Source organism: Alistipes sp. ZOR0009, from assembly GCF_000798815.1.
GTDB lineage: Bacteria > Bacteroidota > Bacteroidia > Bacteroidales > ZOR0009 > Acetobacteroides.
On record NZ_JTLD01000121.1, the window covers coordinates 1 to 100531 of the forward strand.

The window sequence follows — 100531 nt, forward strand, 5'->3', positions numbered from 1 at the left end:
CCCGAGGCTCGGTTTTGCGTACCGGAATTCCAGTGGGCTTTCCCGAGGCTCGGTTTTGTGTACTGGAACTCCGGTGGGCTTTCCTGAGGCTTGGTTTTGTGTACTGGAACTCCGGTGAGCTTTCCTGAGGCTTGGTTTTTATTTTGGAAATCAGACCGATTGGTCTAATGCTTGAATAAGCTGGAGGCTTGCTCCATCTAAAAGCAAAGGCGATACGGAAGTGCTCCGCATCGCCTGGGTACGCTATTTTATGCTAGCTGGGCTACCTGATGGTTCCTACCATGTAGGCAGAAATTAGCCAGTGGTTCATTTTGTCGCCATCGGCCACCTGTGCCTTGGGTATGCTGAAGCGAATTTTATGCTTGCCAGGCTTTATGTTGGGCAGGTTGATGGTTACAGGCTCCACCACCGATCCGGGGCACCAGTTGCTGCGCGAGAGGTCGGACGAGGCGATGCGCTCCTCGATCTCCTTTTCGGCGTACTTGTTGGACACCGTGTCGATGTAGCTGGCGGTATCCCTCATCAGCCACACGCCCGATCCGGGATTAAAGCGGCGGAACGAGGCGCAGTCGTCTCGCCAAGGGGTAAAGGCCAGCACCTTCTGCCCGTCGAGGTAGATGATGTTCTCCTTTTTCACAAACTCGTCTCCTTCGTTATGGCCGCCGTGTCCGGTAACGATGTACTTCAGCATGGTGTTTTTTACATTTTTGGGGATATCTACCTCTACCTCTATGTCTCTGCGGCCAAAGATATCGGGCATTCCCTGTCCGGCATAGTAAACCGTGTTTACCAGCGGGGCTATCCACTGCTTCTGCTTCGGATCTATAGGTAGGGTGCTTTCCTTTACGGTTAGCTCCACGTCGATGTTGTAGCCTTCGGCTGTCCAGGTGTCAATCCATACGCCAATCAGCGCTTCGCCGTTAAGCAGCGGCAGGCGGTCGGTGATATCCTGCTCCCAAACAACCTGCTTCTCAAAGAAGGGGATGTATACGGGACGGCGTTTTTCGAAGCCCTCACGGCCGCTGTAGTAGCCCACGCCAAAGGGGGTCATAAAGCGCATCAGCTCCACGGTTGGCTGGTAGCCGGCAGATGGAATAGTACCAGGGAGCTTCTCCTGAGCCACAGGGTAGGCTGGCAGGGTTGCTTCTCCTTGGGCCACGGTTAGCATGTTTACCTTCGATGTAGCGGGGATCACAAACAGAGAGCCCGACTTATCCCATCGGTCGCCAGCGGACGATAGGGTTACGCGCACTTTGGCTTCGGTGTATTTTTTTGTTTTTGGGATGGCGATTTTTTTGAGCAGCACGCGGCCATCGGCAATTCGAACAACGCCTTTGACATCTGGGACCAGCCCTTTTTTGGCGTACTCGCCGCTAAAGTTCAGGTGCTCGTGGTCGAATATCTTTACCGTAGTGGTGGTAAAACGCTCTTGGGCCGATGCGCCCAAGCTAACTAGGGTAGCCAACGCTAGCCCAATCGTGATTCGAATACTCATGGTAAGAGGTTAAAATGTTTCGAATACGAAGATAGGCTATTTTGGGATAGATATGCGATGTGGATGTTGGGATGTGCGATCTGCTATATGTGACGAGGTGACGGAGGGAGCAGGAGGTGGGAAATCGAATAAGAAATGAAACATGTACCGCCGTTCGATAGAATTACCTATATGCTTAGCCTATGCCTAAAAAGAAGGAGCCTAGATAAAATCTAGGCTCCCAGTATGATGCTATCGATATAGGCTAAAAGTATTCTACTGGCTCTTCCTTGATGTCGGAAAGCAGGTTGTTGGCCAAGCGGCTAGCGCCAAGGCGGAAGTACTCGTTGTTAAGCCAGTCTTCACCTAAAACGGTTTTCATAATTCCGTAGTAGGTAAGGGCGTCGTTGGTGGTAACCACGCCGCCGGCAGGTTTAATACCCACCATGCGTTCGGTACGGTCGTAGTAATCCTTTACTGCTTGTGCCATAACGTATACGGCTTGTGGGGTTGCGCCTACGTTAATCTTTCCGGTTGATGTTTTGATGAAGTCGGCACCAGCCTCCATGGCTAGCAGCGATGCCAATCGGATAGAAGAGTAGGTTGGTAGCGCACCTGTTTCGAGGATAACCTTTAGGTGGGCATCTCCAATAGCCTCCTTTATTTGGGCAATTTCGTTGAATACGGTTTCGTAATCCTCTTCGAGGAATCGGCCAACAGACATTACAATGTCTACCTCATCGGCACCCTGCTCTACGGCCATCTGGCTTTCAGAAAGCTTAATGTCGATAAAGGTTTGCGAGTGAGGGAAGCCAGCGGTAACGGTGGCAATCTTTACGTCCTTAGCCTTAAGGTTTTTGTTCACCTCGTTGATAAGCCCTGGGTAGATGCAGATGGCGCCTACGTTAGGCATGTAAGGGAAATCCTTTTGGAAGCGGCTAACCTTTTCGGCAAGCGTTTTTCCAGTTTCTAAAGTATCTGTAGTGTTTAAGCTGGTAAGGTCGATGCAAGAGAAGCAGGTCTTCAGCGCGTCGATGCTACGTAGGTCGTCTAGCTTAGTTTTGATGAGGTCAACCTCATACTCGACCTCGGCATCATTTACGTCGAAGTCGTACTGGTCAAAAAAGTCGTCCATATTAGTTTATAAAAATACGATTTGGGGTGCAAGATAGTAATTTTTTGCTTTCCTACCGATGGATTTAGCTTAGATGCGATTCATCTTATTTTGGTTAGGAGGCTGACAGTGAAGTGTTAAAAACGCACGAGCCTCAATCTGTGGAGGATTAGGCTCGTGCGTTTGTGCTTGTGTGAAATATTTTTACTCTACAAAAATCTGTAGAAGAACGGCTAGCGAGAGCAGCATTAAAAGGAGCGCATCGGGGATGAGGGTTCGACGCGAGAAGATCATGTAGACGCTTATCACGTAGCTTAGGGGGAGGGCCATTATCACCAGCGCCTCCTTAGATACCGTTGGTATTAAGACGTACGATAGGATGCCAACCCCAATCATCGAGAAAAAAACGAGAAAAATCTTGTTGGTACGTACCTTTTGCGAGCCAGTCCAAGTAAGGATGAAGAATGAGGCGGCGGCGAGGGCTAGTAAGATGGTGCCCAAAAATCCGTAGCCGAAAAAGCTGTTCATCGACTTGGGTATCGCTGCTATGATCTTTCCTGGATCGAGCGCAAGTATCGTGTTCATCCCGTCGGTATCGAAGAGCAGATAGTAGGTAGCCAGAAAGATGAATGGCACTAGCAATCCGGCAAAGGTAGCCACCCATTCGCGCCAGCTAAAGGGGCGCATTATCAGCACCGAGAAGATGATGGTGAGCAGGTAGGCCAATGCGGGCAGATAAACCACCGCTGCCAGCGCCATGTAGAAGCCCGCCAAGAAGTAGTCTGCCTCTGCGTAATCCTTACGGTACGAGGTGAAGATGCTTTTTAGGGACAGGATGATAATGGGCATGGCGGCTAGTGCTGGAGTAAGATGCTGTAGCGAAATAAAGCTGAAACCAATCATAACGTACAGCAGCGAGGGCAAAAGGCTTCGTTGGGGTACAAAAATAAACTGGTTGTTGAGCGACTGCATCATGAACAGCACAACTAGCGTTATTAGAAAGGCAACTATGGTGGAAAGTCCCGGAAGGTGTAGCGCAAACTGGTTGATCACCAGCTCGAGCGGTGTTCCGTAGGATAGGGTGCGCTCTATGTCCTGATCGCCTAGCCCCATGAGGGTTTTTATCCATAAGGCTAAAAGCAGCAGGGCAAAAATAATCAGCACCTCCAGCGTGTCTTTTCTAAAGAATTTTACTAGCATAGCAGCACTATAAATCTTGTCCTATATCTCGTCTAAAGTACATTTTGTCGAAGGAGATGCCTTCTATTGTGGCGTATGATTTCTTTAACGCCTCCTCTTTGGTTGCTCCAAGCGAGGTTACTGTTAGCACTCGTCCGCCCGATGTTACCAGCGTGCCCTCCTTTAGGGTTGTTCCTGCATGGAATACGATGCTTTCTGCTGTTTCGGGTAGCGATATGGGGAATCCTTTTCCGTAATCTTCGGGGTAGCCTCCCGATACGCAAACAACGGTTACGGCTGCTTCCTTTTTGATTCCAAACGATTTTTCGGAAAGGGTGCCGTTGGCAACTCCCTCGAATAGATCTAGAATATCTGCATCGAGTCGGGGTAGTACAACCTCCGTTTCTGGATCGCCCATGCGAACGTTGTATTCAATAACAGAAGGTTCTCCGCCGTCATTCATTAGGCCAATAAAGACAAATCCTTTGTAGGCAATTTCGTCCTTATGGAACCCGTTAACGGTTGGCTCTACAATGCGGGTACGAACCTTTTCCATAAATTCGGCATCGGCAAAAGGAACTGGCGATACGGCTCCCATACCACCTGTGTTTAGGCCCGTGTCGCCCTCGCCAATGCGCTTGTAGTCCTTGGCTTCGGGTAGTATTTTGTATGATTTTCCGTCGGTAAGTACAAAAACGGAGCATTCGATGCCTTTTAGGAACTCTTCAATCACAACCGTATTGCCCGCTGCTCCAAACTTGCCGTCAAACATCTTGGCGAGCTCGTCTTTTGCTTCCTGCAGGTTGCTGATGATAAGCACTCCTTTCCCGGCAGCTAAGCCATCGGCCTTAAGCACGTATGGAGCCTTAAGCGTTTCCAGAAACAAGTAAGCTTGGGCTAGAGTCTCTTTGGTAAACGATCTGTAAGCAGCGGTTGGCACGCCGTGGCGAGTCATGAATGCCTTTGCAAAGTCTTTGCTTCCCTCTAGGGTGGCACCCAGCTTCGAAGGGCCAATCACCGCGATGTGCTTTGTCTCCTTATTGGTGGTAAAGTAGTCGTAAATTCCCTTTACCAGCGGATCTTCGGGGCCAACAACAATCATGTCGATACGTTCTCTTAAGCTGAACTCCTTTAGCGCCTCAAAGTCGGTTGCGCTAATGGCAACATTTTCGCCTAAAAGGGCTGTGGCTGGATTGCCAGGTGCGATAAATAGCTTGCTGAGCTTTGGACTTTGTGCGATTTTCCAGGCAAATGCATGTTCTCTTCCTCCTGAACCCAATAAAAGAACTCTCATTGTATGGTTGTTATTGTTTGTTTAATGGTGCTTTCAATCTTAGTATTCGATGCTTTTCATCTTATACCCCTTAACGTTGGCAATGTAGTCTAGCACGCGTGGCAGGGCGTAGCGTAGATTTTTTTCGGCCTTGTAGGAGTCGTGAAAAACAATTATTGCTCCGGGACGAAGAACCTTAACGACGTTGTTTACGCAGCCACGGCGCGATAGCGTACGGCTGTAGTCGCGGCTAAGTATATCCCACATTATTATTTTGTAGCGTTCGGAAAGCACGTTGGCTTGTGAAGGCTTAATTCTTCCGTATGGTGGGCGCAGCAGGGGCGACTTAATGAAGGTGTCGGCCAAGTCTACGTCTTGAATGTAATTTCCAACGCTCATGCTCCATCCCTTTTGGTGGCTGTAGGTGTGGTTGCCCACCGCATGTCCTTCGTCGAGTATCATCTGAAATGTTTCGGGGAACATCTCCACGTTTTTACCAAGGCAAAAAAAGGTAGCCTTGGCGTTGTACTTACGTAGCTGTTCCAGAACCCAAGGCGTTACGTCTGGGTTCGGGCCATCATCGAAAGTGAGGTAAACGGTATCAGTCTCATCCGGAAAACTCCAGATGAAGCTAGGAAAGAGCTTTGTTATAAATTTAGGCGGTCTGAAATACATATACTACTTGTCGTATTTGTCGATTTGTTGCTTGATCTTCATGGCTTGCTGCGTGTAGCCATGCGCTACTAGTATTTCTGCAAAACTGTCCAGATTTTGCAAAGCTAACGCTTTTTCGGCGAACACGTATCGTTTCTGAAACGAATTCAACTTTTCGATGAAGTGAAGCATCTGCAAGTTTTCTTTTGATAGGTAGTTAACTAGCAGCAGCGCATCCCTGTTTTGTTTCAAATCGAGCAGCAGCTTTACCATTACGGGTTCCTTAGAGCCTAGCGGAATGGTTTCGACAGGTATGTTTTTATTGCATTTGGCAATAAGTGCGGTTGCTTTTGCGGTGTCTCCAGCGTTGGCCAATGCAGCAGCGGTTCTAATAAACGCGGTTCGGTATGATGCAATGCACCGTACGCTCACCTCATCGAGCAGCTGCGGCTTATCCAGCTTATCAAAAGAGAAGTGGTTCATTAAAAATTTGTACGAGCGAAGGGTGGCCGCGCGGTTTACGCTGTCGGTGCTATCTGCTGCACGAATTATGAGTTCGTGGTTAAGTCCTACCCGCGAGAGGTTACGCTGTAGCAGCTTGTACGACTGCTCTGGAACTGTCTGAGCATAGCTGATGGTTCGCTCGGGGTAGTTTCGGTTGATGATATCGAGATAGATGATTTGCTCCTTGCTGAGGATTTGGTTATTTGCGAGGTAGATGTTATTCGAATCTTTTCGGGTTAACCCAGGTAGCACAATAACATCCTGAGGTAGGTATCGAACCATCTTACCCTTTTGTAGAGGCGAAGGAACACGGTTGGCCGAGTCGGACGAAAAAATTTGCAGCATGGCTATCTGCAACGGCACGGGAGGCATTAACGAATCTTTCCCTGTTGTATGCCTAAACTCATCGGGGATGGTATACAGCGATCTGCCATCCATCTTAAAGCCATCGTTGGTGTAGGTTTTGTAGGCTAGCTGTCCAGGCTGCCAGCTGGTAGGAAGGTAGTTGCTGTTAACGACCTTTACATCCTGCCTTACGCCTTCTACCATCTGAGCGTACCAAACGGGGAAGGTGTCGTTGTCGCCGTAGACAACCAGCAGCGAGTTTTTGGGAACGCTATTGAGGAAGTTTTTGGCGTAGTTTAGCGCTATGCTTCTTCCAGAGCGATCGTGGTCGTCGTAGTTTTGGGCAAGGACCAAGGCTGGTACAGCTATAAATGAGAGTGCGGCAATGTTGCGTAAACTTCTTGCCTTAATCTTTTCCAACTTTTTCGATAGGAATAGTAGCCCGTAGCCAATCCAAATGGCAAAAACGTAAAACGAGCCAACATAGGCGTAGTCTCGCTCGCGTGCCTGCAGCGGCGTTTGATTAAGGAAAAGCACAATGGCAATTCCCGTAAAGAAAAATAGCAGCAGGGTGGTTATAAATAAATTTTCGTGCCTCTTCCATTGGTAGTAAATGCCAATAAGCCCTAGCAGCAGCGGTATAAGGAAGTAGCGGTTGTTCGCCGCGTTATTTTTATAGGCATCGGGCAGCTCGTTTTGTGGCCCAAGCATTAGGTTGTCGATAGCGGGAAATCCGGTTATAAAGTTTCCGTTCAGGATATTTCCGTTACCGTAAAACTCGTTTTGTCGGCCAGAGAAATTCCACAGCAGGTAGCGAAAGTACATCCACCACATTTGGTAGCCAGCAAAAAAGGTGAGGTTTTGGGTAAACGTAGGCTTAATCTCCTTAAATGCTTTTCCATCTACCGTTTTGTAGGTTACCGAATCTTCCTGTATGTCTGCCCAGCTGCGGTAGCTGCCTATATGGTTGGGTACGTTGCTGTGCATTCTTGGGAAGATGGTACAGTGCGAGCTGTAGTACTTAACCTTCGAGGTATAGCCTTTTATCTCGTATCGGCCATCAATCTTTACGTAAATGGGCTCGTCGGCCACCACAGCCTTTACAGGCGCGGAGTAGTATGGGCCGTAAAGCAGCGGCGTTTTGCCGTACTGGTCGCGGTCGAGGTAGTATTTTAGGCTAAAAATATTGTCGGGTTGGTTTTGGTTCATTGGCGGATTCTGAATTCCGCGAATAAGCACCATGGCGTAGCTGGCAAAGCCTAGCGTAAAGAGGGCGAAGCTTACGGTAAACAGAAATGTCTTAGCATGACCTTTTGTAAACGAAAACCAAACGAGCCACCCCATTGCACCAAAGATGGCAAACACGCCAAAAAGCGTTCCGCTGTTGTAGGGTAAGCCTATCTGGTTTACAAAAAGCAGCTCTATTCTGGAAATTACCCAAAGCAGTAGGGGAACAAAAAAGTACATTACGGCACCTACACCTAGCGAGCTAACGGCAATGGCAAGCAGCTTTTTCCCTGTCGAAAGGTGGTAGCATTTTGAGATGATTAGAAAAAGGATGGCCGGAATAATGAGCAAGTTTAGCAGGTGTACACCGTACGATAGTCCGCAGAGGTAGGCTATTAAGATTAGCCAGCGGGAGTGAATGTTTCCATCTTCGAGGGTGTACCACTTAAGTACGGCCCAAAAGCAGGCTGCCGTAAAGAGGAGCGAGAAGGCGTAAACCTCCGCTTCTACAGCCGAAAACCAAAAGGTATCGGTAAAGGCAAATGTCATGGCAGCGGCAAAGGCCGATAGCTGTATTGCCAGCTGGCTCTTAACCTCGTTTTTTGCCGATATTGCGAAGAGCAAAAGAATAGACTTATACAGGAAGGTGATGGTTAGCGCGCTGGCCAACGCCGAAAAGCTGTTGACAAAAAGCGCCACGTGCTGGCTACCGGGTGCTACAGCGGCAAAAACTCGGGCTACCATAGCGTACAGCGGCGCTCCCGGTGGATGGCCAATTTGTAGGCCAGTAGCAGAGGCTATAAACTCTCCACAATCCCACAAGCTAACGGTACGCTCGAGGGTTAACAGGTAGATTCCAAAAGAAATAATGAAAGTTAGGTAGGTAAGCACCGTTCCTAACTTTAAGCTTTTTGGCATAAGTAGTTGATGTTATTGCTCCGTGCAAAGATAAACCTTATGCCATATCTGGAAACTATTTAAAAAAGCTAAGCGAAACTTTTTGCATCCGACTTAGACAAAATCAATCAGATCGCTTACTTTTACCCTACTTTTAACTTAAATACAATGCAGAAGTCGCTTTATTCACTTTCCCTACTTCTATGCTTTGCGGTGGTTGGCAAGGCGCAGCCGCTGCAGCTGCCACATCAGCCCGCAGGACTATCGGACACTACCGAGCTAAAGGTTAAGCTTCGAGGTTCGTCGTACTTCTACAACTACGAGTACTTTAAGCCATTTGCCAAAGGCTTTACGCAACCCGGCTTCTCGCTAGTTCCGACGGTGGAGGCCAACCTCGGAAATAAGCTGGTATTGGGCGGCGGCGTCCACCTAAAAAAGTATTGGGGCGATGCTCCTTTTGGCAAGGTTACGCCTGTGGTGTTTGCCCGATATGAGGCCTGCAAAAACTTCTTTGTACAGGTAGGAACCCTCGAAAATAGGGATGGCCATCTGCTCTCTACCATACTGTACAACCCGCTGCATGGGATTGACTTTCGTCAGGAGAATGGGCTGCAGCTGCGCTACTACGGCAAGCGTATGTTTGTGGATACGTGGGTTAGCTGGGAAAACTACATCCGCGAGGGCGACAACGACCAGGAGCGGCTTACCGCAGGCTTCTCCTTTTTGGGTAAGCTAACTTCCGACGAGAACCCTTGGGAGGTAAGCATCCCGGTGCAGTCGGTGTTTAAGCACATTGGCGGCCAAATTAACGACAAGGAGGATACCCTAAAAAAGGTGCGCACCTTGGCTAACCTCGGCGCGGGCCTGCAGGTTGCCTACCGTTTTGATGAAGGCAAAAGGCTGGGCGCGCTGGTGCAGGTGGTTAAGTTTAACGACAACTACAACTTTAAGCCTTTTAAGGGGAATAGCGGTAACAAGGCCATTTCGGCTACGCTGTTTATGAAGAGCAAGTCGCTGGATATGCAGCTGGGCTACCTGTACGGCAAGCGCTTCTTCACCATACTGGGCGACCCCATATACAACGATGTAACCTTCGACTATAACGTGATAGACTACACCCGCAGCCTGATATCGGCAACGGGCTCGTACTCGGCCACCCCATTTGCGGGCGTTCAGTTTCGGTTTGATGCAGGCGCCTACTACGACCCATCGTACACCGATTTAGACTACTACTATGGAGCCGGCTTTATCTTCGACCTCAACGTTTTTGGAAGGCGTTTTAGCCGATAATCATCTAGCCACAAACCCTCTTTAGCTTCGGTTGTGGGGGTTTTTGTACTAACAAAATGCTATCTTTGGCAGAATTTTACTAAAAGCTGATAAAAAATTTGCCCGATGAACTTTATTGAAGAACTGACTTGGAGGGGCATGATTCATGACATGATGCCCGGAACGGATGAGCTACTATCTAAAGAGATGGTAACCGCCTATGTGGGTATCGACCCAACTGCCGACTCGCTGCACATTGGTCACCTGGTTGGCGTGATGATGCTTCGCCACCTACAGCGTACCGGCCACAAGCCGCTTGCTCTTATTGGTGGTGCAACAGGTATGATCGGCGACCCTTCAGGAAAGTCGATTGAGCGTAACCTGCTCGATGAGCCGACTCTCCGTCACAACCAAAACTGTATCAAGGAGCAGCTTTCTAAATTCCTTGACTTCGAGAGCGACGCACCAAACCGCGCCGAGATTGTAAACAACTACGACTGGATGAAGGAATTCTCGTTCCTTGCGTTCATCCGCGATGTGGGTAAGCATATTACCGTAAACTACATGATGAGCAAAGACTCAGTGAAGAAGCGCATCACGGGCGAAGCGCGCGACGGGATGTCGTTCACCGAGTTTACCTATCAGCTTGTTCAGGGATACGACTTTTTATACCTAAACCAAAATAAGGGGTGCAAGCTCCAAATGGGCGGTTCCGATCAGTGGGGTAACATCACCACCGGTACCGAGCTAATTCGCCGCAAGACAGGTGGCGAGGCTTTTGCCCTTACCTGTCCGCTTATTACCAAGGCCGATGGCGGTAAGTTTGGAAAGACCGAGAGCGGCAACGTGTGGCTGTCGAAGGCCTACACCTCGCCCTACAAGTTCTACCAATTCTGGCTTAACGTATCGGACGAGGATGCCGAGAAGTACCTCAAGATTTTCACCTTCATCAGCCGCGAGGAGTACGAGCAGCTGGTGGCAGAGCACCGCGAGGCGCCTCACACCCGCATCCTTCAGAAGCGCCTGGCGCAGGAGGTAACCGTAATGGTACACTCCGAAGAGGACTACAACGCCGCTGTTGAGGCGTCGCAAATCCTATTCGGAAACGCAACCGCCAACACCCTTGCCAAGCTCGACGAGGAAACCTTCCTTTCCGTATTCGAAGGCGTGCCTCAGTTCGAGGTAGAGAAGAGCGTGCTTGATGCGGGCGTTAACGTTATCGAGCTGCTGGCTACCAACACCTCCGTGTTCCCATCTAAAGGCGAAGCCCGTAAGATGATTCAGGGTGGTGGCGTAAGCATCAACAAGAATAAGGTGGAGGGCGTAGAGGCAACCGCTACCTCCGACATGCTGCTTAACGGCAAGTTCCTTTTGGTGCAACGCGGAAAGAAGAACTACTTTATCATCAAGGTGCAATAACCTGCTGATGACACCGATATTGGGCAAGGCTATCCGTAAGGGTAGCCTTGCCTGCTTTTGGTAGCTGGCATCTGTGGCTGGCAGCACGCGCAGCACCTGCCCGCATTTTTGTTGGCTTCATGCCGATTTACGATTTCCCAAATGGGAAAAGGCACTCTGCTCCGCCGGGGAACGATTTCCCAGTTGGGAAAAGGCATCCAGCTCCGTTCGGGAACGATTTCCCGATTGGGAAAAGGCGTCCAGCTCCGTTCGGGAACGATTTCCCGATTGGGAAAAGGCGTCCAGCTCCGTTTGGGAACGATTTCCCGATTGGGAAAAGGCATCCAGCTTCGCTCGGGAACGATTTCCCAAATGGGAAAAGGCACGCAGCTCCGCTCGGGAACGATTTCCCAGTTGGGAACAGCCCTACAGCATCGCTAGGGCATGGTTTATGGTTTGGGAGCGGAGCAATCCCTACGCCTACCACTAAAACAGCGTCCTTTTAACCCTACGCGGCTACCTCTAAGTGGCGAGGTGAATCTTTGTAAATCCCCACATCATCAGATATTTTAGCTGCCCAGAGTCAACAACTTGCCCAAAAACATAAAAAAAGGGGGATCTTTTAGTTGGGGCAACGCTATATTTGCCCCGATGAAATTCGGAAGATCGTCATACAACGGTTCGCTATGGTTTAAGCGCTGGTCGCGCCGCGCCGATGCCTCGTTTTTGAGCATTGGCAAGGTGGTGCACATCGGTCGCCTAAAGGTAGACATTTGCCGTTTGGCGATGCTCAAGAGTGGCGTTGTTGGGGCTACCCCCATGTCGGAGGTGCCGCTTACTGCTACCTCCGATGCCGAGGAGGAGGATAAACCACGAATCCCCCTTTTGCTGGAGCAGCTGCTGTTGGCGCTACTCCCTGTACAGGTTAAAGCATCGGTTGCTGCGGCGTGCGATATCGCCGGCGGGGCTACCGCATATAATACTTATCCCACATCGAAAGGAGTAAAAAACCTTTGGATGTGGGATTTTTCGTTTTGTCAACAATTTAAAATCGAACAGATATGATGACTGCCCAAGACGTGGCTGCGCTTAAGGAGCGCATTCTTAACGGCTACCTTGTTACCTCGGAGGAGGCGCTGGAGCTGCTTAAGGTGGAGGATAAGGAGCAACTTTACCAAATGGCCGACGACATCCGTCGCCACTTTTTGAAGAACGACTTCGAGATGTGCTCCATAATTAACGCCCGTTCGGGTCGTTGCCCCGAGGACTGTAAGTGGTGCTCTCAGTCGGCACTGCACGACACCAACGTGGAGGTTTACCCGCTAATTGCCTCGCCCGTGGCGGTGGCACAGGCGCGCGATAACGCCAAGTATGGTGTGGCCAAATTCTCGCTGGTAACCAGCGGCCGAACCCTTTCGCAAACCGATGTCGATAAGTCTTGCCAGATATATAACGATATCCGTAAGGAGGTGGATATTCACCTTTGCGCCTCGATGGGCCTACTGAATAAGAAGCAGCTGCAGCAGCTGGCCGATGCGGGCGTGGAGCACTACCACTGCAACCTCGAAACCGCGCCATCGCACTTCAAGAATCTTTGTACCACGCATACCATCGAGGAGAAGAAGCAAACCATCCAGTGGGCTAAGGAAGCAGGGCTGGGCATCTGCTCTGGCGGAATTATTGGTATGGGCGAGAGCGAGGCGCAGCGCATCGAGTTTGCCTTTGCGCTTCGCGAGATTGGCGCGGAGTCTATCCCCGTAAACCTGCTAAACCCTATCGAGGGAACGCCCATGCACGGCACCGCCAAGCTATCAGACGAGGAGATCCTAACCACCTTTGCCATGTTCCGCATAATCAACCCAACGGCTAAGATTCGCTTTGCGGCTGGTAGGGCAGATATTTCGCACATGATGGAGAAGGCGCTAAAGTGCGGCATGAGCGCGGCATTGGTGGGCGATTTGCTTACCACCCTTGGCTCTAGCGTTTCGGAAGATGTAAAAATGCTTACCGATCAGGGATACGATATTGTAAAATAGATGAATTTCACATCGCAGCTAATGACAACAGAACAGCTACTCGAATACGACAAAAAGCATATCTGGCATCCCTACACCTCTATGATTAACCCGCTGCCCGTTTATCCGATGGCGCGCGCCAACGGGGTGTACCTCGAGCTGGAGGATGGCCGCCAGCTAATTGATGGCATGTCGAGCTGGTGGGCGGTGATACATGGTTACAACCATCCGCATATCAACGCGGCCATCGAGCGGCAGCTAAAGGATATGTCGCACGTCATGTTTGGTGGCATTACCCACCGTCCAGCCGTGGAGCTGGCGCAGAAGCTGGTGGATATTACGCCCGACGGATTGGAGCGCGTATTCTTTTCAGACTCCGGATCGGTGGCTGTAGAGGTGGCCATGAAGATGGCGCTTCAGTACCAAAACGCAAAGGGAAATCCACAGAAAAACCAGCTGCTAACCATCCGCTCGGGCTACCACGGCGACACGTGGCATACCATGAGCGTCTGCGATCCCGATACGGGAATGCACACCATTTGGAACGGGCGCTTACCCATCCACTTTTTTGTTGATGCTCCCCAGGTGAAGTTTGGCCAGGAGTGGAATCCTTCCGATATAAAGCCCATGCGCGAGGCGCTGGAGGCGCATCACCAAACGATTGGCGCCATAATTCTAGAGCCCGTTGTACAGGGAGCCGGAGGAATGCGCTTCTACTCTCCGCAGTACCTAAAGGAGGTGAAACTTCTGTGCGAGGAGTTTGGGGTGCTGCTCATCGCCGACGAGATAGCCACTGGCTTTGGTCGTAGCGGAAAGATGTTTGCCTGCGAGTGGGCGGGCATTACGCCCGATATCATGTGCCTAGGTAAGGCCATCACTGGCGGATATATGAGCTTTGCCGCAACGCTAGCCACCGCCGAAGTGGCCGAAACCATATCGAAGGGGAACCCCAGCTGCTTTATGCACGGACCAACCTTTATGGCCAATCCGCTGGCTTGTGCTGCCGCCAACGCTTCGCTGGAGCTGCTAATGCAAAGCTCTCCTATCGGCAAGGTAAAGCAGATAGAGGCGCAGCTGGAGCGCGAGCTTGCCGTTGCGCGAACATTCGGTGGTGTTGCCGATGTGCGGGTGCTCGGAGCAATTGGTGTTATAGAGATGAGGCAGCCGGTGGATATGGCAACCATTCAGCGCGAGTTTGTGGAGGCGGGTATCTGGGTTCGTCCATTTGGTAAGCTGGTTTACGTTATGCCGCCATTTATCATTACCCCAAGCGAGCTAAGCAGGCTAACTGCCGCGCTGATCGAGGTGGTTGGCCGCATAAAGAACTAAATATTTTTTTTGAATGTCGGATTACAACAGCATACTTAGCCAGCTCGAGGAGTCGGGAAACCTACGAAGGTTGCGCAATACGCGCAGCGAGGGGAAGTACATCTACCACGATGGACGAAAGTACCTGAACCTATCGTCTAACGACTACCTTGGAGTGGCCTGCAACGCTAGCCTGCAAAAGAATTTCTTAGCCACGCTAGCCGATGAGACGGAGTTTCTTTTTGGCTCAACCTCGTCGCGGCTGCTTACGGGTAATGCGCCTTCGTATACCAGCCTCGAGCAGCATCTTGCCGCCATGTTTGGCCGGGAGGCTGCGCTGGTTTTCAATAGCGGCTATCATGCCAACATTGGGATACTTTCTGCGCTAACCAGCAAGCATGATCTGATACTGGCTGATAAGTATGTTCATGCTAGCATCATCGACGGCCTACGCCTTTGTGATGCAAGGTGGGAGCGCTACCGTCATAACGATTTGGAGCATCTCGAAAAGCTTATTCTTAAGAATAGGGATCAGTACAAGCGCATCTTTATAGTTACCGAATCGGTATTTAGCATGGATGGCGATGTGGCCGATCTGGTAGCATTGTGTGATTTGAAGGAGAAGTATGGCGCTACCCTTTACGTGGATGAGGCGCATGCCATAGGCGCAATGGGTGCGGTAGGTTTAGGTCTTTGCGAGGTTACGCAAACCACGCATCGCATCGACCTTATTGTAGGAACTTTCGGAAAGGCAATCGCCTCTCAGGGGGCTTATGTGGTGGCTAGTCGCGAGGTGGTAGACTATCTTATCAACACGCAACGCTCGCTCATATTCACTACCGCTCAGCCAAGCATTAATGTAAGGTGGACCGATTACGTTATGCGCCACATTGCATCAATGAAGGAGGATAGGGTAATGCTTGCTAAGCTAAGCAGTATGCTGCGGGGAGAATTGGAAAGGGATGGTTTAGAGACGAGAGGCTGCTCGCACATTGTGCCAGTTGTGGTGGGCGAAAATCATGCAGCCATATCGCTTGCGGAAAGGTTGCAGGAGAACGGCTTTTGGGCGTTACCCATTCGCTATCCAACCGTTCCTAAAGGCGAGGCTCGCATTCGTATCTCGTTAAATCCGCAAATAACCGAAGTAGAAGTACATCAAATTGTAAAAATAGCAGCCCAATGGAAGCAAAATGGCTAAAGCGTGAAGGAGCATCAGAGCTCATCGTCTTCTTTTGTGGATGGGGCTTCGACGAGCATTGCGTGGCAAGGCTCGATGCCAACGGCTACGATGTGGTGGTTCTGTACGACTATCGAGATGGCACTTTTCCTTTAGAAAAGCATTTAGGCTACGAGCGGATAACGGTTGTGGCGTGGTCGTTTGGTGTGTGGGTGGCTGGAAAGGCAATCGAAGATGGACTTATTCTTCCGCACCAAGCTTTTGCCATTAACGGAACCCTTAAACCCGTTGATGATTCGGAAGGAATTTCCCCCAAAATATTTGATAGTACGCTGGCTGGTCTTTCCGAGGCTGCTATCAGCAAGTTTAACATGCGAATTTGCGGTGGTGCGCGCCAAATGGCCGATTTTAAAGATCTAATGCCCACCCGAGACTTTAATGGACAATACGAGGAGCTGGCGCTTTTGGGCAAAAGGTTTGCCGAAGGGTGTCTGCTTAATAAAGATAGCTGGTCAAAGGCTCTTATCTCCACCAGCGATTTGATCTTCCCATACCAAAATATGAAAAATCACTGGGGAGATAGAGCTACGACTATCGACGGGGCGCACCTTTGCTTTGGAAAGGTTACCTCGTGGAATAATCTTATTAAACTAATTACGGGGCTTGAGCATGAATAAGGATGCCGTGAGAGAAGGATTTGCAGGGTGCTTTAACACCTACAGCACGGAGGCGGTGGCACAGCAGCAGATAGCCGTTAAGCTTGCCGAGCTGATGGAGCAACATGTGAAAGATGACCCTAAAGTTGCCGTTGAGGTTGGTTGTGGTTCTGGATTTTTGTCCGAGCAGCTGCTGCGTAGGTATTCCTCCTCCGAGTGGATTCATAATGACATAACCCCTTCGTCGGAAGCTTTTGTAAATCTAATATCCGAACGATATGCTGCCACCAACACCCGTTTCGTGGTTCAGGATGCCGAAAAGATGGAACTACCCGAAAGTATAAACCTTTTTGCTTCCTCTTCTGCTGTGCAGTGGTTTAACGATTTGGATGGGTACTTTGCCCGGCTCGCCAAATCGATGGTAGAGGGCGGGATTGTTGCAATTAGCACCTTTGGTCCAAAGAACTTAACTCAGATAAGAGATCTCACCGGGAATGGTCTCGACTATATTACGCTTGAGCGGCTGAGGGAGATTGCTACTAAATATTTTGATATATGTGAGATGGAGCAGGAGGAAATCAACATTCACTTTGTTCAGCCAGTTGATGTATTGCGCCATATAAAGCTCACGGGTGTAAACGGAGCCTTCCGCCAATGCTGGACAAAAGGGAAGCTTACTGCATTTAATCAGGGCTATGAGGCGTTTCGAACTGAAGCGGGATACCCGTTAACTTACCATCCAATTTACTTAGTAGGAAAAAGACTATAACCTTGCGATGCAGGTTGCATCCAACCAATATAAAACAGTTACTATCGGATGAAAACTTACTTTATAACAGGCATAGATACGGATGCTGGGAAAAGCGTTGCCACGGGGATGTTGGCAAAATATCTGCTATCTAAAGGTGTAAGCGTGATAACCCAAAAGTTAATTCAAACCGGATGTGTTGGGGTGTCGGAGGATATAATTACCCACCGTAAGCTTATGGGAATCGAACTTCAACATGTCGATGTCGACTTTACAACCTGCCCGCAGGTCTTTACCTATCCCTGCTCTCCACATCTTGCTGCCGAAATTGATAGTAGGGAGATAGATTTTGATGCCATAAAAGCATCAACCAAAAAGTTGGAATCGATGTATGAAAAGGTATTGCTGGAGGGTGCTGGCGGATTGATGGTGCCAATTACTCGCAGCTACTATACTATCGACTACATTGCCGACAATCAGCTGCCCGTAATTTTGGTAACCTCTTCCAAACTGGGAAGTATTAACCATACCTTACTAAGTTTAGAGGCTTTGTTTGCCCGTAATATCGAGGTGGCAGGTATTATCTACAATAAGTATCCAGCAGGAAGCCCTCAAATAACAGCAGACTCCATTCGTGTCGTTGAAGATTTTATTAGTCAGAGGGGGAAACTTATCCCTATGGCGGCAATGGGAGAGGTGATTGGTAACGAGGTGATCGATTTTGATGTGTTAAAGATGATTTAGTTCGTTGCTATACGTAAAATATAAGCCCGATGTTCTTTTAAAAACATCGGGCTTTTTATGCTATTCTGCTACTTTCCCATTTGGCTTTCGAGCCGTTGCCTATCGGCAATTAGGTTGTCTATAATGGAGGAGTACCTTAAGGCTCTGCTATCTCCTGCTTCGGTATACGAGGTGATTATCCACTTTTTGGCAGTTTCGTAGTTGCCCAGTACTTCGCTGGTAAGTGCTAGGTTGTAGGCTGCGGCGGCCTTTAGCTTCGGTTCGCGAGCGTTGTCGTACTCCTGCTTCCAAAGCTTCTGCGCGCTTTCCCAATCTCCCGTAAGGGCAAATCGTTCGGCCTTCTGCGATAGCGGCGTTTTTCCTTTAAACATCAGCCTATTTTCCCAGTATCTATGAGGAATTAGCTGCGCCGAAAAGTTGGCGCCTAAGTCGCGGCTTACGTACAGCATGGCATCGTTCTTTTTAATGAGCTTTGTGGCAGCCTCAAGGTAGGTGCGGGCGCTTTGCTTCCATTCCTTTCTAAATCGGTACGAGTCTTCGTAGGTTATGCTGTGCGAAAGATTGTTGTAGAGGCGAAATCCAGCTTCTGCCGAGGCGGTACCTCGTGCCGAAAAAAGAGGTTCGGGAGTGTTGTTGACAACCGCTTTATCCGCTGTTTTTGCCGATTTGGTAATATGCTCTAGGGTGTAGTCCGAGTCGAAGTATTCCAGAACAAGTACCGCATCAGCGCTGGTGCGCTTACATATATCGCCTATGATATTCCATGGTAGCATGGGGCCAAACTGAGTGCTGCTTGGGCTACCGCTCATCAGCTCTTTTTCATAAACGGCTACCGAAAAACGATCGCTTTGTCCAAGTTCCTGCGATAGTCCTTTAATGCATTCGCGCGAAAGCCTGCTATCGTTACCGGGTAGCTCTCCTGTCAAAACCCCTTCTAGCACCGATCGTTCTCTTCCTATCGAACGGTTTACAATGGCAATGCGTTTTACCTCGCTGCCTACGGTTACGTTGGCTGGGCGAGCCGTTAGCACGCGCATATCGCGGGTGCTGCTACAGCTATATAGCACGCCCGAAAATACAACAGCCCAAAGTAGTAATCTCATATTCCCTCAAATTTGGTCGCAAATATACTTAACCAAGAGAGATATTGCACATATGGGGGAAAAAGGGAAGGATGGTTGATCGGTGTTGCTCGCGGGTTGGGATAGATAAAAAATAGAAAGGACGCTTTTCACAAGCATCCTTTCTTAGCAGCTGAATAAGCATAGCACCCAGTTAGTGAATTATCCTATGCTAATTACTATAACATGCTAGTGCGATTTTGGTTGAATTTTTTTCTAACTTTTTTCAAAAAAATCAAAAAAAAATTATTTAAGCCTTCTCGTGCTATTTGCTGCTGTGTTTGCTCCGTTAAAATAATGAGAAATCTAGTGCTCGCTACTTTTTTCGGTAGGCCCAATAGTAGAGTATCCTAAACGAAAGTAAGTCGCGCTGGGGCATGCCTCTTAGCCTGCTTAAGTTGTCGAAGTAGCCGATAGGTTTGGCACTTCGATTTTCGTCGAAGTTTTTACGGTACATCAGCGAAAGCTGGCTGCCAGGGGCAAAGTTCCACAGAGCGCTCATTTCGACGGTGGCTGCGGTGTAGCTGATATCTCGGTTGGGCAAAAAGGTAATTTCATCTACCCAGCCATCGTCTTTAAGATGGTAAAACTGCTTGTAGTGTACGGTTGTCCAGTTGTAGCGTGCACGTAGATTAGTAAAGGCGTTTTTGGAGATGATGTAGCGCATCTCTGCCGATTGTTCGTAGTTATTTATGTCGCGCCTTCCGAATACAGGAACGCCAGTAGCGGCATCGTTCTCGGCGTAACCGATGGCATTTTGGTTGAATGTTCCAAAGAAACCCACAGTAGCGGACAGGCGGTTGCTGAAGCGCAGCGTCGGGTTTAGCTGGAGGTAGAAGGCGCTTTTGTCGTATTTGTCAGCCATCCAATATCCCACTAAACCGCGACTGATGGCCAACGGTTGGCGCAGATCGGTATTGAAAGAGTAGCCTAACCACATGGCACGGGGCTCAGCATACTTGTAGCCGAACTGGCGTGGCTCGAAGTAGTCGTACTTGGTTATTGGGGTGATTGAGGTTTCCAATTCGTGGTGAAACTCGTTGTGGTAGGTTACGGCTCCTTGTATGCTGAACTCGAATCGTGAGTAGCGGGTGGGCTGGTAAAGCATTTCGTGTGTGGCGTTCAACGACAGCTTGCGGTACTTGGTGTTTGTGCCCTTATCGTACGATATGTACTCTACTTTTCCGAAAGTGATGATACGGTTGTTTTGCTCGATATAGCCCATGTAGGAGGGATTGTAGGTGTCGGAGTAAAGGGTGTTAGAAAGTTCGACGCGCACGTTACCTGAGGTTTTGAGGGCGCTTATCGTGTAGGCCATTCCACTGGTGGTCGTTTCTTGTGCCTCGTTATGAAGGGCATACTGTAGGGCTCCTTTTACGGCGTAAGACTGGTGCTTATTGGCTAGGTAGAAATCTACCGCTGAGTTGTTGAACATGAATTGCTGGCCTGGTATTCCCAAGTTGGCATTGATGACTGATAGGTATGAGCTATTTTTTATAGGGATATCGACTACGCTTACGTTGTAGTTGGATAACGGCTGTACGTTTACTTGGCGGGTTTCTCCAGTTTGCCTGTTCGTAATCGTGGCGTAGGTGTTGCCGGTGATGGCGTTGAGGAATCCGATGCCGAGACCCTCCTTGGTGCGCCCCGATATTTTGGTGGCGTTAATCATGGAGGTCGCGTTGGGCATTTCTGAGACGTATTCGTTGGGGTTAAGATTGTCGTAAGCTCGGCTGTTATTTACAGGGGAGCTGCCTATGCGGCGGGAGTAGAAGATCCCTCCACGCGCAAATAGCTCAGAGCCTTCGGTAAAGAACTGACGATTCTCATCAAGACGTTGCTCTACGGTGGTTAGGTTTAGTTGGATGTCGTCGGAGCGTACTTGGCTAAAATCGGGAATGGTAATCATGTCGAGCGTAAAGGCGTCGGAAATACCGTAGCGTAAGTCGAGCCCCCCTTTAAAACGGTTGTTGGTCCCCTGCTGACTGCGCTCGGTGGTATTGGAAAGGTAGGGTGTCAGCGATAGACGAAAGGGCATTTCGAGTTGGTTGAATCCTTCGAGGTTAGCCTCTTGGTTGTTTATTCCTTGAATGTTAATATCAACAGGATTGAAAGTGTCCCACTCGTTATTTCGTTTTATGAGGCGCCACTGGTTAAATCCCCATACGCTATTTTTTGACGAGAAGCGTAGTTGGGTTAGAGGAATTTCCATTTCTACGCTCCAGCCTCTATCGTCAATCTTGACGGCACTGTACCAAACCGCGTTCCATCCCAAATCGTAGGTGGTTCCAGTAACCTTTTGATCGGACTGCACGCCAGCTGCCGAAACCATGAAGTAGAAAGAGGTAATGCCGTCGTTGTAGGGGCTAAATCCAACCGAAAAAATATCGCATTGGGGCGTATCGTATGAGTCGCGCGCACCAAGTTGTGTGGCAATTTTGCTGGCGGCGGTATCCTCCATCCTGCCGTATATGTAAATTGACGACTTGTCGTAAAGGAGTCGCACCTCTGTTTTGAGTTGGGCAGGTGACAGGCGGTTGGGGATGTGCTGGATGTAGGAGGTGAGCGGTTGTGCCTTTTGCCACACCGCCTCGCTAAGATCTCCATCGACTTTGGGCTTTTCAGTGGTAAAGGTGATGGATGCGTTGCGGCGCATCTGCTGCGAGTATCCGATTTGGGCGAGCAGCATTAGTAGTGTTACGGTACTAATTGTCCTGATAGGTAGGCGGTTCATTTTCGATTTGTTTAGTTGTAGCTCAAATCTATTTCGGCTTTTTTAAATATTTTTGATGCTTATTTACAGGCCTACTGCAGCAAAGTAGACATCCCTTACCTCCATACGAAAGGTTTATAGATAGATACAGCCGCTGTTAATCCCTCTAATCTTTGTTTTTGTATAAAAAAAGGTGGCGCGGTGGTTGTAGGCTACTCTTTAACATACGGTTGTTATAACTTTATCAACGAACAATTTGATGGAAGAGATGAGCATTTACGACATTACGGAAAGCAATCGAATTAACGCCCTGCTGAACAAGCGCTGGCTCCGCCATTTGCTGTACTGGGGGATAACCGTGATGTTTTTTACTTTTTTCTGGGGGTCTGATAAAAACGACTACCAAACGGTTTTACTCAATGAGCTGATGCTGCTTCCTCCTAAGCTGCTGGCCGTTTATACGGTGCTGATGTTGCTTGTTCCGAGGTTGTTGTTTAAAAAAAAGTTGCTGCTATTTACTCTTGCTACCTTTCTGGTGATGATGCTGTGCGGAACGCTGCTGCTTATTCTACAAGATTTTGTGCACTCCCAGGTGCTGTCTATATTTATAGCCAAGCCGACAACCATCAATCGCTTCGAGGCTCTATCAGCCATGGTAGATATTAACACGGTGCTCATAATTCCGTTGGTGATAAAGATAGTGGAGCATGGCTACCGTAATATGCAGCGCAGCGAATTGCTCGAGCGCGAGAAGTTGGAGACTGAACTACAATTCCTAAAAACACAAATTCATCCTCACTTCTTTTTCAATACGCTCAACAACCTTTACTCGTTGGTTTTAAAGAAATCGGACAGGGCTCCAGAGGTGGTGCTAATGCTTAGTGCGCTGATGCGCTATGTGTTGTACGAATCAAACGTAGCGCGGGTATCGGTGGATAAGGAATTGAATCACATAAGCAACTACATCAACCTTGAAAAGTTGCGCTTGCCTGCCGACTCAGAAATTCGTTTTACCGTGCATGGCAATGTGGCGGCAATGACTATCGAGCCAATGCTACTTATCCCAATTATTGAAAATTGCTTTAAGCACGCTTCTGCTCCTGTTGGCGACAGCATCTGGATTCTGATCGACATTAAGGTGGAAGAGGGGCTCCTGATTATGAATACCGAAAATAGCATTGATACGGCCAGCCAAGGAGCAGATAAGGGGCCTCATGGTGTGGGTATGAAAAATGTGAAGCGGAGGCTCGAATTGTTGTACCCCAACCGTTACGACCTTAAGGCAATTACCGATGGATTTTCGTATCTATGTAAACTAAAAATAGAACTAAGCTAGTATGGGCAAAAAAATCAGCTGCTTAATTGTAGACGATGAGCCGCTTGCTGCCGACATCATCGAGGAGTACCTTTCGCGTATGGATGGGTACGAGCTGGTTGCCAAGTGCAACTCTGCGATTCAGGCTTTCAGTATCCTTTCTCAAAACAAGATAGATCTGCTGTTTTTGGATATTCAGATGCCAAAGCTTACAGGAATCGAGTTTCTAAAATCGCTTCATAATAAGCCGAAGGTTATTTTTACAACCGCCTACAGCGAGTATGCCCTCGAAGGCTATGATTTGGATGTGGTGGATTACTTGTTAAAGCCAATTCCTTTCGAACGGTTTCTTCGCGCTATAGACAAGGCTTCGCGTCTTATTTCGTCGAGCACTGTGCTTGCTTCTCAGGCTGGAAACTCGCATGCAGCATCGGAACCGTACATATATGTGCGGGAGGATAAGATTACCCAAAAAATTTTCCTGTCCGAAATTTTATATATCGAAAGCCAGGGTAACTATGTGAAAATTGTTTGCACTAATCGTGAGATTACTTCTTACTCCTCAATTTCCTTAATAGAGGAAAAGTTGCCAGAAAACTTGTTTTTGAGGGTTCATCGGAGTTTTATTGTATCTACCGATAAGATTACGGCTTTCTCAGGTACAACCATTATGATTGGAAAGATTCAGATACCTATTGGGCGTAGCTACAAAACGTTGGTTGAGCAAATCCTGAATCAGGAATAGAGGATAATTAGTTAAAAGCCAAACTATTTTTGTTTGGCTTTTGATGTATTTAGATGTATTTAGATAGCTGCTTACTAGATTATATTTTCGTCGAAACCACGTCGCTCCATCTTTCCCCACTCTCGCTTGCCTCTAAAGAAATAGTCGAAGTTGCCTTTTACCATCCAGTAAAAGTTAAGAGGATGGTAAAAGAAGGGTTCTACCATGGCCATTAGCATCAGCTTCACCAAATCTATTTTGCGGTTGTAGTGGTGATAGGTTATCTCTTCGGAAAGGATAGATAGTAGTGTAATCATCAAGAAGAAGGAGTAGACTACTATAAAGAGGAAAATGTAAAATGGTATATTTAGTAGCCCCATTGAGAGGGTAATAAGCACGTAAGCAATACCCAAAAACTCGATAGGAATAAGTATCCACTCCATAAATACGGTGTATGGAAAACTTACTAGTCCAATAAATCCAAATTTAGGATTAAGCATCATTTTTCGGTGAGCGAAGATTGATTCGATAAAGCCGCGGCTCCATCTGTTTCGTTGACGAGAGAGCACGTTGGCGTCTGATGGAGCTTCTGTCCAGCAAAGAGGGTCTGGTATAAAGTCGACAACATATTTTTTCTTGGCGACTTCTCGCATATAGCGATGAATTCTTACCACCAGCTCCATGTCCTCGCCAACTATTCCATGACGGTAACCTCCAGCCTTAACTACAATATCTTTGTCGAACATACCTAGTGCTCCTGAAATGATTAGTAGTCCACGGAGGTAAGCCCATCCCATTCGAGAAAGGGTAAATACCCTGAAATATTCGAGAACTTGGAAGCGTTCGAGCCAGCCATCAGGTAGGTTAACCTGTACTACTTTGCCATCTTTTACCTCGCACGAGTTGACAATACGAATAACACCTCCAACAGCCACCACTTGCTTGTCTTTTTCTTCCAAAAATGGTCTTACAAGTTTTAGTAGCCCGTCGTTTTCTATAATGCAGTCTACATCGATGCATAGCAGCAACTTTTTTGTAGAAAGGTTGATTCCTGCATTGAGTGCATCTGCTTTGCCTCCATTTTCCTTATCGATAATTACTAAATGACTGTATGCTAAGTTTCGTGATTTGTATACGGCTCTGACTGGTGCTGTCTCGAGCGTTGCTGTTGGAACATACTTTACAGGGGCAAGGTTAAAGGCTTCGATGAGTTTGTTCAACGAATCGTCTTTACTACCATCGTTTACAATAATTATTTCGAAATCGGAGTAGCTTATCGAGAGAATAGAACGAACGTTCTCGACAATTGTTTTCCCTTCGTTATAGGCTGGGGCAACGATGGTGATTCCGGGTAGATATTTAGAGGATATGAGGTCGTTTACTGGTTTGTATCGACCCTTTATTTGGTGCTTACGCAGCGCAATAACAGAGACAATGGCAAGCGTTAGGTATGATATAACTACTCCCACCAAAATTATTAGAAATAGAATCTCGATAATGTGGTTTATACTCTCAAAAGTGATGTTCATTTGGATACCCCTTTCGTATTGTCGTTCATTAGAGTCTTAATTTCTTGTTTTTGAGGCTCATCAAACATTCCAATGATGACTTCTTGTTTGGTTATGACGGTTTGCATCATTTGCAGAATGAGCATCTTCATCTCTCTTTCTTTTTCATTGATCATCATATTTCGAGCCCAAAGCAGAGAATCTTCTGAAAAATAGGGTTGTATGGAGTAGAGTAGCTCTACTTTATTTTCCGATGGTGCATTTTCTATTGCTTCTACAATATGCTTTTCGTAGTCTACGTAGTCTAAGTTCATGAGGGTGTTCATGGCTGCTCTTGCTACCTTTATGTTTGGGTGTAGCAGCATCTTTTTTACAAGAGGGATGTGCTCTTCTTCGTAGTATTCGTGGATAAGATTTAGGCCTAAAATAATGACGCCTTCATTTTTGGATTTCAGAAGAAACCCGTAGTCTTTTATAGCTTTGTTTTGTAGGCGTATCGCCGTAATAATCTTTATCGCATCAAAACCGACAAGAAACTCCTTAGATTCAGAAAGATATTCGAGTACGTAGTCTATTTGATTTAAGCGGATAAGTCCCAGAATCGTTTCAAATTTAACGTACTTATTGCTGCTTTCCTGTAGTTTTTGTTTTAGATGGTCGGTAGAGTCTATGTCGTTAAAGGAGGATAGGGTTTTTATTGCCCATATTTTTCGGCTTGTTCTAATCGCATGCAGTTTTTTGCGAACAAAAGTGTTTAGGTTTAGCTCGAAAAAAAGGTCGTGAGTACGCTGTTTAAGTTCTCCTTTAAAGTTTAAGTTGAACATGTTAAGCGTATCTATAAAACTACGAATAATGAAATCGTTCGAAAGATAGTGCTTCATCTTGCTAAGCGCAAGATATTTGGTTTGCTTATCGCCGTAGATATAGTCGAGTATATTGCTGTAGTAGTTTTCGTAGTGTATCTTTTTTATAATTTGGTGCCCAATGCCCTTTGTCCTTGCCATTAGGGTTATTAGGAAAAATATTAACCCAGCAAGCATGCTGACAAAAATTGAATAGAAGAGCACCTTACTAATTGGTGGGAATTCAAAATTATCTCTCAAAAAGAAGTATATCCCACCAACGGATAGATGGAAATGGATGGTTGTCGTTACTATAAATGCAAATAAAATTAAAATCGAAACAATGTAGATGGCAATTAGTGAGTAGTTTGAAATGATATACTTATTTTTCTTATTGTTGGCTACAATGATGATTACCGCAAATACAATTAGTAATACGGTGAATGTTTTGTAAAATATTTCTACAATAGGTATTAGAAAAGCCGCTTTGAAACCTATTGTGCGAATAAATAGATAAAAGAGAATTATCCCCAGAATTGCAGCCAATCCTGAAATAAAAACATCGCGATGTTTCTTTAAAAAATCTCTCTTATGTAAGGCTGTCATTCTCTTATTTTTTTATTCTGTTTGTAAAAAGTAGAGAGTCTGGCATGAGTTTATTGTTTGAGCAGGTGTAGGCACACATCTTTTTAAACGAGCTTAAATAGTTGGCAAGCTTCGTCTGCTGCTTCGTGTTGTTTGATTCTGCAAGATCCATAGTTGGGGTTATTTCGTACAATCGGTTCATAGAGATAAGATATAACCCACTTAGGTAGGTTGTTTGTTCATTTTTATTCTCCATTAATGGAACATTGTGGATATTTCTAAAATTTCGGACGGTATCTAGTCCCATTCCAATCCAGTGGACATACTTTGGTGTAGATATGGAGGCCCTTTCTTTTAGGAATGCTAGTAAACTCGGTGTTACATCAAACTGTGTTGAAACAGATTTGAAGTTAGCACTTCGTTTTAGCATAGGTGAGTATATAACTAATGGTACTCTGAATCTTTCGAGTTGAGTTGATATTGGAATTTCAGGCATACTGTGATCGCCTGTAATTACAAATATTGTGTTGTTATAGCTAGGCAGCTTGCTAAACTCTACAAAAAAATTGCGGAGCGCATCGTCGAAATAGAGGACTGAAGCAAGTTGGCTTTGGTAGGGTAGAATTTTTTCTTTTAAATCATCGCTTAGCTTTCTTTGTTCCACTATCTTTTGAAATCTCTGGTTATAATACTTTTGATTAGGAACTCTAAAAGGATCATGCATGGCAAGTGTAAGGGCAATGCTTATAAATGGTTTGTTTGCATTGCTATTTATTTCAACTATTTTTTGGAGGATATCCTTATCTCCGTAGCCCCAACTATATCCTTGGTCGTTTGGTGGAAGCTTACTTTTGTTGGGCCAGCTGCTTTTTAGGTCTACTATTTTTTCAACGCCCTGTCTTTTTAAGAAGAAGGCCATATCGTCAAAATTGGCATCACCACCATATACAAAATTCGAGGAATACCCATTGGCATTTAGTATACTTAAAAGTGTGTTGTGATTAGGCATACGATCGGTTAGAGACGCAAATCCCCTGATTGGAAGAGGTAGCGAACCTAGCATAGATGGTAAAACCGCAAAAGTACGCCCCGCGGTACTTAAAAAATGTTCAAAATAAAGGCTTTGGTTAGATAAAGAATCTAAGAAGGGGGTAAAACTTCCTAAACGCGCATTCTTCCCGCTGTAGGCTTTCCCGAGACTTTCAACTAAGATTATAACTAAGTTTGGTTTTACTTTGGCTGTATCGAAAAAAGGGGCAAGAACGTTACGTGTTTCGTCGAGATGAAGAAGAGGGTATTTTTTGTCAATAGTTTTAACTTCGCCTTTTAGGTAAGCTTCGTCTTCTTTTAGCCCTTCCGTTTGGGCGATATTCATTTGCTCGCTTTCTTTAATGTAATCCATTGTGCGCTGGGTAAAAAAGCCCAACTTATTGGAGGCTATAAACGTATTAAATCTATTGCCATTTGGTGCAGATTGTGCAGTCGAGTAGTTTGTTGTAATGATGGCTACTGCAAGTAAAGGGTAGAATAAAAAATATATACCTCTTACGAATTTTACTTTTCCGATATAGTGCCAAAGAGCAACAAATAGAATAGGGAAAACAATGAATGGTATAATATTTATAATATTCATAGAGTTAGAAGAACGAAGAATCTCGCTTAGTTCTTCCGTGTTATAGCTGAATATATCAGAGCCTAATAGCACTTTGGTGGTGGCAAAATATAGTTGAAGAGCAAGATTAGCAATTATTGCAATTATGCCTGCTGTGAGGAAAAAAAGTTCAGCAATTTTTTTTCGAAGGAGGCATAATGTATAGTAAGGAATAAGTAGTATTCCCGCAATCTTTAGTACGAGGTAAGTGTCGTGGAAAAAGCCTTGAAGATTTGCCCTTAGCGCATCATCATTAAGCGAAAAGGATGTGGTTAAGACAAATATTTCGAAAAGGCGCAGCAGCAGGAATATGGACAACAACGATAATGTGTTGTTTAGATAGCTGTACGATGCATCTATCAATCGGTCTACGTTCGAAACTTTTTTTATTGTCATTGCTGTTTAAAATGATTTTGCAATGGTAACATCTAGGGTATACTGGTTGCGATAGGAATTTTTGATTATCTCATTTCTATCGAATCCCACCTTGCTACTAATCACCCAAAGCTGTCCTAGCCTTTGGCTATAGACAATTTTTGCTCCCCACGATTTTAGTCGTGCGAGGTACGAATAGTCAATATTTTGGTGATCGAAATCAGGAGCTGTTCCAAAATTTACTTCAACACCAATGTAGGTTTCTGGGTCGGAAAAATATCTGCGTGAAGCTAACTTGAAGGAATAGGAAACATCTCCATTGCGAAATCGAAATTGAGGTCGAATAGAGAACCAGTAGCTTTTGTAGTATTTGCCAACAGTACCTGTGTAAAGAAGTACGTCGGAAGAAGAGAATTTCATATATCTAAAACCAAGAGATGCTTCGAAGGAATGAGGAAGGTTGTGGTAGTATTCGAGTCCACATCGAAAATCAGGGAATATGCTGGATCCTGAAAATCCAATATTGGCATAGGTGTATCCTCCTTTCCAAAAGGATAAGTAGGAGTCTGCTTCAGCTTGAAAGCCATTAGAGTTAAATCTGTTTGCATAGTTTACTCTTCCAATTACAGTTCCTATACGAGTTTTTCTGCTGTACTGTAAATAAGAGAAGTACCATGGATTTGTGCTATCGCTAAAAAAATCGTAAGTAAAGTTTGCCGATATTGTGTTCTGGGTGTTGGAATTTTTTATTTGAGCGTATACTAGCCTTGCTTCTAGTGAGGCTGGATCTTTATTCAAAACCTTTTCTATGGTTGCAGAGGCTTCTTTTCTTTTCCCTAAATTGTTTAGCATCTTCGCTTTTTTTATCAGAAGATCTAATTCGTTCGGATTTTTGCTGATGCTTTTATCGAGGATCGTAATTGCTGCACTATAATCTCCAGACCAATACTCTACGTTGTATTGGGCATTCGTCAGCTCTAGGCTATTTGGGCGAGTTTGTTCTAATTTCTGAAATTCGTTTCGGGCGTCGTCGTATCGTCCACTCCAAGAGTAGATGAGACCTAGGTAAAAACGTACATCACCGTCGTCTGTTTTAGCCAGAATTTCTTTGCAAAGTTTTTCTGCTTGATCGTATTTTTTTTCTTTAGCAAGTTGCTTTACCTGCTCGTATGACGATTCGGTGCTTTGAGAAAAGCAATCTAAGACTAATAATGTAAATACTATGATTGTTGCTATTTTATTCATTGCTGCCGTTTTTTAAGATTTCATATTCCTTTATTTTGGAAATAAGCTCATTGGTATCTAAAGGCTTTACAACGTAATCGGTTGCTCCAATCTCTATCGCTTTATCCATGTTGCTTTTCTGTCCTAATGCAGTTATTATAATGAAGGGAACGTCCAGCTTCATTTCATGTCGTACCATCGAGAGAAGCTCTATTCCGTTGGTGTGAGGCATTAGTATGTCGGAAATGATGATATCTGGCTTTTTAGTTTGGATGAGCTTTTTTCCATGTCGTCCATCTTTTGCCACAATAACTTCAAAACCTTCCAACTTCAGCCTATATTCTAAGGCTTTTAGCGTAACAATATCGTCTTCAACAACAAGTATCTTCATGTTAAAGTACAATTCTAAAACAGCTATAAAGGCATTATTTCACATCCTATAAACAACTGTTTTTTAAAATATGTTTATTTTGGTGTGGATTAATTGAGGTCTTTTGAACTTAAAAATGCAAAAAATGGAAAGATGTCCATGGACCGCAAGCGATGAGCTGATGGTTAAGTATCATGATGAGGAGTGGGGTGTACCTGTTTATGATGATGTTAAGCATTTTGAATTTCTGACATTGGAATCGGCTCAGGCTGGTTTAAGCTGGAAGACAATTCTTCATCGTCGCGAAGCATACAGGCTGGCTTTTGCTGGTTTCGATCCAGAGAAAGTGGCGTTATTTGGAATAGAAATGGTGGAGCATCTTATGCAAAATGCTGGAATTATTAGGAATAGGCAAAAAATTGAGGCTGCCATAAATAATGCTCAACGGTTTCTCGAGGTGCAAAAGGAGTTTGGCTCTTTTTCTGCATACATTTGGGGTTTTGTAGGAGGTGAACCTATTCAAAATGGTTTTAGAACGTTAGACGAATTGCCTAGCAAAACTGTTGAAGCAGAGCGACTCAGTAAAGATTTGAAAAAAAGAGGTTTTAAGTTTGTTGGTCCTGTAACTATTTATGCGCATATGCAGGCCGCAGGTTTGGTAAATGATCATTTAGTAGCTTGTCCTTGCTTCAAGGCTGTTCAGCTATTGGTGAGAAGGGAAGAGTAACGACTTTGAGAAAATGTGGATATTACTTTTCATGGTTCATCCTTTTCTGCTATTTTTGAGCGAACATCATAATTCGGCATGAATTTTATAGATATAATTGTATTAGCGTTACTTGCGTGGGGGGCTATATCGGGCTATATAAAAGGATTTTTGACTCAGCTAATTAGTTTTGGGGCTGTGTTCTTGGGTATATACCTTGCTTTCATTTTTTCAGATTGGATTGCTTTGTTGGTTAGCGAGCATTTTAAGGTTAGCGCAAAATGGAGTATGGCGGTTGCATCTTTAATTATTTTTATGGGGGTGTTCATATTGCTTCATCTTGCAAGCCGAATTATAAGCAAATCTTTTGAAAAGACTTCAGTTGGCACTGCTAATCGTATTTTGGGGCTGGCCTTTGGTTTGCTAAAAAGTTTTCTTATTGTTTGTGCCGTTTTGTGGCTCTTATCTACGTTGAATGGAATAGTAAAAGTAGTTCCAGAGCATATAACTGCTGATTCAAAATTATTTGATATGTGGAGAATTGTTCCTTGGGCTTTCCCTTTTGTTAGAGATTTGGTTTAGTTTTCCATTAAATAAAAAAGCGCCAGTGCTTTATTTTCCACTCTAGGGGAGCATAATCAATCCCAATTCGAGGCGATGTTTGAAAGGATTCTATCATTGGGGCATCCTCAATCCATAATCGCTCGGATCTTGATAGGTTTTCACCGTAAAAGGACTTGTCGAGCTTCAGTGCTTTTGTTAGCTTCCCTGGACCATTATATCTACCTGCTCCTCTTATGAGTATTGCTTGCGGATGATCTATGCTGCCTGTTACGACATTCAACATCCAGTACATGCCGTAGATGAGAAACATGTAAATGGAGCCTCCTTCTTGGTACATTATAGAATTACGTTCCGTTTTACCAAATCGAGCATGGCAAGCGCCATCATCTTCTCCTCTGTAAGCTTCAACTTCGTTAATGGTTAGGCGGAGTTCAGATCCATCTTCAAATTTTCTTACCAGTATTTTCCCAAGCAGCAAAGGTGCTAGTGTTAGCGCATCTTGTTGATATATGTTTTCTAATAATCGCATGAGGTTGCTATTTGGTGTGCTAAGATAAATTTTCTTGGCAAGTGATGGCGTTTTTACGGGTACTTGGTATTGATTATTGCCTGTATTTTTGAACCAAACTAATCGTATTTGGGTTTTAATTTAACTAGATCACTTTTGAGTGACACGGCTCTTTGCCTAGTTGTTTAGCAGTTTTGTGAGGATATCGTTGAATTAAAATGTAGTGTTATGCTTTATGATTTAACTGAGTTGAAAAGCTATTCAAATGGCGATAAGGAATTTGAAGCTGATATGTTTCAAACATTCCTCGATCAAGCTCCCGAATTTTTATCCCAAATTCAAACTTATTTGGCCCAAAACAATATCTCTGAGGCTGGTAAATCTGCCCATAAGTTTAAATCTTCAGTTGGTATTTTTGGAATGGAAACCATCAGAAAAGGGTTGGAAGAGTTGGAGAATTCTTGCCGTATTACTGCAGAATATGATCATTTGCAGGAATTGTTTAGTGATGTTAGAACTCTTGTCAATGAGGTGATACCTCAAATAGAACGGGAAAGGCAGCGCTGTTTCGCTTAGTAAGTTGATGTAGCATGTTTTTTTGTTTGATCTTGATGTAATTAAGTGAATGCTTTTAAACGAATCTACCGATGAAAAAGGTCTTGCTTATAGATGATGAAGTTACCATTCTCAAACTTCTTAACCACTATTTGTCTTCATACTATAGTGTTACTATGAAGAATGATGGCGAGCAGGCTCTTCTTTGGATGCAGGAGGGGAATATTCCTGACGTTATTGTTGCAGACATCCAAATGCCTAACATGGATGGTGATGGCTTTTTAAAACAGCTAAAAACTAGCGGTTTTTTTAAAGATATTCCTGTTATAATGCTCTCTGGATTAGAAAATAGCGCTGAACGCATAAAATTCTTAAAAATGGGTGCTCGTGATTATGTCGTAAAACCGTTCAATCCCGAGGAACTTTATTTGCGGATAAAAAATTTAATAAATTAAGAATGAGATGGTGCTTCAAGTTCTTTACATTGGAAGCAGTAGTGCAACAATTCAAAAGTTGGAAAGCCATTCTGACTTTAGAGTTGTTCGGGAAGAAAATGGATTTTCTGCATTTAAGTATTTGACAGATTGTGTAAATGCGCTTCCTGACGCAATAGTTGCAGAACACAACATCCCTGGATTGAATGGAGTGGAGCTGGTTACACGATTGCGTACTAATGGGACATCTAATGTGCCTTATTTTTTGATTGATAAGGATTTCAAGAAGGAAGACGTGAAGCAATTTCTAAAGTTGGGCATTGCAGATGGCTACACTTATCAGCTGAGTCCAGAGGATATTAAGGAGAGGGTTGTTTACTTAAAAGAACATCAGGGTATAGCAAAAAAGGATGCTTTACAGTCTGATTATAAGATACCTGTAGTTAAGCGTCTTTTTGATATAGTAGTGGCAAGTTCTATTTTGCTTATTATATCTCCATTTCTTTTGCTGGTTATGCTTGCCATACGTATTGAGTCGAAGGGGAAGGTTTACTATACTTCCAAAAGGGTTGGTACAGGATATCGGATTTTTGATTTTTACAAGTTTCGATCAATGTATACCGGCGCTGATGCTAGGCTTAAAGATCTAAAACATTTAAATCAGTATAGTGCAGATAAAGAGTGCGAATTGGAAGATGAATGTCCAGATTGTAAGCGGATGGGACAGCCCTGTTCTCCAATTCTCATGGTTGATGGCGGGGAAATATGTGAAAACCTATTCTTAAAGAAAAAGAGAATAAAAAATGCTTCAGCATTTTTTAAAATAAAGGATGATCCGCGTATAACTAAAGTCGGAAAGTTTATTCGTAATACGAGTATAGATGAACTTCCCCAACTTATAAATGTGATAAAAGGGGATATGTCTATTGTTGGAAATCGTCCGTTGCCTCTTTACGAGGCAGAGCTGCTTACTTCAGATCAGTGGATTTTACGATTTATGGCGCCCGCAGGTATTACAGGCTTGTGGCAAACCATGAAAAGAGGGAAAGGTTCCATGTCTGAAGAGGAGAGGAAAGGCCTTGACAATAAGTATGCATTTGATTACTCATTTTGGAATGATATAAAGATAATCTTGAAAACAATACCTGCACTTTTACAGAAAGAAAACGTATGATGAAGGTATCAACCATATTGACGTTTTTACTTTTAGCTGTAGAGTTAGCCTCCTTTGGACAAGCAAAAACCATTCCTGTAAAACCTCTTAAGAAAGTCGATTCTACAGAAACGCAGTTTAGATTTTTGCCTCCTTTGGATGCGCTAATCGATTCTGCATTGAGGCATTCCCCCATATTAAAGCTTCAGGATGGACAAATAGAGATACGGCAAATAGAGTTGGCTCGTAAGCGAAAGCAATGGTTGGAGTACCTTAACGTGGAGGCTTATGGTCAGTACACGAATAATACTGGAATAACCTCCAGCACATTCAATAGCGGGGTATATACTGATTTGAATTCGAACTCTTTTCAATGGAGATATGGAGGTGGTGTTACTTTTAAGTATCCGATATTCAATTTATTTAGTAGAGGTAAGGATATAAAAATGGCCAAAAAGGAAATTCAAGTGGCATCGCTACAGCGGGACGTTCTGATAAAGGATTTGCGAAAGACGATAATTGAGCTATACAACCAAGCGTTGCTTCAGCATTCTTTGTTAGAGGTTAAAATTGGAGCATTGGAAACTTCCAGTGTAGCCGTAAGGCTTGGTGAACTTGATTTTAGAAACAGCAAAATTAACGTGTCCGACTTATCGAAAATTGCGGATGCACATATGAAAAATCAAACGGAGTATGAACAGGCGTTAGCTGCGCTGAGGCTTTCTCTAGAGATGCTTCAGGAAGTTAGCGGTTATTACTTTTTACCTAACTAACAATGGACATTGCCACGCTAATTAAAGTACTGCTACGTCACCTAAAGGTTATTGTTGCAATTCCTTTGATTGTTGCTCTGTTGGCAATTTTTGCAACACTCAATGAGAAAAAGGAGTACACCTCTAGCTTGTCTATTTTTACAGGAATCACGTCTGGATTCTCAATTGGTAGTTTAGATGGAAATTCTAGAATTGATATGTTCAATACAAACAATCAATTTGATAATTTCATTAATATTTTAAAATCGAAGGAAACCAACGAAGAGGTTGCCCTGCGTCTACTTGCGCAAAACTTGTCACTCAAAGCGCCTCATCCTATTTTTATATCCAAGGAAAACTACCATAACTTAAAGCAATCTATACCTGCCGAGATACAAGATCTGGTTGTTGATGGTGATACTAATCAAACTTACGAGCGTTTTGTTGCTTTTAAAAATAGAAATAGTGATAATTTCCTTGTCTACTTATTGGCTTCCGATGACCCACACTATAGCCTGAATGCCATCTCTCAGATGGGAATAAAGCGAGTTGGAAATAGCGATTTGGTGAATGTTACGTACGTAAATAATGATCCTGGTATAACCTACCAAACTTTAAAGATATTATCAGAGGTATTTATAAAGAACTACAAGCAGATTAGGCAAATGCAAACTGATGCAGTTGTCAAATACTTTGAGCGAGAGTTGGCTAAAGTGTCGGTTAGATTGCGCGATGCGGAGGATCGGCTACTTGCCTACTATAAGAATAATAGCGTAATTAACTACAATGAGCAAACACGGTATATAGCAGAACAAAAGGAGTATTTCGAAACAGATTATGTTAGAGAAAAGATGAATTTTGCGTCGACGCGCGCATCTGCTTTTGCCCTAGAAAATAAAATGAATGCTCGGGATAGAATTTTTCTCAAAAACGATTCAATTGTAAGGCTTCGTAATGAGTTGTATGCCATTAATTTGAAGCAAACAGAAAATCGATTAAATATGAGAGATTCTGTTAACGTTGGAAAATCATGGCGTACGCGATTGTATCAAAAGCAAATAGACTCTTTAGTTGGTAAGTTGAATGAATCCATAGTTGGTTCAATGAGATTGCAGAGCTCGGTAGAGGGGATTGCTGCTGATAAAATTTTGAATCAATGGCTTGATTACGTGGTAAGCAATGAGGCAAGTAGAGCGAAAATAGAGGTGATGGATAATCGCCTTAAAAATTTTAGGGATATTTACGCATCCTTGGCTCCTGTTGGTGCAACTATTAAACGAATAGAGCGGGAAATAGACATAAATGAACAACAGTATTTGTCTGTACTACATGGGTTGAACATGGCCAAGTTGAAGATGCAAGATGTCGAAATGTCGTCTACTATTAAGGTTTTGGATAAGCCTCTTTTCCCGCTTACTTCTCGACCTTCTAATCGGAAAATGATTGTGGCTGCTGCTTTTATCGGAAGCATGCTTTTGGTCATTGCTATCATCATAGCACTTGAGTTTTTAGATAAATCCATAAGAACTGCCGAGCGAGCTTCTAAGCTTATAGAGTTGAAGGTAATGGGAGTTTACCCTCATATGTATAAGCGGAAAATTTGGCTGGAGGATGTGGCAGCCCATCTTGTGCGCATTATGGCAAGGGATGTTGCTAACCATAAGCACGAGGTTCCTATTCGTGTTGGAGTTATAAGTACAATCGATGGAGAAGGGCGAACAACCATCTCCAATAAGCTGATTGAAACGTTGAATCAGATGGGATATAAAGCGAAAATGGATGATGTAAAAAATATGCGATCTTCCCGTGAAGCAGATACAGATATTTTCATCTATGATTTGCCGTCTATTCTTCTTTCTCCCGTTTCATCAGAAATAGTAAAATCTATAGGACTTTTTATTTTGGTGGTAAGAGCCAATCGAGAATGGCGGCCTTCAGATGCTCGTGCATTGTTAGTATTTAACGAAGGAACTTCTAAGCGTCCAGTTATTGTTCTTAATGGTGTTGAAGAGGATGGTTTGGAGCATTATTTAGGTGATTTACCGAAGAAAAGAAGTCGGTTGCGAATTTGGGCTAAAAGAATTCTAACTCTTAATTTCTTCGGAAAGGAGAGGTTTTAAATAGGCTGTTTATGAAAAGCCTGCTATTAGCAGTATGGAAAAACCACAACTTTCTATCAATGTTTGGGAATGTGGTGTTTGCTGGCGTTGCGTTTCTTTCTTTTGCAATACTGGCACGAAGCTATAATACCCAAATTTTTGGGAAGTATATGCTGTTCGTTTCTGGAGGGGCTTTTCTCGAAATGTTACGTTTTGGATTGACCAGAACGTCCATCGTTAAATATCTTTCAGGGGTAGACAAGAGTGAGCAAAAAGCGTTTGTTGGGGCAAACTATCTCATAGGACTGGGAGCAACTTTGCTAATTAACGTGTTATTATGGCTTGTCTATTTTTTGGGAGGTAAGCAGGTTTTGGAATCGGGATTTTCTTTATTTCTTATTTGGTATCCTTGGATGGCTTTGGCTAATATTCCAATGAATAATGCTGTTAGTTTGCTTCAAGCGCATATTCGGTTTGATCGTATTCTTTTTATCAGGGCTTTTGCCTCCGTTTCTTTTTTTCTGTATGCTGCCTTTAATTTCTTTATTGTAAGAAATTCTATTGAAATAACAATTGTTGTTCAAATAGGGACTCAACTACTTACTTCTATAGTCTGTGCTATGCTCGGCTGGGATGGTATGGGGCATCTTTTGCACACATCTAGAGAGGCGGTAATGAAGCTTCTTCGTTTTGGAAAATTTAGCATGGGAACTCTCATTAGTACGAGTCTTTTAAAAAGCGCTGACACCTTTATTTTGGGATTGATGCCAGCAATGGGGGTTAGTGCAGTTGCTATTTACAGCGTTCCTCTTAAACTTACGGAGTTATTTGAGATACCTCTCCGAAGTTTTACAGCAACGGTATATCCCCGTATGTCAAAGGCGGTTGCTGTTAATGATAAGGTTGCGGTTACATCTTTGTTTTATGACTATGTAGGGATGCTTTCATTACTTTTTATACCTCTCCTACTGGTGTGCGAGGTGTTTGCTTCAGTGCTAGTGTTGCTTTTTGGTGGAGAGCAATACTTGGTTGCAGTTCCAATCTTTAGAGTGTACATGCTTTATGGCCTTTTTCTTACAATGGATCGGCTAACTGGTGTTGCATTGGATAGTTTAGGAGTTCCCAAGTATAATCTCTATAAAGTGGTGTTAATGGCATCCATTAATATTGTTGGAGATATTGTTGCTATATTACTCTTTAAGTCGCTTTTAGCTGTTGCGGTGGTGACTGTTCTTAACACATTTATTGGAGCGCTGGTTGGGTATAGAATTCTTAAGAGGTTTTTGCCTTTGAATTTTTCTACTGTTATAACGAGAGGTTGGTATTTTATAATGTCAAAAAAGGGGGTGTTTTATGAACGCTTTTCGTGATAGCATCGGTAGCGAGAGGCTTTATTCTCTTAGGGGGGGATTGTTGCTAGCGTCAGTCGTTGGTCTTTCATTTATGGCGGTAAGGATGCTAGGTTTTACGGGGGCGCTGCTTCTTGTTGCAATACCACTCGTAGGAGCTTATCTTTTTTGGGTATTTGAAGAGCCTCGAGTTGGTATTTACACAATTATTTCAATGAGTTTTGCTATTAGCGGCTTAGGTAGATACTATTCAGCGCTTCCTTTTGGTTTGAGTATTGATTTTTTAATTGTAGTGACGTTTTTGGCCTTCTTCTTTCAGCATTTTAGAAAAACTCCTTGGTCTTTAATCCCATTTGATGCTTTTGCTGTAGTTGGTATTTGGTTCTTTTACTGTGTCGCAATGATTGCAAATCCGCTGTCTCCTGGTCCAGAAGCATGGTTTTATGCTTCTAGGGGATTGGCTTTCTATATGTTTTTCATGATCCCTCTAGGTATTTTAGTGTTTAATACACCGAAAGATCTGGAGCGTTTTATTTTGATATGGTTGCTTTTTTCTTCGATAGGTACACTGTGGGCCATAAAACAGATATACATTGGAGTTTCGCAGACAGAGCAGCTTTGGCTTGATGGAGGTGCCGCCAGCACTCATTTTGTATGGGGCAAACTTCGTGCATTTTCTTACTATTCAGATGCTGGCCAGTTTGGTGCAGCACAGGCTCATGCTGCCATAATTAGTGCTGTTGTAATGCTTCATCCTCAATCTTTAAAAAAGAAAATGTTGTTTTTGACTTTCTTTATTTTGAGTATGTGGGGGATGGGGTTGTCAGGAACGCGTGGTGCTATATTTTTATTAGGAATTTCTGCTTTTACCTATCTTCTTTTTAGCAAACGATTTGTGATTTTGGTAATTGGCGGAGTTATTGCGGGGGGAGCATTTGGTTTCTTAAAATATACCACCTTACTAAGCTCAAACTATCAAATTAATCGCATGCGCTCGGCATTTGATCCTAATGACCCATCTCTGATGGTTCGCAAAAATAGGGAGAAAATTCTTGTTGGATATCTTGCTAATAAGCCAATTGGCGAAGGAATTGGGAGCTCTGGTTATTGGGGACAAAGGTTTAGGCCTGGCAGTTTTTTGGCAGATTTGGGAACTGATAGCCATTTTGTGAGGGTCTGGGCTGAAACAGGAATTGTTGGTCTGATAATTGACATCGCGATGTTCTTATACCTTATTGGAAAATGTGGGCTGATTCTTTGGCGGATGGAATATTCGTATCATCGCACATGTTTGGTAGGACTGTATTCTGGTTTTGTAGGGGTAGTGGTGGCTAGCTATGGAAACATGGTGGTGGCTCAAATGCCAACAGGAACGATAATTTATTTAAGTATCGGTTTTATTTTAGTCTCTCGTAAATGGCCTTCGCCTATTAAGGATGAAGTTCAAATAAAAAGCATTCAGGAATAGTATGCCTTATTTATCTATTAAATAAGACGATGGTTTTTTGTTAAGAATTGAACGAGGCGGGTTGAATAAAAATACAAACAGATAGACATAGTTCTTTTTTAAGCAACATTAAGTGTTCTTTTTTTTCTTTTGTCAATCTATTGTTGTTTTATATAAAATCTTAGAGGGATGGCAGTAACGGATAAAATCTACTTTCCTGGTTTAAATGGAATTCGCTTTATAGCGGCTTTTTCTGTCATAATTCACCATGTTGAACAGACAAAATATTTTGCCAATTTGCCGAATGTTTGGGGAAAGAATGTCTTTATCGATTCGTTAGGGCATCGTGGTGTATCCCTTTTTTTTACGTTGAGTGGGTTTTTAATTACTTACCTGTTGCTTGCTGAAATAGAAAAAACAGGAACTGTCAATGTTGTTAAGTTCTATATTCGTCGTACGTTGCGTATTTGGCCTTTATACTACTTTGTTGTACTCTTTACCTTTTTTGTTTTACCCTTTTTTATAACCTTACCAGGTATTAGTGGCGAACATTATACAGGCTTTTATGTAAAACTATTTTTGTATCTCGTTCTTCTTCCTAATATTGCTCGACAGATGTTTGGAAATTCGTTGGTATTAGGGAGTAATCAGGCTTGGTCGGTGGGAATTGAGGAGCAATTTTATGCCTTCTGGCCATGGCTAATTCGTTGGTTCAGGAATCATATTCTCAAATTTCTTGTTGCATTTATCGTTCTAAAAACATTCGTTTCTGTAGTTCTAATCTGGACTATTCAACATTTTTCGGATGCTTCGTGGATTCGTTATGTGGATTTTGCAAATACAGCATGGCGTTTTTTGCAGATAGAGCAAATGGCTGTTGGTGCAGTTGGTGCATATTTTTTGTTTAAAGGGATGCGGCATGTGATGAAATTAGTTTACCATCCTATCGTAATGTGGGGAGCTTTTCTTGCTATTGTAGGGTCGCTAATGGTTCACGTATCATTTCTTGGTTTTTCCATATTGGAAGCAATTGCTTATACTATTGCTATTCTCAATATCTCTACAAATCCGTTGTGTCCTGTAAAGTTAAATGCATCATGGCTTCAAAAAATGGGTGATATATCTTACGGAATTTACATGTACCATACCATTTGTTTGGCTATCGTAATTCGTTTATTGATGGGGGTAAATATGCATAATACCAGTTGGGTTGGTTTTAATGTATTAATGTACACTGTACCAGGAGTTCTTACGTTGTTGGTTTCTTGGTTATCGTACAGGTATTTTGAGTTGTGGTTTATCAATTTAAAGAAAAGGTTTATGGTCGTAAAAAGTGCTACTCTCAAGAATGAGGAATTTGATAGGTGAATCTGAGTTATATTAATTATTTGCTATTAACATGATGTAATTATTGTGTGTTGTGAGGAGAAGAGCTGGTTGCTTGTTCTCTAGAGTTTAGGGTTGTTCCTATGTCGATCGGCATCTCGCAGCGTTTTCTTTTGAAGATTTTTTTCGAGTGCTTCTGTAAGGTTAACACCTGTTTGGTTCGCGATGCACATTACTACGAAAAGTATGTCTGCAAGTTCGTCCTCTAAACTTTTATTCTTATCGCTTTCTTTTTCCGATTGCTCTCCATATCGGCGTACCATTATGCGGGCTACTTCGCCAACTTCCTCCATCAGTATTCCAAGGTTGGTCATCTCGTTAAAGTAACGTATGCCGTACTCTTTAATCCATTTATCTATAGTTGTTTGAGCCTCTTCTATTGTCATTATTCTTTGTTTTGGGTGTCGATTATGATGGTAACAGGGCCGTCATTTAGAAGTTCAATCTGCATATTGGCGCCAAATTCTCCTGTTTTTACAGATCTCCCTAGATCTTTTTCGATTTGGGCTATAAACTTTTCATACATGGGTATGGCAAGATCAGGTTTTGCAGCCTTTATGTAAGATGGTCTGTTCCCTTTTTTTGTTGATGCGTGAAGCGTAAATTGGCTAACCAAAAGTATTTCTCCTTCAGCATCAGCTACAGATAGATTCATGATACCATCACTATCGTCGAAAATTCTAAGACGAGTAATTTTTCCTGATAGCCACTCAATATCCTCTTGTGTATCATTGTTCTCTATTCCTAAAAGAATAAGAATTCCTTTTTCAATAGAAGACCTTATATCGCCATCGATGGCCACAGATGCTTTGCTTACTCGCTGTAATACAGCTCTCATACTGTTATATTTTGATCATCTACAAAATTATAAAAACTAGTTGATTTGTTTGGTCAGAAAAGATTCTTCTATATTTACTCAAAATACTTCTGCCGAAAAACTATGCTACTTATTTCAGACGGAGGTGTATGGCCTTTTTTTATTAAACGAAGAGAGCGAGAACGGTGTTAAGGATGTTGGATGATTTGCGTTTTGAAGAGGTTCTTGGTAGAACTTGTTGTAAGCAGGAAATTACAGCGGTTGCTGCAGCCGTTTGTCTACATCCAGAACGAATGAAGGAGTTGTGGGATTTTGCTATTTCTACGCATCCTAACGCTTGGCGAGCGGTGTGGGCTTTGGGGTATGTTAACGAATCCCATGAGAGTTTTTTAGTTCCCTACTTACATGATGTTGCAGAAATGACGATTGCAACTAAGCATTTAGGAAAAAAGAGGGAGCTACTTAAGATCTTACTGCAGCATCCGCTATCTGCTGATTTTTCAGGCGAGTTATTAGACGATTGTTTTAATACAATTGTTTCGAGGGATGCGCCGGTTGGTTTGCGTATGTATGCTATGGAAATGATCGCAAAATTTTGCGAGGTTTACCCAGAACTTATCCCAGAATACATTGCAATGCTGGAGGATATTGTTGCAGAACCTCCTTCTGTTGGAATGAAGGGAAGGGCACTAAAGCTCGTTAAGCGTTTTTCATCCTAGTTGTTAAGCATCATTTAGGACAGAAACGTACTAGTAATTCTGTGAAGTTGGATGTTTGATATGTCCCATTTTGCGAAGTTCATTTTTAACTACGCTTATGGCCTGTTGTTCCGAGCATCCTTGGTTTTGGAGTTCGTTAAAACGTTTGTATTCCCATTCGGTTAGCGAGAAGGAAAGCTTTAAGTTTCCTCCAAAATCAATATTGACAGTGTATAGTGCGCAATCAATCATCATTCTTTATTTTAAATAAAAAAGCCATCTACACGCTTTTGAGCGTATAAATGGCTAACTATTTATTTTTGAGCGAAAAACGGGGCTCGAACCCGCGACCCTCAGCTTGGGAAGCTGATGCTCTACCGACTGAGCTACTTTCGCATGGTGTTACGGCAAAAGTAAGAAAGTTTTTGATTTGTTAATAGAGAAATGTGGATAAATAGTAAAAAAAAAGACAACCATTTGGTTGTCTTTAGAGCGGAAAACGAGACTCGAACTCGCGACCCCAACCTTGGCAAGGTTGTGCTCTACCAACTGAGCTATTTCCGCATTGTTACATCTTAGTAGAACCTGTTGTCGTTGTTTTTCTAAGACGTTGCAAAGGTAGGTGTATTTTTTATATCTGCAAATTCAATTATGGGACAAATTCAAAAATAGTGTCAATTTCTTTTTTTGTTTTAGGAGGAATGTCTTTATTTTGATATCCAATAGCCACAAGACCTGCAAGTTCTAGGTTGTTTTCTGTGTTGAGTATTTTTGCAATTTCTTCTTTAGCAATGAGAGGCGATGACATCCAGCAGGCACCAAGACCTAGGTTTACGGTCCCAAGTAGCATGTTTTCTATACATGCTCCCACGCTTTGCATGTCAGGGTAGTTTCTCATTCTATTGATATCGTCATGCGAAAGGCCAACCCCTTTTTCGAGAACAGATTCGTATGGAGATGTAAATATGAAAATCACCGCAGGTGCATTTTCGAAAAAGGTGGAGAAGTACTCTACCTGCCGCTTAACAGGAATCGCTATTTCATGATTACCATCGGGTAGATTCTCTATTTTGTCTGCAATGGCGTTCGCTATTGCGGACATCATAGGCTTATTGGTAAGTGCAACAAAGCGCCATGGCTGGTAGTTGTTTATGCTAGGAGCCAGCCCTCCGATGCGACAGATTTCGCGTAGGGTACTTTCGTCAACTTTTTTGTCCGAAAAGGATCGAATGCTTGTTCTCTTTTGTACAACATCTAGGAAATCCATATTGGTGAAGTTTTCCTCAAGTTATGGCTTATTCTTTAAATTCACAAATGGGATAGCAATGGAAGGGCGGCTGGCTATGTAAACTCCAATGCACACCAGTATCATTGATCCCATTTTTATCCAGCTGAGGCCATCCATGCCTATAAATATTGCGAAAATAGCGGCAATTGCAGGTTGGGTATAGGCGAATATGCTTACAGTACTTGCCTTTATGTGTGTTAGCGCAAGCGATGTAAATAGGTAGGCAAGAAATGTTGCGCCTATTACAATAAACGCTATGTCTCCTATTACCGACGAAGTTTGGGAAAGCAGGTTATACTTCATGAAAGGGCCTATGCAAATCGGTGTCAGCTGTAGCATTCCGAAAAGAAACACCCATTTCATTACTGTGATGGAACCGTATTTAGACATCGTGGGCTTAACAATTACCAGATATAGTGCGTAGGCTGTGGCATTTCCAAGGATTAGGATATTTCCTAGGAGATGTTCCTGTCCAAAAGAAACCGTTCCGCTGTAGGTGATTAGCGATATGGCTCCGAATCCACCGATGATGATACCCACTATTTTTGATGAAGTAATTTTGTCGTGTAGAAATAACGACGACAGCAGCAGTACTAGTATGGGATTTAAGGTGATAATGATGGCTGCATCAATGGGGGTTGTTTTTGCAATACCGTTTATGAATAGGTACTGGTTGAGCGCAACCCCAAATAGCGCTGCAAAAAACATTCGGGCGAGGTCGGCTATCTCAACTTTTTCGTATTTGTAGAACAGTGATGCCACCCAGAAGAGTAAAGATGCTCCTAGAACTCGGAACATGGTAATTGCCTCTGGATCGATATGGGTAGGAACCACCTTTTTGGAAACAACGTAGTTGATTCCCCAGATAATGTTTGCGCCGATAATTGCGGTGTAAGCCCAGAACTTTGTAGAATTTCCTTTTAATGAAATCATTTGTTGGTTAAGTTTATCTGTGATGGTCATTTTTATTGACCAAATTTGCTACATTTGAAAAAATGGTTAGACCATATGAGCCAAGAGATCAAGAAAAATTCAATCGGTAAAGTTAAAACTTCGAATGTAATTTATCCTATCATTATAGGATTTGGGGTGGTTGGCTATATGATGATTCAAGAGTTTAATCCTGACGCTTTTAAATCTGTTTCTTTTACTTCGAACTCTATTTTTTGGTTGGGAGTTGCTGTAATTCTGATGGCTTTTAGAGATTTAGGATACATGATTAGGATTAGGTTGTTGGCCGATAATCACCTAACATGGAAACAGGCTTTTAGAGTGATTATGCTTTGGGAGTTTACTTCGGCCGTTACACCGTCGGCGGTTGGCGGTACCAGTGTTGCCATCTTATATGTTCATAAGGAGGGAATCTCGATAGGAAAAAGCAGTGCGATTGTTATGGCGACCTCTTTTTTGGATGAAGTTTATTTTATACTCATAGCACCTCTTCTTTATTTTTCTTTTGGTCATTCAAGACTGTTTGATATCCCGGGGTCGGAAAATCTTGCTGAAGGCTTGTTTACAGTAGCATTGGTTGGCTATCTGGTAAAGCTTGTTTACATCGTTGTTTTATCATATGGTCTGTTTTATAACCCTCGAGGTTTGAAGTGGCTTTTGGTAAAAATATTCAGCTTTAGGTATCTTCGTAAGTGGCGCTACAAAATGACCATTGTGGCTGGCGAGATTATGGTTTCAAGTAAAAATCTTAGCGCTAGACCTTTGATGTTTTGGGTTAAAACTTTTGGAGCAACCTTTTTTTCGTGGACTTCTCGCTATTTTGTGGTAAATGCACTATTGCTAGCGTTCTTTTTAATGCACGATCAGATGCTAATATTTGCTCGTCAAATGGTTATGTGGATTATGATGCTGGTAAGCCCAACGCCAGGAGGTAGTGGTTTTGCGGAGTATGTGTTTACCGTATTTTTGGGCGACTTAATTCCTGTTGCAAGCGATTTACAGAAAAGCATTTCTGTTGGATTTGCATTTATTTGGAGGTTGATAAGTTACTATCCTTACCTTATTATAGGCGCTTTTATACTTCCTAGGTGGATAAAGCATAAGTTTCATTTGCCAAAGTTAAATCGCCACCATAGCAATTAGCGGGTGATCATTTTAAAAAAGGAATCCATTAGATCAAATCCATCCATTTTTTGTTGGAAGTGTTTTCTGGTTATAGGATTTGGTGTTATTCCGTAAATATTTCTATTCTTATTGCATATTGCTGCGATTGATTCGGTTGATCCGTCAGGTGCAGACTCTTTGCTAATAAGCCCATTCTCAGAACAGTATCGAAGGAGTATTTGGCCGTTTGCTTTCATTGGTAGAGCTTCTTCTTTTTCGACTATGTAGGGTCCCAAAGAGTGGGAAAGATAGAGCTTTATAGGGTGGTCTAAGTCTAAAAGATAGGTTAAGGCAGATTTTCTAAAATCAGACATTACATGAACAACCTTACAGGTAAGGCGCGAGTCCTCTGTTTTTGTAAAAAGGCCAGGTAGCAACCCCGCTTGGCAGAGTATCTGAAACCCACTTTGAATCCCAACTATAAACCCGCCTTGTTTCGCATACTTGCTTAGATTTTTGAATAAGGGACCTGCTGCTACTTGTTTTTGTAGCTCCACGCTTTCGCAATAGAGCATATTCGACGGGATTACTACAAGATTTAAATCTGTAGGGATTTCCTCCTCTACGGAAAGGAGAACTGTACTGTTATGGAAATGCTCAACCATGACTCTAACAGTACTTTGGTCAAATCCCAAAATTTTGACAATGCCTATTCTCATTTGCCTATCAAGTTACTTGCTGTTGTCTGTTAATCAAAGTTAACAGAATGTTTTGTTTTATTAGTCAAAATTTTATTCTATTTTTTTGATATTGCCAGCGTAATTTGGTTTCTTTAACAAATTAGGGTGTCGTAATGTAATTTTGTATCGTATGGCTAAGATATTAAGGTATGTACTGCTGTTTTTGTTCATTTTAGTTCTGATTGTGGGGGCTTTTCTTGTTTACACCGAGAAGTCTATCCCTAATTTTAAGTCAACCGAAATTATTTTTAGTGGCACAACTGATGCTGTTTTATCTAAAGATACAATTTCTATTTTATCTTGGAATGTAGGGTATTGTGGTCTTGGTAGCGATATGGACTTTTTCTATGATGGAGGAACAAGAATGCGGACTTCTAAGTCGCAAACGTTGAAAAATATTGAAGGAGTAAAGGACGCGCTTAGCAAAAATGGAGATGCTGATTTTATCCTGCTGCAGGAGGTTGATAGGGAATCAAAGCGGAGTTATGGTATTAACCAAGAGTTGGAATTTAGTAAGAAACTTCCTGCGTATAGCTTCTTTTTTGCTTCAAATTATGTTGTGGAATTAGTACCTATGCCGCTTTCTAACCCTCTCGGAAAGATTAATTCAGGAATTCTTACAATGAGTTCGGTGACGCCTAAGCTGGCAGTAAGGCATAGCTATCCCGATAAGCACCCTTGGCCTACGGGGCTATTCATGCCTAAAAGATGCTTCTTGGAGACTCGCATCGCGACTCCGAGTGGACGGGATCTTGTTTTGGTAAATACGCATAACTCGGCATACGATGATGGAAATCTCCGTAAAATGGAAATGGAGATGCTTCGCAGTTTTGCATTAAGCGAATACAAAAAAGGAAACTGGGTGATTGTTGGTGGTGATTGGAATCAAAATCCGCCCGGGTACGTTCAAAAAAATGCAGATAAGGATGCGTTGAAAAATTTTACGCCTAGGGCAATATCTGGATCTTTCTTTCCTGTTGGTTGGAGTTGGATTTGGGATAAGAAAGTTAGCTCAAATAGATTTCTAAATAGGCCATACGAAGAGGGAGTGACGATGACCACTACCATAGATCTTTTTTTAGCCTCACCCAATGTGGAAGGCTTGTCGGTTGATGTTATCGCGGATGGGTTTCGATATTCCGATCATCAGCCACTTCGGGTGAAATTTGTTTTAAAATAAAATTGATATTTAATTGTTTGTTTTTTAATTGTTTGATATTGTGATGGAGGAGGTGTTTTCGTAGATTGTAGATATAATTTAAGCACGGTTAGCTTGGATTATTAAACTTATACTTATTTTTAACTCGGATATTAAAGGGGATAACCATCAAGTGTGGTTGGGAATATGAGGACGATTTATGATTGTTACAGATGACGATTTAGTTAGTTTCATTCGAATCTTGAAGGATGGTGGTGGTTATGATCTTAGCGAATATTCAGACAAGTCGCTGAAAAGGAGGTTGGAAAAGGTTTCAGAAGATTCTCGATTGCCGTTCAATCAGTTTCTCAGTAACATAAAAACGAATAAGGAATTTGCCGAAAAAGTACTGAAAGATATTACAGTGAATACCACAGAGTTGTTTCGTGATCCTGTAATGTGGCAGCAGTTAAGGCATCGGATTCTCCCTCGTTTTAAGGGAAATAAGACCATCAACATTTGGCATGCAGGCTGCTCTACCGGGCAGGAGGTTTACTCTATGATTATCCTTCTGAACGAAATGGGAATGCTCGATAAGGCAAAAATAGTCGCTACAGATATCAACGGCGATGTGCTTGATATGGCTCGAAAGGGAGCCTACAAGTATCGTTTCAACATTGGCTATTTAGATAACTTCGATAAGGTTATTAGGCATAACCCCTTCAACTACGAGGAGGTGATTGATGTGCCTTATGAAAAGTATTTTGAAATAAGTAAAGTTAAGGATACGCTGGCTATCAGAAAAGAGTATACAGATATTCCTTTCTTTAGGAAGCACGATTTGGTGCAGGATGGAACTTTTGTTTATGCAAAATTTGACCTAATCCTGTGCCGAAATGTGATTATTTACTTTAACAATAGCCTTCAAAATAAGGTTTTCGGGCTTTTCCATCAAAATCTATACTCAAACGGCTGTCTTGTATTGGGAGCGCATGAGTCAATTCTTGGGCCATGGTCATCTCGATTTGAGAAAAATGGTACGTTTTATTTTAAAAAGTAGGTATGGCTATGGCGGAAATAGGAATTGTAGATACTCGGAATATTCTCAAGATTATAGCTGACAAGTCAGGATGGAATTTTAGTGACTTTTCCATTACATTTCTGAAGCGGCGTCTTGAGCATATCTTGCAGCAGCAAGGGCTTCAAAATGTCGAAACGTTAAAGCGTAAGCTTGAGTTTGATAGCGCATACTTTGATGTTTTCTTAGCAGAATTTATTCCATCGACAACTGAGATGTTTCGCGATCCCTCTCTTTGGCGATTTTTGAAGGAGTCGGTGATGCCAGAATTGGCATTGAGTGCGACACCTCCCAAGATTTGGATTGCCTCGTGGGATAGCGGGGAGGAACTTTATTCGCTGGCGATTCTTTTAAAGGAGATGAATTTGCTGGGGAAGGTGAAGGTTTACGCTGCAGATTACTCAGATTCGGTTACCAGGCAGGTAAAAGCAGGGATGCTTGACCCAAAGAAGATGGAAGTCAATGAGGCAAACTATCTTCGCTTTCATGGGAAAGCCACTTTTGATAGCTACTTCTCGACTCAGGCTGATGGATCATTAAGAATTAATCCAGAACTGATTCGTGATGTAGTTTTTATTCGACAAAATGCTAATTTTGATAGTTCGGTTTTGGGGTGTAAGCTGGTGCTATTCCGAAACCAGCTAATATGTATGAATATAAGTCAGGAAGAGAGGGTTATAAGCCGTTTACGTGATTGTGTTGTGGCGGGTGGGTTTTTGGTTGTTGGTATAAAAGAAAACCTAGAGCATCTGCCGGCATCGAATGCGTTTACGAATATTAATAGCGCGGAAAAGGTTTATAAACGAAAAATTGGATAACCAATGTATAAGGCAATAATAATTGGTGGCTCGGCTGGTAGTTTTCAGGTAATAACGAAAATCTTACATTCGTTACCTGCCAACTATCCTATTCCGATAATTCTTTGCCTTCATAGGTTGAAGCATGTGCGTTCTGGCTTTGTGGAGGCTTTGTCCATTAAGTCAGGAATACCTATCATTGAGCCAGAAGATAAAGATGCGATTAAGCCAGGAAAAGCATACTTGGCGCCTGCCAATTACCACATGTATATTGATTTGGGTAACCGCATAGCGCTATCAACCGAAGAGCCCGTAAACCACTCTAGGCCTTCTATTGATTTGTCGTTCATAAGTGCTGCTCAAACGTACAGGGATAAGCTTCTGGGAATTATCTTATCGGGAGCGAATAAAGATGGGGCTTACGGGTTAAAGCGGATTAAAGATTTTGGAGGAACTTGTATTGTTCAAGATCCGAAAGAGTGTCAAGTAAGCACGATGACGGAATCTTCCCTTAAGTTGATTAAGGCAGATATGGTGCTTAATACAAACCAAATAATTCAGCACTTGCTGAAATATAAATAAGAATAAGTATGAAGTTAGCGACAAACGTGCTGTTGGTCTGCTTGTTGTTGTTTGGTGTGGCTACGTTTGTATTTTTGCAAAACGCAGTTGTCAAAGGTAGTTCACCATCTGCTGGTTACGTCTTTCTGGCATTGACGCTTTTTAGTGGAGCCATGCTCTACTCGATGACGCTTTTTATGAATGAACGCATAAAAAAGTTGACTCAGCGGCTAGAGCTGCTTTCTACTTCGTTGGATGAATCGCTGCAGGCAGTTGAGGCCGATGAGGAAGTAGAGCAAAAAAAATCATCGCAGGAGTTAGCACGTAAAATTGCGGATAAAATTGCAGCTGATGGACTTAGTGTTGAGGATTTTTCGGAAGAGATTCTTTCAAGGCTTTCCAAAGAGGTTCCTTTTGCTCATGGACTTTTCTATATGAGGCAGCAAGGAGGAGAGGCTTTTTTACCCACCGCTCGCTTTGCTTTTTATAGTGATAGGGAGTTGGATGGTTTTTCTGTGGGAGAAGGTATCAATGGCCAGGTGGTGAAGGATGGTAAGTCTGTAACCATCGATACGATTCCGGATAATTATGTTCATATTGTTTCAGGTTTAGGAAAAACGAATCCGCGAGCAATAACATTAACACCTATTATGCAGGAAGGCAGATCGGTGGCATTGCTAGAGTTGGCGTTTCTTTCGCAACCTACTGAGCATGATAAGCAGGTTGTTGATAGTTTTTGTACTTTGATTTCCAATAAAATACCAATACTACAAGAGGCGTAAGATGGAAACTGCTAAAAATAGAATTGTTGCATTACTGCAGTCGAAACAACTGATATACTATACGTTATCTTTGGTAGTTATTCCTGTCGCTGCGTGGATTCTTGCGATCTCAACGAAAGGCTATGACGCTTCTTTTACCTCTTTGGCAAAGGTTCATGCAGAGGTTCCTGTTCTCTGGCTAATCAACTTTTTGCCGATCGTTTTTGCGGTGCTTTCTGTTAGTTTTTTGAAGGCGTACAAGAGGAAGGTTGAAGAGTTGGAAGGAGAGGTTACTGTTAAGTCGCAAATCATTAGTAAGAATGCCTTCTTTGCGAAGCAAATTGGAGAAGGAAATTTTAAAGTTGATATTTCGTGCCAAGACGGAGATGTTCTTGCAAAATCACTCTTGGTGATGCGCGATAATCTGCTGAAGAATAGTACAAAAGAGGCAGAAGAAGCTTGGATTGCTGAAGGGAAGGAGATTATCTCTAACATTCTTCGTATTCATAATAAGCTCGATGAACTTTCGTATGAGGTCCTTGTAAGCCTTATTAAGTATACAAAGGTAGTTCAGGGTGCTTTCTACTTTTATGATGATGAGCGAAATCTCATTGTTAATCTTGCCTCCTATGCCTATAATCGCCGGAAGTACATTAAGCAGGAGTTTAAAATAGGAGAAGGCCTTATAGGTCAATGCGCCTATGAGCGAGATTTGATTTATAGGACTGAGGTTCCTGGCGACTATGTTTCTATTACTTCAGGAATATTGGGGGATCAGAAGCCTAAGAGTATCATTATGATACCTCTTATTTCTGATGAAAAATTGTATGGAATTTTGGAGTTTGCATCAGTCTCGGAGATTCCGCCATTGACTATTCGCTTTTTTAAGGAATTAGCAGAGATTATAGCTCGGACCATTTTTAATATTAGCGTTAATGAGCGTACCGCTAGGTTGTTGCACGAGTCGCAGCAAATGACAGAAGAGCTTAAAGAAAATGAGGAAGAACTTCGTCAGAATGCGGAAGAAATGATGGCAACTCAGGAAGAGTTGGAGCAATCGAACAACCGCCTTGAATCGCAGATTAAGGAGGTGGAGAATGTTCAAAAAAAGCTTCACTCCTTGCTCGAAAATGCATCAGAGGTTATTTCAATTTACAATAAAGATCTAGAGCTCTCTTACATTAGTCCTTCTGTAACATCAATTCTTGGTTTTACACCAGAGGAGATGGTGCAAGGAATGGATAAGGACCGGTTGACTAAGAAGGGAGAAGAAAGTTTGGACGAACTTTTTCAAAATCTGCTATATAATCCGAATGAAAGCTATACCATACAGTATACTTTCATGAAGAAAAATGGCGATAAGATTTACCTTGAAGTTACAGGCCGTAACCTTCTATCCGATCCCGCAATTAGTGGTATTATCCTTAATATGCAGGATATTACGGAGCGTAAGCGTGCGGAAAAAGAGGAGCGCATGAAGAGTAAAATGCAGGCGCTATCAGAAAATTCTCCCGATCTTATTATGCGATTAAGCATGATGGGACAGGTTTTCTATATAAACCCCACCGTAAATTCCTACTTTGATATCGATGCTAAATCAATTCAAAACCAAACTGTTGCTGCTAGCTCTTTGCCTGAGCCTTTGGTGGTTTTTTTGATGGATGCTATAGGTAAAATTGGGGAAACAAAGCAAAAGCTGGAGGATGATATTTCATTTGATTCAAACTTTGGGAAAACCATTATGCACATTGTGGCTATTCCCGAGTTTAATGAAAATGAGCTGGAGACGATCCTTTTTGTTTCTCATGACATTACAGAGTCTAAGCGAATCGGAATGGAGATTCAAGAGAAGAATAGGAATATTACAGAGAGTATTAACTACGCGCAGCGTATCCAGAGCTCAATACTGCCTGATAATAGGCTGATTCGTAAGTATCTTCCCAATTCTTTCATTTTCTACCTGCCGAGGGATGTTGTTAGTGGAGATTTTCCTTGGATGTTTGTAAAGGATCCGAATACCATATACGTGGCTGCTGTTGACTGTACGGGGCATGGTGTTCCGGGTGCGCTGCTCTCTTTTATTGGCTATTTCATCCTAAACAATACTGTTGATAGGGATCGCTACCTCAGTGCAGGAGAGGTGCTAGACGCTTTGCACAACGAGGTTCGGACGACGCTTAAGCAGGATAGGGTGGATGCTGATGCTCGTGATGGTATGGATATCGCTCTTTGTAAAATTGATTTGAAGAACAATGTGCTAGAATTTGCAGGTGCACATCGCCCTCTTTACTTGCTAAGAGACAGCCAGCTGCAAGAGTTTAAAGGAGAACGTAGGGCTATTGGAGGAATTCCTTCGGCTAAAAAAGCCGAGCAGCCGTTTACGAACCATACCATTCAGCTGCAACCAAGCGACAGGGTATTTGTGTTTTCTGATGGACTACCAGATCAGGTAGGTGGTCCAGATAAGAAAAAGTACTCGGCCGCCCGTATTCGCGAGCATATTGTGCGGAATGCGCATCTTCCGATGAGTGAGCATGAGGAATTTTTTAATAAAGACTTTTCGGAATACAAAGGCGATGTAAAGCAGATTGATGATATCCTGCTAATTGGAATTGAATTTTAGTAAGAAACAATGAAATAATTAACTAGCTATGGACAATAGGAGTATCAAGGGGTATATTGAGTTTATCTACGATTTCTATAAGTCGATGAAGGCTCATGAGATATCCTTAGTTTATGAAGGGGAGATAACACACCAGATCACCAAGGCATTTACAGCTCTTGCCGAGACGAATATGCTAAAGGATGCAGAATCGAATTCGGTGCAAAAGAAGGTATTTCACGTAATGGTTGAATGCCTCCAAAATATAAGTAAGCATGCCGATGGCTACACCACGGATAGCGAGGTGCTTTCTTCTCGTGGACTATTCATGGTGAGCAAAAATTCGGAAACCTACTATGTAACCACAGGCAATATTGTGGAAAATGATAAGATAGAGGAGCTAAAAACGTTGCTTAACCATATCAACTCTTTGGACAAAGAAGGTCTTAAGGTGCTGCATAAGACACAAATGCAGGAAGGAAGGCTATCCGAAAAAGGAGGTGCAGGTCTCGGATTTATAGACATTGCTAGAAAAACAGGGAATAAGTTGGAGTACCATCTTCTACCTGTAGACGACGATACCCACTTCTTTGTACTTACTTCAACAATAACTCGCGAATAAATAAAAAGCATTTATATAGCCATGGAAACAATCAAAATCCTAGGGACAGACGATACTCCAAACGTAATTTTGGATGCTAATAACGAGATTTTTGAAATCTCTGGACGATCGCTTCCTGAAGATGTGAGCGCATTTTATGAACCAATTCTTGCTTGGCTCGACGAGTATGCTCAGAATCCTAACCCCAAAACGATATTTACGTTTAAGTTGGTTTATTTCAATACAGCATCTTCTAAATTATTGCTCGATATACTAATGCGTTGCGAGCACATGAAGGAGGATGGTGCTGACGTTGTTATTCGTTGGTGCTATCCAGACGATGATGAGGATATGCAGGAAGCAGGAGAAGAGTATGCTGATATTGTGGATGTTCCATTTGAGATGGAAGCTTACTCTCTGTAAAACTATTGCATAATTGAAATATCTGGCTTGATAATTTTGTACTATGAGTGAAGAGATTCTTAGGGCGCTGATGCAGCTCTTTGCGATCGTCGTTAAGCAGGATGATGGTGTAGAACTGAAGGAAAGGGAGTATGTAGAGAACTTTCTTGTCCAGCAGCTTAACGAGGATGCCGTAAAGGAGTATGTTGCACTATTCGAACAGCATGCAGGGCTACGGAGCACCGATACCGATGATGAAAAGGATAACCGAAAAGGGAAGTTAACTTCCGTTAAGGATTCCGTGCGAATTCTTGGTATCTGTAAGAAAATTAACAAAACTCTGACTCAGAGGCAGAAAATTATTGTATTGGTTCGCCTATTCGAATTGGTAAATTCCGAAGGGAGATTTTCGGAGCAACGAATGGCAATAATCAATACCGTTGCCGAGGTATTCAACCTTGCGAAAGAAGAATTTAAGGGTATACAGGATTTTGTACTCAACAACTCTCTCGATGGATTCGATTCGCCAGAAGTGCTTACAGTCCATAGCAGCTTATTAAAAGTAAATGGAAAGCAAATTGTTTCAGAGGGGTTGTCGGGTGCTATTGCCATCCTTCAAATAAAATCGGTGGAGCTTTACTTCCTCAAGTATACAGGGAAGGATGATATCTTTTTGAATGGATTACCGATTAATAATAAGCGTATTTACCTTTTTGCTAATGGTTCGACTATTCGCTTACCAAAGGCAAAGCCAATTTACTATTCCGATGTGCTGTCCCGTTTTATGGCAGATGAAAACTACACCAGACTTTCGTATGAGGTGCAAAGTATCAGCTACCAGTTTAAAACAGGGAATCTTGGCTTACGAAAAATTTCATTTTCAGAAGAGCAGGGAAAGCTTGTCGGAATCATGGGGGCAAGTGGTGCTGGAAAAACAACGTTGCTAAACGTCCTTTCTGGCATCGAACGGCCCACGGAGGGAGCTGTCCTTATCAACGGAATCGATTTGCATTCTCAAAGAGAGGATTTAAAAGGGATTATAGGCTTTATTCCTCAGGACGATTTGCTGATTGAAGAGTTAACCGTCTTTGAAAATCTGTACTACAACGCGAAGCTCTGCTTTAAGGATAAGTCAGATGTCGAAATTCGCGAGTTGGTAGAGAAAACGCTGCTTAATCTAGGATTAATAGATCAAAAAGATCTGAAGGTTGGAAGTCCACTAAATAAAATGATTAGCGGCGGGCAGCGAAAACGGTTGAATATTGCGTTGGAGCTTATTCGCGAGCCTTCTATTTTGTTTGTAGACGAACCTACATCTGGACTTTCCTCTAGAGATTCCGAAAATGTGATGGATCTCCTGCGCGAGCTTGCGCTTAAGGGGAAGCTTGTTTTTGTGGTCATTCACCAGCCCTCGTCGGACATCTACAAGATGTTTGATAATATGCTCATCCTTGATACGGGAGGCTATCTAATTTACCAAGGGAATCCTGTAGAAGCAGTCATGTATTTTAAGCGCTTAGATGCGCAAATTAATAGTGAGGTAGGAGAGTGTCCCTCGTGTGGTAATGTCAATCCCGAGTTAATATTCAATATTATCGAGGCTAAGGTTGTTGATGAGTTTGGACGGTATACGGCAACGCGAAAAGTCTCCCCTCCAAAATGGGAGGAGCATTATCACGAAAATGTAAAACTACCAGAGGTAACTCCTGTTAATGAAGCACCTCCTGCTGCTTTGCGTATTCCCTCTAAGTTAAAGCAGTTTCTGGTTTATACACTGCGTGATTCTAAGAGTAAGATAAGTAATGTGCAATATGTTGTTCTCAACTTGCTCGAAATGCCCGTTCTGGGATTCGTTTTAAGTTATGTAACTCGCTATATTGCAAATCCGAAGTCAGATATCTACATATTTAAGGAAAATGAGAATATCCCAATTTTTATTTTCATGTCCATTATCGTTGCCCTTTTTGTAGGGTTAACGTTGAGCGCGGAGGAGATATTTAGAGATAGAAAAATACTAAAAAGAGAATCTTTTTTAAACCTGAGCCGTTTTAGCTATTTGCTCTCTAAAACCCTTATACTTTTAGTTTTATCTGCTATTCAAACATTTTTGTTTGTGATGGTGGCTAATACAGTGCTAGATGTTAAGGACATGTACTTGTCGTACTGGCTGGTGCTGTTTTCAACATCTGTTTTTGCAAATCTTTTGGGGTTAAATATATCGGCAACATTCAATTCCGTTGTAACCATATACATTGTTATTCCATTGTTAATGATACCAATGATGGTGCTTAGTGGTGCTATGTTTACGTTCGAGAAGTTGAATAGAACAATTAGCAGCACCAATAAAGTTCCTGTTATTGCCGATCTGATGGCGACTAAATGGGGGTATGAGGCTTTGGTTGTTCGGCAATTTAAAGACAATGAGTTTGAGAAGTATTTTTATGATATAGAGAAGGAAGAAAGTAAAGCGAACTACAAGCTCGTTTGCTACATTCCTGAGCTTCAAAAAAGGTTAGATCAGAATGCTGAAGCTTTAAAAAATAGATCTCTGCCACGTAATGAAGAGCTGTTAAAGGATAATCTAGCTGTTTTGCACCGTGCTTTTGAGCGAGAAGCGGTTGCTGTTCCTGAAATTAGGTTTAATCAAATCGGTAGTGTTGATTATAAATCATACAGTAACACCGTTAACGATGCAGCGTATAGCTATACCGAAGATCTTGTTAACTATTACGGTAAGATTTTCGCCAAATATAATGGGAAGAAGGAGGCTGTTCGGGCATGGATGGTTGCAAAGAATGAGGCGATTTACAACCAACTTCGAGCGCAATATCATAATGAAAGTATAACAGATTTAGTAAAACGACCATTTGAGAAAAACAAGGTTCTTCAATTTGGAGATGAGTTGGTTCAGCAGTATGAGCCAATTTTTAAAGACCCAGAACCCAAAGGGTATTTTGACTTTAGATCCCATTTCCTTGCACCTCAGAAGCACTTTGCAGGTGTGTATTTTGATACTTTTTGGTTTAACTTGTTTGTGATTTGGGGAATGTCGATCCTTCTTTTTGTTGCACTATACTTCGAACTATTTAAAAAATTGTTATTTTCGTTTCCATCTAAAGTTGCATTTTTGCTACATCGTAAAGTTGAGGAATAGTAAATGGGAATAGTAAATAAAGCTGCTTGCCTGTTGATTATGGTCTTTTTGTTAGGTTCCTGTATGTCGGAAACTGCCAAAAAGGCAAAAAATGAGTTTGACATTCCAGATTCATTGGTTTCTGCAGATACGACACGGGGCGAACAGGCTCTTGATGAAACTAAGGATATGGTAGATCATATGGTGGAGAACATGGGGTCTCCAATAGAGACTATCGCCATGTTGAAGAGCCTTGGGATACCTTTTAATAGTACGCTATTGGCCGATAATGATAAAAGCGATAGTTTTAATAGTAGCTATTCTCAGGCTGCGGCTTTAGGTATTTATGGGGCCGATTTGGGGTATCTCAACTTCTACGGAAAAACATCGCTCGTTTTAAGCTATATTTCCACGGTAAAAGGGTTGGCCGATGAGCTTAAAGTTGGACAGTTTTTCGACTATGGAACGCTTAAACGCCTTGCAAATAATAATGAAAATGTCGATTCACTTATTTTTATTTCTCGTAAGAGCATGAATAGAATCGACCAATATCTTCGAAAGACGCAAAGAAGCAGTATTAGTGCAGCAATTGTAACAGGAGTTTGGATTGAAGGAATGCACTATTTGACGCAGTTTTATAAGTTAAATAAGAAAAGTAGGCTAAAGGAGGCAATTGGCGATCAAAAAACGCTGCTTGCCCAACTTTTGAAGGTTTTGAAGAGCTACAACTACCATCCTGAGATTGCCAGCCTTGAAAAGGATATGATGTACCTTTATGAAGGCTACAAGGGGGTTACAACTACAATTGAAAGTGGCGAACCTGAATACAAGGAAGTAAATGGTGTTTATACCGTCATTCAGCATGATAGAACGGTTATTAATATATCAAGCCAGCAAATTAGCGATATTACAGCTCGTACACAAAAGATAAGAAGTAAACTGTTGGGAGAGTAAATCGATGAGAAACAAAATATTCATATTTATATTGCTGTCCGTAGTAACTTGCCTTATAGGCGTCAATAAGGCCGCTGCTCAATCCGAGGAGGCGCTGCTAGAAATTAACGGCAAAAAGGCAAACGCTAACGGTAAGGTTACGTATCAAAGCGACTTTAAGATTAAGCTTATGGAAGGAACTCCTGCTCCTCAAAGCAAGTTCACCATTCTTCTTAATAAAAATGTGCAGTATCGTTTTGTTATTGTAAGCTCTAGAGACTTACCTGGGCAGGGTATGTTTAAGTTGTTAGATAACTCAAAGGTGGTAATAAATAGCTATATGGAGGCGACAGATAATATCATGACGGTCGTCGATTTTAATTGCACCAAAACGGGGCCTTATCACCTTTTTTGTGAGTTTAAAGATGGAATGGCGGGGAACGCTGTATTGGGTGTCTATCTGGTCAAAATACTATAGCAAAAAGGGAACATGACGTTCCCTTTTTTTATTTCATATTTGATAGTTCAGCATTACTTAAGGTGTTGTGATGAGCTTAGGCGTAAATACGATTATGCCAATTATAAGTGCTGCAATATTGGTAATGAGCAGCGATGCGGCAGAAAGGCTCTTGAGCACATTTGCATTAGGTAAATTGCCGGAATCCGCAATAAGTTCTATCGCAATGTTGATTGCAGCTGTCGCCAAAACAAAGCCTATTGCAAAGACTACAATTATCCATTCGATGCTTGTTAGTTGAAATTCAATTCCCGCAATAATCACAACGATTGCAGCAATAACATCAAACCATGCGTTTGGTTCGTAAAACATAAGATTCGAAATTCCTTCTACACCTCTTGAAAAAGTATTTCTGCGCTCTTTGAGGGAGAATTTCTTTTTATTGTTTTTCATAGTATAGCAAGTTAGAGTTGATATAACACGCCATTATCTAAAGCAAAAATGATGTATTAATTTAGTGAGAATAGAGGTAAAAGTCAATTCTTACAGAGGTTATTTTAGGCGTAAAATTGTTGTGGTTTTTTGTATAGTCATATGTGGCTTTAAAGCAATGCCGATTGTGTATAAAAATAGCTTTTTATGCGAGATTATAATTTATTTGTTATATTTACGAATAATAATTTAAACTTTATTACAATGGAAGCACCAGTAAAGAAATTAGGAGAAAAAGTGAAGGGTAAAAGAGGTAGAAAGCCTCGTCAAACACCGGTTGAAGCAATTGTAACGATGATCCACAAATTAGAATCATTTGAAGATCTTGACAAGCTTGTAGAAGAGATTGTTAATATCAGAAATGGTAAAAAGCAAGCTGAGATAGAAAGACTTAAGGCGCAGCTGGCAAAATTAGAGGCATAGATTGAATTTGAAATAGAAAAGGGGGCTTTAAGCCCCCTTTTCAATAGTTAAATCTTTTTGCTTTGGGATTCCATTTGACAATCATTTTTTCAACAACTTCTATTTTTATTGGTTTGCTCGTATAGTCATCCATCCCTGTTCTTAGACAATTCTCCCTATCTGCTCCTAAAGCACTTGCCGTCATTGCAATTATTTTTGGACGATTTTCTTTATATTTCTCAACAATTCTGCGAGTTGCTTCTAATCCATCCATTTCAGGCATTTGGATATCCATGAAGATGAGATCGTAGGTTTGCCGTTCTAACGCTTCAAGCACTTCCAGTCCGTTTGCAACGATGTCTACTGTGTACCCATAGTAGGAAAGTGTTTTTCGCATCAATTTTTGGTTTATTGTATTGTCTTCTGCAACTAGTATTTGTATTGGATATTGTTCGTGTAGCTTTGATTTATCTTCAAGTATTTGATTTTCGTAGTCTGCTATGTCATTTGACAGAAGTGTTTTCTTTAGCGTATTTACAAAGTTTGATAGCTTTAAAGGAAGGTAGAGCTGTGCTATAAATCTGTTACTTTCTATTTTTTCGTGTGTAGGGTTTAGCAGTATGGCTCTTACTCCTTCAACATGGTAGGTTGGGTCATCGGTAATTACAATGGATTTATCATACGATCTTGCAGCAGATGAAATGTTAAGTGCTTCCAGAAAATTTCGAATTACAAAACGATCGTGTTCGTTGATGATATGAGGAAAGATGGATATATCGTTTAGTTTTGTCCCTATTGCGGTTATATCCACAACTCCAGTCATCTCTAGTTTGATGGTAAAGGTGAACGTTGATCCAACATTTTCTATGCTATCAACGTTTATTGTGCCTCCCATCATCTCAACTAACTTGCTGCTAATTGCTAATCCTAGCCCAGTTCCTCCGTATTTACGTGTAATTGTAGAATCTACCTGGTTAAAGGCTTTGAATAGCTTATAAGCTTTGTCTTTTGGGATTCCAATACCTGTATCTACAACTTTAAACTCCAATGTTAGGGGAAATCCGGTTTTGGCATGTTCCAGCATTCGGACTTCGATGTTGATGCTACCTTGATGGGTAAATTTAATTGCGTTTCCCACTAGGTTTACAAGAATTTGACGAATGCGGCTTACGTCTCCCGTAAATTTCCTTTTTATATCAGGGCTAACCCAATAGCTGATATCTATGTTTTTTTGGCTCGCAGGAAGCCAGAATAGATCGAGTACGTCTTCGATGCAGAGGCGGAGATCGAAGGGGTTCAATTCTAGCTCCATATTTCCCGATTCGATTTTTGAAAAATCGAGAATGTCGTTAATTATTGTAAGAAGAGCATCGCCGCTATTACGGATTGTCGCAAGATATTCCCGCTGCTCTTCATCTAGCTTGGTTCTTTGGAGAAGGCTAGTCATTCCAATAACACCATTCATTGGGGTTCTTATTTCGTGGCTCATAGTTGCCAGAAATTGGGTTTTGGCTTTGGCTGCGTAGGCGGCTTCTTCCGACATCTTCTTGGCTTGTTTTGTTGCTTCTTCGAGCGATGCATTTAGTTCAAGTAATTTTTCCGTTTTCGATTGAAGAGCATTGGCAAGTTCTGAATGGGATATTGCTCCTCCTAAACTTTGAGCAAAGCTGTTCAATATGGCAACTTCATTTGTCGGTACAAGTATTTCAGATTCAGAGCTCGACAAAGAAAGTATTCCCCAAAGTTTTTTTTCTAGCAAAATGGGAAGGAAAATGATCGATTTTATGTCTAGCTGCTGGCAAATGGATTGTACTTCGAGAGGCAAACTGTCTGTTGTTTCATTTATTGCATTTCCTTTACTTAGTGACGATAAGTAAGAATGAATGGATGGAGAGAATGAAATGTATTCGGAATCGTGGTGTTGATTAGGGAGGCTAAACCCGTTTTTAATCCATTCAGAACGTATTTTTAGCTTATATTCGGTTTCCGAGGAGGAGGCCATTTCTAGGATACAAATGCGATCTTTATTACATGCTTGTCCTACTTTTTCTATGGCTGCAAGTACTGCATTTTCTATATTCTGAGGATTTGAAGTGAGAAGCATGTTTAAGGCCGATGTTACTCCAGCCAAAAGGTTAGTCTGGAGTTGGCTTTTTTTATTACTGCGAAGTATTTCTGTGACATCCTGAAATGTGTAAATATTACCACTAAACAGATTTTCGATTTCTACATGTTGGTGGTTTATGTTGATATCTTTGCCTTCAGTCGTTAAAAAAATGGCGCTGCTTCTTTTTCTTGCTTTTTTTGATTTTGGAGAGAACTCGGAAATAAAGGTTTCTGGACTGGTGAAAACATTGGCGTATTCGGTCAGATTGCGGATAAAGTTTGTACCTGTAATGTCTTGTGAGTCAATTTTTGTACAGATGATGTTGCAGAACTCTTGATTAGCGAATAAAATGTCATGATTTTCGTCCGTAATCAGAATACCAGAGTTTACGATATCAATGATGGAACTGAACTTAGCAGTTGTTGAACTTTCTAACCGTAGTAGTCTGCTATCTCTTATTTCTTTGATAAAAGCAACGTATTCAACTTTTATGTTGTGATTTTGGGCTATAAGTTTTAGATGAAATTGAATTTTTTCACCCTTCATATTTTTGCCAATTTGGAAGGATTCCCCTTTAAGTGCTTCTAATCCATCCGTATTTCTAGATGTGGATTTCGCATTATATGGCCATAGTAAATCAAAAAAGGATTTTTCCTCAATGTCTTTTTTGCTAAATCCAAACAGAGTGCAGGCCGCTAGATTGGCAGTAATAATGGAACCATCTTTTGTGAGATAAATTACACCTTCGAATAAGTTTTCAAACAAATTTGCTGGTTCGCTATTGTATTGAACTTTCACTACATCCTTTTCCATAATCTTGATATCAAACTGTTATACATCTATTTTTTAGGATTTTCCTTTTATCCTTTTTCCCCATTTTCGAAGTAGCTCTTCTAACGTTTCGAGTTTTAAAGGTTTACTGACAAAGTCAGACATTCCTACGGATATGCATTTTTCTTTATCTTCAGGAAATGCTCCTGCTGTCATTGCAATTATTATAGGTTTAGATTCGTTATCCGCTTCGCTAATGATTTTGGAGGCCTCCAGTCCATCCATTTCGGGCATTTGTACATCCATTAGTATGAGGTCGTACTTTTGCCGTTTTAGGGCATCTATAGCCTCTAATCCGTTAGCTGCGATGTCGCAGGTGTAGCCGAAAACCATCAACGCTTTTACTATTAATTTTTGGTTGATGGAGTTGTCTTCTGCGACAAGTATCGCTAAAGGGTATTCATTAAACAGGTTTACTGTTTGTTTGGTTGTTTTTATGCTATGATTTTTTTGGGAGGATGCTATGGATGTTAGTTTTCGTATAGTATTTGCGAAAATGCTAAATTTAATGGTTGGAAGTAGAACCACGCTGTGATTTGCAAGAATTTGGTCAGAAGAATTTTCTTTGATAAGTATGGTTTTAATTGTTTCTGTTTGGGAGTAAGGTACATCCGTTATGGCGATGTCCGATGTTGTAATTTGTTTCTTTTGATGTATATCTAAAGAATTGAGCATGGAAAGGATGCTTTGCCTTAGCTGTTTGTTCGAGATGTTGCAGTATGCACTAATTGGCTTGCTAAGCTCGAAGTCTTTTGAAACGTCAGAAATGCTGGTTCTGGGTAAATGAATTATGAAATGAAAAGTGCTGCCATTTCCTTCTGAACTATCAACTTTTATATAGCCACCCATCAGCTCGACAAGGCGAGATGTGATGGCAAGTCCCAATCCTGTTCCTCCATATTTACGATTGGTGGATGTGTTGAGTTGGTTAAACGGAAGAAAAAGGATATTCTGTTTTTCCTTGGGAATACCTATTCCTGTATCGCTTACGCTAAACTTAAGGGTTGAGGTAAGGGTGGTTGGATTGTAGTTTATCTCTTCTATGCTGATGGTGATATATCCTTTGGTGGTGAACTTCATTGAATTTCCAACTAAGTTGACCAGAATCTGACGGGTTCTGGTAATATCGCCAATGAACATATGCTTAATTGATGGGGATATGTTGTGTAGTATGGGGACAGACTTTTTGGTAGCATCGAGCATGAACATATCGATAACCTCTTCCACGCAAATTCGTAAGTCGAACGGTTGTTGCTCCAGCTCCATTTTCCCAGACTCTATTTTCGAGAAATCAAGAATATCGTTAATGATTACAAGTAGAGAGTCTCCGCTATGGCGTATGGTATTTACGAAATCGCGCTGTTCGTCGTTAAGAGGTGTACGAAGTAAAAGGCTTGTCATTCCAATTACTCCATTCATAGGGGTTCTAATTTCGTGGCTCATGGTTGCCAAAAACTCCGATTTGGCTTTGGCTGCAAGCATTGTTTCTGTGGTAAGCCTTTTTTCGTTTTGTATGGATTGTTTTAGGTTTTTGTTTGCCTGTTTAAATTTTTTGTTGGATACTTCTAGTGCTGTGCTCGCATTTTTATTGGCAATTGCACCTCCAATACTTCCTGCAAGCGCTTTTAGGATTGCTTCTTCTTCTGTGTTGAAGATTTGCCCTTTGCTGCAGTCATCAAAACCGACAAATCCCCATAGCTTCGAGTTTATGATAATTGGTGCAAAAAGTATGCATTTAATATTTTGTGCTTCAAGTATTTCTCTGGTAAAATCGTCAAAGTTGTACGTGAAATCATTAATCGTCTCACCATTACTAAGGGTATGTAGTAGGTGAGGAAGGTATTCTTCAAATGGGAAATTTTGTAGTTCGGGATTGTTGATTTCTTTGGATATGCCCTCGTTTGTCCATTCAAATCGTTGGCTAATAAGGTATAACTTAGTATTTATGTCTTTGTGTGCTTCAAAAATGTATACTCTATCCCTGTCTGTTGCTTCTCCTATTTGCTTGAGGGCAGAGTTTACTGCATTTTCAAAATCTGCTGGAGATGAGGTTAATAGAATGTTGGATGCTTTTGCTACGCCATCTAAAATTGCGGCTTGTCTTTTTACTGTCCTCGCGTTTTGTTCTCTCTCAGAAATATTTCTGTATATCCAGAGATGGCCACGGTAGCTTTTGTCTATAAAAATGGGGATATAGTCGCGTTCTAGCTCAATGCCATTTACCATCTTTAGAGTATGGTTTAATGCTTGTTCGTTCTTATTTAAAGTTTCATCAATAACCTGTTTGAATTCCTCTGGGTTGATAAATAGGTGTTTGGAGTATTCTGCACTATCAGTGCAGTCCATCCCAACAAGATCCTCTGGCGACGCTGTAATTTGGAACAGCTCGCAAAAGAAATTATTTGCAAGTACTATTCTGCGTTTTTCATCTTCCACAAGTACTGCAGAATTCATGCTCGAAATTAGCGTCTTTAAACGAATATACGAGGCTTCTAGAATATGATATTCGGGCGCAGTTTTGTTTGCAAATGTCGCTATATAGAGTTGCTCATTTCCCTGTATTGTCTGCTCTATCTTTACATTGAACTTGTCATATAATAAGCAGGTCTCTGTTGTGGCTGTAATGTAAAGTGTGGACTGTATTTTTGCTGGAGAAAGTTCTGGGAAAAATGAGTTTATTTCTTTGTTTAGAATATCTTTCTTTTCTAAGCCCAGTAAATAGCAGGCCGCTTTGTTTATAAAAACGACAAGCCCTTTGGGGTTGAAAATCAAGAACGCTTCAACTAAGTCTTCAAGTATATTATAAAACGGGTTTAACTCATTCTGATGCTTTCTCATTACACGTCCTCCTTTTAGATCAATGTGGTAAGGTCAAGAGTTGGTTGAGCACCATTTGATAATCATTTCCTCAATAATGTCTATTTTGATGGGTTTACTAACGTAGTCGTCCATTCCTGCTTCGAAGCATGCTTCTTTGTCGGCACCTAGGGCGCTTGCCGTCATTGCCACGATCTTTGGTCGATATTCTTTGTATCGTGAAATTATTTGTTTAGTAGCTTCCAGTCCATCCATTTCAGGCATTTGCAGATCCATGAAAATCAAATCGTAGGGCTGCCTTTCTAGCGCCTCTAGCACTTCTAGCCCGTTAGCTGCAATATCTGCAGAGTAGCCATAAAAGGACAATGACTTGTTCATCAGTTTTTGGTTGATGGTGTTGTCTTCTGCGACTAGAATCGAGATAGGATATCGTTCTGCTAACAGCTTCGTTTCTTTATCAGAGTTTTCCTCTTTACTTGAATTATCTGCAATAAGGGAATGTTTGACTAAGGCGTTAATTACCGCGGATGTCTTTAATGGGAGCATTAGCTGGGTGTCAAGCTCGGGGTGGTTGCAATTTTTGTTTATGGCGTTTACAAAGATTGTTCGTGCCGATTCAGACTCCGCTTGGCATCTTTCGCTAAAAATAATTGTAGCCTCGGTTGGGGTATCTACAATGTTAAGGTTGATGGAATTTAAGATATTAGATAGCGTTGTTTTAATGCTTGCATTGCTGATCGAAAGGTATACTTTGTTTTTCTTTAGGTTGATTGGAATTATCGTGCAATCGGTGATATCGGTATTTTTTAAGTTGAGTGTGAAATAGAAGTTGGAGCCGTTTCCTTCTTGGCTATCTACATAAATGTGGCTGCTCATAAGTTCGAGTAGCCTGGAGGTTATTGCAAGACCAAGTCCTGTTCCTCCAAATCGACGGGTGATTGATGAGTCAACTTGTGTAAAAGGAGTGAATAGTTTGGATAGTTTGTCGCCAGGAATCCCAAGTCCTGAATCTTTTACCGAAAAGGTAATTTCAGACGTTTTAGTTGTCTTGTCTTTTCTTTTTAATTTAACGTCTATGTGGATTCCTCCTTCTTCGGTGAACTTAATGGCATTTCCAACTAAATTGACGAGAATTTGTCTAACGCGAGTGACATCTCCTAATACTTTGTGCTTTATGCTAGGACTGATGCAGTAGGTTAGGCTGGTGCCTTTTTGAGTGCTTTTTAGCCAGAAAAGGTCCACAACATCTTCGATGCATTGTCGGATATCAAAAGGATGTAGCTCCAGTTCCATTCTGCCCGATTCTATTTTTGAAAAATCGAGAATGTCGTTGATGATAGTCAGTAGCGCATCTCCGCTATTCCTAATTGTGTTTACATAGTCTAGCTGTTCGTCTGTTAGCTTTGTTTTTGCAAGTAGGCTCGTCATTCCTATCACGCCATTCATTGGTGTGCGAATTTCATGGCTCATGGTCGCTAAAAATTCTGATTTTGCTCGAGTTGCTTGCTCTGCTCTATCTAATGTTTCTAGCATTTCATCGTACATCAGCTTTCTGTCGGTAATGTCTTCCTTTAGAGCTATAAAGTGGGTTATTTCGTTGTCAGCATTCATAATAGGAGATATGGTGGCTGACTCCCAATAGTAGGTTCCGTCCTTTTTTGTATTGTAAATTTCGCCGACCCAGTTATTGCCTGCTTTGATCGTATCCCACAGATCCTTATAAAACTTTCTATTGTGAAAACCTGACTTTAAAATTCTTGGTGTATGGCCTTGCGTTTCTTGAGGGGTGTAGCCAGTTACCTCGGTAAATCGGTTGTTTACATATTCAATAACCCCATTGCTATCGGTAATTACAACGACTGTAGGGCTGTTTTCGATTCCTTTTGTAAGTTTTAGGATTTGTTCTTCCGAATGTTTCCTTTCTGTTATGTCGTTCTCAACGGCGATGTAGCTTTGAAGTTCTCCTTTTTCTCCATAGGTTGGAGTTATGTAAACTTCAACCCAGTAGCCTCGTCCATTTTTGCTGTAGTTGTATACTTCTGCTTTAAAGGGTTTTCCACTTAGTAGCCCTTCGTGAATTCTTTCTAGATCGCGCTTGCTGGTTAGCGGGCCCTGTAGAAATGTACCAGGGTTTTTGCCAATGACCTCTTCTTTTGTGTAGCCTGTTAGCTTTGTAAATGCGTCGTTAACCCATTCTACCTCCCTATTTGCATTCGTAATAACGATAATATTGGTAGATTGGCTTGCCACTAATGATAGGCGTTTTAGTTCGTTTTGGGCAAGCTTATCTTTTGTAAAATCGCGAAGAATGGCAATACCGTAAAGATTTTGGTTGGAGTCTCGGTTTATGGATGTTGTTACCTGTACCCATCTCCATTCTCCATTTTTATGGTGTATGCGGTATTCCATGTTTTCAGAAGGTAACCCTCTTACTAGATAATCTTTTACCTGCATGAGGTAGCTTTGAAGATCTTCAGGATGAACATACTCATGCATAGGGTGGTTGATGATTTCGTCTTGCTTGTATCCTAGCATCTTTTCGATGTTGGGTGAGACGTATAGCGTATGTCCTTGGAGGGATAGCGCTAGTATTACATCGCTGGCATTTTCTACGAAGCTGCGGAATTTTTCTTCGCTTTGACGGAGTTCTCTTTCATTCTTTTTTAGAACAGAAATGTCTTGGATCGTAGTCCATACAAGTGGTGTTTGGGTGACGTCGTTGGTTAGATAACCATTGATGACAACAGGAAGTTTTTCTCCATTTTTTTTGATGTAAACTTTTTCGTATGGTCCAAATTCGCCTTTTTGGGCAAGTTCTTGGTAGATATTATCATCAAGCGACTCGTATCCTTCGGGGGTTATATCCAAAAATGTTTTGCCAATGATTTCGTCGGCTGAATATCCCAGCATTTTTAGAAAAGCATTGTTGCATTCAGTATATTTTGACGTATGAAAATCTGTTTTGGCTACGCCTATTGGAATTTGCTCAAATAACCCTCTAAATTTTTCTTCACTAGCTTTAAGTCCTGCTGTTTTATTCTTTATTTCTGAAATATCTTGAATACTGGACCATACAATATTTCTACCTGTCTCATCTTGGGTGATAAAGCCTGTTGTAAGTACGGGGATTCTGCGACCATCTTTTGCCTTAAACTCTTTTTCGAAGGAGTCAAATGTTCTGGTACGAGAGAGCTTTTGAGCAACCTCTCTTTCTAGGCTTAGATATTCATCTAATGATACATCTCCGTATGTTATATTCTTAAATTCATCAGCAGTATAGCCTAGCATATTTAGGAATGCATTGTTTACTTCGATGAATTCGAAGGTGTCCAGATCTCGCATTACGATCCCTATTGGCGATAATTCAAAAAGGCTTCTGAATTTTTCTTCGCTTATTCGAATGGCTTCTGCCTTTTCTTTCTCTTTTGAAATATCTTGGATGCTTGTATAAATTCTCGTTTCTCCGTCTTTGTCAACGAAAGAGAAGCCTTGAAGAATGCAGGACATGGTTTCTCCATTTCTTTTCTTGAGAGGGATTTCGATTGGTCCAAATACGCCTTTCGATAGAATGTCTTTGGTAATGGAGGTTTTAATTTTGGAGTGCTCTCTTGTATTTTTATTAGTGTAGGGAAGTCGCTGTTTTAAATCTTCCTTTGAGTACCCAGTTATCCTAATTAAGGCATCGTTGCAGTCTACCAAGTCACCATGTAGGGTGGTAATGCTAATGCCGTATGGGTATTGTTCAAATAGCTGTCTAAAACGTTTTTCACTAAACTGGAGCTCCTCTTTTTTTCTATGCTCTTCGGTAACATCTTGTATGCTAATCCAAATTGTGGGTTGATTTTCTTTTGGATTGAGGCTGAAACCTTGCATGTGGCAGGCTATAAGTGAGCCATCTTTCTTTTTTAGATGTGCTTCGAAAGGAGAAAAATATCCCTTTTCTGCGGTTTCTTTCAGTAAATTTGGGACATTCTTATTGTATTCTTCTGGAATTGCAATATCTTCAAATGACTTCTGAAGTAGTTCTGAAGATGAAAAACCAAGCATTTCTGTAAATGCCTTGTTAAAATCAAAGAAAGTTCCTTCCCAGTTGGTCATTACAATGCCATAAGGTGTAAACTCGAATAGATGTCTAAACTTCTCTTCGCTTTGTATAAGTGCTTCTTGCTTACGTCTGTCTTCTGTAATGTCGTAAATGGTGGCCCAGATAACGGTTTTTCCCTCTTCGTTGGTTGAGAAAAAGCCATTTATTTCAGCAATAATAAGTTTTCCTTCTTTGGTGTAAATGTTGATTTCGAAGGTGTCGAGGATTCTGTTTTCCTTATAGCATTGGTATACAAATTGTTTTTTTTCATTATATTCATTTGGATCCATAAATTCGTAAAGTCCTTTTGCCAAAAGTTGCTCGCGATGGGAGCAAAGCAGGTTGGCAAATGCCGTATTGCAGTCAATGATTATTCCATCTAAGTCGGTGAGCATAATACCGTAAGATGATAATTCGAAAAGGCCTCTGAATTTTTCCTCGTTTCGTTGTATTTCAATATCTCGTTTTCGAATATCAGAAATGTCTTGAATCTCAGACCAGATTACATTATTCCCCTCGTCGTCTTTTGCCAAGAAGCCAGATAGGAGCACGGGGTATCTTTCTCCACTTTTACGGATGTACTCTTTAGCATACGGGCCGTACTTGCCCGTTTTTTTGAGGAACTCTATTTGTTGGACTTCTTGGTGTTCAAACTCTTTTGGAGTAATATCCCAATACTCTAACTCTCGGAGTTCTTCCTTGCTGTAGCCGAGCTGTTTTAGGAGAGCCTCGTTACATTCTAGGAAAGCGCCGGTATGAAAATCATTTACGGCTAGGCCCACAGGGGTAAGATTAAAAAAGCCTTTAAACTTTTCGTCGTTGCGGCGTAAGGAGGCTTCTATTTTTCGTCGCTCAAAGGAGTTAGATATAATTCCAGCAATTGTGCGAAGCATTTCTAGCTCCCACTTGTTCCATTCTCTATGATAGATACATTCGTCAAAACCAATGAATCCGTAATACTTCCCTTCTATATAAATTGGGTATTCTATTATGGAGAGAATCTCCTCCTTATCAGTAATGGCTCGTATATCATCCGGTAAGGTGGATGTATCATTACTGAAAAGCATGCCTTTTTCTTTGAGGATGCGTTTCCAAGAAGGTATAGCCTCGTAGCTTAGGTTTTGTAAATGCTCTTTTTCGGGGCTAATTCCTTTATTATGCCACTCAAATGTGTTGGAGGTGGTTTCACCCGTTGCATTATCCTCAAATATGTATACTCGGCTGACGTCAAGATGTTCCCCAACTTTTTGTAAGGCGCTTTGAATCTTCTCTTCAAAATTGTCAAGCGTATTGAATGAAGTTGCAATTTCTGATATAATCTCCTGCTGTCTTAGATTTTTTCGTAACGATTCTTCTGCTTCTTTTCTGTCTGTAATGTCGATGTGGGTACCTACTGCACGCAGTGGCTTTCCTTCCATATCTCTTTCAGTTACTCTTCCCGTATCTAGTATCCATTTCCATTCGCCATTTTTTGTTTTAAGGCGATGCTCGCTTTTGTAGATTACGGTTTCTCCATTAAGATGTTTTTGAAGTTCTTCGTAAACTCGCTCTTTATCGTCAGGATGGAGCAGGTCGTTCCAGAATGATACTTTTTTATTGATTTCAATAAGATTGTATCCGAGCATATTGGCCCAGCGGTTGTTGTAGTATGTATCGCCTGTTTTAATATTCCAATCCCATAGGCCAGCCTCGCTACCTGTTAGGGCCATGTCCACTCTTTCACGGCTTTCTTGAATCAAGTTCTCTTGCGATTTTCGCTCGGTAATATCAAGAGCAAAACCTCGGATTCCTACAACTTCATTATCGGAGTTGGTTATTGGGCGAGTGTAGATTAGGACGGTATATTTTTTACCTGCTTTATCTACAACCATGTACTCTCTAGGGAAAGGGATGTGCTCTTTTGTCGACCGATTAAAATTCATTTGAGCACGATCTTTATCTTCTGGGGCAAATATTGAAATTAGGTTATACTTTCCTTCTTTTAATGATATCGGATCGTATCCAAGCAGCTGCATTCCTTCAGCATTTAAATAGCGAAACGTTCCGTCTGTTGCGACGTCGAATGCAATTTCGGGTGTTTGTTCTACAAAGTTCTTATAGTTGTTACGTTCATTGTTTTGTGCCTCATAGTCTAGGCATAGCAATGCGGATTGTGCCAGTTTTAAATTAATTTTATCTAGCGTTTCTAAGTCTTTTTGATTAATATTTTGCTTAAGCATTAGTGCGAGTAATCCATAGCCTGAAAGATCCATCAGAACAAGAAAGCCCTCTGGTAGTTCTGTTACGACAGGTAGTTTTTGTTTCGCAACTTCGATAATATCTAGTTGTTGTTGTATTTCATTTAATATTGATGTAGGGTTTGTGTTGGTAGGGTAAATGTTTATTGGATTTTGATTAATATTTTCAATGCTGATATCGTATACTCTAATAATAGCACCCCAAATTGCATTTAGCTCGTTGGTGTAAGCAGCTAATGCTTGTTCTAGCATTTCCTTTTTATCTAGATTATTCCCAATCGAAAGGGAAATCTCTAAAAAGTTGATTTTGTATGGATGGCTATTTTCTTTCATAACGTAAAAAAAAAATTGCGAGACGTTATTCGGTGGTTATGCTCGTTTGGCTCTTTCCCAGTTAACTGTTTGTGTGTGGTTTAGGTACCGGAAGAAACCTCTAAAAACGGCGTAGTTCATTATGTAGAAGAAGTAAGGAATAAAAAGTCCCTTGATGTGTAATTTTTTATTTTCTAGTATGTAGCCAACTAATGCAAGGAGATAAAAAGCTATTTGTAAAAATAGTGTCCAAGTGTAGATGGAATCAAGCGAAAAACCTTCTCTGATTGCAATGTATGTGTTTGTGAGTAGAATTATAAGAAGGCTCAATGGAGCTAGAGTCCAGCGCAAAACTCGATGCGAGATGTACTGGAATGAGAGTAATCCATACTTGAGTATATTGAGAAGAGGGGATAATCGTACGATGCTTTGTATCCCTCCTGCTGAAATTCTAATTTTTCGTTTAAGTTCTTCCTTTACGTTAGCTGAAGCTTTTTCGGCTGCATAAGCTTCGGGATCGTATTTTATTTTGTATCCACGAAGGGCAATGCGCATCGAAATCATGAAGTCGTCTAGAAGCGTGTCTTTTTCTACTTCCTCAAACAGTTCTGTTCTGATTGCAAACAGTTCTCCTGCTGCACCGACAACAGAGTTTAGTTCAGAATCCCAACGTTTAAGGGTTGATTCGTACTTCCAGTACGCGCCTTCTCCTGCTGATGCGGCGGCCTCTTTTTCGTCTAATAAAATTCTTTTCTCACCAGATACGCAGCCTACTTTAGGGTTAGCGAATAGGGCTACGATTCGGCGTATAGAGTCTTTCCCTAGATGTGTGTTGGCGTCACAAAAGATGGTTATTGGGGTTTTTACGAGCCTCATGCCTCTATTGATAGCTCCAATTTTACCCGCTCTTCCCTCTTGATGCTCTACTACGGCCTGTGTATATTGACGAATAGCTTCTGGAGTGCCGTCATTGGAACCATCGGTAACCCATAGTATGGTTAGCTTACTTGCTGGATAGTCGAGCTGAAGCGTGTTGTGCATTTTCTCGTCTACATAATCCTTCTCGTTATAGGCGGCAATAAGCAAGGTTACGTCGGGCTCATAGTTGGTGTTGGCTCGCTCTTGCTTTCCCGATAGGCGTTTTATTTTAACAAGAATGTACAGAATTAAAGCATAGCCAATGTATGCGTAGAATATGATTGCTGCACATAGCCAGAATATGATTTTGGGTGCTAGCATTTGATGTTAGTTTATAGTTAACTTTTTCTACAGGGCTACCTGTATCGGTTTTTCCCATGTCTGAGTCGCTGGGTTGTATTGTTTTATGATTTTGGCCGGGTTACCACCCGCTACACAATAGTCAGGAATCGAACGGGTAACAACACTTCCTGCTGCAATCACACTGTGTTTACCAATAGTAACACCAGCAACTACAACAGAGTTCGATCCAATCCAAGTTTCGTCTCCAATTATTATTTCGGAGGTGGTTACAGGTTGCTTCCATATTGGAGTCGTAACGTCTTGGTACCCGTGGTTTAGCCCAGAGCATACTACATTTTGGGCAAAGCGAACGTCGTTGCCAACTGTTACGGGGCCAATAATTACGCTCCCGATGCCAATTCTTGTGTTATTTCCAATATACACATCTCCTACGCCGTTGTTTAAAGTTGCGTAATCTTCTACTGTCGAGTTGGACCCAATGCTGAAGTTGCGAAAGGGGAGTAGATCGTTACGTACTGATCGGCATATGGTTGTATGCTTTCCTCTTTTATGCTTAAACGGGTTAAGCAAGAGCCTCACCCAAAGGCGAGGTCTTGCTTGATTTCTTGGCATAAGTAGCCAAATAGTTAACCGTTTAAGAGCTTTATTTTCTTTGATTTTATCTTTGATGCTCATCTATTTAGTGTAAATTTTGCTACTGTTTCTATAGCCTGATTTATCTAAATACCAGTCAGTCTTGACAGTTCCTCCTGATTCGGCCCAAGGGGCGAAAAAGTTGAAGGCATCAATGATTGGTGTATTTTCTGTTGGATAGTCAAACTTGTCAAGGAAAATGATGCCCCAAGGTAAATTCTTGTAAGTCTTATAGAACTTCTTTTTGGCGGGCTGTGTGTTGTCTTGAGCGGTCATAAAGAGACTTGCATCGGCTTTACCTGTTGGGATCATGTTTTGAAGATGAACCTCTTTTCCTCTTATTTGATTTACAAATATGAATGGGTTGTATGGAGGATTGCCCATTGCTGCAGGATTTTGAGGTGTGCTGAACAAAATTTTAAAGGTAATAGGCTCAGGCGTGCTGTATGGTGAACCTACTGTGGTATTTACGCCGCTACCTCCTCCTGTATACTTAAGGATATCATACCCATCGTCGAAGGCGATGTAAATTGCTTCGTCCGAAACATTGTTGTAGGGGTTATTTACAGGAACTTCGAGGCCATTGCCACCTAATGTGGCGATACCATGCTTAATGAGCGAACCCTGAACACCCTTAAATGTGGTTGTGGCAGACGATATGGTGTTAGAGGGAACTCCAAGCGCCATCCCAAATCCGTTGTGGTAGCTAGCTCCCATTGCCTTTAGTATTAGCTCACCATTAACTTCTACCACTTTGTTACTGGCATTGGTTATTTGGTTAATCTTGTAGTCAATAACCATATCATTTATATCGTAGTCGCCTTTGGCTGGCCATAAATCTTCGTATGCCAAAGTTCCATAGGTCGAAGATGATGGATACCAGTTGTTAAAGGCCTTACTTGGATCCTTTGGATAATCGTCAGAGGTGTCTGGAATTCCGTCTCCATCGGCATCTGGTTTGCTATTCGAGTATTTCATTGGAGGTAAATCTCCTGTTTGGATAGCTGTTACAGGGTTGGAGGTTACGTAAAAAACGGCATCGTTAAAGTCGTTGTCAGAGCCTTGGTCTCTTTTGATATCTTCAAACCCTAGAAGAACTTTATCGCGGGTGTTGTCATAAATAAGCACATTGTGTTGGCGTATATTCTTAGCATCAGGGGCAACTACCGTTTCGCTATTAAATTCGGGATCGGAGTAGAAAACCCAGTTCCAGTTATTGGCGGTAATGGTTCCATTTCTGAATCCATCGGATAGGCATACCCAGCCGATTCCTGTGTTTGCAGGGAATCTTCCAATTTTTACCTTATCACCAGAGTAAAGACCTCCACCGCTATTATAGTAGGAAACGTTGGGGAGAATAATGAATATGGTATCAATTTTATCTTTACTTGTAAATGGTTTATTTAGGTTGTACTTATAGTAACCGAGCACATTTCTATATCCAGCACCTTCGTGTACAAACGTTACCCATACATCCGAAAGCTCCTTTATGATAACGTTGGTTTCATTAGTCTTTGCAAGGTATGGTAAGTTGTAATCGGGCACAGGATAGCGTTCGGGGAGCGATGCGTTGACATCATCAAGGAAGGCTGCATCTACAACGTCTCGCTTTGCCTCTAGGTTATTTGGAACTCCATTTGAGTTAAAATCTGCAATGGATTTAAATACGGTATTTCCAACCTTGAAGTTGATACTTCCATTGGTTGCGCTTGCCGACTTCATGGCGCTAACGCTTTTGGATGGCGCCCCATACGTTACAGAAGCAATGTTGTTTACGATTTTAACGGTTACATCTCCTGGTATACCAATATATTGGGGTACAAATTGAACCGAATCAAAGTAAGCTGGGGCGGTGATGTATGCTTGTGCAGCTCCTTTTGAATCTGTTGCAAAGGTCTGCACTAGCCTTGATTCACTTCCATTCTTTAAATATGCATCGAAGCGTACGCCCACAAGTGGGTTTCCGTTAACATCAGCAGCATTTACTACAAGTTGCACGTTGCTGCCTGTTGTAAAGTTAAAGTTGTCTGGAATAACCAAATTGTCAATGGTTGTTGGAGTCGGATTCGGAGTAGGATCCGTACTACTGTTTTTGGTGCACGATTGTGCTACAATCAGCGCCGCTGCTATGGCGGCATAAACCTTTAGCCTCATTGCTCTTTGTTTTAGTTTGTTCTATTAATCGATAAAATTTGCTTAACCTCATTACCTCTTTAACAACAGGTGTTTTGTTGTTGCAATTATTTAATAGCTAAATAGCTGTTAAATATTGTTTTGGCGAGCCTTTCCCATGTAAAGGGTTGTGCTCTTTCTTTTCCTTTCTCAACTAGCGATTGTCGTAAGCTATCATCAGAAAGAAGTTTTCTTATTGCAGCTGCAAGCTCCTCTGGTGCCGATGGGCTTACAAGCAGTGCGGCGTCACCTGCCACTTCGGGCATCGACGTTACGTTTGATGTGATAACAGGTATGCCCGAAGCCATTGCCTCAATTATTGGGATACCAAACCCTTCGGAAAATGAAGGGAAAAGGAGCATTTCCGCCATCTGGTATATGGTGGGTAGATGTTCCGATTTTATATAGCCTATTAGCTTTATTGATGGATACAGATGGGGTAGCTTTAACTCATTTAGCGTTTTATAGAGATATTCCTCCTCTATCCCTTTTATCACCAATGCTGGAGTTGCCGTTGGGAATGATGCTAGTTCTAGGGCATACGCTTTTAGTACGCCTGCAAGGTTCTTGCGAGGTTCCTTGTTCCCTAAGAAAAAGAGATAGCGATCGGGGAGTTGGTAATGTTCTTGTATCTCCTGTCTAGTCAATTCATCCGATCTTTCAAAAAAGGCTGGACTTACTCCGTTGTACACCACCTGTATTTTTTCGGCTGGGAGTTTTAACCTTTTTGATATAACCTCTCGCTGGTAGTTCGATACGGTGAATATTACTTCCGCCTTTTGAGCGGCTCTAGGTGCTATAAATCGGCGGTAAAAGTTGCCGAATCGTTGGTATGACGATCCTCCTTTTTTGCTAAGCAGGTAGTTCTTTTCTAAGAAAATAATGTCGTGCAGGGTTAGAAAAAGCCTGCATTTACCTCTTAGCGGAGCGGTGTTAGAGGTGCAGTGTAGTATGTCTGGCCTATACTTTCTGAGCCAGCCCGGCAATGCCACCTGCTCCCAGTCGGGATAGCTTTTGCCTTTTAGAAATATGATTTTAAAGTTAGGAGTCTCCTGTAGGCAAATATCTTCATCCTCCTTTGTTAGGATAAAGTATTCGTTTACGGTATCGAGTTTTTGTAGCTCGCGAATCATTTCTAGTGCTACTACATCCATACCGTGCTTGCGAGGGCGGAATATGCGCTGTGCTTCAATGGCTATGCGTAGCCTCTTTTGTGGTTGATTGTTCTCCATGTGCCGTATGTATGAATGTTTTGTTGGCTCCTTTAAGCTTAAATAGCAGCAGTAGCATGTTTATAAATGTTGAGGGGATCGCCATCATGGCTCTTAGCATTTGCTTGCTGTAAAGTTTTCGGGGGATGGATATTAGCAGTGCTCCAATGGTTATGGTAAACGATGCTGCCCATTGCATCCAACTCGGCGTAACGTTAGCAATGGCCGATGCTAACCCCAGAATAAGGATTAGTCCAGGTAGCAGTAAGCGGGGTACCTGAATTCCTTGTACTACCTTGTCGGCATAGTCTATCCGTCCTTCGAGTAGCGCTTTAAACCCAGACTTATAGTAGCGACCAAAGTAGTGTAGCTGAGCCGATAGCCACCGGCGGCGCTGGTTTTGGAACACCTCCTGCCGTTGAACCTTTTCGTCTAGCACGTAGGCGTCTAGTACGTAATCTATCTTTATTCCTCTATCGATAAGGCGCAACTCCAGCTCGCGGTCGAAGCCCCCAATGGCATCTATCTCTGCCATGATGCTTTTAAATAGCCGAAATTCGAAAACCATTGCCGAGCCAATAAGCGCACTAGATAGCCCTGCAATCCGATGCCCTTGCCTAAAAATGTGGTTATTTATCTCTTCGCTTATGGCGTCCAAGTAGGCTAGGTGGGTATTCCTGTTTTTGGCAATTCGATGTCCCTGAACGGCTACCTGCTGATGCTTAAACCGTGTAGCCATCTTCGCCAGAAAGTCATCTTGCATTAGGTTGTCGGCATCGAGAATAGCCACCGCATCATACTCCTTGGTAAGGGAATCTAATGCTGCATTTAGCGATTTGCTTTTGGTGCTTTTCTCAAATATTACTTCCAAAACGTTTACTGGTATTCGCCTTAAGGTCTCCACCGTATCGGGGGCAAGCGAGTCGGCTATCACCAGCACGTCAAAGTAGTCGTAGGGGTAGTTATGCTCGGCCGCCTTTTGGGCCGACTCTATGATAACCGCATCCTCCTTATACGACGGAATTAGCACCAAGAAGCTGATGCCATGCGAGCGAGGCGTATGCTTTTTACTTCCTAGGTGCCCTGCTATTGCAAACAGCATAAAGTAGATAGCCCAAAACGATAGGTACACGTAGGCTACCCATAACAGGAGGCTAAGTAGTGTACTCATATCGTTTCGAATTTAGGTGCCATAATATCGAGCGAACAAGGGCCTTGCGGTGGTTCGGCTCGCGGTATACTAGGGTGGTGATAATTCGTTTGGGGACGGCTACTCCGAGGAAGTAGGCAACGCCTGCAACGCGCGTTACGCCGCTGGTGTTGCGCCTTAGAAACAGCAGCCGGTTGCGGTTGAGGTAGTAGGTTTTGAGCGGACTTTGCTTACCCGTACTTACCGACTCCTTATGGAATACAACCGATTCGGGTACGTACATTATTCGGTAGCCTGCCTTTTTTATGCGCTCGCACCAGTCCAGCTCCTCGTAGTAAAGGAAGTAGCCTTCAAACATTTCGCCAACTCGGTTAATCACCTCGCGCGAGGTAATCATGGCAGCACCGTGAGCAAAGGCGGTTTCCTGTGGGATGTTGTACTGTCCCTCGTCAACTTCGGCATAGCCTATGGCCTGGTTGCGCATGGTTAGGTAGTTTAGCGGAGTGCTTCCGGCATACTGTATGGTATCCGGATGGTAGTAGAACCTAATTTTAGGGCTGGCCATTCCTACCTTATCCTCCTGCATTACGGCTACCAGCGGCTCTAGAAAATCTACTGGAACTTCAATGTCGTTGTTGAGGAATAGCAGCAGCGCTCCCTTGCTTTCCAGTAGACCAAGGTTATTTCCTCCGGCAAATCCCAAGTTCTCGTTGCTGGCAATAACCTGTACCCACGGTTCTTCTTCCGCTATCTTGGCCGCATCGTTACTGCCCGAGGCGTTATCTACCACCAGCACTTCTATGTTCGGATAGGTAATTCGTTTAAGCGATTCGAGCAGCGCAATGGTAACATCGGCCTGCTTGTAGTTTACCGTAATGATGCTAACTAGGGGCGTTCTTTCCATTGGTATTAGGATTTGATGCGGTTCACACTCTTTCTGGTTTCTTCACTTGGCACTTCTCTATCTGCTCGTATATCTTGCTCACAAAGTTTTCCCAGGTATGGGTAGCCGCATAGGCTATCCGAGCCGCCTGACGCTCTGGCGAATCTTCTGTCAGCGCTTTTTCTATCATCTTCAGGTACTCTTTGGCTCCTGTGGCAAGGTATACCCAGCTGCCGAAGTACTCCATAAACACGGTTTTGGTGGCAACGGTGGCCCGTCCTAGGGCTAGGTATTCATCTATTTTAAGCGGATAGTTCCAGTTGGTGATAACGTTTACGGCCTGTGGGTTAATGGCCACATCAAACCCTTTGATAAAGTTGGGTAGCCGGTTTACGGGTTGCGTGGGGATAAAGTGCACGTGCTTAAACTCGTGCAGCCGCGAGCGCCTAAAGGCCTCATCTTCGGGACCTACCAGCACAAGGCTCCACTTCGGACGATCGATCGCAATCTCCTCCAGCAGCTTAATATCTAGCCTGCGCGAGGTAAGGCTTCCGGTGTAGCCTATAATGGGGCGGCGGATGCTGCTCAGCTCGGGAGCAACCTCTAGCGTCCCCTGCGGATCGGAGTACAGCGATACGTCGCACCCCTGCCCAATCATAAACGTTTGGGGGTTAAACTGGCGGCAGTAGTCGGCAAAGTAGTCCGAGTTGCAAAATACCAGATCGGCCTTGGCCACCAGCTCTTCCTGCATCTGGGTGCCGTGCTTCTTGTGGTAGTCTACCGCAATAACGTTATCCCTAAGTAGGTAGATGTATAGCGTTGGCTTCAGCATCTCCTTCAGGAAGAAGCCATTCAGCATCGAGTTGTCGTTAAAGATGATGTACTCCTCCATCCCCAGGCGGTTGCAGGCGTAGGCTATCTCGTTGGCTAGCCGCTGGTCGTTCATCCGGTTAAATACCTTATACAGCTCCTGAGGCTCAATAAAGTTAACCGATTCGGCCACCTTGCGGGGGGTTAGCACCCACAGCGTGTCGGACACCTGCTCCAGGCACTCCTTCTTTCCGCCAATAACCTCCAGCCGGCGGCGCACCCGGGCGTCCGAGCGCTGTAGCATCCACTCGCTGCGCGTAAGCGGCGGGTTTACAAAAAGTACGCGGTTGCTCTTAGCTACCTCTTGGGCAATATTCTTGGCTGTGCTGCCTATCGATAAGTCCCATGGCTGAAGCCCTATAAATACGAAGTTACGTCCCCTTACCATAACGCGTCGGTATTTGCGGTTTTACTTTTGCATACCTACAAAACAGCAAACCCCCACCAAAAGGTAATTTTGAAAGGGAGTTTAATGTTTGTTTACAGAAAAAATATTGCGGGAGGTTGTGCTATTGGGATTCTGGTGTTTTGATGGCTTTAAGTGGGTGGGTTTCCCCTGCCATCTTGTCATATTCTCCCATTTCCCCAAACCGAGGCGAGACCGAAGAAAGACCGAAGGAAGACCGAACCTACACCGAACTTTGAGGGCTGCCAAAATGGCGTAATACGGTCATCGAAAAAAAATAGTTTAGGAATATTTGCAAGTTGGAAAAATTGCTAAACTTAACGCGGTGGCTTTTTAAACGGCTGGTGACTATTGTGTTGTCGGGTTTTTTGAGGAGTTGTCGTTAACTATTCACCAAGGCATAATATTATTAATAATTTAAAATTTCAGCCGTATGGCAGAAGTAAAAAACAACATCGTCACTCAAGGTGCGAGTGGCATGCTCGGAGACATGATTGTCTTTCGTCAGGTTAACGGTAAAACCATTATGGCAACCAAACCTCGGCAGTCCGAGAAGAAGTCTGAAAAGCAAATCGAGCATCAGGCTAGGTTTCAGAAGGCAACAATTTATGGTAGGTCGGCGGTGGCTAAGCCCGAGCTAAAATCGGAGTACGAGTCGGCTGTTGGCGAAAAAGGTAACTCGGCCTACCAGGTTGCTGTTGCCGATTTTTTAAATGCGCCAAGCATTCAGGAGGTCAACCTCTCTAAGTACCACGGTAATGTAGGCGATGTTATCTCCATTCTGGTTACCGACGATTTTAAGGTTCAACGGGTAGAGGTCGAGATTCACGATCCCGACGGCACGCTGGTCGAGGCTGGTAGCGCCGTTGCTGGTTTTGGGGTAGAGTGGGTGTACACCGCTACCGTAAAGAATGCGAGCTTGGCTGGCGATAAGATAACCATCACCGCCTTCGACTTGCCGGGTAACACCGATGTCGAAGACAAAACGCTTTAGGCTAAAGGCTCCTTCGGGGGCCTTTTCCTTTTTTTGGGGGATTAAAAGAGCTTAAACCGCTTCAGCTTCTTCTGCTCCTGCAGGTAGCCCTGCTTATCAAACTGGTAGAGTAGGGCCGGCTTGTGGTTTACCTTGGTCTCCTTCTCCTCTAGCTGGATAAGAAAGGGGAACTTCTGCAGCCTCTTTCTAAAGTTTCGGTTGTCGATGTCGATACCCAGCGCCGCCTCGTACAGGTTTTGCAGCTGCCTAATGGTAAACTTTCTGGGCAGCAGCTCAAAGGCAATGGGTGTAGCCTGCAGGTTGCTGCATAGCCGTTCTAGCCCCTTTAGGATGATCTCCTTGTGGTCAAACGATACCCGCTTTAGCTCCTGCACGTTGCACCACATGGTCTTCCCCTGTCGGGTAATTCTAAGCACGCTCTGGTCTATCTTTACCAGCGAAAAGTAGGTAACTGTAATGATGCGCTTGGAGGTGATGCCGTAGGTTGCCTCAATCCAGCGCCTATCCTCCTCGCTCTTTATGCGGTTGGGGTTCGAGAATACGTGCAGCTGCTCTAGGTAAACGTTCTTCAGCCCCGTAAGCGCCTGAAGCGTATTCTTGGCGCTCGTGTCTAGGTCCTCCTCCTCCGAAATCATGCTTCCTGGGAGCTTGTACTCTGGGGAGCCATCGTCCAGCAGCTGCCTCTCTACCAGCAGTACTTTTAGGGTACTTCCGTCAAAGCCAAAAACCACAATATCAACGGAAACAGAAGGGTTGGTTATAGCATTCATGGTAGTAACGTTTATTCCTGTACTTGGTTTTAAGAGGCCGAAGATAGGAATTTATACAAAAAAGGGATCGGCTGCGGGCTGGTTTTTATGCCGCCCGATGGTGGGCGTTTGAGTAGGGGCATAAAAAAACTCCTGCAATACTATTGCAGGAGTTTTGTTTGGGTACCCAGAGCCGGGATCGAACCGGCACGGATTGCTCCACTGGTGTTTGAGACCAGCGCGTCTACCGATTCCGCCATCTGGGCGTTTGCGGTGCAAAGATAGAAATATTATATCTAGTTGCAAGGCCTGTGCCGACAAAAAAATCGTTTGTTTGCAAATTAACCGTTGCTGCTTGCGCTTGTGGTGGCCTCCTGCTGCTCTTTAAGCAGGTTCGATACGGTGTTGTATATCGATTCAGGGTCTATACCGCACTCTTTATGCAGCTGCTGAACGGTGCCATGCTCAATAAATCGATCAGGAATACCAAGTCGAACGATTCTGTTGGTGTAGCCATGGTCTGCCATAAACTCTAGTACCGCGCTGCCAAATCCACCCTGAATGGCTCCATCTTCAAGCGTAACCAGCTGCTTGTAGGTCTTCATAATGTGGTGTAGCAGCTCCTCGTCTAGGGGCTTTGCAAAGCGCATATCGTAGTGCCCAATCGAAATATTCTGTTTTTCGAGACGGCTAACCACTATTTGTGCAAGATTTCCTGGATGGCCCAACGAGAGGATGGCCAGCTGGCTACCTTCCGATAGGGTTCTTCCCTTTCCAACCTCTATCTCGCTAAATGGCTGGCGCCAATCGTGCGTAACGCCACGTCCTCGGGGGTAGCGAATCGAGAATGGACCTTTCCCTAGCTGGGCGGTGTACATCATATTTCGAAGCTCCACCTCATCCATAGGTGCGGCAACTATCATGTTGGGTACTATGCGGAAAAACCCTATGTCATACACTCCGTGATGGGTAGGACCGTCCTCTCCAACAATGCCACCTCTGTCTAGGCAGAAAACTACATTCAAGTTTTGTAGCGCCACATCGTGGATTACCGAGTCGTACGCTCGCTGCATAAATGACGAGTAGATGTTGCAGAAAGGGATGTAGCCTGCTGCGGCTAGTCCAGCCGAGTAGGTTACCGCATGCTGTTCCGCAATTCCTACGTCAAAGGCACGGTCGGGCATTTTCTCCATCATGGTATTAAGCGAGCATCCCGAGGGCATGGCAGGCGTAATACCTAGTATTTTTGGATTTTTCTCGGCTAGCTCCACAATCGTATCTCCAAATACATCCTGGTATCGGGGTGGCGATATCTGCTCCAACGGCGTAGAGACTCGCATCCCTGTTTCCTTGTCGAAAACACCAGGGGCATGCCAAAGTGTCTGATCCTCCTCTGCAGGCTTGTACCCTTTTCCCTTTTTGGTAAGTACGTGTAGCAGCTTCGGTCCGGGGATGTCCTTTAAGTCGTTAAGCACCTGCGATAGGCGAACCACATCATGCCCATCAACTGGACCAAAATACCTGAAGTTGAGCGATTCGAAGAGGTTGCTTTGCTGCAGTAGGGCTGTTTTTACCCCAGACTCCAGCTTCTTTACATACCGACGGGCAACTGGACCTAGCTTGGCCACGTTGCCAAGTATATTCCACACATCCTTACGCATCTTGTTGTACGTTTTGGAGGTGGTGATATCGAGTAAATACTCCTTTAGCGCACCAACATTAGGGTCGATGGCCATGTTGTTGTCATTAAGAATAACCAGCAAGTCTGATTTCTCTGCTCCGGCATTGTTTAAGCCCTCAAAGGCCAGCCCCGCAGTCATCGAGCCATCGCCAATTACGGCTATAACCTTACGATTCTCTTTGTTGAGTTTGGCCGCGATAGCCATACCCAGCGCTGCCGATATGGAGGTCGAAGAGTGTCCCACTCCGAATGCATCATACTCGCTCTCCTCCATTTTAGGGAAGCCGCTTACGCCCTTGTATTTTCGGTTGGTGTGAAAGCTCTCTTTTCGGCCTGTTAGTATCTTATGGGGGTAGGCCTGATGGCCGACATCCCAAACCAGCTTATCGTATGGTGTGTTGAATACGTAGTGTAGGGCAACAGTCAGCTCAACAACCCCCAAGCCGGCACCAAAGTGGCCAGGGTTTGTCGATACCTGTTCTATGATAAAATCGCGCAACTCCGTGCAAACTTGCTCGAGTTGAGTCTCATCCAGCTGCTTTAAATCCGAAGGATAAGTAATTCCATCCAGCAGCTTTTTTGAATCTTCAGCCATTAGTAGTTCCAAATCAATCGTGCAAAGTTAAAAATTACGAAACAGAAAAGCTCCATATTTAGGATTATTAGGTTTGAAGTTGGAATGTTTTCCCTATTTTTAACGGAGTTAACGAAGCACAACAAAATGCATCAACATAAAACCAGCTTACTACCTATGAATAGTGCAACAAAAACACTTTTGCTAGTAGTACTTGGCGGTGCCTCGCTCTTTTCGTGCGTGCCAGCCAAGCAGTACAACCTTCTAAAAGACAACAGCCAAAAGTGCGAAGAGGAGCGTAGCCGCTTTAGCCGCGAAAATGATTCCCTAAAGATTCAGGTTAGGGAACTTTCGTCGAAGAAAGGGGTGTTAGAGCGCGAAAAGTCAGCGCTAATCTCCGATAGCACCAAGCGACATATCTCTTTTGCTACGCTGAACGATGATTACGCAAAGCTGCAGGATCGGTATAACGACTTGAACTTGGCGCACGAGGCCATTCTAAAAGGTACCCAAAGCGAAACGAGGAAGCTATTAGCCGAAATACAGCGCTCTCAAAACCTGCTTCAGCAGCGCGAAGATTCGCTGCATAAGCTCGAAGATATTCTTAACGCACGAGGCAGAACAATCAATATGGCTCAAGGTAAGCTCGATTCGTTAACCCAAAATTTGCAGGATCAGAATGCTAAGCTCATTGACCTTCAACGTATGCTTGCAAGGCAGGATTCGTTAAGCAACGCTTTGCGTCAAAAGGTTAAAAATGCGCTTGTCGGATTTGAAGGCAAGGGCTTAACCATTACTCAGAAGAACGGGTTGGTTTACGTTTCGATGGAGGACAAGCTGCTATTCAAATCGGGCAGTTTCGAGATTGATGCACGAGGAGCTGAGGCAATAAGGGAGTTGGGGAAGGTGCTTGCACAGAATGGTGATATCAATATTATGATCGAGGGCCATACCGACGATGTTCCCTACAATGGTAAGGGAGAACTTAAAGACAACTGGGACTTGAGCGTAAAACGATCTACCACGGTGGTTAGGCTGCTATCCGAAAATAAGGGTATCGATCCAACTCGAATTACAGCGGCTGGTAGAGGTGAGTTTTTACCAATCGACAAAACAAAAACATCGCAGGCTCGCCAAAAAAATAGGCGTACGGAGATTGTGCTTACGCCAAACCTTCAGGAGTTGATGCAGATAATAGATAAAAATTAGATATTTCCATCTAAAAAGGCGCTTTACTAAGCGCCTTTTTTATTGGCCATAAAATTCTACTCTGTGGATGGCCGCTCCGAGGGGAATCCGCAGCTGAAACTTATCAACGAATTGGCTGTTGGCTTCAACCTCTATCGATCCGCATACCTGTTGCTTCGCCAGTAACGTGATTTTGTGAATGCTGTTTTCATCTAGCGAGATGTAGGTGTCAACCTTACTCGTAGGCTGCTCGCTTTCTTTTCCTCCGCGGGATAGATACGCCAATCCTTTACCAACCTTTCGAAAGCCAAGCTCTCCTTTTAGGTAGGTCGATGAGGCGTATACGGGGAGAGTCGTGGAGTCGCCCCTCTCGTTAAACCCGATTGCTTGTATAATTTGAGGGTCGAAGGTTGCCGTGAGGCTATCTAAATTCAGAAAATGAAGTACAAAGAGGAGCTTACTTCCTGAAGCATGGTAAGCGGCAACCCAAATCTCCGATTTCCCCTCTTTTGAGATGGCGAAGTGCTGTCCTATTGCTTCAAAAGAGTGCTGCGAGCTGTTGCTTAATGGGGTGAGATTGGTTACACAGCCGCTAAAAGAGGCTGCAAGTAGTGTTAATGTTAGATAGTAAGCACCTACAACGGACATCCATCGGTAAAATGGGATCCTCATGCGGTATAACTTTTAAAATTTACTTAAACTATATAATAGGCTAAAAATCAACATCCATTCTTTTACGACATTCGTAAACAACTCTTTCTGTTTGTTTGTTTAAAAAAGAGCCAATTTTTTGATGTACTAATTAACTATTCGATTAGTTGTGCTTTACCGTATATTTGAGCTAGAAATATTACTATGAGCTGGATTAAAGACCCCAAAGACCATAAGCCGCAGTTTAGCGCGCTCGAACTTCTTAAGTATGTAGGGCCAGGTTTGCTGGTAACCGTAGGTTTTATCGACCCAGGTAACTGGGCTTCTAACTTAGCCGCAGGTGCCGACTATGGTTACGCATTACTTTGGATGGTAACCTTGTCTACCATACTTCTAATAGTGCTACAGCATAATGTGGCACACCTTGGTATAGCAACCGGATTGTGCCTCTCTGAGGCTGCCAATAAGTATTTCAAACCACGAACGGCTAAAGCCTTTCTCGGTTCGGCTATGCTTGCTTCTATTTCCACCTCTCTAGCAGAAATACTAGGTGGCGCAATTGCCCTTAACATGCTTTTTTCTATTCCTATAAAGATTGGCGCATTGCTGGTGTTGGTATTTGTTCTGATTATGCTTTTTACCAATAGCTACCAGGTTATCGAAAGGTGGATTATCGCCTTTGTATCTATTATCGGGCTGTCGTTTATTTATGAGCTTTCGTTGGTTAATATCGATTGGGGGGCAGCTACTAAAGCTTGGGTTGTCCCTTCATTTCCTGAGGGATCTATGGTGATAATCATGAGCGTATTAGGCGCCGTTGTTATGCCGCATAATCTTTTTCTGCACTCGGAGGTGATCCAAAGCCGCCAATGGAATTTATCTGACGAAAAGGTTATAGAGAAGCAACTGAAGTACGAATTTTTTGATACGCTATTTTCGATGGTTATCGGTTGGGCTATTAATAGCGCGATGATACTGCTTGCCGCTGCCACCTTTTTTGCCGCAGGGCAAGGTGTTACAGAGCTACAGCAGGCCAAGAATTTGCTTGTTCCGCTAGTTGGTAGCAACGCTAGTAACATATTTGCAGTGGCGCTCCTCTTTGCAGGTATTGCTTCAACCATCACTTCTGGAATGGCGGCCGGTTCCATATTTGCAGGGATGTATAACGAACCCTACGACATCAAGGATTCGCATTCTAGAATTGGAGTTGCGCTATCGTTGGTGGCTGCTACGCTGCTTATCTTCATTATTGGCGATCCTTTTAGAGGATTAATTCTTTCGCAGATGTTTCTGAGCATGCAGCTGCCGTTTACAATATTTTTCCAAGCGAGGCTTACCTCGTCCGAAAAGGTGATGGGTAAGTATAAGAATTCGACGTCTACACGTATTCTCATTTACCTGCTGGGAACTATCGTTACTGTTTTAAATGTGATGCTGCTGGTAAGCTTCTTTGTGTAGAACCTTTAAGGATATTTCCTATATTGTGATCGACAAAAACTACTACCAATGAGAATACTACTAGCAGCCCTTGGACTGATGCTTACAGTATCGTTACAGGCGCAAACCCCCAATGCTCCTAAGCAGGGAATCGAAGAGCAGTCGTCGTTAGTTAACGTAGGCGACATGGCTCCCAACTTTACCTATACCGATGCCAGCGGTAAAACCGTTTCGCTTGCCGATCTAAAAGGCAAGACGGTACTTGTGAATTTTTGGGCAACATGGTGCGGCCCTTGTCGCATGGAGATGCCCCATCTTCAGAGTAAGGTTTGGGATAAGTACAAGGACAATCCCAACTTTGTGCTACTTTGCTTTGCCAGAGAGGAAGGAATGGATAAGGTAAAGTCCTTTAACGAAAAGTTTAAGTACACGTTGCCCTTCCTTTCCGATTTAAAGCGCGAGGTTTACGGTAAATTTGCTAAAAATAGCATTCCTCGAAACTTCATAATTGATGGAGAAGGGAAGGTAGCCTATGCGTCTATTGGCTACACGGAGGAGGAGTTTGCCGAAATGGTCAAATTTTTAGAAGAACGTTTAGGCAAGTAAAATAAGAGAAAAAGCCGCGAAACTATCGCGGCTTTTTTATTTAGAACTTCTGAAATCTGTGCTTACTCGAAAATGGAGGTGATTGGACGAGCTATCCAAGCCTGAGGTTGCTGCACTTTTAGCATGTAGGCTACTGTTGCGGCTACATCGTATACCATTGTGCTTTCTGGTATTTGGAAGTTTCTCTTTATTCCCTTACCAAAGAAAACGAGCGGGGTTTGCATTTCGTTCATCGATGTGCCGCCATGGCCTTTGTTTACGCCGCCATGATCGGCTACGACAACGATAACAGTTTCGTCCATGATGCCAGCCTCTTTAACGGCTGTGATAACCTTTCCGAGGTAGCTGTCTAGCACCGTTACTTTTGCCATGTATGCAGGGCTGCTCCATCCTATGCTGTGCCCTACGCCGTCGGGTTCGTGAAAAATGAGCGCGCAAAGGTTGGGCTTTTTCTCCTTAATGTAGGATACTCCAGAATTTAGAATGCCTTCAGGGTTGGCGTCGTTAGGTTCGGCATGAAGCTTATAGCTCATTGCTAGGGTGTCGACAACGTAGCGCATGCCGCCCCATTCGTACAGGTAGCCAATCTCTGCTGCCGCTGATTTCTCCCTATACAGATCAAATATTGCAGGAAATTGGCCGTTGCGGTTAGCAATAGGAGGTTGTACCTCTGGTTTTTGGGTTCCCCAGTTGGTGAATCCGTGGAGTTCGGGACCTGCCCCCTTAAACATGGAAGCCCAGTTGCAGGCGCTGGATGAAGGAAGTATGGAGCGCTGCTTTAGCGTGTACGATCCCTCTGACATAAGTTTGCGCAGGTTGGGCATATTGGCGCCATCGGTGATTGATCTTGCGCTAAGCCCATCAAATCCAACAATAATGACGTGCTTGGGCATTCCCTTTTTTGCGGCAGCCACTTGGCTTTCCGCAAGCAGGCATAGCGAGCATAGTGCCGCTGCTAGTAGATAGGTTGCTTTTCTCATGGTGTGTTAACTAAGGTTTGAGTAATTAACGCCATTTATGGCGTTGGTATGGCACAAATGTATCTATAAATAGCTGTTGGTATTTTTCAATTTGTAAAAAGACATACCGACTGGAAGGGTGTGTGGCAATTATTGCCGTGAAATTGGCTGTTGATACCTTTTTTTTGTTTATATCTTTTTAAATTAGATCAATACAAGTAAACAAAAGTTAACTTTGTTTAATAACAAGAAGGGAGGCGCATATGTATTCTGCTAAGGGTGAGCTTTTAGGTGTTCTTTTGATGGCCCATGCGCATTTTGGCGAAAATGGAAGAACGTGTATTTGTGATACATTTGAGCAAAATATATTAAACGTATGGACGATTCATTAAAACTTTATCACTATACAAAAGTTGATACGCTGCTTAGGTATATCCTTCCGGGTCTAAAGTTGAGGATGAACTCTCTTATTAACTCCAACGATCCGACAGAGCTGCTTCTTGCCGAGACTAAGGCTGGTAGCAATAGCGTTGGCGATCGTTTGCTGGATGTAAAAAGCCTGTCGTTTTGTGCCGACGGCGACGGCGCTACCTCTTTACGAGGCTATGAGATTCAGCCGATGTGGGTAAGCTGCGCCGAGTGTTGGGGTGGTGTGTGCCTCGAAATTGACTACTACAAGCTGATCGCAAATAACCTAAAAATTATTGGACGCCATAACGTGCGACATAAGCGTATGGTTTATGCCGATTCATCTCACAAGAGCGGTGAGATTCTCGAAAACTTTCTGCATATGAATGCCCGCCGTAAGTCGGTGGAACTTGACGAGTACGTGCAGTCGCTTCTCAATAACAGCAATTTTGTGGATGAGCGCTTCTTTACAAAAGATCGTTCGTGGAGCCACGAGCAGGAGTTCCGATTTATAGCTCTCGAAAATTACGACGAGGATGTTGTCTTTAATCTCGAAGGGGCTGTAACGGCCATCATATTGGGCTCGCGATTTAACGTGCAGCTCTACCCCATTATTCGCGATTTGGTAAAGGAGCATGGGATGGATCCGGACGTTATCCGCAAGGGGGCCATTGATGTAAAAGGGTGCATTAACGAGCTCGAAACCTACAAAAGCCACTATAGGGCAAACAAGGTTAGCGCCAAGAAGCAGAAAAAGAAGGAGCTCGACGAGGAAATCTTAAATTGTATTCGCGACGTCCAAAAGTCGCTGTTGAGGTAGCGGCCGCCAACCTAAAAGGGAAAATTTTCATTGCTTTTCTAGTGCAAAGCGTGTATGGTGCGCCTTTTATTCCTTTTTCACTGAGTACAAACAGCCTTTAGCTTCCTCTATACTGGTAGGAATACTACTACAGCTATGGGCATACTACAAAATATACTGGTACGAATGGCGGCCAAGGCAATGCTCCTTGCAGCCGTTGTTCTTACCGTCTCGTGCGCTAAGGAGGGCGATGGTTCCTCTAACAGGCTTGATGGCCTTTGGGTGATGCAGCATGCGGCAGATGGCGAGTCTGGCACCGTAAACTTGCTGCTTAAAGGTAGCACCTTTCAGCTCGAAACGCTTACCAAAGTTACCAACTCGGGTGTATTTAAGCAGGGCGAATGCATTAAAGGAGCGCTAACGGTTACCCCCGATAGCATGCTGCTGGAGTTTGCCGAGGTTATTTTTACCGATAGCAAAGGCTCTTTAGTGGTGGCAAGAAGGGGTGATGCCGTTTTTGCCGAGCTTGCCAAAAATCAGGCTATGCAGGCCGTGTTTGGTGTTGAGGTTACGGGTTCTCTGCTAACCCTTATCGAAATGGAAACGGGAGAGAGGACGGTGTTTAAGCGTCACAACCCGCTTAGTAAGCTTTTTCCGTAGCAGGTAGCTTAAGGTTTAACATCAACAAAAGCAGCAATGGTTAAGTCGGTAAAAGTGATGGTGGGAGTAAGCGTAGTGCTTACCTCGATGGTTGTTCTGGTGGGGCTGCTTGGCATCTACCAGCTTAACGGACCGCACAACGATATGTACGTGGAGGGCTCGTCGGTTGTTCCGGCCGATAAGGCGCTTCTTGTTGGGAGCTGGGTGGAGCCCAACCCAATCGACTCGTCGCAGGTGCAGGGGTTTACGCTTAACGAGGATGGTACCGCCTCCTCCATCAACATGGAGACCTTAAAGTACTCGAAGTGGTGGGTAGAGCCTGGTAAACTGGTGCTGGTATCCTCCAGTATAGGGAATGGTATTAGCTTTACGGATACGACGTCGTGCCCTATTATGCGGATGGGCAAGGGGACGCTCGATATAAAGTACGGTAATCTGAAAAGATCGTACCGAAGAAGGGAGTAGGAAACGGTTGGATTTGATCTTAAAAATAGGGCAGGCGGCAATGTATCGAGGCCTGCCCTTGAGCGATTCAAATTGTACCCTTCCTCCTAAGTCAAGGACTTGCTGTGGAGGGCTTTTTTATGATCTCGTATATCATCTTTTCTATCTCTTCCATCCGCTCTACGGGGAGCCCCTTTACGAGGTTCACCAGCCCAACGGCGGCCTGCTCGCGCCTAAGCGATAGCAGCGCATGGCCCGGCTCCAGCCCACGGTCGTGCTTCCATGGCGACCACTCCAGCAAATCGTTGGGCGTGCAGTTCAGCTCGCGGCAAATAACCTCCAAGTCGTACAGATCTAGCCGCTGTACGTTGCCCTTAAAAAGGTAGAAGGCCTTATTGTGCTTAAATCCCATCCTTTTTAGCTCGGTGAACGAGCTGGTGATGCCTTTAATAACGAGCGCTCGCGGGATGTTTAGCTTTAGCATGTCGTTACTGTTTTGAGGTTTGTAACGCCAAGTTAGCTATTTTTTTGAATAGTTGCCTGCTTTTTGTTTGCAAAAATTTTGTGGGGTGCAAAGCAGCCTGCTGCTGCCCTTTTCGTCGGTTTTTAAGGTGGGATATGGACGCTTTGGGGCGAATCCATCTCTCCATATGCGCTGTGGAGCCAATCATCTCAAAAAGGTAGCGCCAGCAGGCGGATGCAAGGTTCTTTAGTACCATTTGCTGGTATTAATCTGTTCATTTATGGAATTCCATCTCACCTGCTGGTAGTCCTCCTGTCATTCATGGAATACCATTTTACAGGGAGGTAGTCATCTGGCCATTCATGGAATACCATTTCTCCGGAAGGTAGTCATTGGGTCATTCATGGAATACCATTTTACTGGGAAGTAGTCCTCTGGTCATTTATGGAATACCATTTCATTTGATGGTAGTCCTCTGGTCATTCATGGTACAATTGCTTTTTGGGAGGGCATGTATGGGGCTGGGTGAAGTCTGGTTTTTATCGGCGAGTATTTGTACTGTGTAGTACAAAAGAAGGGCAAGCATGTTGCATGCTTGCCCTTTGTATGTTTGTTAGCCGGTAGGCTAGCGGGTTGCTACCATTCGGTTTTACGCATGTCGCCGCTCTTGGCAAACTCCACGTGCATGTTGAAAGCCGAAGCCAACGAGTGTGGGGTATGTGCGGTACCACCCTTCTTAACGTAATCCCAAAGCAGCTGCTTGTAGTCGGGGTGTACGCAGTTTTCGATGATGGTTTGTGCGCGTTCGCATGGCGACTTTCCACGAAGGTCGGCAACTCCCTGCTCGGTGATAAGAACCTTAACCGAGTGCTCGCTATGGTCGTGGTGGCTAACCAGCGGAACGATGGTAGAGATGGCGCCTCCCTTGGCTGTTGATGGGCAGGTATAGATCGAGAAGAAGGCGTTACGGGTAAAGTCGCCTGATCCTCCAATACCGTTCATCATCTTAGAGCCAAGAACGTGGGTGCTGTTGATGTTTCCGAAGATGTCGGCCTCCAATGCGGTGTTGATGGTAATCAAACCTAGGCGGCGGGCAACCTCAGGGTTGTTTGATATTTCTTGTGGACGAAGGATAAGCTTATCCTTAAAGAAGTCCATGTTGGCGTAGATGTCGTTTAGCACATCGTTGGTAACCGTTAGCGAGCAGCCGCTGGCAAACGATACGTTGCCTTGCTTCATTAGGCCGATAACGGCATCCTGAATCACCTCGGTGTACATGCTAAAGGCGGGGATGTCTGGGTTGGCGCCAAGCGATCCAAGTACTGCGTTGGCAATGTTACCTACACCCGACTGGATTGGAAGGAACTCCTTAGGAATGGTTCCGTTCTTAATTTGTGCAGCAAGGAACTCTGCTACGTTGTCGCCAATCTTAGCGGTTGTTGGGTCTACAGGAGCAAATCCGCCCACTTCGTCGGCAGCGTTGGTTTCCACGATCCCTACAATCTTGCTTGGGTCAACTTTTAGGTATGGCGATCCGGCACGATCCTTTACGGTGTAGATTGGAATCTCGCGACGGTAAGGTGGATCTAGCGGCTCGTAGATGTCGTGCATGCCCAAAAGGGTCTTTGGGTGGCGGCTGTTAAGCTCAATAATGATAACATCAGCAAGGTTGGCAATGGTTGGGGTGATACCAACGCCAGAGGTTAGTAGGATTTCTCCGTTATCGGTAACATCGGCCGCTTCGATGATGGCCACCTTTACCTTACCAAGAAATCCGTAACGAAGCTCCTGTGGTAGCTGAGAAAGGTGCATGTCGAAGTATTGAGCCTGTCCCTTGTTTAGCGACGAGCGAAGGTCGCCGTTAGACTGGTAAGGGGTGCGGAAAAGAACGGCGTTAGCACGGGCTAGCTCTCCGTCTAGCGAGTCGCCAGTAGAAGCACCTGTTACTACTCCAATCTTAAATTCGTTACCCTTAGCATGCTCTTCGCGAGCTTTTGCTGCAATTGCACCAGGAACTACCTTTGGCGCACCTGCTGGTGTAAATCCACTAAAACCAACAATATCGCCGTTGTTCACAAATGATGCGGCCTCTTCTGCAGAGATCAACTTATAGCGCATATATCTAAAATTTTAAGTACTCTTTCTTCTTTGAGCGTACGAAAGTAAAGCTTTTTACATTCCGATGTACTCCGTTTTTTTGGTTATAAAACATATCCAGCTATTTATAACAGCGAATCGGGGTTAATGGGGGGCTGGCTTTTGGAGATGACTGGTTTAAAGACAATGCGGTAGGGGCAAAATCGATGTGCTTGTGCTAGCACTTGCACGAATCTGGAAAGGGAAAAACAAAGCCCCCAGTAGTTCTGGAGGCTTTGTTGGCTGTTGGATGTGTGTGCAATATTGCAGTATAGTTAGAAGATAAATTCAGATAAGGGGCCCACTGGCTGCTGTGGTGTTGGAATAGCTGCTTGGCCAGTGGGCGGAGATTGGGAACTAAAGGGTAAATTTTAAACCTGCTTGGATAAATATTGTGCGCTGTTTGCCTAGATCGATGGCTTTAATGTCTTTTTGTACGTTGGTTAGCGACCACTCGTACGATGCTTCGGCAAAGAATTTCCATACGTCGACACCGATACCAGCCTGTGCGCCCCAGTTCATGCGGGTCAAATCAGACTTGTTGACATCCTTTCCTGTTGATAGCACGTAGTATCCCGAGCCACCTCCAAATGCGCGTACTCCTAGGAATGATTGGGTATCGCCAATAACGTAGGCACCTACAGTTAGCGGAACTCTGATTCCTTTAATTAGGGCGTCCCTGTTGATTTTATTAGTGCCGTCAGAAGTCGAAAATTCGGTGTTTTTTACGCTGTAAAAAACGCCAGACTCTACGTAGTAGCGGCTTCCGTAAGTGATGGCAGCACCCGCTTGATATCCAACTTTTGCCTTGCTCGATGTTCCTTTAGAATCTTTCGAGAAGTCGGTGATGCTGATACCTGCGGTAGGCTTAACTGTAAGCTGTGCTTGGCTAGCGGCGGCAAAACCTAGTACTGCAGCTAGCGATAAAATAAATTTGCGTTTCATGTTGAATTGGGTTTGGTTATTAAAATTTCGTTGTCCCACCTGTGTGGGTGTTCTTTTTGTTGTCCTATACTATCAAGAGGCGGTACAGCGGTTTTGTACTCGACGAAAAATGTGAAAAAATGTAAATTGAATGGAGGCGGTTATTTCTCAGCCGTTTTAGGATATAAAAAAAGCTGCCTCATAACCATGAGGCAGCTTTTGCTGTGCTTTATTTTCTACTAAAAGAAGCCATCGTCGTCTTCTTTCTCGGGTTGTACTGGTGTGTTGGCACAATCGAACGACACATCTGGCATTACTGATGGTTTTTCGAAGTAGAGGTTTGGCTTTACGGCTAGCGACGGATCGGCAAAAACCTTCTTTAGGAAGTTTGCAAATACGGGCATGGCCACGGCCGCACCCTCGCCTCGGTTGGTAAGGTGGATGGAGCGCTCTTCGCCACCAACCCATGTTCCTGCTACCAATTTTGGAGTTATTCCAATAAACCAGCCGTCGGAGTTGTTGTTCGTTGTTCCTGTCTTTCCAGCAACTTCGCCCCTAATACCGTACTGGTAGCCCAACTTAGCGGCGGTTCCTTTCGAAACAACACCCTTTAGCATTTCGATCATGGTGTAGGCCGTTTGATCGTTTATTGCTTCGTTCTTTTGAGGAGCAAACGAGGCCAGCGTGTTTCCGTGCTTATCCTCTATTCGAAGAACGGCTATAGGATCTACGTGTACCCCTTTATTTACAAATGTTCCGTAGGCGCTAACCATTTCTAGCAGCGTAATGTCTGATGGGCCAAGGCAGATTGATACAACAGGATCTAATACGCTTTTGATACCCATCTTATGCGCCAAATCAACGACGGCCTGTGGCGAGTACTGCTTCATTAGGTAGGCCGAGATGTTGTTTATGGAGTTGGCCAATCCAAACTTAAGGGTTACCATTTTTCCATTATAGGGCTCCAAGTATTTTGCACTTGCGTTTTTAGGGGTCCAAGGCTCCTGTCCTGGTCCCATGTCAAAGGTCACAGGAATGTTTGGTGCCTGATCGCAGGGTTTCATGCCCTCCTGCATGGCAAGCGTATACAGGAATGGTTTAAATGTCGAACCAACCTGACGCTTTCCTTGGTAAACCTGATCGTACTTGAAGTTTACAAAATCGACACCTCCAACCCACGCTTTTAGATTTCCGGTTTGAGGCTCTATGGCTACGAAGCTTGCACGAAGGAATCGCTTGTAGTATTTGATAGAGTCCATAGGTGTCATAACCGTATCCACATCCCCTTTGTAGCTGAATATGGTCATATCGGTGGGTGTGTTGAAGCTTTTGGTTATCTGCTCCTGCGATGCTCCGGCATTACGTAGGTTACGGTAGCGGTCGGTTTGCTTCATCGCATTTTCGAGCAGCTGCTTCACTTTTTCATTGTTAATGTCGCTGGAGTAAATGCGGTAGTTCATGCGTTTTTGCTGCGCATCAAAATCTTTTTGAACTACATTGGCCATATGCTCCTTGAGTGCCTCTTCGGCATACTTTTGCATTTTGGCATTAATTGTAGTGTAAATCTTTAGGCCATCTTTGTATAGGTTGTAGGGCGTACCATCTTGCTTTAGATTTTTGTTGCACCAGCCATACAGAGGGTCTGTTTCCCATCTGATGGAGTCTTGGCGGTACATATCCTTGTCAAAGTAGTTGTCTACATCTGGTTTTTTGGCGGTAAGGATAATACGGAGCATTTCGCGGAAGTATGGTGCGATGCCACCCGTGTTATCCATTGGACTAAATTTAAGCTTTATAGGAAGCGCGGCTAGCGAGTCGTACTGCTCTCGGGTAAGCAGGTCATTGCTGTACATTTTATCTAGCACGAAGTTGCGCTTGGCGGTTGCCCTTTCATTATGCCGTACGGGATTGTACCGGCTTGGTGCATTTAGCAATCCAACCAGTAACGCCGATTCCTCGACAGTTAAGTCGGCAGGAGTTTTGTCGAAGTAGATCTTGGCAGCGGTTTTAACGCCCCAGGCATTATTGCCAAAGGGTACCATATTAAAGTACATTGCTAAGATTTCCTCTTTGGTGTAGTTGCGTTCGAGTTTTACTGCGGTAATCCACTCCTTAAACTTGGTTATAACGAGGTTGGCCTTGCTCAATATTCCCGAATGGATTGATGTATCGCGAGGGAAAAGCTGCTTAGCCAGCTGCTGGCTAACGGTACTACCTCCTCCTGCGCTTTCATCGCCCATTATTATGGTTTTTACAAACACGCGGCTTAGACCTCGGAAGTCGATGCCCGAGTGCTTGTAAAATCGAATATCTTCGGTGGAGATTAGAGCTCCAACAAGATTGGGCGAAATTTCGTCGTAGCTAACAAATGAACGATTTTGCACGTAAAACGTTCCTAAGAGTTGTCCATCGTCCGCAATAATTTCTGTTGCCAGATTGCTGGAGGGGTTTTCTAGCTGCTCAAAAGTGGGCAGAGGCCCAAAGGCTCCTAGCCCTATGAGGGTGAAAATTAGCACCAGTAGTGCTACAGGGGCGAGGAATATACCCCAAAACCAAATCAGGAATTTATGCCTAAGCTCTTTATTTTTGCTCATGGTCTATATTTTACGTCGACGACAAAGGTATAAATCTATAGTTTTAAATTCTCAAGGCAAAATTATATTTGCGAGCATAAATTTTGAATAGTTATGCTTGCAATCACTAATTTAACAAAATCTTCTCTTTTAAATCTTAAACTTAACGCAATGCTACATGCTGATTTTCGTGTAAGGCTACAAGCACGAAAATGTACAGATAAGTGTACAGTTGTAATATACCTAAAGCTCACGAAAGGAGTTAGTTACAGGTTGTTAACTACGGGGGTGCATTGCCTAAAGAGCGAGTTTAATAGCAAGAAGCAAATTATTTCGAATCCTACATTAAATCAACAAGTTCAGCTACAGGTTAACGAGGCAATTGCTGTTTGCAATTTGCTTGTACTTCAAAAAAAAACATTTGCGCTCGACGACATTGTTCGAATCTTAAGACCTGTAGCAGATGTTTATACGTTTTCTGATGCTGTTGAAGACTATCTTCAGCATAAATCAAAAAAAATCAAAGCATCGTCTTTTGCCGTAATTCAATCCTCGCTACGCACATTTATTCGCAAGTTGGAGGTAAGGAATAGCGATATAGGTGCAATGTCTGTTAGGCTGTTGGAGGACAAATTGAATAAAATTTGTCACACGTTTGCTAATAACACGCTTCGAGGGAGATTGATAATGCTCAATGCAGCCTTGGAAAAGGCGCTACGGGCGGGCAAGATTGAAAAAAATCCAATGTCCTACATCTCTTACGAGGATTATAAAAACGAGGCTGAATTTAGGGTGAAAAACATCCCATCGATTGTCGACATTTTAAATTGCAATAAGGCTAGTAACGTCTTATTGCAGGATGCTGCTAAATTTCAAAGTTCGACCGCCTTGTCATATTCGGACATGATCCTGTTGGATGAAAGTGATTTTTTGCAGGTTGATGACATGTATTTGATATCAAGTAAGCGTAAAAAGACAGGCAAGAGCTTTTTAATACCAATCGACATTGCGACTAAGGCGTTATTTGATAAGCATAAAGGTTTTTCAGAATTGAAGTATAGGCGTTATTACGATTACTTGAAAGATACTTACAACGTAGGGACGCACGCACTACGTCACGCGAAGGCACAGGAATTGCTATGTAGAGGGTTGCCAATTGAGGCTTTGGCGCGTGTTTTGGGGCATTCAAGCACTCAAATGACACTGAAGTACGCTCCGTTGCATTTGAGAGGCTTTACGAGTGGTGAAATGGAATTATTTAAAAAGGATGTAAAATAAAAAAAGGGGTGTCTAGGACGCCCCTTTTCATTTTAATACGAATACATCAGTATGTTTGCTTTGCAGCCTGGATATCTTACAAAAGCTTCGGATTGAATGATAAAAAAATTAGATTCTTTTGTGTATCCGACAGGATAACCATAAAAATCTCCTCCAGTAGATTCCGCTTCGAGCGTTATGTGTACCATGTATTCATATGAATTTAATGAGTGATCGATACGTATTCCGTCAGCACCCCAAGACCCACTCCCTTTTATGATTCCTTTTTTGTAAATGATGGTACCTCGCGAACTTTCAATTAATGCGCTACCTAAAAAAGGCATAGAGTTGCTTTTTAGTGCATAAATGTCATGGTCGTGATTAATGTTAGCCTTCTCTGCGAGCTTGTTAATGATAGTTGTTGCAAAGTTTGGGTCATTCCCAATAGCCGTTGCAAGTTCCTTTAAAGTGTCTAACGCTGAAGGAGACGAGGCTACTAGTTCTGCTATTTTATCAGCAATCTTTTGCCTTACATATTCCGTCGTTGCAAAATCAGCAGGATTGCTAGCGTTATAGGGTGTGTAACCTAAAGCTGCAGTAATCATAGCCTGGTTGATTCCTGTTAGAAAATTCCCAAAATTTCCTAGGTCGTTGGCAAACTGGCTGAGTTTTGAAGGCCGATTCCCGATGGACTCCCAGATGTGAGCATGCTCGGCATTTGCCTTGCCTGCTATCAAGTTGACAACGGTTGTTGCAAAATTTGGATCGTTTCCAAT

83 protein-coding genes, 3 tRNA genes and 1 pseudogene are annotated in these 100531 nt (G+C 43.2%); 43 read left to right on the forward strand and 44 right to left on the reverse strand.

Features of this window, described 5'->3' with window-relative positions; translation table 11 throughout:
* Positions 1-262: 262 nt before the first annotated feature.
* From L990_RS18200 to L990_RS18225, 6 genes are all read right to left on the reverse strand, one after another.
* Positions 263-1495 (reverse strand): PNGase F N-terminal domain-containing protein, encoded by a 1233-nt coding sequence (locus L990_RS18200; protein WP_047452384.1) that lies wholly within the window; start codon positions 1493-1495, stop codon positions 263-265.
* Positions 1496-1739: 244 nt separating this feature from the next.
* Positions 1740-2609, reverse strand: coding sequence for a deoxyribose-phosphate aldolase (gene deoC / locus L990_RS18205; protein ID WP_047452386.1), 870 nt, complete (start codon positions 2607-2609; stop codon positions 1740-1742).
* A 183-nt stretch (positions 2610-2792) separates the two neighbouring features.
* On the reverse strand, positions 2793-3788 hold the full coding sequence (locus tag L990_RS18210) for a DUF6427 family protein (protein ID WP_047452388.1): 996 nt from the start codon (positions 3786-3788) through the stop codon (positions 2793-2795).
* A 7-nt stretch (positions 3789-3795) separates the two neighbouring features.
* The gene (gene purD, locus L990_RS18215; protein WP_047452390.1) at positions 3796-5061 is read right to left on the reverse strand and encodes a phosphoribosylamine--glycine ligase; all 1266 of its coding nucleotides are present in this window, start codon (positions 5059-5061) and stop codon (positions 3796-3798) included.
* A 39-nt stretch (positions 5062-5100) separates the two neighbouring features.
* The gene (locus L990_RS18220; protein WP_052181150.1) at positions 5101-5715 is read right to left on the reverse strand and encodes a polysaccharide deacetylase family protein; all 615 of its coding nucleotides are present in this window, start codon (positions 5713-5715) and stop codon (positions 5101-5103) included.
* A 3-nt stretch (positions 5716-5718) separates the two neighbouring features.
* A complete protein-coding gene (locus L990_RS18225) occupies positions 5719-8688 on the reverse strand; it encodes a DUF2723 domain-containing protein (protein WP_052181151.1) in 2970 nt (989 codons plus the stop codon).
* A 147-nt stretch (positions 8689-8835) separates the two neighbouring features.
* Here L990_RS18225 and L990_RS18230 point away from each other — a divergent pair, with 147 nt between their 5' ends.
* Both L990_RS18230 and tyrS read left to right on the forward strand, forming a co-directional pair.
* Positions 8836-9957 carry a hypothetical protein gene (locus L990_RS18230; protein WP_047452392.1) on the forward strand — a complete coding sequence of 374 codons (1122 nt, stop codon included), beginning with the start codon at positions 8836-8838 and terminating at the stop codon, positions 9955-9957.
* Between the two features lie 105 nt (positions 9958-10062).
* Positions 10063-11355 (forward strand): tyrosine--tRNA ligase, encoded by a 1293-nt coding sequence (tyrS, locus tag L990_RS18235; protein WP_047452394.1) that lies wholly within the window; start codon positions 10063-10065, stop codon positions 11353-11355.
* 127 nt (positions 11356-11482) lie between these two features.
* Here tyrS and L990_RS20135 read toward each other — a convergent pair whose 3' ends face one another.
* Entirely contained in the window at positions 11483-11821 is a 339-nt protein-coding gene (locus tag L990_RS20135; protein WP_156121684.1) for a hypothetical protein, read from the reverse strand.
* Between the two features lie 164 nt (positions 11822-11985).
* Here L990_RS20135 and L990_RS18245 point away from each other — a divergent pair, with 164 nt between their 5' ends.
* Genes L990_RS18245 through bioD form a run of 7 tightly spaced genes read left to right on the forward strand, consistent with a single transcriptional unit; the run spans position 11986 to position 17982 of the window.
* The gene (locus L990_RS18245; protein ID WP_047452398.1) at positions 11986-12399 is read left to right on the forward strand and encodes a hypothetical protein; all 414 of its coding nucleotides are present in this window, start codon (positions 11986-11988) and stop codon (positions 12397-12399) included.
* The gene (gene bioB / locus L990_RS18250) at positions 12396-13370 is read left to right on the forward strand and encodes a biotin synthase BioB (RefSeq protein ID WP_316932992.1); all 975 of its coding nucleotides are present in this window, start codon (positions 12396-12398) and stop codon (positions 13368-13370) included. The genes L990_RS18245 and bioB overlap by 4 nt, the downstream gene beginning before the upstream one ends.
* Positions 13371-13391: 21 nt before the next feature.
* A complete protein-coding gene (bioA, locus tag L990_RS18255) occupies positions 13392-14678 on the forward strand; it encodes an adenosylmethionine--8-amino-7-oxononanoate transaminase (RefSeq protein ID WP_047452632.1) in 1287 nt (428 codons plus the stop codon).
* Positions 14679-14691: 13 nt separating this feature from the next.
* Positions 14692-15855, forward strand: coding sequence for an aminotransferase class I/II-fold pyridoxal phosphate-dependent enzyme (locus L990_RS18260; protein ID WP_047452402.1), 1164 nt, complete (start codon positions 14692-14694; stop codon positions 15853-15855).
* Positions 15837-16511 (forward strand): DUF452 family protein, encoded by a 675-nt coding sequence (locus L990_RS19535; protein WP_052181152.1) that lies wholly within the window; start codon positions 15837-15839, stop codon positions 16509-16511. Before L990_RS18260 ends, L990_RS19535 begins: the two co-directional genes overlap by 19 nt.
* Complete coding sequence (gene bioC, locus L990_RS18270) at positions 16504-17259, forward strand: malonyl-ACP O-methyltransferase BioC (protein WP_047452404.1); 756 nt, start codon at positions 16504-16506, stop codon at positions 17257-17259. The genes L990_RS19535 and bioC overlap by 8 nt, the downstream gene beginning before the upstream one ends.
* 48 nt (positions 17260-17307) lie before the next feature.
* Complete coding sequence (gene bioD, locus L990_RS18275) at positions 17308-17982, forward strand: dethiobiotin synthase (RefSeq protein WP_047452406.1); 675 nt, start codon at positions 17308-17310, stop codon at positions 17980-17982.
* A 68-nt stretch (positions 17983-18050) separates the two neighbouring features.
* Here bioD and L990_RS18280 read toward each other — a convergent pair whose 3' ends face one another.
* Together L990_RS18280 and L990_RS18285 are read right to left on the reverse strand one after the other, a co-directional pair.
* On the reverse strand, positions 18051-19085 hold the full coding sequence (locus tag L990_RS18280) for a DUF6340 family protein (protein ID WP_047452408.1): 1035 nt from the start codon (positions 19083-19085) through the stop codon (positions 18051-18053).
* A 334-nt stretch (positions 19086-19419) separates the two neighbouring features.
* Positions 19420-21837, reverse strand: a complete 2418-nt coding sequence (locus L990_RS18285; RefSeq protein WP_047452410.1) for a DUF5916 domain-containing protein — start codon at positions 21835-21837, stop codon at positions 19420-19422.
* A 238-nt stretch (positions 21838-22075) separates the two neighbouring features.
* On the opposite strand from L990_RS18285, the gene L990_RS18290 reads away from it, so the two are divergent.
* Positions 22076-23152, forward strand: coding sequence for a sensor histidine kinase (locus L990_RS18290; protein WP_052181153.1), 1077 nt, complete (start codon positions 22076-22078; stop codon positions 23150-23152).
* Position 23153: 1 nt separating this feature from the next.
* Positions 23154-23876 (forward strand): LytR/AlgR family response regulator transcription factor, encoded by a 723-nt coding sequence (locus L990_RS18295; protein WP_047452412.1) that lies wholly within the window; start codon positions 23154-23156, stop codon positions 23874-23876.
* Between the two features lie 74 nt (positions 23877-23950).
* Here L990_RS18295 and L990_RS18300 read toward each other — a convergent pair whose 3' ends face one another.
* The 5 genes from L990_RS18300 to L990_RS18320 are packed head-to-tail and all read right to left on the reverse strand — an operon-like array spanning position 23951 to position 30431.
* A complete protein-coding gene (locus L990_RS18300; protein WP_047452415.1) occupies positions 23951-25384 on the reverse strand; it encodes a glycosyltransferase family 2 protein in 1434 nt (477 codons plus the stop codon).
* Positions 25381-26811 carry an ABC transporter permease gene (locus L990_RS18305; protein ID WP_047452417.1) on the reverse strand — a complete coding sequence of 477 codons (1431 nt, stop codon included), beginning with the start codon at positions 26809-26811 and terminating at the stop codon, positions 25381-25383. The genes L990_RS18300 and L990_RS18305 overlap by 4 nt, the downstream gene beginning before the upstream one ends.
* 4 nt (positions 26812-26815) lie before the next feature.
* The gene (locus L990_RS18310) at positions 26816-28837 is read right to left on the reverse strand and encodes an LTA synthase family protein (RefSeq protein WP_047452419.1); all 2022 of its coding nucleotides are present in this window, start codon (positions 28835-28837) and stop codon (positions 26816-26818) included.
* A gap of 6 nt (positions 28838-28843) precedes the next feature.
* On the reverse strand, positions 28844-30061 hold the full coding sequence (locus tag L990_RS18315; protein ID WP_047452421.1) for a YaiO family outer membrane beta-barrel protein: 1218 nt from the start codon (positions 30059-30061) through the stop codon (positions 28844-28846).
* The gene (locus L990_RS18320) at positions 30054-30431 is read right to left on the reverse strand and encodes a PleD family two-component system response regulator (protein WP_047452423.1); all 378 of its coding nucleotides are present in this window, start codon (positions 30429-30431) and stop codon (positions 30054-30056) included. The genes L990_RS18315 and L990_RS18320 overlap by 8 nt, the downstream gene beginning before the upstream one ends.
* 124 nt (positions 30432-30555) lie before the next feature.
* Between L990_RS18320 and L990_RS18325 the strand changes: the two genes are divergently transcribed.
* Both L990_RS18325 and L990_RS18330 read left to right on the forward strand, forming a co-directional pair.
* On the forward strand, positions 30556-31137 hold the full coding sequence (locus tag L990_RS18325) for a DNA-3-methyladenine glycosylase I (RefSeq protein ID WP_047452640.1): 582 nt from the start codon (positions 30556-30558) through the stop codon (positions 31135-31137).
* Between the two features lie 78 nt (positions 31138-31215).
* Positions 31216-31698 carry a CvpA family protein gene (locus tag L990_RS18330; RefSeq protein ID WP_047452425.1) on the forward strand — a complete coding sequence of 161 codons (483 nt, stop codon included), beginning with the start codon at positions 31216-31218 and terminating at the stop codon, positions 31696-31698.
* Between the two features lie 7 nt (positions 31699-31705).
* Here L990_RS18330 and L990_RS18335 read toward each other — a convergent pair whose 3' ends face one another.
* Positions 31706-32209 carry a DNA-3-methyladenine glycosylase gene (locus L990_RS18335; RefSeq protein WP_047452427.1) on the reverse strand — a complete coding sequence of 168 codons (504 nt, stop codon included), beginning with the start codon at positions 32207-32209 and terminating at the stop codon, positions 31706-31708.
* 207 nt (positions 32210-32416) lie between these two features.
* Between L990_RS18335 and L990_RS18340 the strand changes: the two genes are divergently transcribed.
* From L990_RS18340 to L990_RS18375, 8 genes are all read left to right on the forward strand, one after another.
* Positions 32417-32764 carry an Hpt domain-containing protein gene (locus L990_RS18340; protein WP_047452429.1) on the forward strand — a complete coding sequence of 116 codons (348 nt, stop codon included), beginning with the start codon at positions 32417-32419 and terminating at the stop codon, positions 32762-32764.
* Between the two features lie 71 nt (positions 32765-32835).
* Positions 32836-33198, forward strand: a complete 363-nt coding sequence (locus L990_RS18345; RefSeq protein ID WP_047452430.1) for a response regulator transcription factor — start codon at positions 32836-32838, stop codon at positions 33196-33198.
* Positions 33199-33205: 7 nt separating this feature from the next.
* Positions 33206-34351 carry a sugar transferase gene (locus L990_RS18350; RefSeq protein ID WP_052181154.1) on the forward strand — a complete coding sequence of 382 codons (1146 nt, stop codon included), beginning with the start codon at positions 33206-33208 and terminating at the stop codon, positions 34349-34351.
* The gene (locus L990_RS18355) at positions 34348-35103 is read left to right on the forward strand and encodes a TolC family protein (protein ID WP_081981820.1); all 756 of its coding nucleotides are present in this window, start codon (positions 34348-34350) and stop codon (positions 35101-35103) included. The genes L990_RS18350 and L990_RS18355 overlap by 4 nt, the downstream gene beginning before the upstream one ends.
* Positions 35104-35105: 2 nt before the next feature.
* A complete protein-coding gene (locus L990_RS18360; protein ID WP_047452434.1) occupies positions 35106-37202 on the forward strand; it encodes a GumC family protein in 2097 nt (698 codons plus the stop codon).
* 11 nt (positions 37203-37213) lie between these two features.
* A complete protein-coding gene (locus L990_RS18365; RefSeq protein ID WP_047452436.1) occupies positions 37214-38551 on the forward strand; it encodes an oligosaccharide flippase family protein in 1338 nt (445 codons plus the stop codon).
* Positions 38535-39998, forward strand: a complete 1464-nt coding sequence (locus L990_RS18370) for an O-antigen ligase family protein (protein WP_156121686.1) — start codon at positions 38535-38537, stop codon at positions 39996-39998. The genes L990_RS18365 and L990_RS18370 overlap by 17 nt, the downstream gene beginning before the upstream one ends.
* Positions 39999-40166: 168 nt before the next feature.
* Positions 40167-41345, forward strand: a complete 1179-nt coding sequence (locus L990_RS18375) for an acyltransferase family protein (RefSeq protein WP_047452438.1) — start codon at positions 40167-40169, stop codon at positions 41343-41345.
* A gap of 80 nt (positions 41346-41425) precedes the next feature.
* Here the strand turns inward: L990_RS18375 and L990_RS18380 are convergent, their stop codons facing one another.
* Positions 41426-41749, reverse strand: coding sequence for a nucleotide pyrophosphohydrolase (locus L990_RS18380; RefSeq protein ID WP_047452439.1), 324 nt, complete (start codon positions 41747-41749; stop codon positions 41426-41428).
* Positions 41749-42201, reverse strand: a complete 453-nt coding sequence (dtd, locus tag L990_RS18385; RefSeq protein ID WP_047452441.1) for a D-aminoacyl-tRNA deacylase — start codon at positions 42199-42201, stop codon at positions 41749-41751. Before dtd ends, L990_RS18380 begins: the two co-directional genes overlap by 1 nt.
* A gap of 173 nt (positions 42202-42374) precedes the next feature.
* Between dtd and L990_RS18390 the strand changes: the two genes are divergently transcribed.
* Positions 42375-42899: a hypothetical protein gene (locus tag L990_RS18390; RefSeq protein ID WP_047452443.1), complete on the forward strand. Its 525-nt coding sequence runs from the start codon at positions 42375-42377 to the stop codon at positions 42897-42899.
* A gap of 30 nt (positions 42900-42929) precedes the next feature.
* Here L990_RS18390 and L990_RS18395 read toward each other — a convergent pair whose 3' ends face one another.
* From L990_RS18395 to L990_RS18415, 5 genes are all read right to left on the reverse strand, one after another.
* Entirely contained in the window at positions 42930-43133 is a 204-nt protein-coding gene (locus tag L990_RS18395; protein ID WP_156121688.1) for a hypothetical protein, read from the reverse strand.
* Between the two features lie 68 nt (positions 43134-43201).
* Positions 43202-43274, reverse strand: a tRNA-Gly gene (locus tag L990_RS18400).
* A 95-nt stretch (positions 43275-43369) separates the two neighbouring features.
* Positions 43370-43442: transfer RNA gene (locus L990_RS18405), tRNA-Gly, on the reverse strand.
* An 85-nt stretch (positions 43443-43527) separates the two neighbouring features.
* A complete protein-coding gene (locus L990_RS18410; RefSeq protein WP_047452447.1) occupies positions 43528-44145 on the reverse strand; it encodes a nitroreductase family protein in 618 nt (205 codons plus the stop codon).
* A 21-nt stretch (positions 44146-44166) separates the two neighbouring features.
* A complete protein-coding gene (locus L990_RS18415; RefSeq protein WP_197057340.1) occupies positions 44167-45099 on the reverse strand; it encodes a DMT family transporter in 933 nt (310 codons plus the stop codon).
* A gap of 75 nt (positions 45100-45174) precedes the next feature.
* Between L990_RS18415 and L990_RS18420 the strand changes: the two genes are divergently transcribed.
* Positions 45175-46260 (forward strand): lysylphosphatidylglycerol synthase transmembrane domain-containing protein, encoded by a 1086-nt coding sequence (locus tag L990_RS18420; RefSeq protein ID WP_047452449.1) that lies wholly within the window; start codon positions 45175-45177, stop codon positions 46258-46260.
* Here L990_RS18420 and L990_RS18425 read toward each other — a convergent pair.
* Entirely contained in the window at positions 46257-46940 is a 684-nt protein-coding gene (locus L990_RS18425) for a phosphoribosylformylglycinamidine synthase subunit PurQ (RefSeq protein ID WP_047452451.1), read from the reverse strand. The two genes, L990_RS18420 and L990_RS18425, sit on opposite strands and share 4 nt — an antisense overlap.
* 151 nt (positions 46941-47091) lie before the next feature.
* Between L990_RS18425 and L990_RS18430 the strand changes: the two genes are divergently transcribed.
* The 11 genes from L990_RS18430 to L990_RS18480 all read left to right on the forward strand — a co-directional run bounded on the left by L990_RS18430 (position 47092) and on the right by L990_RS18480 (position 59445).
* Positions 47092-48141 (forward strand): endonuclease/exonuclease/phosphatase family protein, encoded by a 1050-nt coding sequence (locus L990_RS18430; protein ID WP_052181157.1) that lies wholly within the window; start codon positions 47092-47094, stop codon positions 48139-48141.
* A gap of 178 nt (positions 48142-48319) precedes the next feature.
* Entirely contained in the window at positions 48320-49159 is an 840-nt protein-coding gene (locus tag L990_RS18435) for a CheR family methyltransferase (protein ID WP_047452453.1), read from the forward strand.
* Between the two features lie 8 nt (positions 49160-49167).
* On the forward strand, positions 49168-49995 hold the full coding sequence (locus L990_RS18440) for a CheR family methyltransferase (RefSeq protein WP_197057341.1): 828 nt from the start codon (positions 49168-49170) through the stop codon (positions 49993-49995).
* 3 nt (positions 49996-49998) lie between these two features.
* Positions 49999-50556, forward strand: a complete 558-nt coding sequence (locus tag L990_RS18445; protein WP_047452457.1) for a chemotaxis protein CheB — start codon at positions 49999-50001, stop codon at positions 50554-50556.
* An 8-nt stretch (positions 50557-50564) separates the two neighbouring features.
* Positions 50565-51317, forward strand: a complete 753-nt coding sequence (locus L990_RS18450; protein WP_047452459.1) for a GAF domain-containing protein — start codon at positions 50565-50567, stop codon at positions 51315-51317.
* Position 51318: 1 nt separating this feature from the next.
* The gene (locus L990_RS18455; protein WP_047452461.1) at positions 51319-53919 is read left to right on the forward strand and encodes a SpoIIE family protein phosphatase; all 2601 of its coding nucleotides are present in this window, start codon (positions 51319-51321) and stop codon (positions 53917-53919) included.
* Positions 53920-53947: 28 nt separating this feature from the next.
* The gene (locus L990_RS18460; protein ID WP_047452462.1) at positions 53948-54520 is read left to right on the forward strand and encodes a SiaB family protein kinase; all 573 of its coding nucleotides are present in this window, start codon (positions 53948-53950) and stop codon (positions 54518-54520) included.
* A 21-nt stretch (positions 54521-54541) separates the two neighbouring features.
* Positions 54542-54922, forward strand: a complete 381-nt coding sequence (locus tag L990_RS18465; RefSeq protein ID WP_047452464.1) for a DUF1987 domain-containing protein — start codon at positions 54542-54544, stop codon at positions 54920-54922.
* Positions 54923-54965: 43 nt separating this feature from the next.
* Positions 54966-58055 (forward strand): ATP-binding cassette domain-containing protein, encoded by a 3090-nt coding sequence (locus L990_RS18470; protein ID WP_047452465.1) that lies wholly within the window; start codon positions 54966-54968, stop codon positions 58053-58055.
* Positions 58056-58058: 3 nt separating this feature from the next.
* Entirely contained in the window at positions 58059-58988 is a 930-nt protein-coding gene (locus tag L990_RS18475; protein WP_156121690.1) for a hypothetical protein, read from the forward strand.
* Between the two features lie 4 nt (positions 58989-58992).
* On the forward strand, positions 58993-59445 hold the full coding sequence (locus L990_RS18480) for a hypothetical protein (RefSeq protein ID WP_047452469.1): 453 nt from the start codon (positions 58993-58995) through the stop codon (positions 59443-59445).
* A gap of 57 nt (positions 59446-59502) precedes the next feature.
* Here L990_RS18480 and L990_RS18485 read toward each other — a convergent pair whose 3' ends face one another.
* Positions 59503-59877 carry a diacylglycerol kinase family protein gene (locus L990_RS18485; protein ID WP_047452472.1) on the reverse strand — a complete coding sequence of 125 codons (375 nt, stop codon included), beginning with the start codon at positions 59875-59877 and terminating at the stop codon, positions 59503-59505.
* 243 nt (positions 59878-60120) lie between these two features.
* Between L990_RS18485 and L990_RS18490 the strand changes: the two genes are divergently transcribed.
* The gene (locus L990_RS18490; RefSeq protein ID WP_047452474.1) at positions 60121-60339 is read left to right on the forward strand and encodes a hypothetical protein; all 219 of its coding nucleotides are present in this window, start codon (positions 60121-60123) and stop codon (positions 60337-60339) included.
* 40 nt (positions 60340-60379) lie between these two features.
* Here L990_RS18490 and L990_RS19540 read toward each other — a convergent pair whose 3' ends face one another.
* From L990_RS19540 to L990_RS18540, 10 genes are all read right to left on the reverse strand, one after another.
* Positions 60380-63238, reverse strand: a complete 2859-nt coding sequence (locus L990_RS19540; RefSeq protein ID WP_052181158.1) for an ATP-binding protein — start codon at positions 63236-63238, stop codon at positions 60380-60382.
* A gap of 33 nt (positions 63239-63271) precedes the next feature.
* Positions 63272-66094 carry an ATP-binding protein gene (locus tag L990_RS19545; protein WP_052181159.1) on the reverse strand — a complete coding sequence of 941 codons (2823 nt, stop codon included), beginning with the start codon at positions 66092-66094 and terminating at the stop codon, positions 63272-63274.
* A gap of 33 nt (positions 66095-66127) precedes the next feature.
* Complete coding sequence (locus tag L990_RS19550; protein WP_052181160.1) at positions 66128-72727, reverse strand: PAS domain S-box protein; 6600 nt, start codon at positions 72725-72727, stop codon at positions 66128-66130.
* Positions 72728-72763: 36 nt separating this feature from the next.
* Entirely contained in the window at positions 72764-73945 is a 1182-nt protein-coding gene (locus tag L990_RS18510) for a glycosyltransferase family 2 protein (RefSeq protein WP_047452475.1), read from the reverse strand.
* A gap of 27 nt (positions 73946-73972) precedes the next feature.
* On the reverse strand, positions 73973-74602 hold the full coding sequence (locus L990_RS18515) for an acyltransferase (RefSeq protein WP_047452477.1): 630 nt from the start codon (positions 74600-74602) through the stop codon (positions 73973-73975).
* The gene (locus L990_RS18520) at positions 74603-76714 is read right to left on the reverse strand and encodes an LruC domain-containing protein (protein WP_047452479.1); all 2112 of its coding nucleotides are present in this window, start codon (positions 76712-76714) and stop codon (positions 74603-74605) included. It abuts the gene before it with no gap.
* 86 nt (positions 76715-76800) lie between these two features.
* Positions 76801-77964, reverse strand: coding sequence for a glycosyltransferase family 4 protein (locus L990_RS18525; RefSeq protein ID WP_047452481.1), 1164 nt, complete (start codon positions 77962-77964; stop codon positions 76801-76803).
* Positions 77921-79114 carry a glycosyltransferase gene (locus tag L990_RS18530; protein ID WP_047452483.1) on the reverse strand — a complete coding sequence of 398 codons (1194 nt, stop codon included), beginning with the start codon at positions 79112-79114 and terminating at the stop codon, positions 77921-77923. Before L990_RS18530 ends, L990_RS18525 begins: the two co-directional genes overlap by 44 nt.
* Positions 79098-79997, reverse strand: coding sequence for a glycosyltransferase family 2 protein (locus L990_RS18535; protein ID WP_047452485.1), 900 nt, complete (start codon positions 79995-79997; stop codon positions 79098-79100). Before L990_RS18535 ends, L990_RS18530 begins: the two co-directional genes overlap by 17 nt.
* A gap of 22 nt (positions 79998-80019) precedes the next feature.
* Positions 80020-81234 (reverse strand): glycosyltransferase, encoded by a 1215-nt coding sequence (locus tag L990_RS18540; RefSeq protein ID WP_047452487.1) that lies wholly within the window; start codon positions 81232-81234, stop codon positions 80020-80022.
* A gap of 451 nt (positions 81235-81685) precedes the next feature.
* Between L990_RS18540 and L990_RS18545 the strand changes: the two genes are divergently transcribed.
* Entirely contained in the window at positions 81686-82246 is a 561-nt protein-coding gene (locus L990_RS18545; protein ID WP_047452489.1) for a hypothetical protein, read from the forward strand.
* A gap of 41 nt (positions 82247-82287) precedes the next feature.
* Here the strand turns inward: L990_RS18545 and L990_RS18550 are convergent, their stop codons facing one another.
* The 3 genes from L990_RS18550 to dxs form a co-directional block, all read right to left on the reverse strand.
* Entirely contained in the window at positions 82288-83016 is a 729-nt protein-coding gene (locus tag L990_RS18550) for an NUDIX hydrolase (RefSeq protein WP_047452491.1), read from the reverse strand.
* Between the two features lie 163 nt (positions 83017-83179).
* Positions 83180-83261 (reverse strand) — tRNA-Leu (locus L990_RS18555).
* Between the two features lie 75 nt (positions 83262-83336).
* On the reverse strand, positions 83337-85271 hold the full coding sequence (gene dxs / locus L990_RS18560; RefSeq protein WP_052181162.1) for a 1-deoxy-D-xylulose-5-phosphate synthase: 1935 nt from the start codon (positions 85269-85271) through the stop codon (positions 83337-83339).
* Positions 85272-85427: 156 nt separating this feature from the next.
* On the opposite strand from dxs, the gene L990_RS20495 reads away from it, so the two are divergent.
* Positions 85428-86459 (forward strand): OmpA family protein, encoded by a 1032-nt coding sequence (locus tag L990_RS20495; RefSeq protein WP_231562306.1) that lies wholly within the window; start codon positions 85428-85430, stop codon positions 86457-86459.
* A gap of 39 nt (positions 86460-86498) precedes the next feature.
* Here the strand turns inward: L990_RS20495 and L990_RS18570 are convergent, their stop codons facing one another.
* Positions 86499-87110 carry a hypothetical protein gene (locus L990_RS18570; RefSeq protein ID WP_156121696.1) on the reverse strand — a complete coding sequence of 204 codons (612 nt, stop codon included), beginning with the start codon at positions 87108-87110 and terminating at the stop codon, positions 86499-86501.
* A 183-nt stretch (positions 87111-87293) separates the two neighbouring features.
* On the opposite strand from L990_RS18570, the gene L990_RS18575 reads away from it, so the two are divergent.
* Both L990_RS18575 and L990_RS18580 read left to right on the forward strand, forming a co-directional pair.
* Positions 87294-88547 carry an Nramp family divalent metal transporter gene (locus L990_RS18575; protein WP_047452495.1) on the forward strand — a complete coding sequence of 418 codons (1254 nt, stop codon included), beginning with the start codon at positions 87294-87296 and terminating at the stop codon, positions 88545-88547.
* 48 nt (positions 88548-88595) lie between these two features.
* The gene (locus L990_RS18580) at positions 88596-89132 is read left to right on the forward strand and encodes a TlpA family protein disulfide reductase (RefSeq protein ID WP_047452497.1); all 537 of its coding nucleotides are present in this window, start codon (positions 88596-88598) and stop codon (positions 89130-89132) included.
* Between the two features lie 62 nt (positions 89133-89194).
* On the opposite strand, the gene L990_RS18585 is transcribed toward L990_RS18580, so the two are convergent.
* The gene (locus L990_RS18585; RefSeq protein ID WP_047452499.1) at positions 89195-90112 is read right to left on the reverse strand and encodes an alkaline phosphatase; all 918 of its coding nucleotides are present in this window, start codon (positions 90110-90112) and stop codon (positions 89195-89197) included.
* 355 nt (positions 90113-90467) lie between these two features.
* Here L990_RS18585 and L990_RS18590 point away from each other — a divergent pair, with 355 nt between their 5' ends.
* The 3 genes from L990_RS18590 to L990_RS18600 all read left to right on the forward strand — a co-directional run bounded on the left by L990_RS18590 (position 90468) and on the right by L990_RS18600 (position 92423).
* Entirely contained in the window at positions 90468-91319 is an 852-nt protein-coding gene (locus L990_RS18590) for a DUF2971 domain-containing protein (RefSeq protein ID WP_047452501.1), read from the forward strand.
* 135 nt (positions 91320-91454) lie between these two features.
* Positions 91455-91958 carry a hypothetical protein gene (locus L990_RS18595; protein ID WP_047452503.1) on the forward strand — a complete coding sequence of 168 codons (504 nt, stop codon included), beginning with the start codon at positions 91455-91457 and terminating at the stop codon, positions 91956-91958.
* 36 nt (positions 91959-91994) lie between these two features.
* Positions 91995-92423, forward strand: coding sequence for a lipocalin family protein (locus L990_RS18600; RefSeq protein WP_052181164.1), 429 nt, complete (start codon positions 91995-91997; stop codon positions 92421-92423).
* A gap of 91 nt (positions 92424-92514) precedes the next feature.
* Here L990_RS18600 and L990_RS18605 read toward each other — a convergent pair whose 3' ends face one another.
* The 4 genes from L990_RS18605 to L990_RS18625 all read right to left on the reverse strand — a co-directional run bounded on the left by L990_RS18605 (position 92515) and on the right by L990_RS18625 (position 98519).
* On the reverse strand, positions 92515-92886 hold the full coding sequence (locus L990_RS18605; RefSeq protein WP_047452504.1) for a helix-turn-helix domain-containing protein: 372 nt from the start codon (positions 92884-92886) through the stop codon (positions 92515-92517).
* A gap of 615 nt (positions 92887-93501) precedes the next feature.
* Positions 93502-94983 (reverse strand): acetyl-CoA hydrolase/transferase family protein, encoded by a 1482-nt coding sequence (locus tag L990_RS18615; protein WP_047452508.1) that lies wholly within the window; start codon positions 94981-94983, stop codon positions 93502-93504.
* A gap of 375 nt (positions 94984-95358) precedes the next feature.
* The gene (locus L990_RS18620; protein WP_047452510.1) at positions 95359-95946 is read right to left on the reverse strand and encodes an outer membrane beta-barrel protein; all 588 of its coding nucleotides are present in this window, start codon (positions 95944-95946) and stop codon (positions 95359-95361) included.
* Between the two features lie 218 nt (positions 95947-96164).
* Positions 96165-98519, reverse strand: coding sequence for a penicillin-binding protein 1A (locus tag L990_RS18625; RefSeq protein WP_047452512.1), 2355 nt, complete (start codon positions 98517-98519; stop codon positions 96165-96167).
* 150 nt (positions 98520-98669) lie between these two features.
* On the opposite strand from L990_RS18625, the gene L990_RS18630 reads away from it, so the two are divergent.
* Positions 98670-99776, forward strand: a complete 1107-nt coding sequence (locus L990_RS18630) for a tyrosine-type recombinase/integrase (RefSeq protein WP_231562307.1) — start codon at positions 98670-98672, stop codon at positions 99774-99776.
* Between the two features lie 32 nt (positions 99777-99808).
* Here L990_RS18630 and L990_RS20285 read toward each other — a convergent pair.
* Positions 99809-100531, reverse strand: a pseudogene (locus tag L990_RS20285) (hypothetical protein); the annotation flags it as partial.

Bases quoted from the DNA above. Each gene is read 5' to 3' on its own strand.
- L990_RS18200 (WP_047452384.1), bottom strand. From the start codon at position 1,495: ATGAGTATTCGAATCACGATTGGGCTAGCGTTGGCTACCCTAGTTAGC.
- deoC (WP_047452386.1), bottom strand. From the start codon at position 2,609: ATGGACGACTTTTTTGACCAGTACGACTTCGACGTAAATGATGCCGAG.
- L990_RS18210 (WP_047452388.1), bottom strand. From the start codon at position 3,788: ATGCTAGTAAAATTCTTTAGAAAAGACACGCTGGAGGTGCTGATTATT.
- purD (WP_047452390.1), bottom strand. From the start codon at position 5,061: ATGAGAGTTCTTTTATTGGGTTCAGGAGGAAGAGAACATGCATTTGCC.
- L990_RS18220 (WP_052181150.1), bottom strand. From the start codon at position 5,715: ATGTATTTCAGACCGCCTAAATTTATAACAAAGCTCTTTCCTAGCTTC.
- L990_RS18225 (WP_052181151.1), bottom strand. From the start codon at position 8,688: ATGCCAAAAAGCTTAAAGTTAGGAACGGTGCTTACCTACCTAACTTTC.
- L990_RS18230 (WP_047452392.1), top strand. From the start codon at position 8,836: ATGCAGAAGTCGCTTTATTCACTTTCCCTACTTCTATGCTTTGCGGTG.
- tyrS (WP_047452394.1), top strand. From the start codon at position 10,063: ATGAACTTTATTGAAGAACTGACTTGGAGGGGCATGATTCATGACATG.
- L990_RS18245 (WP_047452398.1), top strand. From the start codon at position 11,986: ATGAAATTCGGAAGATCGTCATACAACGGTTCGCTATGGTTTAAGCGC.
- bioB (WP_316932992.1), top strand. From the start codon at position 12,396: ATGATGACTGCCCAAGACGTGGCTGCGCTTAAGGAGCGCATTCTTAAC.
- bioA (WP_047452632.1), top strand. From the start codon at position 13,392: ATGACAACAGAACAGCTACTCGAATACGACAAAAAGCATATCTGGCAT.
- L990_RS18260 (WP_047452402.1), top strand. From the start codon at position 14,692: ATGTCGGATTACAACAGCATACTTAGCCAGCTCGAGGAGTCGGGAAAC.
- L990_RS19535 (WP_052181152.1), top strand. From the start codon at position 15,837: ATGGAAGCAAAATGGCTAAAGCGTGAAGGAGCATCAGAGCTCATCGTC.
- bioC (WP_047452404.1), top strand. From the start codon at position 16,504: ATGAATAAGGATGCCGTGAGAGAAGGATTTGCAGGGTGCTTTAACACC.
- bioD (WP_047452406.1), top strand. From the start codon at position 17,308: ATGAAAACTTACTTTATAACAGGCATAGATACGGATGCTGGGAAAAGC.
- L990_RS18280 (WP_047452408.1), bottom strand. From the start codon at position 19,085: ATGAGATTACTACTTTGGGCTGTTGTATTTTCGGGCGTGCTATATAGC.
- L990_RS18285 (WP_047452410.1), bottom strand. From the start codon at position 21,837: ATGAACCGCCTACCTATCAGGACAATTAGTACCGTAACACTACTAATG.
- L990_RS18290 (WP_052181153.1), top strand. From the start codon at position 22,076: ATGGAAGAGATGAGCATTTACGACATTACGGAAAGCAATCGAATTAAC.
- L990_RS18295 (WP_047452412.1), top strand. From the start codon at position 23,154: ATGGGCAAAAAAATCAGCTGCTTAATTGTAGACGATGAGCCGCTTGCT.
- L990_RS18300 (WP_047452415.1), bottom strand. From the start codon at position 25,384: ATGAACATCACTTTTGAGAGTATAAACCACATTATCGAGATTCTATTT.
- L990_RS18305 (WP_047452417.1), bottom strand. From the start codon at position 26,811: ATGACAGCCTTACATAAGAGAGATTTTTTAAAGAAACATCGCGATGTT.
- L990_RS18310 (WP_047452419.1), bottom strand. From the start codon at position 28,837: ATGACAATAAAAAAAGTTTCGAACGTAGACCGATTGATAGATGCATCG.
- L990_RS18315 (WP_047452421.1), bottom strand. From the start codon at position 30,061: ATGAATAAAATAGCAACAATCATAGTATTTACATTATTAGTCTTAGAT.
- L990_RS18320 (WP_047452423.1), bottom strand. From the start codon at position 30,431: ATGAAGATACTTGTTGTTGAAGACGATATTGTTACGCTAAAAGCCTTA.
- L990_RS18325 (WP_047452640.1), top strand. From the start codon at position 30,556: ATGGAAAGATGTCCATGGACCGCAAGCGATGAGCTGATGGTTAAGTAT.
- L990_RS18330 (WP_047452425.1), top strand. From the start codon at position 31,216: ATGAATTTTATAGATATAATTGTATTAGCGTTACTTGCGTGGGGGGCT.
- L990_RS18335 (WP_047452427.1), bottom strand. From the start codon at position 32,209: ATGCGATTATTAGAAAACATATATCAACAAGATGCGCTAACACTAGCA.
- L990_RS18340 (WP_047452429.1), top strand. From the start codon at position 32,417: ATGCTTTATGATTTAACTGAGTTGAAAAGCTATTCAAATGGCGATAAG.
- L990_RS18345 (WP_047452430.1), top strand. From the start codon at position 32,836: ATGAAAAAGGTCTTGCTTATAGATGATGAAGTTACCATTCTCAAACTT.
- L990_RS18350 (WP_052181154.1), top strand. From the start codon at position 33,206: ATGGTGCTTCAAGTTCTTTACATTGGAAGCAGTAGTGCAACAATTCAA.
- L990_RS18355 (WP_081981820.1), top strand. From the start codon at position 34,348: ATGATGAAGGTATCAACCATATTGACGTTTTTACTTTTAGCTGTAGAG.
- L990_RS18360 (WP_047452434.1), top strand. From the start codon at position 35,106: ATGGACATTGCCACGCTAATTAAAGTACTGCTACGTCACCTAAAGGTT.
- L990_RS18365 (WP_047452436.1), top strand. From the start codon at position 37,214: ATGAAAAGCCTGCTATTAGCAGTATGGAAAAACCACAACTTTCTATCA.
- L990_RS18370 (WP_156121686.1), top strand. From the start codon at position 38,535: ATGAACGCTTTTCGTGATAGCATCGGTAGCGAGAGGCTTTATTCTCTT.
- L990_RS18375 (WP_047452438.1), top strand. From the start codon at position 40,167: ATGGCAGTAACGGATAAAATCTACTTTCCTGGTTTAAATGGAATTCGC.
- L990_RS18380 (WP_047452439.1), bottom strand. From the start codon at position 41,749: ATGACAATAGAAGAGGCTCAAACAACTATAGATAAATGGATTAAAGAG.
- dtd (WP_047452441.1), bottom strand. From the start codon at position 42,201: ATGAGAGCTGTATTACAGCGAGTAAGCAAAGCATCTGTGGCCATCGAT.
- L990_RS18390 (WP_047452443.1), top strand. From the start codon at position 42,375: ATGTTGGATGATTTGCGTTTTGAAGAGGTTCTTGGTAGAACTTGTTGT.
- L990_RS18395 (WP_156121688.1), bottom strand. From the start codon at position 43,133: ATGATGATTGATTGCGCACTATACACTGTCAATATTGATTTTGGAGGA.
- L990_RS18410 (WP_047452447.1), bottom strand. From the start codon at position 44,145: ATGGATTTCCTAGATGTTGTACAAAAGAGAACAAGCATTCGATCCTTT.
- L990_RS18415 (WP_197057340.1), bottom strand. From the start codon at position 45,099: ATGATTTCATTAAAAGGAAATTCTACAAAGTTCTGGGCTTACACCGCA.
- L990_RS18420 (WP_047452449.1), top strand. From the start codon at position 45,175: ATGAGCCAAGAGATCAAGAAAAATTCAATCGGTAAAGTTAAAACTTCG.
- L990_RS18425 (WP_047452451.1), bottom strand. From the start codon at position 46,940: ATGAGAATAGGCATTGTCAAAATTTTGGGATTTGACCAAAGTACTGTT.
- L990_RS18430 (WP_052181157.1), top strand. From the start codon at position 47,092: ATGGCTAAGATATTAAGGTATGTACTGCTGTTTTTGTTCATTTTAGTT.
- L990_RS18435 (WP_047452453.1), top strand. From the start codon at position 48,320: ATGATTGTTACAGATGACGATTTAGTTAGTTTCATTCGAATCTTGAAG.
- L990_RS18440 (WP_197057341.1), top strand. From the start codon at position 49,168: ATGGCGGAAATAGGAATTGTAGATACTCGGAATATTCTCAAGATTATA.
- L990_RS18445 (WP_047452457.1), top strand. From the start codon at position 49,999: ATGTATAAGGCAATAATAATTGGTGGCTCGGCTGGTAGTTTTCAGGTA.
- L990_RS18450 (WP_047452459.1), top strand. From the start codon at position 50,565: ATGAAGTTAGCGACAAACGTGCTGTTGGTCTGCTTGTTGTTGTTTGGT.
- L990_RS18455 (WP_047452461.1), top strand. From the start codon at position 51,319: ATGGAAACTGCTAAAAATAGAATTGTTGCATTACTGCAGTCGAAACAA.
- L990_RS18460 (WP_047452462.1), top strand. From the start codon at position 53,948: ATGGACAATAGGAGTATCAAGGGGTATATTGAGTTTATCTACGATTTC.
- L990_RS18465 (WP_047452464.1), top strand. From the start codon at position 54,542: ATGGAAACAATCAAAATCCTAGGGACAGACGATACTCCAAACGTAATT.
- L990_RS18470 (WP_047452465.1), top strand. From the start codon at position 54,966: ATGAGTGAAGAGATTCTTAGGGCGCTGATGCAGCTCTTTGCGATCGTC.
- L990_RS18475 (WP_156121690.1), top strand. From the start codon at position 58,059: ATGGGAATAGTAAATAAAGCTGCTTGCCTGTTGATTATGGTCTTTTTG.
- L990_RS18480 (WP_047452469.1), top strand. From the start codon at position 58,993: ATGAGAAACAAAATATTCATATTTATATTGCTGTCCGTAGTAACTTGC.
- L990_RS18485 (WP_047452472.1), bottom strand. From the start codon at position 59,877: ATGAAAAACAATAAAAAGAAATTCTCCCTCAAAGAGCGCAGAAATACT.
- L990_RS18490 (WP_047452474.1), top strand. From the start codon at position 60,121: ATGGAAGCACCAGTAAAGAAATTAGGAGAAAAAGTGAAGGGTAAAAGA.
- L990_RS19540 (WP_052181158.1), bottom strand. From the start codon at position 63,238: ATGGAAAAGGATGTAGTGAAAGTTCAATACAATAGCGAACCAGCAAAT.
- L990_RS19545 (WP_052181159.1), bottom strand. From the start codon at position 66,094: ATGAGAAAGCATCAGAATGAGTTAAACCCGTTTTATAATATACTTGAA.
- L990_RS19550 (WP_052181160.1), bottom strand. From the start codon at position 72,727: ATGAAAGAAAATAGCCATCCATACAAAATCAACTTTTTAGAGATTTCC.
- L990_RS18510 (WP_047452475.1), bottom strand. From the start codon at position 73,945: ATGCTAGCACCCAAAATCATATTCTGGCTATGTGCAGCAATCATATTC.
- L990_RS18515 (WP_047452477.1), bottom strand. From the start codon at position 74,602: ATGAGCATCAAAGATAAAATCAAAGAAAATAAAGCTCTTAAACGGTTA.
- L990_RS18520 (WP_047452479.1), bottom strand. From the start codon at position 76,714: ATGAGGCTAAAGGTTTATGCCGCCATAGCAGCGGCGCTGATTGTAGCA.
- L990_RS18525 (WP_047452481.1), bottom strand. From the start codon at position 77,964: ATGGAGAACAATCAACCACAAAAGAGGCTACGCATAGCCATTGAAGCA.
- L990_RS18530 (WP_047452483.1), bottom strand. From the start codon at position 79,114: ATGAGTACACTACTTAGCCTCCTGTTATGGGTAGCCTACGTGTACCTA.
- L990_RS18535 (WP_047452485.1), bottom strand. From the start codon at position 79,997: ATGGAAAGAACGCCCCTAGTTAGCATCATTACGGTAAACTACAAGCAG.
- L990_RS18540 (WP_047452487.1), bottom strand. From the start codon at position 81,234: ATGGTAAGGGGACGTAACTTCGTATTTATAGGGCTTCAGCCATGGGAC.
- L990_RS18545 (WP_047452489.1), top strand. From the start codon at position 81,686: ATGGCAGAAGTAAAAAACAACATCGTCACTCAAGGTGCGAGTGGCATG.
- L990_RS18550 (WP_047452491.1), bottom strand. From the start codon at position 83,016: ATGAATGCTATAACCAACCCTTCTGTTTCCGTTGATATTGTGGTTTTT.
- dxs (WP_052181162.1), bottom strand. From the start codon at position 85,271: ATGGCTGAAGATTCAAAAAAGCTGCTGGATGGAATTACTTATCCTTCG.
- L990_RS20495 (WP_231562306.1), top strand. From the start codon at position 85,428: ATGAATAGTGCAACAAAAACACTTTTGCTAGTAGTACTTGGCGGTGCC.
- L990_RS18570 (WP_156121696.1), bottom strand. From the start codon at position 87,110: ATGAGGATCCCATTTTACCGATGGATGTCCGTTGTAGGTGCTTACTAT.
- L990_RS18575 (WP_047452495.1), top strand. From the start codon at position 87,294: ATGAGCTGGATTAAAGACCCCAAAGACCATAAGCCGCAGTTTAGCGCG.
- L990_RS18580 (WP_047452497.1), top strand. From the start codon at position 88,596: ATGAGAATACTACTAGCAGCCCTTGGACTGATGCTTACAGTATCGTTA.
- L990_RS18585 (WP_047452499.1), bottom strand. From the start codon at position 90,112: ATGAGAAAAGCAACCTATCTACTAGCAGCGGCACTATGCTCGCTATGC.
- L990_RS18590 (WP_047452501.1), top strand. From the start codon at position 90,468: ATGGACGATTCATTAAAACTTTATCACTATACAAAAGTTGATACGCTG.
- L990_RS18595 (WP_047452503.1), top strand. From the start codon at position 91,455: ATGGGCATACTACAAAATATACTGGTACGAATGGCGGCCAAGGCAATG.
- L990_RS18600 (WP_052181164.1), top strand. From the start codon at position 91,995: ATGGTTAAGTCGGTAAAAGTGATGGTGGGAGTAAGCGTAGTGCTTACC.
- L990_RS18605 (WP_047452504.1), bottom strand. From the start codon at position 92,886: ATGCTAAAGCTAAACATCCCGCGAGCGCTCGTTATTAAAGGCATCACC.
- L990_RS18615 (WP_047452508.1), bottom strand. From the start codon at position 94,983: ATGCGCTATAAGTTGATCTCTGCAGAAGAGGCCGCATCATTTGTGAAC.
- L990_RS18620 (WP_047452510.1), bottom strand. From the start codon at position 95,946: ATGAAACGCAAATTTATTTTATCGCTAGCTGCAGTACTAGGTTTTGCC.
- L990_RS18625 (WP_047452512.1), bottom strand. From the start codon at position 98,519: ATGAGCAAAAATAAAGAGCTTAGGCATAAATTCCTGATTTGGTTTTGG.
- L990_RS18630 (WP_231562307.1), top strand. From the start codon at position 98,670: ATGCTACATGCTGATTTTCGTGTAAGGCTACAAGCACGAAAATGTACA.